This is a genomic window from Rhizobium gallicum bv. gallicum R602sp, assembly GCF_000816845.1.
Lineage (GTDB): Bacteria > Pseudomonadota > Alphaproteobacteria > Rhizobiales > Rhizobiaceae > Rhizobium > Rhizobium gallicum.
This window is the reverse complement of sequence record NZ_CP006880.1, coordinates 1,318,570-1,433,912: the sequence shown is the minus strand read 5'-3', so window position 1 is coordinate 1,433,912 and position 115,343 is coordinate 1,318,570. Positions and strand designations below refer to the sequence as shown.

The 115,343-nt window shown below is 58.7% G+C and carries 98 protein-coding genes, 4 pseudogenes and 1 riboswitch (2 of these 103 only partly in view); of the genes and pseudogenes, 29 read left to right on the top strand and 73 right to left on the bottom strand.

Going from position 1 to position 115,343, the window contains the following annotated elements; all coding sequences use genetic code 11:
- The 4 genes from RGR602_RS29855 to RGR602_RS39950 form a co-directional block, all read right to left on the bottom strand.
- Positions 1-874 carry the 5' portion of an FAD/NAD(P)-binding protein gene (locus tag RGR602_RS29855; RefSeq protein WP_223844084.1) on the bottom strand. 539 nt of this gene lie to the left of the window's left edge, so the window shows 874 of its 1,413 coding nt (coding positions 1-874); it begins with the start codon at positions 872-874; its stop codon lies beyond the left edge, outside the window.
- A 191-nt stretch (positions 875-1,065) separates the two neighbouring features.
- Positions 1,066-2,664: an FAD-dependent oxidoreductase gene (locus tag RGR602_RS29850; protein ID WP_040115603.1), complete on the bottom strand. Its 1,599-nt coding sequence runs from the start codon at positions 2,662-2,664 to the stop codon at positions 1,066-1,068.
- 669 nt (positions 2,665-3,333) lie between these two features.
- Positions 3,334-4,473, bottom strand: a complete 1,140-nt coding sequence (locus RGR602_RS29845; RefSeq protein WP_040115602.1) for an NAD(P)/FAD-dependent oxidoreductase — start codon at positions 4,471-4,473, stop codon at positions 3,334-3,336.
- A gap of 183 nt (positions 4,474-4,656) precedes the next feature.
- Positions 4,657-4,824: an exopolysaccharide production repressor protein gene (locus tag RGR602_RS39950; RefSeq protein WP_170251034.1), complete on the bottom strand. Its 168-nt coding sequence runs from the start codon at positions 4,822-4,824 to the stop codon at positions 4,657-4,659.
- A 528-nt stretch (positions 4,825-5,352) separates the two neighbouring features.
- Here RGR602_RS39950 and RGR602_RS29835 point away from each other — a divergent pair.
- Positions 5,353-6,024: a sugar transferase gene (locus tag RGR602_RS29835; RefSeq protein WP_052451808.1), complete on the top strand. Its 672-nt coding sequence runs from the start codon at positions 5,353-5,355 to the stop codon at positions 6,022-6,024.
- 63 nt (positions 6,025-6,087) lie between these two features.
- Here the strand turns inward: RGR602_RS29835 and RGR602_RS29830 are convergent, their stop codons facing one another.
- The gene (locus RGR602_RS29830) at positions 6,088-7,017 is read right to left on the bottom strand and encodes a hypothetical protein (RefSeq protein ID WP_133939554.1); all 930 of its coding nucleotides are present in this window, start codon (positions 7,015-7,017) and stop codon (positions 6,088-6,090) included.
- Positions 7,018-7,162: 145 nt separating this feature from the next.
- Between RGR602_RS29830 and RGR602_RS29825 the strand changes: the two genes are divergently transcribed.
- Positions 7,163-8,128, top strand: coding sequence for a GNAT family N-acetyltransferase (locus RGR602_RS29825; RefSeq protein ID WP_040115600.1), 966 nt, complete (start codon positions 7,163-7,165; stop codon positions 8,126-8,128).
- A 301-nt stretch (positions 8,129-8,429) separates the two neighbouring features.
- Here RGR602_RS29825 and RGR602_RS29820 read toward each other — a convergent pair whose 3' ends face one another.
- From RGR602_RS29820 to RGR602_RS29745, 16 genes are all read right to left on the bottom strand, one after another.
- Positions 8,430-9,881 carry an oligosaccharide flippase family protein gene (locus tag RGR602_RS29820; protein ID WP_052451807.1) on the bottom strand — a complete coding sequence of 484 codons (1,452 nt, stop codon included), beginning with the start codon at positions 9,879-9,881 and terminating at the stop codon, positions 8,430-8,432.
- A gap of 90 nt (positions 9,882-9,971) precedes the next feature.
- Positions 9,972-11,063 (bottom strand): glycosyltransferase family 8 protein, encoded by a 1,092-nt coding sequence (locus RGR602_RS29815; protein ID WP_082046726.1) that lies wholly within the window; start codon positions 11,061-11,063, stop codon positions 9,972-9,974.
- A 33-nt stretch (positions 11,064-11,096) separates the two neighbouring features.
- A complete protein-coding gene (locus RGR602_RS29810) occupies positions 11,097-12,059 on the bottom strand; it encodes a glycosyltransferase family A protein (protein ID WP_082046725.1) in 963 nt (320 codons plus the stop codon).
- 414 nt (positions 12,060-12,473) lie between these two features.
- Positions 12,474-13,772: an O-antigen ligase family protein gene (locus RGR602_RS29805; protein ID WP_052451806.1), complete on the bottom strand. Its 1,299-nt coding sequence runs from the start codon at positions 13,770-13,772 to the stop codon at positions 12,474-12,476.
- 23 nt (positions 13,773-13,795) lie between these two features.
- On the bottom strand, positions 13,796-15,085 hold the full coding sequence (locus tag RGR602_RS29800; RefSeq protein WP_052451805.1) for a polysaccharide biosynthesis/export family protein: 1,290 nt from the start codon (positions 15,083-15,085) through the stop codon (positions 13,796-13,798).
- Positions 15,086-15,124: 39 nt separating this feature from the next.
- Entirely contained in the window at positions 15,125-15,808 is a 684-nt protein-coding gene (locus tag RGR602_RS29795) for a sugar transferase (protein WP_040115596.1), read from the bottom strand.
- A 232-nt stretch (positions 15,809-16,040) separates the two neighbouring features.
- Complete coding sequence (rfbF, locus tag RGR602_RS29790) at positions 16,041-16,829, bottom strand: glucose-1-phosphate cytidylyltransferase (RefSeq protein WP_040115595.1); 789 nt, start codon at positions 16,827-16,829, stop codon at positions 16,041-16,043.
- Positions 16,830-16,898: 69 nt separating this feature from the next.
- Positions 16,899-18,011, bottom strand: a complete 1,113-nt coding sequence (locus RGR602_RS29785) for an NAD-dependent epimerase/dehydratase family protein (RefSeq protein ID WP_063856022.1) — start codon at positions 18,009-18,011, stop codon at positions 16,899-16,901.
- 105 nt (positions 18,012-18,116) lie between these two features.
- Positions 18,117-20,513, bottom strand: coding sequence for a GNVR domain-containing protein (locus RGR602_RS29780; RefSeq protein WP_052451804.1), 2,397 nt, complete (start codon positions 20,511-20,513; stop codon positions 18,117-18,119).
- Positions 20,514-20,628: 115 nt separating this feature from the next.
- Positions 20,629-21,627, bottom strand: a complete 999-nt coding sequence (locus RGR602_RS29775) for a glycosyltransferase family 2 protein (protein ID WP_040115594.1) — start codon at positions 21,625-21,627, stop codon at positions 20,629-20,631.
- 11 nt (positions 21,628-21,638) lie between these two features.
- Positions 21,639-22,823, bottom strand: coding sequence for a glycosyltransferase (locus tag RGR602_RS29770; RefSeq protein ID WP_052451803.1), 1,185 nt, complete (start codon positions 22,821-22,823; stop codon positions 21,639-21,641).
- Positions 22,823-23,653: an endo-1,3-1,4-beta-glycanase ExoK gene (exoK, locus tag RGR602_RS29765; RefSeq protein WP_052451801.1), complete on the bottom strand. Its 831-nt coding sequence runs from the start codon at positions 23,651-23,653 to the stop codon at positions 22,823-22,825. Before exoK ends, RGR602_RS29770 begins: the two co-directional genes overlap by 1 nt.
- Before the next feature lie 483 nt (positions 23,654-24,136).
- Positions 24,137-24,868 carry an SDR family NAD(P)-dependent oxidoreductase gene (locus RGR602_RS29760; RefSeq protein WP_040115593.1) on the bottom strand — a complete coding sequence of 244 codons (732 nt, stop codon included), beginning with the start codon at positions 24,866-24,868 and terminating at the stop codon, positions 24,137-24,139.
- A gap of 5 nt (positions 24,869-24,873) precedes the next feature.
- Positions 24,874-26,139 carry a DUF4910 domain-containing protein gene (locus RGR602_RS29755; protein WP_040116592.1) on the bottom strand — a complete coding sequence of 422 codons (1,266 nt, stop codon included), beginning with the start codon at positions 26,137-26,139 and terminating at the stop codon, positions 24,874-24,876.
- Between the two features lie 41 nt (positions 26,140-26,180).
- Positions 26,181-27,419, bottom strand: coding sequence for a class I SAM-dependent methyltransferase (locus RGR602_RS29750; protein ID WP_040115592.1), 1,239 nt, complete (start codon positions 27,417-27,419; stop codon positions 26,181-26,183).
- Positions 27,420-27,577: 158 nt separating this feature from the next.
- The gene (locus tag RGR602_RS29745; RefSeq protein ID WP_040115591.1) at positions 27,578-28,999 is read right to left on the bottom strand and encodes a glutamate-1-semialdehyde 2,1-aminomutase; all 1,422 of its coding nucleotides are present in this window, start codon (positions 28,997-28,999) and stop codon (positions 27,578-27,580) included.
- Between the two features lie 539 nt (positions 29,000-29,538).
- On the opposite strand from RGR602_RS29745, the gene RGR602_RS29740 reads away from it, so the two are divergent.
- The 5 genes from RGR602_RS29740 (at position 29,539) to RGR602_RS29725 (ending at position 35,509) form a co-directional block, all read left to right on the top strand.
- On the top strand, positions 29,539-30,309 hold the full coding sequence (locus RGR602_RS29740) for a metallophosphoesterase family protein (protein ID WP_040115590.1): 771 nt from the start codon (positions 29,539-29,541) through the stop codon (positions 30,307-30,309).
- Between the two features lie 161 nt (positions 30,310-30,470).
- Positions 30,471-30,650, top strand: a complete 180-nt coding sequence (locus RGR602_RS37780; protein WP_170251328.1) for a hypothetical protein — start codon at positions 30,471-30,473, stop codon at positions 30,648-30,650.
- 98 nt (positions 30,651-30,748) lie between these two features.
- Positions 30,749-32,653 carry an acyltransferase family protein gene (locus tag RGR602_RS29735; protein ID WP_040115589.1) on the top strand — a complete coding sequence of 635 codons (1,905 nt, stop codon included), beginning with the start codon at positions 30,749-30,751 and terminating at the stop codon, positions 32,651-32,653.
- Between the two features lie 993 nt (positions 32,654-33,646).
- Positions 33,647-34,210 (top strand): dTDP-4-dehydrorhamnose 3,5-epimerase, encoded by a 564-nt coding sequence (rfbC, locus tag RGR602_RS29730; protein ID WP_040115588.1) that lies wholly within the window; start codon positions 33,647-33,649, stop codon positions 34,208-34,210.
- 15 nt (positions 34,211-34,225) lie between these two features.
- Entirely contained in the window at positions 34,226-35,509 is a 1,284-nt protein-coding gene (locus tag RGR602_RS29725; protein WP_040115587.1) for an NAD(P)H-dependent oxidoreductase, read from the top strand.
- 161 nt (positions 35,510-35,670) lie between these two features.
- On the opposite strand, the gene RGR602_RS29720 is transcribed toward RGR602_RS29725, so the two are convergent.
- The 6 genes from RGR602_RS29720 to RGR602_RS38965 form a co-directional block, all read right to left on the bottom strand.
- Complete coding sequence (locus RGR602_RS29720) at positions 35,671-36,639, bottom strand: TIGR03885 family FMN-dependent LLM class oxidoreductase (protein ID WP_203226246.1); 969 nt, start codon at positions 36,637-36,639, stop codon at positions 35,671-35,673.
- The gene (locus RGR602_RS29715) at positions 36,636-38,279 is read right to left on the bottom strand and encodes an alpha-amylase family protein (RefSeq protein ID WP_040115586.1); all 1,644 of its coding nucleotides are present in this window, start codon (positions 38,277-38,279) and stop codon (positions 36,636-36,638) included. The genes RGR602_RS29720 and RGR602_RS29715 overlap by 4 nt, the downstream gene beginning before the upstream one ends.
- A gap of 74 nt (positions 38,280-38,353) precedes the next feature.
- Positions 38,354-38,566, bottom strand: coding sequence for a hypothetical protein (locus tag RGR602_RS29710; RefSeq protein WP_040116590.1), 213 nt, complete (start codon positions 38,564-38,566; stop codon positions 38,354-38,356).
- A gap of 1 nt (position 38,567) precedes the next feature.
- A complete protein-coding gene (locus RGR602_RS38970) occupies positions 38,568-38,771 on the bottom strand; it encodes a hypothetical protein (RefSeq protein ID WP_082046724.1) in 204 nt (67 codons plus the stop codon).
- A 208-nt stretch (positions 38,772-38,979) separates the two neighbouring features.
- Complete coding sequence (locus RGR602_RS29705; protein ID WP_040115585.1) at positions 38,980-39,837, bottom strand: SDR family oxidoreductase; 858 nt, start codon at positions 39,835-39,837, stop codon at positions 38,980-38,982.
- A gap of 207 nt (positions 39,838-40,044) precedes the next feature.
- A complete protein-coding gene (locus tag RGR602_RS38965) occupies positions 40,045-40,434 on the bottom strand; it encodes a hypothetical protein (RefSeq protein WP_223844083.1) in 390 nt (129 codons plus the stop codon).
- A 131-nt stretch (positions 40,435-40,565) separates the two neighbouring features.
- Between RGR602_RS38965 and RGR602_RS29695 the strand changes: the two genes are divergently transcribed.
- The 3 genes and pseudogenes from RGR602_RS29695 (at position 40,566) to RGR602_RS39945 (ending at position 41,925) form a co-directional block, all read left to right on the top strand.
- A complete protein-coding gene (locus tag RGR602_RS29695) occupies positions 40,566-40,982 on the top strand; it encodes a hypothetical protein (RefSeq protein ID WP_040115584.1) in 417 nt (138 codons plus the stop codon).
- A 10-nt stretch (positions 40,983-40,992) separates the two neighbouring features.
- The gene (locus RGR602_RS29690) at positions 40,993-41,421 is read left to right on the top strand and encodes an HD domain-containing protein (protein WP_040115583.1); all 429 of its coding nucleotides are present in this window, start codon (positions 40,993-40,995) and stop codon (positions 41,419-41,421) included.
- Between the two features lie 211 nt (positions 41,422-41,632).
- A pseudogene (locus tag RGR602_RS39945) lies at positions 41,633-41,925 on the top strand (DUF982 domain-containing protein).
- 486 nt (positions 41,926-42,411) lie between these two features.
- Here RGR602_RS39945 and RGR602_RS29685 read toward each other — a convergent pair.
- Positions 42,412-42,726 (bottom strand): hypothetical protein, encoded by a 315-nt coding sequence (locus tag RGR602_RS29685; RefSeq protein ID WP_040115582.1) that lies wholly within the window; start codon positions 42,724-42,726, stop codon positions 42,412-42,414.
- A 467-nt stretch (positions 42,727-43,193) separates the two neighbouring features.
- Here RGR602_RS29685 and RGR602_RS29680 point away from each other — a divergent pair, with 467 nt between their 5' ends.
- Positions 43,194-43,451: a hypothetical protein gene (locus tag RGR602_RS29680; protein ID WP_040116588.1), complete on the top strand. Its 258-nt coding sequence runs from the start codon at positions 43,194-43,196 to the stop codon at positions 43,449-43,451.
- A 124-nt stretch (positions 43,452-43,575) separates the two neighbouring features.
- On the opposite strand, the gene RGR602_RS29675 is transcribed toward RGR602_RS29680, so the two are convergent.
- The 12 genes from RGR602_RS29675 to RGR602_RS29620 all read right to left on the bottom strand — a co-directional run bounded on the left by RGR602_RS29675 (position 43,576) and on the right by RGR602_RS29620 (position 58,035).
- Complete coding sequence (locus RGR602_RS29675) at positions 43,576-45,399, bottom strand: ABC transporter ATP-binding protein (protein WP_040116587.1); 1,824 nt, start codon at positions 45,397-45,399, stop codon at positions 43,576-43,578.
- A gap of 28 nt (positions 45,400-45,427) precedes the next feature.
- Entirely contained in the window at positions 45,428-46,183 is a 756-nt protein-coding gene (locus RGR602_RS29670) for a DUF1028 domain-containing protein (protein ID WP_040115581.1), read from the bottom strand.
- Positions 46,184-46,186: 3 nt separating this feature from the next.
- Entirely contained in the window at positions 46,187-47,971 is a 1,785-nt protein-coding gene (locus tag RGR602_RS29665) for a gamma-glutamyltransferase family protein (protein ID WP_040115580.1), read from the bottom strand.
- A gap of 12 nt (positions 47,972-47,983) precedes the next feature.
- Positions 47,984-48,856, bottom strand: a complete 873-nt coding sequence (locus RGR602_RS29660) for an ABC transporter permease (RefSeq protein ID WP_040115579.1) — start codon at positions 48,854-48,856, stop codon at positions 47,984-47,986.
- Complete coding sequence (locus RGR602_RS29655) at positions 48,853-49,800, bottom strand: ABC transporter permease (protein WP_040115578.1); 948 nt, start codon at positions 49,798-49,800, stop codon at positions 48,853-48,855. Before RGR602_RS29655 ends, RGR602_RS29660 begins: the two co-directional genes overlap by 4 nt.
- 65 nt (positions 49,801-49,865) lie before the next feature.
- Positions 49,866-51,374 carry an ABC transporter substrate-binding protein gene (locus RGR602_RS29650; protein WP_040115577.1) on the bottom strand — a complete coding sequence of 503 codons (1,509 nt, stop codon included), beginning with the start codon at positions 51,372-51,374 and terminating at the stop codon, positions 49,866-49,868.
- A 65-nt stretch (positions 51,375-51,439) separates the two neighbouring features.
- Complete coding sequence (locus RGR602_RS29645; protein WP_040115576.1) at positions 51,440-52,171, bottom strand: FadR/GntR family transcriptional regulator; 732 nt, start codon at positions 52,169-52,171, stop codon at positions 51,440-51,442.
- 155 nt (positions 52,172-52,326) lie between these two features.
- Complete coding sequence (locus RGR602_RS29640; protein WP_040115575.1) at positions 52,327-53,727, bottom strand: CehA/McbA family metallohydrolase; 1,401 nt, start codon at positions 53,725-53,727, stop codon at positions 52,327-52,329.
- 11 nt (positions 53,728-53,738) lie between these two features.
- A complete protein-coding gene (locus tag RGR602_RS29635; protein ID WP_040115574.1) occupies positions 53,739-54,839 on the bottom strand; it encodes an ABC transporter ATP-binding protein in 1,101 nt (366 codons plus the stop codon).
- 16 nt (positions 54,840-54,855) lie between these two features.
- Positions 54,856-55,686: a carbohydrate ABC transporter permease gene (locus RGR602_RS29630; RefSeq protein WP_040115573.1), complete on the bottom strand. Its 831-nt coding sequence runs from the start codon at positions 55,684-55,686 to the stop codon at positions 54,856-54,858.
- The gene (locus RGR602_RS29625) at positions 55,686-56,594 is read right to left on the bottom strand and encodes a carbohydrate ABC transporter permease (RefSeq protein WP_040115572.1); all 909 of its coding nucleotides are present in this window, start codon (positions 56,592-56,594) and stop codon (positions 55,686-55,688) included. Before RGR602_RS29625 ends, RGR602_RS29630 begins: the two co-directional genes overlap by 1 nt.
- A 79-nt stretch (positions 56,595-56,673) precedes the next feature.
- The gene (locus tag RGR602_RS29620) at positions 56,674-58,035 is read right to left on the bottom strand and encodes an extracellular solute-binding protein (protein WP_040115571.1); all 1,362 of its coding nucleotides are present in this window, start codon (positions 58,033-58,035) and stop codon (positions 56,674-56,676) included.
- Between the two features lie 301 nt (positions 58,036-58,336).
- Here RGR602_RS29620 and RGR602_RS29615 point away from each other — a divergent pair, with 301 nt between their 5' ends.
- The 11 genes from RGR602_RS29615 to RGR602_RS29565 all read left to right on the top strand — a co-directional run bounded on the left by RGR602_RS29615 (position 58,337) and on the right by RGR602_RS29565 (position 68,935).
- Positions 58,337-59,377 (top strand): LacI family DNA-binding transcriptional regulator, encoded by a 1,041-nt coding sequence (locus RGR602_RS29615; protein WP_040116586.1) that lies wholly within the window; start codon positions 58,337-58,339, stop codon positions 59,375-59,377.
- Between the two features lie 11 nt (positions 59,378-59,388).
- Entirely contained in the window at positions 59,389-61,314 is a 1,926-nt protein-coding gene (locus RGR602_RS29610; protein WP_040115570.1) for a DUF5054 domain-containing protein, read from the top strand.
- 188 nt (positions 61,315-61,502) lie between these two features.
- The gene (locus RGR602_RS29605) at positions 61,503-62,273 is read left to right on the top strand and encodes a GntR family transcriptional regulator (RefSeq protein WP_052451798.1); all 771 of its coding nucleotides are present in this window, start codon (positions 61,503-61,505) and stop codon (positions 62,271-62,273) included.
- The gene (kduI, locus tag RGR602_RS29600; protein ID WP_040115569.1) at positions 62,270-63,106 is read left to right on the top strand and encodes a 5-dehydro-4-deoxy-D-glucuronate isomerase; all 837 of its coding nucleotides are present in this window, start codon (positions 62,270-62,272) and stop codon (positions 63,104-63,106) included. Before RGR602_RS29605 ends, kduI begins: the two co-directional genes overlap by 4 nt.
- Positions 63,107-63,111: 5 nt before the next feature.
- Positions 63,112-63,867, top strand: a complete 756-nt coding sequence (gene kduD, locus RGR602_RS29595; RefSeq protein WP_040115568.1) for a 2-dehydro-3-deoxy-D-gluconate 5-dehydrogenase KduD — start codon at positions 63,112-63,114, stop codon at positions 63,865-63,867.
- Positions 63,868-63,930: 63 nt separating this feature from the next.
- Positions 63,931-64,042: riboswitch (TPP riboswitch) on the top strand.
- Between the two features lie 92 nt (positions 64,043-64,134).
- Positions 64,135-65,961 (top strand): phosphomethylpyrimidine synthase ThiC, encoded by a 1,827-nt coding sequence (gene thiC / locus RGR602_RS29590; RefSeq protein WP_040115567.1) that lies wholly within the window; start codon positions 64,135-64,137, stop codon positions 65,959-65,961.
- A gap of 1 nt (position 65,962) precedes the next feature.
- Complete coding sequence (thiO, locus tag RGR602_RS29585) at positions 65,963-66,946, top strand: glycine oxidase ThiO (protein ID WP_040115566.1); 984 nt, start codon at positions 65,963-65,965, stop codon at positions 66,944-66,946.
- Complete coding sequence (thiS, locus tag RGR602_RS29580; protein WP_040115565.1) at positions 66,943-67,140, top strand: sulfur carrier protein ThiS; 198 nt, start codon at positions 66,943-66,945, stop codon at positions 67,138-67,140. Before thiO ends, thiS begins: the two co-directional genes overlap by 4 nt.
- 3 nt (positions 67,141-67,143) lie before the next feature.
- A complete protein-coding gene (locus RGR602_RS29575) occupies positions 67,144-67,917 on the top strand; it encodes a thiazole synthase (RefSeq protein WP_040115564.1) in 774 nt (257 codons plus the stop codon).
- Positions 67,914-68,525: a thiamine phosphate synthase gene (locus tag RGR602_RS29570; protein ID WP_040115563.1), complete on the top strand. Its 612-nt coding sequence runs from the start codon at positions 67,914-67,916 to the stop codon at positions 68,523-68,525. Before RGR602_RS29575 ends, RGR602_RS29570 begins: the two co-directional genes overlap by 4 nt.
- On the top strand, positions 68,510-68,935 hold the full coding sequence (locus tag RGR602_RS29565; RefSeq protein ID WP_052451797.1) for a PIN domain-containing protein: 426 nt from the start codon (positions 68,510-68,512) through the stop codon (positions 68,933-68,935). The genes RGR602_RS29570 and RGR602_RS29565 overlap by 16 nt, the downstream gene beginning before the upstream one ends.
- A 248-nt stretch (positions 68,936-69,183) precedes the next feature.
- Here RGR602_RS29565 and lpdA read toward each other — a convergent pair whose 3' ends face one another.
- From lpdA to RGR602_RS29530, 7 genes are all read right to left on the bottom strand, one after another.
- Positions 69,184-70,581, bottom strand: a complete 1,398-nt coding sequence (gene lpdA, locus RGR602_RS29560; protein ID WP_040115561.1) for a dihydrolipoyl dehydrogenase — start codon at positions 70,579-70,581, stop codon at positions 69,184-69,186.
- Between the two features lie 5 nt (positions 70,582-70,586).
- Positions 70,587-71,846, bottom strand: coding sequence for a dihydrolipoamide acetyltransferase family protein (locus RGR602_RS29555; RefSeq protein ID WP_040115560.1), 1,260 nt, complete (start codon positions 71,844-71,846; stop codon positions 70,587-70,589).
- A 3-nt stretch (positions 71,847-71,849) separates the two neighbouring features.
- Entirely contained in the window at positions 71,850-72,863 is a 1,014-nt protein-coding gene (locus tag RGR602_RS29550) for an alpha-ketoacid dehydrogenase subunit beta (protein WP_022717608.1), read from the bottom strand.
- Between the two features lies 1 nt (position 72,864).
- Positions 72,865-74,097 (bottom strand): 3-methyl-2-oxobutanoate dehydrogenase (2-methylpropanoyl-transferring) subunit alpha, encoded by a 1,233-nt coding sequence (locus RGR602_RS29545; protein ID WP_040115559.1) that lies wholly within the window; start codon positions 74,095-74,097, stop codon positions 72,865-72,867.
- Positions 74,098-74,161: 64 nt separating this feature from the next.
- Complete coding sequence (locus RGR602_RS29540; protein WP_040115558.1) at positions 74,162-75,289, bottom strand: acyl-CoA dehydrogenase family protein; 1,128 nt, start codon at positions 75,287-75,289, stop codon at positions 74,162-74,164.
- A gap of 13 nt (positions 75,290-75,302) precedes the next feature.
- On the bottom strand, positions 75,303-76,490 hold the full coding sequence (locus RGR602_RS29535; protein ID WP_040115557.1) for an acetyl-CoA C-acyltransferase: 1,188 nt from the start codon (positions 76,488-76,490) through the stop codon (positions 75,303-75,305).
- Between the two features lie 18 nt (positions 76,491-76,508).
- Positions 76,509-77,276 carry a 3-hydroxyacyl-CoA dehydrogenase gene (locus RGR602_RS29530; protein ID WP_040115556.1) on the bottom strand — a complete coding sequence of 256 codons (768 nt, stop codon included), beginning with the start codon at positions 77,274-77,276 and terminating at the stop codon, positions 76,509-76,511.
- Positions 77,277-77,365: 89 nt separating this feature from the next.
- Between RGR602_RS29530 and RGR602_RS29525 the strand changes: the two genes are divergently transcribed.
- A complete protein-coding gene (locus tag RGR602_RS29525) occupies positions 77,366-78,433 on the top strand; it encodes an AraC family transcriptional regulator (RefSeq protein ID WP_040115555.1) in 1,068 nt (355 codons plus the stop codon).
- A 22-nt stretch (positions 78,434-78,455) separates the two neighbouring features.
- Here the strand turns inward: RGR602_RS29525 and RGR602_RS29520 are convergent, their stop codons facing one another.
- The 11 genes and pseudogenes from RGR602_RS29520 to RGR602_RS29465 all read right to left on the bottom strand — a co-directional run bounded on the left by RGR602_RS29520 (position 78,456) and on the right by RGR602_RS29465 (position 91,226).
- Positions 78,456-79,718, bottom strand: coding sequence for a glycerate kinase type-2 family protein (locus RGR602_RS29520; RefSeq protein WP_040115554.1), 1,263 nt, complete (start codon positions 79,716-79,718; stop codon positions 78,456-78,458).
- Between the two features lie 623 nt (positions 79,719-80,341).
- On the bottom strand, positions 80,342-80,656 hold the full coding sequence (locus RGR602_RS29515) for an EthD family reductase (protein WP_040115553.1): 315 nt from the start codon (positions 80,654-80,656) through the stop codon (positions 80,342-80,344).
- A gap of 48 nt (positions 80,657-80,704) precedes the next feature.
- Positions 80,705-81,503: pseudogene (locus RGR602_RS36580) on the bottom strand (IS5 family transposase).
- 141 nt (positions 81,504-81,644) lie between these two features.
- The gene (locus tag RGR602_RS29500) at positions 81,645-82,697 is read right to left on the bottom strand and encodes a sn-glycerol-3-phosphate import ATP-binding protein UgpC (RefSeq protein WP_040115551.1); all 1,053 of its coding nucleotides are present in this window, start codon (positions 82,695-82,697) and stop codon (positions 81,645-81,647) included.
- Positions 82,697-83,545, bottom strand: coding sequence for a sn-glycerol-3-phosphate ABC transporter permease UgpE (ugpE, locus tag RGR602_RS29495; RefSeq protein ID WP_040115550.1), 849 nt, complete (start codon positions 83,543-83,545; stop codon positions 82,697-82,699). The genes RGR602_RS29500 and ugpE overlap by 1 nt, the downstream gene beginning before the upstream one ends.
- A gap of 9 nt (positions 83,546-83,554) precedes the next feature.
- Positions 83,555-84,436, bottom strand: coding sequence for a sn-glycerol-3-phosphate ABC transporter permease UgpA (gene ugpA, locus RGR602_RS29490; RefSeq protein WP_040115549.1), 882 nt, complete (start codon positions 84,434-84,436; stop codon positions 83,555-83,557).
- A gap of 66 nt (positions 84,437-84,502) precedes the next feature.
- Entirely contained in the window at positions 84,503-85,813 is a 1,311-nt protein-coding gene (ugpB, locus tag RGR602_RS29485) for a sn-glycerol-3-phosphate ABC transporter substrate-binding protein UgpB (protein WP_040115548.1), read from the bottom strand.
- Between the two features lie 184 nt (positions 85,814-85,997).
- Complete coding sequence (locus tag RGR602_RS29480) at positions 85,998-86,795, bottom strand: inositol monophosphatase family protein (RefSeq protein WP_040115547.1); 798 nt, start codon at positions 86,793-86,795, stop codon at positions 85,998-86,000.
- A 26-nt stretch (positions 86,796-86,821) separates the two neighbouring features.
- Positions 86,822-87,883 (bottom strand): ABC transporter ATP-binding protein, encoded by a 1,062-nt coding sequence (locus RGR602_RS29475; RefSeq protein WP_040115546.1) that lies wholly within the window; start codon positions 87,881-87,883, stop codon positions 86,822-86,824.
- The gene (locus tag RGR602_RS29470; RefSeq protein WP_040115545.1) at positions 87,880-90,120 is read right to left on the bottom strand and encodes an ABC transporter permease; all 2,241 of its coding nucleotides are present in this window, start codon (positions 90,118-90,120) and stop codon (positions 87,880-87,882) included. The genes RGR602_RS29475 and RGR602_RS29470 overlap by 4 nt, the downstream gene beginning before the upstream one ends.
- 77 nt (positions 90,121-90,197) lie before the next feature.
- Positions 90,198-91,226, bottom strand: coding sequence for an ABC transporter substrate-binding protein (locus tag RGR602_RS29465; protein WP_040115544.1), 1,029 nt, complete (start codon positions 91,224-91,226; stop codon positions 90,198-90,200).
- Between the two features lie 184 nt (positions 91,227-91,410).
- Between RGR602_RS29465 and RGR602_RS29460 the strand changes: the two genes are divergently transcribed.
- Complete coding sequence (locus RGR602_RS29460; protein WP_040115543.1) at positions 91,411-92,418, top strand: LacI family DNA-binding transcriptional regulator; 1,008 nt, start codon at positions 91,411-91,413, stop codon at positions 92,416-92,418.
- On the top strand, positions 92,378-93,010 hold the full coding sequence (locus RGR602_RS29455; protein WP_323808260.1) for an NUDIX hydrolase: 633 nt from the start codon (positions 92,378-92,380) through the stop codon (positions 93,008-93,010). The genes RGR602_RS29460 and RGR602_RS29455 overlap by 41 nt, the downstream gene beginning before the upstream one ends.
- Positions 93,011-93,243: 233 nt before the next feature.
- Here the strand turns inward: RGR602_RS29455 and RGR602_RS29450 are convergent, their stop codons facing one another.
- Positions 93,244-94,101, bottom strand: coding sequence for a helix-turn-helix domain-containing protein (locus RGR602_RS29450; protein ID WP_052451796.1), 858 nt, complete (start codon positions 94,099-94,101; stop codon positions 93,244-93,246).
- Between the two features lie 149 nt (positions 94,102-94,250).
- On the opposite strand from RGR602_RS29450, the gene RGR602_RS29445 reads away from it, so the two are divergent.
- Entirely contained in the window at positions 94,251-95,153 is a 903-nt protein-coding gene (locus RGR602_RS29445; RefSeq protein WP_040115541.1) for a DMT family transporter, read from the top strand.
- A gap of 137 nt (positions 95,154-95,290) precedes the next feature.
- Here RGR602_RS29445 and RGR602_RS29440 read toward each other — a convergent pair whose 3' ends face one another.
- The 12 genes and pseudogenes from RGR602_RS29440 to RGR602_RS29395 form a co-directional block, all read right to left on the bottom strand.
- Positions 95,291-97,054: an adenylate/guanylate cyclase domain-containing protein gene (locus RGR602_RS29440; protein WP_040115540.1), complete on the bottom strand. Its 1,764-nt coding sequence runs from the start codon at positions 97,052-97,054 to the stop codon at positions 95,291-95,293.
- A gap of 287 nt (positions 97,055-97,341) precedes the next feature.
- Positions 97,342-98,121 (bottom strand): annotated as a pseudogene (locus RGR602_RS38960) (flavin-nucleotide-binding protein); the annotation flags it as partial.
- 11 nt (positions 98,122-98,132) lie between these two features.
- Positions 98,133-98,264: pseudogene (locus tag RGR602_RS38955) on the bottom strand (glutathione S-transferase); the annotation flags it as partial.
- A gap of 64 nt (positions 98,265-98,328) precedes the next feature.
- Complete coding sequence (locus RGR602_RS29435; RefSeq protein WP_040115539.1) at positions 98,329-99,816, bottom strand: sulfatase; 1,488 nt, start codon at positions 99,814-99,816, stop codon at positions 98,329-98,331.
- A 77-nt stretch (positions 99,817-99,893) separates the two neighbouring features.
- Positions 99,894-100,715 carry an inositol monophosphatase family protein gene (locus tag RGR602_RS29430; RefSeq protein WP_040115538.1) on the bottom strand — a complete coding sequence of 274 codons (822 nt, stop codon included), beginning with the start codon at positions 100,713-100,715 and terminating at the stop codon, positions 99,894-99,896.
- A complete protein-coding gene (locus RGR602_RS29425; protein ID WP_040115537.1) occupies positions 100,715-101,719 on the bottom strand; it encodes a LacI family DNA-binding transcriptional regulator in 1,005 nt (334 codons plus the stop codon). The genes RGR602_RS29430 and RGR602_RS29425 overlap by 1 nt, the downstream gene beginning before the upstream one ends.
- On the bottom strand, positions 101,703-102,482 hold the full coding sequence (locus tag RGR602_RS29420) for a glycerophosphodiester phosphodiesterase (protein WP_040115536.1): 780 nt from the start codon (positions 102,480-102,482) through the stop codon (positions 101,703-101,705). Before RGR602_RS29420 ends, RGR602_RS29425 begins: the two co-directional genes overlap by 17 nt.
- Positions 102,482-103,537 (bottom strand): ABC transporter ATP-binding protein, encoded by a 1,056-nt coding sequence (locus tag RGR602_RS29415; RefSeq protein ID WP_040115535.1) that lies wholly within the window; start codon positions 103,535-103,537, stop codon positions 102,482-102,484. Before RGR602_RS29415 ends, RGR602_RS29420 begins: the two co-directional genes overlap by 1 nt.
- Positions 103,537-104,379: a carbohydrate ABC transporter permease gene (locus RGR602_RS29410; RefSeq protein WP_040115534.1), complete on the bottom strand. Its 843-nt coding sequence runs from the start codon at positions 104,377-104,379 to the stop codon at positions 103,537-103,539. Before RGR602_RS29410 ends, RGR602_RS29415 begins: the two co-directional genes overlap by 1 nt.
- Positions 104,380-104,381: 2 nt before the next feature.
- On the bottom strand, positions 104,382-105,683 hold the full coding sequence (locus RGR602_RS29405) for a carbohydrate ABC transporter permease (RefSeq protein ID WP_040115533.1): 1,302 nt from the start codon (positions 105,681-105,683) through the stop codon (positions 104,382-104,384).
- A 55-nt stretch (positions 105,684-105,738) separates the two neighbouring features.
- Positions 105,739-107,085, bottom strand: a complete 1,347-nt coding sequence (locus RGR602_RS29400; protein WP_040115532.1) for an ABC transporter substrate-binding protein — start codon at positions 107,083-107,085, stop codon at positions 105,739-105,741.
- A 632-nt stretch (positions 107,086-107,717) separates the two neighbouring features.
- Positions 107,718-108,407, bottom strand: coding sequence for a TetR/AcrR family transcriptional regulator (locus tag RGR602_RS29395; protein WP_040116583.1), 690 nt, complete (start codon positions 108,405-108,407; stop codon positions 107,718-107,720).
- 126 nt (positions 108,408-108,533) lie between these two features.
- On the opposite strand from RGR602_RS29395, the gene RGR602_RS29390 reads away from it, so the two are divergent.
- From RGR602_RS29390 to RGR602_RS29380, 3 genes are read left to right on the top strand one after another with little or no spacing between them, the layout of a single operon-like run.
- Positions 108,534-109,541, top strand: coding sequence for an efflux RND transporter periplasmic adaptor subunit (locus RGR602_RS29390; RefSeq protein ID WP_040115531.1), 1,008 nt, complete (start codon positions 108,534-108,536; stop codon positions 109,539-109,541).
- A 7-nt stretch (positions 109,542-109,548) separates the two neighbouring features.
- Positions 109,549-110,790 (top strand): ABC transporter permease, encoded by a 1,242-nt coding sequence (locus RGR602_RS29385; protein WP_040115530.1) that lies wholly within the window; start codon positions 109,549-109,551, stop codon positions 110,788-110,790.
- Positions 110,787-111,464, top strand: coding sequence for an ABC transporter ATP-binding protein (locus tag RGR602_RS29380; protein WP_040115529.1), 678 nt, complete (start codon positions 110,787-110,789; stop codon positions 111,462-111,464). Before RGR602_RS29385 ends, RGR602_RS29380 begins: the two co-directional genes overlap by 4 nt.
- 354 nt (positions 111,465-111,818) lie before the next feature.
- Here the strand turns inward: RGR602_RS29380 and RGR602_RS29375 are convergent, their stop codons facing one another.
- A complete protein-coding gene (locus tag RGR602_RS29375; RefSeq protein ID WP_407692057.1) occupies positions 111,819-113,756 on the bottom strand; it encodes a PBP1A family penicillin-binding protein in 1,938 nt (645 codons plus the stop codon).
- 922 nt (positions 113,757-114,678) lie between these two features.
- Positions 114,679-115,343 carry the 3' portion of a sugar phosphate isomerase/epimerase family protein gene (locus tag RGR602_RS29370; protein ID WP_040115528.1) on the bottom strand. The gene runs 184 nt beyond the window's last position, so 665 of the gene's 849 nt are visible here — the last part of the coding sequence; the start codon falls outside the window, past its right edge; its stop codon occupies positions 114,679-114,681.

Genomic DNA, 115,343 nt, shown 5'->3' with positions numbered 1-115,343 from the left:
TGCTGCGGACCTGATCGATGACTGCATGCCAGCTTTCGCCGATTTCGGCCGCCCCCGCGATCGTCTTTCGAACGGTCTGCAGGAGCGCTGCAGCGCTTGTAGCCGGCTTCGAAAGGAAGTCGCCGAAGGGCTCCTGCGGGCAGGGTGCGTGGCCGCGCGAACGAAGCCCGCGGCGGGAAATCGAGGTGATCGGTCCATGATGGCCACTGCGTGTCAGCGACGCGACGATGTCGGCGGATGTCAAGCCGTTGCCGACAATGAGGACCCGATCGTCCGGACGAATGGGATCGAGCGAGCCGGGGCGCATGGGATCGGCAACAAAGCGCGGGTGGCCGGCCAATGCAGCGGAGAGGCTGCGCGGTGCTGAGGGCGCTGGATGGCTGGTGGCGATCACGAGGAAATCCGCGCGTGTCTCATCGCCGTTGCTATCGATGATCAACCATTCCTTTGGGCCGGGTAACACCCTTCTTACGAGCGTCCTCTTATGCTCGACCTTACCGTTTTCAAGGTATGGGCGCAGTCTCGCAGCGACATAGGCGCCAAAGAGCCGGCGTTGCGGGAAAAGATTGCCGTTCGGCCATAACGCGTCCGGGTCGTCCGCGACGCCATCGCTGTTGGCAATCCAATCGAGAAAATCCTCCGGTTCATCGGGAAGCAGGCTCATGCGGGCTGCCGGAACATTGATGCGGTGGGAAGGATCGTTCGTATCATAGGCAAGCCCGCGGCCCAATTCGCGGCGCGGCTCAAAGACGATGACGCGTGGCAGCCTATGCATTGTCCTTGCGAGATGAAAGGCTACACCCGCGCCGGAAACGCCGCCGCCAACGATGGCAATGGCGGGTCTTTTAACGCTATCCACTTCGTTTTTCGTCACCGCTGCTGATCCAACTGGGTTCGAGATCCGGAGTAGCTTGACGCATCTTTGAGGCCCGGCCTAGCCGATATTTGGCGCCGTCCCAGTAAATTAATCTATAAGATTTATGGAGATCAATCAGAACCTGCAACTGCAGCCATCAGGCTGGTTGAAAGTCATCTCGGCAATCGGCGGTCACCAGAAGAGAAAGGTTAGGGCGCCGGCTGGATGATGTGCTGCGCGAGGCGAATGGCAAGGGCCATTGCTGTCAATGTTGGGTTTGCTTGGCTCGACGTCGGAAAGACAGAGGAACTCGCAATATATGCGTTAGCAAGATCGAAGACTTTCAAGTTCCCGTCGACGACGGCGTCGTTGCGGTTCGTTCCCATGCGTGTCAGCCCAATCTGATGCGTGCCATGGCGGATACGTGTCGCGATGGCACTTGCAAGCGCATCGTCACTGCGATTCAGATCGAGCTGGCCCAGGCAATTTCCTTCTAGCCAGTCATTCAGGAGACGATGGGTGCGAACGAGTGCACGGATATTTTCGTCAGGCACGCGCATGTCGATCGTCAGCCGTGGCACGAAGAAAGCATCGACATTGTCAGACAAGCGCACGTTGCTTTGCCTGTCGGGGAAATGTTCGGCATGGAAAGCAAGCCTGTACGTTCGACGGCTGTTATTGATGAAGAAGCCGGGCTTCCTGGCGTTTCGCCCGTAGCGATTGCGCAGGTAGCCGGGTAGGTGCCTGACGATCTCGGTCGGGTTAACGGCGAGGTTCTTGAGATGGCCGGCGATTGCGTCAAGACGGCTTGCATGATGCCGGCGGATGACTTCAGGCGTGAGGTACCGTGCGAGTGGACGAAAGCTCAAGGCAAGGTAAGCGGCGGACAAGAAGGCACTTTCATGCTGCGGATCTGAAAGGGCCGGCACATCGGGCCAGAACGCCACATTCGGCAAATGATGCTGGTTGATTAGCGTATCGCTCGGCACGATGCGTCTGCGCACATATGCGCCTGTCTCGTCCCGGTGGAAGTCGAAAAGTGCCTCGGCCGGTCTGTTCGAAAATCTGAGCGCAGCAACATGCCCGAAAAGATGGCCCATGTAATAACGGCCGAGCGCTCCATGGGGTCCGCCAAACATCAGCGGGTGACGCCGCTGGATGTTGAGCAGAAGTCTCGCCGCTTCCAGTCCACCTGAGGCGAGAACCACGCGTTTACATGAAATGCGATAGGCAAGACCGTTTTTGTGACGGGCCACGACATGGCTGACGCTGCTATTTTCCGTCAGGACCAGATCCACGACGGTGGTGTTCAGCAGGATTGTCAGTCCCCTATCCTCGCTGAATTGCTGAAGGCTCGCGCGAAACAGTTTCGGATCACGACTGTATCGTTCAAGACGCGTTAGTTCGAAACGGGCGTCTACCGAGGCAAGTGGCGCCTTATCGACGAACCCCTGGCCGCAGTTGGCGTATTCCACGGCACGGTCGTAGAACGGCCGTATCTCGTCATAGGAAATAGGCCACCGCCCATCGGGAAATCGATCTTCAAAGTCAATCGGATCAAAGGGAAGGCATCGCCCGGTCCAAAGGTTGCTTGTTCCGCCGAATTGGCGCGAGACGCAGATGCGCACGTCGTCGTGGGTGGCGGGTTCCAGGATCAAGGCGCCGGCAAGTTCGTTCGAAGCCGTGGATGGGTCTAACCCGCCCGACTCAACAACGAGAACGCGCTTGTCGGCCTGCCGAAGCTCTTTGGCAAGGGTGAGGCCGACCGGTCCGGATCCGACGATGAGGACATCGGTATCACCTGGCATGTCATCAATACGCCCTGAAATCATTGCGGCCCCGTCACAATGTTAGCTATGATGCGATATGTTGCAATGCATTCAATGTAAAAGAGTATGCAGGCGTGGGGTTCAAGAAGATTTTGGATTAAAAAATCCTAATGACTCTCACGAAAGAAGCGGAAGCATGGTTCTGAAGTTCAAGCAATGTTTATTTTACTATCATAAGTTTGAAATAGTGTTCAATCACGTTATATATATGGAAAAATGCATCGTTTTTGATGTGTTAGAAATGGGTATTCAGTGAGTATTCAAAGAGTATTCGATGCGATCATTGCGTGTAACAGCGGTAGAGATACTGGTAGAAATTTATAATATTGACGAGGGTATACTCAAGAATAATTCGATACGACGGCTCGGAAGGATCGGAATTTCGATCTTATTGATTCCGACATTTATCGCCTAGGCACGTGCAGTGGCATCATGCGAGAAGGCGCCGATTGCGGATTATGGCGGTTGCAAGGAAAGCTCGGATACGTGATCTTGGCGCACTGCCTTGCCATGTGATGGGTTTCGTGATTGCTCGCCTTACGCTCCGGGCCCAGTTCGGGTGGAGGAGATCCCCGCTCCATGCGTGCATTAAACACGGGCCGCCTGTAAGCTTTTTAAGGCAGCTAGAGCACGAGAACCGGTTATCGATCAGACTGGGAATGCTTCTTTGCCGCTTGCAACTCCAAGTGCGACCGCAACCATATCCGCAATCGCAAGCGAACCTGTCAGACCCGGGCTCTCGATCCCGAACAGGTTGACCAAACCTTTGACGCCGTGCAGCTGCGGCCCGTCGATGCGGAAGTCCGGCATCGGCATGGTTGCGTCGTGAAGCTTTGGCCGTATCCCGGCATAATCGGGTTGCAAGGCGCCGTCACGCAAACCTGGCCAATAGCGGCGGATTGCGTCATAAAACTGTTGCGCGCGGGAGGCAGCAACATCGAGCGAATGATTCTCATCGACCCATTCGACATCAGGCCCGAAACGGCAGCGCCCGTTGAGGTCGAGCGTTGCGTGGACTCCAAGGCCGGCATGGTCGGGCATTGGATAGATGAGGTGCGAAAAGGGTTGGCGCCCGGAAAGCGCGAAGTAATTGCCCTTGGCGTACCACTGCGGCGGCACCATCTTGGGGGAAAGTCCCGCTGTTCTTGCCGCAAGGCCGGGGGCGCCGTGGCCGGCGGCATTGACCACGAAGTCGGCCTCGATTTCGGTGGGTTCCGCTCCGCCCGTGGTCAGGCTAATCCGCACACCACCGCACCTGATTGCCATAGCCGGCGTATGGAAGGCGAGCATGCCGCCGGCGGTCTCGAAATCCTCGCGCAGCGCCTGCATGTAGCCGTGACTGTCGATGATGCCCGTCGATGGCGAGAACAGCGCGCCGGCGCAGTTCAGCTCCGGTTCGAGGTCGGCGACGTCGCTCGGTGTGAGCGGAAGGAGATCGAAAACGGCGTTGCGTTTGGCTGCCGCAGCAATCGCGTCAAGCTTGGGCAATTCCTCGGGGCTCGCGGCAAGCAGGATTTTGCCTACCCGTCGCGCTTCCACGCCGCGGCGTGTACAGTAGTTGTAAAGCGCTGCCCGGCCCTCGACGCAGACCGTCGCCTTCAGCGAACCCTGCGGGTAATAAAGACCGGCGTGGATAACTTCAGAGTTCCTGGATGAGGTTTCTGTGCCGATTGCGTTGGCGCGTTCGACAATGATGGTTTCAAGGCCGCAAAGCGCGAGCTTGCGGGCAACCGCCAGGCCGATGACGCCTGCGCCAACGACAATGGCGTCGACAAACAATCTGCTCATCCGGCTTTCATCTCACCAACCGCCGCCACGCATGAACTAACGCTCCTTCATCTGACCTCTGAGGAGCGAAGTCAATTCTGCAGTGTGCAAAGCGGCGCAGATTTTCACGCGAGAGCGGATAACACCTCGCCTCTCGACCGATCCGAACACCCATGCTTGGGGCTGCTCGGAAGGGTCGTGACCTCATCGGGATCGGGGACCGACCGCCTGGCTCGAAATATCAAGGGCGCGAGAGGGCCTGGACACGTCCTCGTGCCAAACCAGAAACAGGACCCCGAGAAAATACCCGCTCTGGATCAGGACAGCGCATACAAGACTATCGGCAAACGCACTGAGGACGGACCCTTGCATCCATAATATCGCGCAAAAGAAAGCGATGAGCACGGCGGCCATCGAAACAAATACCCTGGGTGCGTACATGAACTCCCCTCCGGCCTCACGACGCACACTCTGATCTGGGACCTTCTTCCATCGTCCCGCAATACTTCGCACAATCAGAGATAACTGAGTTCTTTGTTGCAGTGTTACCATGCTCAATGCGTCGACAGAAACCTTCAACAGACAAGATGTCAAAAAGATGTCATCGTTAAAAAGTCGTTAAACACGAATTTTCATGACAACCTTTGCGGTAAATGTCGAGAAGGCGTCAGTAATCAGAAAGATAGAAGCTTATTAAGTATGCGATAGTGAATCATCAGCAAAAATCAGAAGTCTATGCGTCAGATGAATGTGCTCGTGCAAATCGATCCTGACGTAACGCTACCTACAGTAACGTGGGGTATTCGAGGACGTAGTTCATGCTTTCGAGGTATACATGAGATTCTGCTTGAAAATACTAATCATTACGATTTAAATGGCCAACGCTGTGGAGGCCTCAGAATGAAATACGATGCCGACTTTGCCAATCCCTCTCGTGATCACGGCGATCGACACATCCCGCAGCCTGCGGGCGGTGCACAGAAACGGATCTTTGACGTTGTTCTGGCGGGTGTGGCTATCATTTGCCTTCTGCCGCTGATGATTGCGATCGCGTTACTTGTTCGTTTGGCCGATCGCGGACCGATCCTTCACTTTGAAAGGCGGCGCTCACCCGGGGGAGAGGCGTTTGACTGCTACAGCTTCCGGAAATTGCCGGTCGACTGGCGCCTCCGGCTCGGCCAGCATCTGTCGCGCCATCCAGACGAGCTTGCAAGCTGGATCATGACGGAAAGGTTGAAGGACGATATTTTGCTAACGCCCGTTGGACGAGTTCTTCATCGAACAGGGCTTGATGATCTGCCGCAACTTCTCAACGTGCTCTTCGGTGACATGAGCTTCGTTGGTCCGCCATCGCTGCCTGTTGATCGCGGTTTTGTAAAAAAGGGCAGCTCTGCACAATTTTGTAGACCAGGCATGATCAGCGATTGCCACGCCACGGCTGGTGGTGTCAGAAATGGGGAAATGGCGGCAGCTTCCTACGCCGCGCAGTGGAGTTTTTTGGGCGATTTGAAAATCCTGGTCCGCGCGATTGGTGGTCTGTTCCAGGCTGAAAGGTTTCAGCTCGATCATTGAAAAGATCGCTGATGGCGGCGCGGTCAGGACTGTGCCTGTGCGAGTAAGCAGCCGTTGCAGCCCTCACTGGCGAATCACGAGTTGGACGCGGGTAATATTGGTCTGGCTATCACGCTGGACCGAAAGCCGCGCGCCAAGGCCATTGACGGCGCGCCTTAGGATCGCGGCGTCCCGACCGCTCATGAATGGAAACATGAGTGTGGCGTTCTTCTGGATGAAAGTCACCGACCTTTCTGCTGTCCCGCCTGCGATCTCGACACTGACGGCCTCTGCTTCTTGTGCGCTCGCTGCCATCGTCGACAGCGCGATGATCAGGATCAGCAGTCGTTCCCGATAAGCTTCAATGCCGTCGAAACTGCGCAGCGATGATACCCGCAGGTCAAAAAGGATGGTCAGCGCGTCAAGGGCTCGATGTAAGACAAGTCCGGGCAGGGCGTCGTGTTGCGGTACGTCGCTTGCGATCTCGGCGAAAGTTTTGAGTAACTGGCCAATCAGGAAACTTGCGGCGGTCAGCTTTTCCAGGGCAAGCGCGTCGCTCGGTCGTCCCGCACGCCTTGCGATCCCGACCGCACCATTTGCCAAGCCCTCTGCCGGAGAAATTGCGGATGTCAGATAAAGTCCGAGCTCGCTGGATCTGACTTCGAGCACAGCCGCTGCAAATTCGCGGAAGTAATTGTCGGCGGCCGGCCCAGTTTTTTCCTCGAAATCTTCAATGATTTCGCACCTTGCCGGTGCACCCGCTGCGCGCATGATAAGGACGAAGCGAGCCTCATAGTGAAAGTACAAAAATGATAGCTCGGCATTCTCGCAGGCCAAAAGTCTGTCCAGAACGCAGAATGATGCTGCCTGAGCGGCGGGAAATACGGTATCATTGAGTAACATCACTGTACCACTTGTGGAGTCTTTAACAATATGAAGACATATCCTACTAAAGACCAGATAAAAACTTCGATCTTTGGCTGTAGATGTTACGCTCTCTGGATAATGAGACATAATTGCCTCAAGATTATTCTAGTGGCAGAAACCTGACGGATGTTGCCGCCAGAGGACCGATCCGGTGGCCGGCATCTCCCATGCGACGTGACTGTTGCTCTGGAGAAGAGTAAAATAGCGCCCTTAGCGAACCAGGGAGGGCGATATGGGAACGGCTGCACCGAGCGTAGCCATCCGCGCGCTGGCCGAGACCGACCTGCCGGAAGCCGAAAGAATTTTCCGTCTGGCCTTTGGCACCTTCTTGGGAGCACCCGAACCAGAGACGTTCTGGTCCGACCGCGACTACGTACGCGGCCGCTGGCAGGCGCCCTACGTCACCGCCTTCGCCGCGGAGGTGGGCGGCGAACTGGTAGGCTCCAACTTCGCAACCCGCTGGGGCAGCGTCGGCTTCTTCGGACCCTTGACGATCCGCCCCGACCTCTGGGACCGGGGCATCGGTGCGCGGCTCGTCGAGGCCGTCACGGCGAGCTTCGATGAATGGGGCACGCGGCATGCAGGCCTGTTCACCTTCGCCCAGAGCGCCAAGCATGTGGGCCTGTACCAGAAGTACGGCTACTGGGCTCGTTTCCTCACGGCCATCATGTCGGCGCCGGTCCGTCACAACCAGACCGAGCCGGTGCGCTGGTCGCGGTATTCCGATCTGACAGAGGAGCAGAAAGTGGAATGCCTTAAGTCCTGCCGCGACTTGACCGGCGCCCTTTACGACGGGCTCGACCTGGGGGCGGAAATCCAGGCCGTAGAGGCGCAGGAGCTTGGGGAGACGGTCCTGCTCGGCGATATGGCGGGTGCGGGCTTGGACGGTTTTGCCGTGTGCCACCATGGGCCGCGCAGCGAAGCAGGCGACGGTGCCTGCTTCATCAAGTTCGGGACCGTGCGCCCAGGATCGGCGGCTGGGGAGACCTTCGACAACTTGCTGCATGCCTGCGAGGCGCTTGCCGTAGCGGAGGGGATGCCCAGGCTGCTGGCCGGCGTGAACATGGCCCGCCATGAGGCGTACCGGCACTTGGTCGGGCGTGGTTTTCGAACCGAAATCCAAGGGGTCACGATGCACAGGCCCAATGAGCCGGGTTACAGTCGCGCCGGCGTCTTCGTGCTCGACGACTGGCGCTAGGGATCGATTCTAACCCTTGGTGCTCGTCCGGCGCAGACCACTAGCCAGCAGATGATCTGCAGATTTCTATCCGGTGATTAAAAAGGCGAGCCGGGAGCAGCTTTTGGCGCGCTGATCCTTCCTGATTGTGCTAGCGCAGCAGACAGACGACCGAGAGCAGGATAAAAAGCCAGAGGAGCACGGAAAGCCCGGTGGCATTCAGCAACGTCGTTTTCTTCATGTCGCTCTCCCGCTTTCGCATGAGAGAAGGATAGGCGGTGAAGCTTGCGCGGGGACTATCGCCTGTCTGTGACGCTGTGCGTCATCTGCCTTGTCCACGCAGGAGCTGGATACGTTCGATCATCCAGCTTCGGCTGAAGCAGGTGAGCCAGCCGAAATAGATGACCATGCCAAGGCTCGCCGAGATAGCGAGGCGGGAGGAAGGTTGCATCCCAACCATTACTGTCGCATGCACGAAATATACGACCACGCCCATGGCGAGGGCCGCCGCCGCGGCCGGCGCGAGTCCCATGTAATGCACCTTCGCCTGCAGGTTCAGCCGGCGTAGCAACAAAACATTGCCAATCACACCATAGACGAGCGCCGGCGAAGACATCACCAAAATCGCCGCGCCCGGCGTGCTTGTCGGTATGACGATGAGCGCACCGATACAAGTCAAGGCAACGATGATGGAATATTGCAGTGACATGCGGTTCAAGCCAAGCGCGTTCATTGCAATGGGGTTGAACCAGACGATCGGGATCATCAGCGACGTGATCGCCACAGCGCGAAGAATCGGCGCGACCCCGGCATAGGACGAGGGCAACAGCAACGCCACCGCATCATCGGCGACGACAATCAGTCCGGTGAAGGCCGGCAGTGTCACGAAGGCAGCTGTGCGGATGATGGCGGTAAATACTTCGCGTTCCGCCGCAAGGTTGCCGCGCACCTTGCTCATCAACGGAAACCAAAGCGCAAAGAGCGGGCTGACCAGGGGATTTTGCAGCGACTCGCTGATCCTGTCGGCGGCCCGGAACAGACCGACGGTCGCGCCATCGAAGCGGATGCCGAAGACCAGCACGGCAGCGCGCTGCATGGATATGTTAATGGCGGCGACCATCCATAGAGGCAGGAAGCGGCGAAGAATTTCGCGACACGCGCCTTTTTTGGTATGACGCCCGGGAAACCAACCGGTATGACGGAACTCAAAGACAACAACGGCCAAAGTCGAGACAATGCGCTGAGCAGGCAGCGCCCAAATCGCCAGGGGTGAGAACGCCAGCGTGATGCCGGCGACACCGCCCGCAAGGGTCGAAATCATATTGCGCTTGGCAAACGTCTTGAAGCCCAGTTCGCGCATTATGAGGGCATCCATCACCGACAGCCACGGCGTAAAGAGCAAAAGAAGGCCAAAAATCGGCATATAGTAACCGACCAGTGGCGCGTTCTCAAAGCCAGCGATCAAAGGCCCAGCCATGACCAACAGGAGCGCGACGGGTAAGGCGACCAAAGACAGGGATATGAAGGCCGCGTTTAAGCTCTTCTTGTCGAAATCACCACGCTGCAGGATCGCATCCATGCCGGCATAGCGGCCGTCATTGGCGATGAAGTCGGCAACAACAGCAGAGAGCGCGACTGCCCCGAAAACCGCCGGTTCCAGCATGCGCGCAAGAACCAGGAAGATGACAAAACCGGCGCTCTGCGAAAAGATCGCGTTGATGGTATTCCAGGCAATGCCATTTCGAAGTGCCGTTGCTAGCGACGTTTCAGACATGGACCGTCCCATCTGTGCAAGGTGTAACCGGCGCCGTTGCGCCGCCGCGCGCCATAATCAAGCATGTGCGCCTGGAAGACCAGGCCTGCCTCACGCCTGCAACCGGTACCAGTTGACAACGGTCTTGATTTTCCGACGCAGATCCTTGAGGAAATGGACCTTGCCAAGCTTAAGGACCTGCGCTCGATAGGGGGTCTTTTTCAGATAGCGGTAATAGGTCCAGATCAACGGATGCCATCCGTCCGTCGACCACGGTTTGTTGTGCTCCGTGAAGTGGATGATCTTTGGCCGGCGCCCTTTTTTCATTTCGGCTGCAGTTGCATAGCAGGGCTTGCCTTCCTGCGGCATCAGCATTCGGCGTTGGACGTTCCACAATATATCAAGCTGTTTCCATCGGCTCCAGAAGACAACGTTTAGAGCGCACTGATCGCCATACTCCATATCGTCGATGCGCGTTTCCAAAACAGTGATGACTTTGGAAAGATCATCACTGGCGCGCAGCTTGGTGAGATCCATTAGCAGTACACCGGAATTGAAGTAGCCAAGACGCTTGGGCTGCAGCTGAAAACGCTCGGCGAACGCCTCGCCGTCCATGCCGACGTCGCAGACCGCGCCGATTGCATGCTCGCCCAGATCGGAGGCATAGAGTTCCCGGATATCACCCATGACGACGAGGTCGGCATCGAGATAAAGGACTCGATCGATATCTGGCGGGGCAAGCTCGGCAAGCATCAAGCGATAGTAGCCGGCACGGCTGATATGGCGTTTGCCGGGCATTGCAAGGACACTTGAGGCTTTAATCTCGAGCCAATCAAACCGATGCCCTTTAGCGCAGCGTTCGAAGGTCGAACGGGCTTGGGGGGAAATGCCATCATGGACGATCAGAAAACGGAGTTTTGCGCCCGGCGCGTTAGCGATAAGAGATGCCAGCACAACAGCTGCGTGCGGCAAGTAAGTGGTATCGAGTCCAAAGGCGATTGTCACCTCCGGAGCTATTGGTCGCGGGCGGCTATATCGCTGCATTGCTGCCTCAAGTAGAGGTTCGGCAAGGGGGCGACCGTTCAGGCCTTCGGCGATTGACCGGAAACTGGCAGTCTTCATCGGCAAGGCGCCCATGGCAGAAGATGCTAGATTTCCTTCAAATGCGGGATCACTCATTACCCCTCCAAGCGGGAGCCTCATGCTCCTGTCTCATGTCATCGAAACGTTTGCCGCCTATTGCCAGCCCGGATATCCGGTCCAGGCGCGGCGCATGCCAAGCTTGACGCAAATCCAGTCCAGCACGGCATCGACGACGAGCATGCCGTTGACACCAAAGCCGGCCCTTGCAAGTGCATCAAAATGGGGTTGCAGATGCTCGCGGCCGCGATCTTCGCGCCACCAGGTCAGAATGCGGCGCACATAATAGCGACGAAACGCGAGAAGCTGGCGGCGGTAGTCGGTCCCGAAGGCGACCGGGCCGTGGCGCATGATCAGATCAAGGCCATCGCGCGTCCAGGCGCGTGTTTTGCCGGCATAATGTAAGGCAGTGACCGTATTGTCGTGCACACGGGTAAAGCCAAGCGCCTCATGCACGAAACCGAAATCGCTGATCGCCAGCATCCGGAAAACCGTATCGAGGTCCCAGCTGCCGTCCATGGCGCCGGCGAAAAGCGGTTCGAGCGAGTCAGTCACGCGCCGGCGCCACATCATCTGGACCGGCATTAAAATGCCCTGACGCAGCAGCGCCATACGCATGGCGTCCTTGCCGGGGAGAACCGGCATGCCGGGTGGCCAGAAGAAATCTTGAACAGCACCTGCGCAGTCATGAAGGCTACCAATGACCCCGACATTGGGAAAGGTTTCGCCGAGTGTGGCCATCTTGGAGATCGACGTCGGGCTAATCGTGTCATCGTCGCAGAGATAGCGCACGTAGACAGCCTCCTGTGGTACCAGGCGATAAGCTTTCGTCCAGTTTTCACGCTGATCCAGCGTCTTTTCATTGCGGAAGCGAAGGACAGGGATGCGCTTGTTCAAATAGGCGGAGACGATTTCTTCGGTATTGTCGCTGCTGTTGTTGTCGAGCACGACGTGAACAAGATTTGGCCAATCTTGCTGCTGGACGGATTCCATCGTTTCAGCCAAGAACCGTCCGCCATTATACGTCGGGGTCACAACAGCGACAAGCGGTAAAGACATTGTACATTCCACAACGCGAAAGAAATCCCAAGAAGAACTAAATGTATGTTATAGTTCAGGTGATGCCTGTCAATAATGTCTTCGCGTAGAATCCAATTTATATTGAGATATTGTCGTTCCTCTGTATAGCCGACTATCGAAGAGCTTAGCTGCATTCTGTGCAGCGACCGTTTGAGGTTGCCGGCAAGAGCAGCGAGCAAATGAAGAACGTCGCCAACAGATGCAGTCGCGAATAGACAGCGGCCTGTTCGCAACTGTGGCGATGACGACGACGGCGGCAAATCCGACTGAGAACGGAGCTCGCCGTCGTTGGAATGGGCAATCACGCGACCGCTGAGCACGAGAACAGATCGACGGTATGAAATCGACTGTGACAATACTTTCCATCTGTCGGTTCGCTTGATTTGCAAGCGGTCACCCGTGACCGCCACGGCGAGGCACATGAAAACCTTCACTGCCAGCGAATTGAGGATAGAGCCGCACCGAGGCCCTGCCTACCGTTCCTGCGACCGGTTTCGTGAGTGCCCCGGCGCAGTAGTAGATGAGGAAGGATCCGATCGTGTATTGGTTCAGGAAATCAACTTCGAAAAAGGAGCGACCGATGAACAGTGTGACGAGACCGAAGAGGGCCACATCCTCGTTTCGTGCGCCCGACGACAGGAGGCATCTAAGGTATCCAACGAGGAGGCCAAGAATAACGGCGCTGAGCAGGATCAGTCCGATATAGCCAAGTTCGACCGCGGCCTCGATGTAGGTATTATGAAAGTGAAAGCCTGCACGCGATGCAATATAGAACTGCTGCCACAAGACCTCCGGTCGAGAAAAGCCCTGGACCCAGAAACCCTGAAAACCGAGGCCGAAGATAGGTTGTTCGTGGGCGATTTCGAGTCCGCGCTGCCAAAGATACGTCCGCCCTGTCAAAGTCGCATCCTTGCCGAAGACGCCGAGGATTGCGCCGAAGAGTCCGGTGCTCAATGCGATCAGTAGTCCGATGGCTGCTGCAGGAACGATCGACAGGAAGAGGACCGTCCGGTGCCGCGGTGAGAAACGCTTCAGAAAGACCGCAGCGACCGTTACGGCAATCGTTGCTGCGATCGTGATCGTGGAGGTCGCCGACTGGGCCGCGTACAGCGAAAAGGCGCCGAAGGCGCCTGACATCAGCGCTAGGATGCGCCACATCATCTGCACGCGCAGAATGAAGACCAGCGAGAAGGAGGCAAAGACGCCGAGCGCGGCAAACATACCGAGTTGGTTCTTCGACGCGAAGGCGCCGATGAAGCTGTAGACGCCATCAAGAGGGTCGTAGTCGAAGTGCCCAAATATTAGTGAGTAGAGCAGCACCAGCGATGCGCCGAGGCTCATACCCAAAACCATCGCCTTTACCGGCACGACCCGTGCGGCAACGAGCGCACAGACAATCGTTGAAAGATATTGCAGCCCGCCGCGCAGGCTGAGGCCCGGAACCGCAGACCAGAAAAAGGACAGGCATGCAAAGATGGAAAAGGCAAAAATCCAATAGAGAGGCCGTGGATCGCCGATGACTGCGCGCGGGTCCATGACAAGAAGAGGCAGCCACACCAGGTAGAACAACAAAATGAAGACAGAGCCAAACAGCTGCGCATAGGCGATGAAAAACATCGTCGCGACCATAGCAGAGATCGCAAAGGGGGCGTTGTGTTCAGGCGATAAGAAAGCGTTGATACTGATACGCATGCCGGTCTGCCGAACCCCTGGTCCTATGATTTTTCATTGGTGACACTGACCTTGACCAAGTCTCCCGGCTGCACGGGCGTCGTTTCGGTCGCAGGAATCTCCTGGATCTTGCTTGCGACCGTTCGCACGATCGAATAGCTGATGAGCCTGGCGGCGTCGCTTCCGGTCAGTTGCGAGGCCGTTGGCGCATTCACCAGCGCCTCAGCCATCAATTGCCGGTACATTTGAAGCTGCAGCGCATTTTCGTCCAGCTGCGACTTGGTTTCCTGCATATCGAGCGCAATCTTCGATTTGCGCTCGTTCTTCAAGTCGATCGTGTCGAGCGCAGCCTTGTTCATCTCCTGCTTGGCGCGCAGCGTGGCAGCGTCGAGGTCAAGCAGGTTGCTCTGGGTATCGGCAAGCGTCGTCTCGAGCCCCAGCGCCCGGGAGCTGACTGCCAGACCCTGATCGACGAGCTTGGCGGTCTTTTGGAGCTCCCTCTTGTAAAGGTCCACTTGCCGGGTCTGGTTGTCGACTTTCTTGCTGAGTGAGGTGATTTCGTTGCCGTAGAGGGTTTGCAGCTCATCAAGCCCCTTGAGGCGGAGGTCGAAGGCATTGCGGTTCGTTTCCATGATTGCCGTTTCATCCTCTATCAGCGTTCGCGCTTGGGGGATGGCGGCAAGGTCTTGGGGGACAGCAATCTTCTCCTCGCCTGCCTCCTCGGAGGCAAGTCGGGCTTTCTTCGCCATCAGACGGGCGCGCTCGGCAACAAGTACCTCGTGACTGCCCCTGGCGTTGATGAAGTCGCGTTCGAACCGCTGACCTTCGTTCAGCCCGCGACGCATGCCGCCAGCAAGACTAATCGCCTTCAAGACCGTCATCTCCGGATCGTAGGGATACTTGCCAGGCGTGTGGACTTCGCCAGCTACGAAGATCGGCCGGAATTCAAGAATCTCAACCGAGGCTTCCGGCGGATTGGGAAGCCCGAAACGTTCCTGGAGGTTGCGGGCGATCTCGCGCGCCACCTCCGAGGTCGACCGGCCGACAGCGTTCAGTTCACCGGCAAACGGCAGAGCCAGATCACCGTTCGGACCGACGATGTATTCGCCTGTAATACCCGGCCACTCGCGAAACTGCCCCTCGGCAGTCTGCCATTCGACCACGCGGACGGACAGCTTGTCCATGATTCCAAGCTTATAGGGATCAGCGTGCGCAGGCGACAGCAACGCCGGTTGAACAAGAAGGACGACTGCGCCAAGCGTTGCACGGCACAGCCGCGGTAGCGCGTAGATGGCGTTACGCGCGGCAGGAGAGAGCTGACGAACTAACCTCATGGTTCTTCCCTATCTTTGCCTGGCAAAGGCGTCGGCCTGTTAGCGGGCACCCCGCGCGAACAGGACAACCGGCACGGTTTTCAAAATGATCCAGACGTCGCCGACGAAGGACCAGTGCTCAACATACTGGCTGTCGAGCTGAACGCGCTCCTCATAGGTGGTGTCGCTTCGCCCGCTCACCTGCCACTTGCCGGTGAGACCCGGACGCGAGCGGAGGTAGTGACTGCCGCGATCACCATAACGGGCCATTTCTTCGCCCATGATTGGACGCGGGCCAACAAGGCTCATATCGCCGCGCAAGACATTGAGCAGTTGTGGCAACTCGTCGAGACTGAGTTTCCGCAGCACCCTTCCGGTGGCGGTTACTCTGATGTCGTGACGCAGCTTGCGGGTCGTTGCCCATTCAGCAAGGGCGGCGGGATTTTCGGCGAGATAGGCAGCAAGCCGCGCATCGCTCTCGGTAACCATGGTTCGGAATTTCAGGCAACGGAATGACTTCCCGTTGTGGCCAACGCGCTGATGGCCGAAAAGAACGGGGCCGCGGTCATCAAGCTTTACGGCGATCGCGATCAGCAAGAAGAGTGGAGAAAACAGGACGAGCAGAATGAGGGCGCCGACGACGTCAAACACCCTCTTGCGCAACCCGCCTAATGGCCTCATTGGCCGCCACTGGGTGTAGTGCGAGAGAATAGAGGCATCGGCTAATTCGACATCATGCTTCATCATGAAGCTCCCCGAAAGCAGTATGTTAAGAAATTAGTAACTAAAGCTTTCAAAAAGGCAATAGAAAAAGATCAACTATAATCGAAATATACTTTGTGTAACATTGTGATACAGATCGGTTCTGTACTTCGCGCAGTTCGCAGGCAATATTCCAGTGAACAAACGGTATTATTCCGTTTCGGTCAGCTGGGCCAAACCGCGGAGGCGACGTCTCCCTAATCAGCGGTTTGGCTCACCCCGGTGTCGGGTCCCAGAGCTTCCACGGCGCATCGCCGCTCTCCCAGGCCTTTTCGAGCACCATCTTGTCTCGCAGCGAATCCATGCTTTGCCAGAAGCCCTGGTGCCAGTGCGAGCCAACCTTGCCCATGTGAAGCGCTTTTTCCATCGGCCCCTCTTCCCAGACGGTGTCATCACCTTCGATGAGGTCGAAGACTTCAGGCTCGCAGACAAAGAAGCCACCGTTGATCAGACCGCCATCGCCAATGCGTTTTTCGCGGAAGGCATGGACACGCGTTCCGTCGTCCGACAGGCCAAGCGCGCCATAGCGGCCCGGCTGGCTGACGGCGGTCAGCGTGATCCAGTTTCCGTCCCTCTCATGTAGCTCAATGGTCGCGGCGATATCGGTATCGGAGACACCGTCGCCATAGGTCAGAAGGAACCGTCTGTCGCCAATGACGTCGCGGGCGCGCCTCAATCGTCCGCCAGTCATCGTGTTCAGCCCGGTATCGAGCACGGTGATCTTCCACGGCTCCAACGCACGGCGGAGCCACTTGAACTCGCCTGTCGCTAGGTCGACCGTGAAGTCGCTGTTTATCATCGCATAGTTGATGAAGTAGTCCTTGATGTAATCCGCTTTATAACCTGCAAGCACAACGAAATCGTTGAAGCCGTAGTGCGAATAGATCTTCATAATATGCCAGATGATCGGTCGCCCGCCGATCTCGACCATAGGCTTTGGCCGAAGTGTAGTCTCTTCCGAAAGACGGCTCCCGTAGCCTCCTGCAAAAATGACAACTTTCATTGCGTCCTCTTCATTTGAAGCGTTGCCCGCCGTACGCGGCTTTAAAGTCACTGTGTCACATAATCCGGTTCAGCCAGGCATGGCTTGGCGTGTCCGATGTGCGGGGTCCTTGAAACCAGAAATGTAACTACGGTCGGACGGATTGGCCGTGTAGCGCAGATCGGTGCCAAGGCTGCCGCCGTCGATCGCCTGTGTGAGCACGTTCAACCGGACGAGTTGCGCTGAGCGGTAAGTGGGATCCTTCAAACCTGCCGCATCAAGGCCGGTTTTCAGGTCGGCAATAGCGCCTGCAAGCGTTACTTGTGGCTGATGGGCCGGTGCCAGGCGCCGGTAGAGATCGAAGTTAACCCGATAGGAACGCCGGTCTGGTGGCGCGTCCTTGTTGATTTCGACCACCGTCCCCGGAACCGAGGCGGCGACGGCCTCGGCGAGCTCGCGCACCTGATAATTCCAGTCCTCGGAACCGACATTGACGGCCAGAAAATTTCCGCCATCCTGCCTGAGCAGCGCCCATTCGATTGCCCTTGCCATGTCGTTGACATGAATGAGCGGCCGCCAGGGCGTGCCATCAGAGAGGACGGAAACCCGTCCGGTCCTCAGCGCCGAGGCCACAAAATCGTTAAGGACGAGATCGAGCCGCGTGCGGCCGGAAAAGCCGCAGGCAGTCGCGAAGCGCAACGCGCTGACCGTCATTTGACTGTTGCGGGCGATCTCGCCAAGCCCGGTCTCGGCCGCAACCTTCGAACGCGAATAGGCGGTCAGAGGGTTAAGCTCATCTGTTTCGGTGCGCGCGCCGCCCTCGGCAAATCCGTACATGGAGCAGCTGGAGGCGAAAACAAAATTTCTTACGCCCATCCTGGCGGCGAGTTCGGCTGTTCTCAGTGTAGCGCGGTGGTTGATCTCGTCGGTCACCGCCTCAAAGCGGCCGCCCATCGGGTCGTTGGAAACGGCTGCCAGATGCACGACCGCATCGACGCCCTTGAATAGCTCGGCGGGCAGGTCGCGGACATCGGCAAAGACCTGACTGTTAAGCAAACGCTCGGGCAGGTTTGCTTGGGTGAGGCAATGCGCGAAAAGGCCAGTGTCGACGCCAACAAGCAAGCAGTCAGGCATCTCACGGCGCAGGTGAGAGACGACAGCAGGCCCGACATAGCCCATATTTCCTGTGATTAAGATCTTCATTTCAAACGCTCCGGAACTGGTGACTGTCATTAAGATGGGCATGGCGCAAACCAGGAGTTGCTTCACACCAACGTTGCATCGGATCAGTGTTTCTTGCGCGTCTCGTTAGAGCTCCTTCGATAGCTGCACGCGCGCCTTTCGCCGTCTGCGGCCTCGCGCCTTCATGATCGGCTCGCCATGCTCGAGGTAGTAGCTCGCATACCGGGAATAGAGTTTTTCGGAACTGCCAAGTCCGCCATAGGTAGAAAGTTTCTCCTGATCGGCCTTGTTGAGCATAACGCCCAGCAATTTGGCTGCGATCGCAGGTTCTTGCTCAAGCGTTGACTTCAAAAGGGCCCGCGGCGTGGCTCCCCATTCCGACACGAGCAGGAAACCGTCGGCGAACGGCTCAAAAGCCTTGGCATCAAAGACCGGCCCGATTGGCGGAAGATCGACGATTATATAGTCGAACATGGAGCGGGCCTCTTGTAACAGAGTCGCCATGGAAGGACCTGAGATCAGCTCGCTCGTGTTGAAGACCTTTACCTGGCGCGGTGTCGCGAGAAGGCTTACACCGGTCTGCGGATCGACAACCAGAGTTTCTTGCCATTTCGTTGTTCCATTCAGCGCCTCTGTCCAGCCGGTTTCAAAGCGGATGCCAAGACCCTGCGTTAGCGATCCGCGTCGAAGATCAGCATCGATCATCAGCACCTTGGCTGGGCTGGATGCCACGAGCGTCGCAAAATTTGCCGCGATCGTCGTCTTGCCTTCGCCTGGTAATACCGAGACGACGCCGATGACCTTGCAGTTCTGGCTGCCAAGCATCGTGTCGGTCATGATCTTTGCATGCCGTAAGGTCTCGGCAAATTTGGTACCGCCCGATTTGACCGCAAACCGCATGGTTTCGACATCGGGATTGGCGATCAGCTTCCCTTCGTCATCGGGAGACGGACGCGTAGCCCCAGGGATCGGCGGCAGGTAACCCAGGAACTTCAAGCCGAGCGTCGTAAACTCCTCACCGAGGCGGAACGTGCCTTCCCTTATCTCGCGCCACAGGCCAAGTCCGATACCGAAGATCGCGCCGAGTATCAGCGAGCCACCAAGCGTGAGGGTACGCTTGGGGCTGGATGCCTCGGTCGGCGGCGAGGCAGGCGAGATGACGCGCGCTTCTGATATCGGGAACGACTGGTTCTGGGCCGTTTCCTGATATTTCGTCAGATAGGTCTTGTAGAGGTCGCTAATGGCTTCGGCGTTGCGTTCCAAGTCCTTCAATTGCACGAGCGATTCATTCGCCGCCGAGGTTTGTCCGGTAATCCTCGACAGACCCTCCTTCAGCGATGCCTCGCGCGAGACCGCAACTTCATACTGATTGCGGTAGCTTTCCGTCATCTGTTTGAGTTCTAGAAATATCTGCCGCCCAATGTCGTCCTGCTCCCTACGGAGCGTGATTGCTTGCGGATGTTCCGGACCGAAGCGACCTTCGATCTCTTGGGCCCGCTTGATGACTGTCAGATAGCGCGCTCTGAGCGTCGAGATGACCGTCGAGCCTTGCTGCTCAGAGACTGTTGCGGCATTGTCGACCGCAGTCTGCTGGCCGGCGGCAACGATCGCCTTGTACTGGTTGTAAAGCGCAAGCGCCTTGGCGCTGTCCGCCTGGGCCAGGATGTACTGGCCACTGATGTCGGAGAGCTGTTCTTCCGACAAGAGGGCACCTTTCGCTGATGTAAGGCCGTTTTCGGTGCGGTAGCGTTCGACCTTCATGGCCGCCTCTTGCGATTGGTCCTTCAGATCCGTCAGCCGAGCGCGCAACCAGACCGTCGCCCTTTGCGACGCGTCGAAATTGGCATCGAGCTTGTCTGACAGGTAGGCCTCGGCATAGGCGTTAGCGATCTGCGCCGACAAGGTGGGGTCTGTCGACGTGTAGTAGAGGTCGATCACGAAGCTCTGCGGTTGCTGCTCGACCCTCAGATTTTCCATGAGAACTGCCACGGCAGTGCCTTTGCGCGCGTCGAGGCTATCGGCATCTGCCATCTGCGCGCCCATGCCGGCAAACACGTCCATCGCCATCTTGGCAAGGCCCTTGATCTGCTGGGTGACCGAGAGTGGAGGATTGATGAATTCGCGCTTTTCGTAAAGCTGCTGCCGATCGACCACCTTTGCCGCAAGCGAGCTTGACCTCAAGATCGCTACTTGGCTCATGATCTTCTTGTCAGATTCCATGTTTGCAGGCGCCGGTGAAACGTCTCCAGCAAAACGGCTCAGATTGTCATCGATGAGGACGCTGGTGCCTGCCGTGTAATAGTAGGTTGCAAACACCAGCCGGGTAACGCCGAGCATCAGGCCAATGGCGGCAAAGAGGACCACGAGCTTTGCTTGACGCCTGGCGATCTGTATCAGGCGGTCGACGTCTATGAACCTCTCATCGCCGGCCTCAGGCTGCTTGGCCGTGCCCCGCTGACCGAGATAGGGGCGTATTGCTTCCTGCACCATCTTTGCCTTGCCTATGCCTATGAACTCGTTCATTCCGACACCCACCTAACCTTTTGAGGTACGGCAACCGCCGCAATCGACGCCAGCGTATCGCTGGGCGAGTTCCGCGGGTACGTGCAGACGGCAATTTCGATGAGAAGTGGCCGGCTCATGAGACGCCCCTTCTTGGACCAAGCGACAGCATCTCGAGCCAGAAACCGGTTGACCAGGCTACATGCATGACCATAGCAAGCAGTCCGGCCAATGGTCCGTGTGGCATCTGCTGGCGCACGCGAAGATAAAAGCCATAGCCGATACAGGTGAACGCCCAGGCGAACGCCGGAACGATCGCCGCCCAGTAAAACAGCGCGAGCACCGTGCCGGCAACGGCGGGCGCGACCGTAAGCGGCAGCATTTGGCGCAAAGCCGGCATTGTCCTGTGTTTACGGATGTTGCGCGCCCGTCCGCGGCCGTAATTGAGATACTGACAAAACAGTGCGCCAACGCTTGCACGCGGATGATAGACCATGCTTGTCGTGCCGCTGATCCAGATTTTGTAGCCAGCCTTCCTCAGGCGGAAGTCGAGCTCGGCATCCTCATTATGGGAAAAGGTTTCATCGTAGCCACCGACGGCGAGAAAGGCGCTGACGCGCATCAAGGCGTGGTGTCCATGGTCGACGTAGCCGCCCCTCGACAGATTGCGATGCGCAGAACCGCCATTGCCGATCTTCGAATTCTGGGCAATCGCGGCTGCTTTCTGGATCGTATTGAAACCGGTCGTCTCCAAGGCGACGACGACGGAGGCAGCAGCGGTCATCTCGGCATCAGCAATTAGCTGCTGGCAATAACTCTTCGGATATTGTCCATGCGCGTCCATGCGCACGAAATATTCAAAACCACGGCCGTAGCGTGCCACTGCAAGATTGATCGCCGCACTTTGCAGCCGCTTCGGATTGTCAAGGAAGATGATGCGCGGATCGATGGCGGAGGCGGCCTTGATGATATCCTGCGAGCCGTCCTTGCTGCCGCCATCGGCCACTACAATGCGCCAGCCCGGAGCTTGGAGTTCCGTGCTCAGACCGTTCAGAAGCGCACCAATGTAGTTTCGCTCGTTAAGGCATGGAATGACGATCAAGCAGCAATCTTCTGGACTTACGTGCTTATTCATCGCGTTCGATCCTATATGGCAAATGACGAACTGATCGGAAAGTGATCTGAAGTTTTGCGAGGCCCGGCTGGCGCCAAGCCGGCGAGCCAGGCGACCAAGTTCTTGCAGTCTGCCTCATCGATCTCCCAGTTGCGCCGATCGCATGCGGCAACGGCGGACTCCAGCTCCCTAAAGCGTCGAACGTCCAGCCCCTCCATGGCCATGCTTAACGCAAAGGAGGTGGCATCCGACAAGATCAGGCCGATACTGTTGCGCCGAAGTACCTCAGCCGTCTCGGTGCCTTGAACGGCAATCGGTACCGCTCCGTGCAGGCATCCTTCGTAAAGCCGGTTCGGTAACAGCCACTTGGAATTGAGTCCCTCTTCGAAACTATCGGCCGTCCAAGCAAAGTCGACCTCGCCGTAAATGGCAGCCAGATCCTCCGGGTTTCGATAGGGACCACAAAAACGCATGAAGGGTTCGTTCGCCACGAAGGCATCGAAGTCCTCAAATTCCGTATAAGCTGGCCGGCCGCGCAGAATGATCTCGAACCTGCCATTCGCCATCCTTGAGAAGTGCGCAAGCAGCTTCAATGATTTCCTGCAACGCAGCGCGCCAAACCAGCCGATGCGCCATGGCCGGTCTTCGCATCTTTGCGGAACGGGAAGAAGGCCCTCATCTGTGGCCGCGACCACTTTGTTCTCGACGAGCTTGACCGGGGCCTTCAGAAAAGACAGGACATCGAAATAGTTGCTCTTGAAGGCTGGCGAACTGGTAACGATCGCGCTGACGCTTCGGCCAAACCAACGTTCGGCAAATCGCATCGAGCGCCCGATGGGACCCATGCCGACGAGAAGCCTGTGAATATCGAGACACTCGTAAACGATCGGCACGGATCCGCCGAAATAATGATTGGCGCGGTTTGCCAGTGCCAGCGTTTCGAGATTGCGGGCGACGATCACGTCCGGCTTGCTGGCGCCTGAAAGAGCGGACTGAAGCCCTGCCATGGCCATGAGAACGGCCCAGGTGCGATGGACAAAGCGGCCGTCGTCCGTCCTGCCGAGATTGACCGGCTTGATGCCTGCGATATCGCCTTCGATCTTTGCCCGCGAAAAACCTGCAAGGTCAACCGTCGCGCCGCCGCGTGTCAGCATGATCAGGCGTCGGCGAACCGCCGGATCGGACAGATCATGAACAAGGTAAAGCAGGCGCGGCATCAAAGGTTCTCCTGCGGCTTTGCAGGGGCGCTGACGGTGATGGCCCCATCGCACGTCAGAGAGGCTGCAAACAGACATCTTTCGCCTGCAGCGGTATAGCTCACCCAGTCGACCTGCATGATCGTCGGTCCCTTGTAGGCAAAGGGGCCCATCCAGCCTGTCAGCGTATCGGTTGCCCACAGGCTAAAGAAGATTTTCTGCCCTGCCGTCGGAATGCGGAGCGTATCGGTAACTTCGTGGACGAGGAGGCCGTTGACGAAGAACCGCAGTCTTGAGGGCTCCCAGGTAAAGGCGAAATGGTTGAATTCCTCGTCGGCCGGGCCGGCGAGCGAAACGAGCTTTTCGTTGCCGCCCTTCGCTTTCACGTACTGGTTGACCTGGACAGCAGCACTGTTGTTCCCCAGCACCTCGAAATCGATCTCGTCGTGCTCCTCATGGTCGGCAGGGCCAATATAGGAGAAAAACGCCGAGTTAAGGCCTGACCCGGTCGCCGTCTTTATCCTTGCCTCATAAGTGCCAAAGCCGTAGCGCTGCTTTGTCTGGATTTCTGCGCACAGCAGGGCCTCCTGATCGACAGTGTCCTTTGCGAGCATCAGCGATGCAAAGCCGTCGGCAATCTTGATCATTCCCGCCGACCAGATGCAGTTTTGATGATCACCGTTCGTCCAGCCGTCTGAAATATACCAGAAGTTGGGGTCGAGCCGGTCAAAGCTCTCGAAGAAGGATGCTGCGGGGCGCCCGTCCGCGGCTTGAACGTTGGGGGCAAGCGCACACGTTAGCAAGATCAATGAAAAGATCTGGCGGAAAATGCAACTGAATTCCTGACCCATAACTGAACGGGCAGCATGTGAAGGTTGATCGAAATTCATAGTAGCAACCCGAAGCGAGTACGAGAAACAAATGGCGCGGGGACGTCGGCACTAAAAATTCCAGGCTATACTTTCTGATTCTTTTTTTACAGGCATAATAAATGCGCGGCGGAATTGCCGCATAGTTATCCTGCCTGAACTTCAACGCCGATGTTGCCAATATTGACCTAGTTCAACTAGTTACGATCGTTTATACCGGCATCCATAGAGCAGCGTGGCAGTATTTGCGAAGACGTTATTTCAGAATTTTGAAATAGGCAACACAAAATTAACGAATCTGATAGCTAAAAGCTTGATTTTGCGCCGTAGATTAGTTTTTGAACAAGGTTCAGATTCTGTCGTTTCATAATGGTACAGGTATGCTGGAGAGGGCAGGGACGTCTGTCCGTGATGAACGTATTTGCTCGATCACACTGGCGCTGCGGATGGCGGCACTAAGAATGTCTAGTCGTTGAAGGTCGGCGGCGTCGGTCGTGCTGGACGCATGAAAATTTCGGTGACTTCACAGGTGGACGGCATTGACAAGGCTGTGATCAGGTTCGCTGCCACCGATTCCGGCTGCAATAGCTCGTCTGCCTGATAGGAAAGCGCTCTCGCATCATGGATAGTTTCCTGCATCGGCGTTGCGGTCTTCCCCGGAAAGATGCTGAGCACGCGCACGTCCTGGTTGTTGATCTCGGCTCTCAGCACGTCGGCAAAGGCCTTCAAGGCATATTTACTCATCGTGTAACCCGCGAGCTCCATTCTCGGATTAAGCCACACGCTTGAGTTGATGAACGCGATATAACCCTTCTGTCTGGCCAGTGCCGGGAGAAGGAGCTGCGTCAGAACATAGGGCGCGCGCAGATTGACGCGCCAGACGTTATCGAGTTCTTCCACCGGGCTTTGCGCAACCGGACCCGAACAAAAGACGCCAGCGCTGTGTACTAGGTAATCGATGCCGCGATCGGTCACCCGCAAACGGGCAACGAATTCGGCGATCGCCCGATCGTCGGCAAGATCGACGTGATGCCAGCTGATCGATGCTCCGTTGCTAAGGGACGACGGCGGGACGCCGCCTCGGGTAAGAGCATGAACGGTCACGCCGGCTACACCTAAGGCTGATACGATCGCCTGACCGATACCGCCCGCTGCCCCGGTCACCACTGCCACCCGCCCCTTAAGAGATTTTTCCATGGTCCCTAGTCCCTCTGCGCCGATGCAAGTAGATCATGGCCAAGCAGAAGATCGGCGGCGTCGGCAATCAAATCAAATGCAAGACCCGATTTTACGGCGATATCGAGGAGATCATGTTTGCCGTCGGAATAGTTTAGAACCCAGAGCAGGGCCAACTGACGCGTCTTCGTGTCGGATTTGCCGCCGACGGCATCGTAGAGCCCCCGTTTTCCAAGTTGCGGCTCGCACATCGGCGAGAGATTCACGAAAGCTCGATTGCGGTCCAGCGTGTCAAGCACTGAGCCGTAGGTTTTGAGTGAGTGGGCAAGCGCTTCCGGCTTCACGAAATCAAGGTTGTCGCCCGACGTGTGGTACTCGGCAAACCGCCCGTAGGGTGTACGCGACAGACAGCCGAAGGGAAGGTTGATGCCAGGCGAGCTGAACTGCCTTTCGTCATAGCCATAGGGAGAAAACGCCATAATCGAATGGGCTTGCCCCGCTGCCTTCAGCACATGCTCCACCACCCGATCGATCTCGGCCGTTTCGTGCCGACTTTTCTTGTAGTGCAGCATGCCAGGGTCGCCGAGGTTGACGGCGACGAGACCATGTCTGATGCGCGACAGCCGCTCGCGGTTCATCGAAAGCCAGGCTATCGAACCGATGGTGCCCGGAATGAAGAGCATCCGCACGGAATAGCGCCGCTGTGTTGCCATCAAAAGCTTAGCAAGCTCGACACAGACGGCGATGCCGGACAGGTTGTCGTTGGCAAGCGACGGATGGCAGATATGCGTCGAGATAACGATTTCGTCGGTTGTGGTGCCGGGGATGAAACACTCGCCCCATAGGAGTTCGCCGTCTGAAAGTGTTGAGTCTATCAACACCTCGTAGGATCCTTCGCTCATCGCCTCAAGGGCGTTCTGGGAGAGGCAGAAGCCCCAGTCCTCCTTGTAGTAGCTCGTGCGGTAGGGTATCCAAGCGGGATGGGCGGGGTCGGTGTGCAGATGGGGCCTCAGCGCCTTGAGCTGCAATGTCGCGTGGATCGGTCGTGAATAGTTGACGACGTGCAGATTACTTGCCTTGAAGTCGATGACGCGATTGCCCTTCTCGTCCTTTACATAGGCATCGCGGATGCTCCATTCCTGCGGGACCGTCCAGTCGAAGATCTCTGTGCCGCTTGCTATGCGATGAATCTCAACCGGAATTTCCTGCCTGATGATCTCCAGTGTCTCCACGACGCCGGGACCTGTGATGCTGCGACAGATCGGATAAAGTCGTTCAATGAGGGCATACATCCGCGCGCCGGCAGGATCCTTGTCTGGCGCACTGACGGCGCTCAAGCAACGACCTCGACATTGGGAAGCGGAACCACAAACTGGCTGCCCAAGCCTTTGACCTCCGACATTTGGCTGATGATCTCATCTTTGATGTTCCAGGGAAGGATCAGAACGTAATCGGGCTTGGTCTCCGCAATCTTTTGCGGTGCGTGGATCGGAATGCGGGTCCCCGGAAGCAAGTGGTTCTGCTTATGAGGGCTGACATCGACGGTATATTCGATGAGATCAGTACCAACGCCGCAGAAATTCAAAAGCGTGTTGCCCTTTGCCGGAGCGCCATAGGCGACAACGGTCTTTTTCATCTCTTTTGCATTGATCAGGAAGCGCAGCAGATCGCGCTTGGTGCGGTGTACCTGCTCAGAAAATTTGCTGTAGCGTTGAACAGAATTGACGCCGCCTTCAATTTCGCGCGCACGCAGTTCGCCGACACGCAGCGAGACTGGCTGGCTTTGATCTTCGGCGTGGCGAGCATAAATGCGCAACGATCCTCCTTGTGGACGGATCTCATCGACATCGAAGATCGTCAAGCCGTGATGGGCAAAGATTTTCTCGACACTATAGAGCGAAAGGTACGAATAGTGCTCATGATAGATCGTATCGTAGTAATTGAGCTCTAGCATCTTCATGAGATGCGGAAATTCGATCGTTACGATGCCGGTTGCCGACAACACGATTTTGATGCCGGCAACGAAATCGTTGATGTTGGGGACATGCGCCAGCACGTTATTGCCAATCAAAAGGTCAGCTGTGAGGCCATCGTCAACCAACTGCCGTGCCGTCTCGGCACCGAAAAATTGCACCCTGCTCGGGATGCCTGCCTCTACCGCGACAGCCGCGACATTGGCACATGGCTCTATGCCGAGCACCGGAACGCCGCGTTCCTTGAAGTTCTTCAAAAGGTAGCCGTCGTTGCTGGCAATTTCGATCACCTGGTGGCCAGAGCCGAATTGAAACCGCGCCACCATTTGATCGACATATTCGCGGGCATGCTTCAGTACCGAGGTGGAATAGGAGGAGAAATAGGCATATTCGCTGTCGAAAATGTCTTCCCGCGGCGCCATGGGAGGGACCTGGACCAGGAAGCACTCGTCGCAAACGAAAGCATGTAGTGAAAAGAACGGTTCAGCATCCTGGGTTTTGTCGATGGCGATGTAGGAGTTTGCAAGCGGTGACGCGCCAAGATCGACGACCGTCTGAGTGAGTGTGGTATTGCAGAACCGGCAGTTGAATGAAGACATGATCTTCGTCCCCCTAGACGAAACGATGCGGTGAAGAGTACTTGGTCTGAAACCAATGGCAGCTTTATGAGAGGTTTACCTTTGCTGATCTGTTCGCGGTACAACAACCGTGAGGTTTAGGCTCCTCGAAAATGATCCGGTCGACATCATAAACCTTTCTATCGGCCGGCAGTGGCAAGGCTCGTCTCGCGCCGTTTGACGCGACGATTTAATTCAGGCACCAGAGCGGGCACAGCGTCAGGCTGGGTTGTCATGCGGTTCGTGGCGCGGAACACCACGTCTGATGGTCGGCCGACCAGATAACTGGACACCCCGTTTTCAAGGGCTTTGCGATAAACGCAAAGCGCACCGTCAACAGCATCGAGCGTCTTTTCAATCTCGGGGTCGCCGTGCGTGTAACTGACAACGAAGGAGGGAGCTAGAACACCGCGCTTGATCATTTCCTGCAGGAACAGCGTGCGGAACGCTTGGGAGGGACGGCCGTCCTCATCGATCGTTGCGTAAACCAGGTTACTTGCCAGCCCGGAGACGCTGAAATGATTGCTAATCCCGTGGCTAGCGGCGATCTGCGAAATACCTTTTCGAAGCGCCTCGCCTTTTTCAAAAAGATGCTGGATCACCGGCTCTTCACGATAAATCTTGATCGTTGCAATTGCCGCCGCCATAGCGTGCGTTTCAGCGCCGTGGGTGGTCGACAACAGGAAAACGCGTGGCTTCTCGCGCTGATCGATACCACCAAGCTCCATGAATTGGCGTTTTCCCGCAAGCGCGGAGATGGCAAAGCCATTGCCCATCGCTTTGCCGAAACAGGATAGATCTGGCTGGATATCGTAAAGAGCCTGCGCTCCGTTCAGGTGCCACCGGAAACCGGTTATCATCTCGTCAAGGATGAAAAGTGCTCCATTGGCATGACAAAGGTCGCGAAGACGATGCAGGAAGTTATCCTTCGGCGCTTCCCCTTTCGATGGCTCAAGGATGACAGCCGCGATCTTGCCTGGATGTTGCTCAAACAGTGCTTTGGCACTGTCAATCTCATTATAGCGAAACGATAGCGTCATATCCCGTACGGCTTTCGGGATGCCGGCATTCATGGGCGTTGTGCCGATGAACCAATCATCGGTCGAAAAGAACGGGTGATCGGCGCATCGCGCAACAAGGTCACGTCCGGTGACGGCTCTTGCCAAACGAATGGCGCCAGAGGTTGCATGTGAGCCATCCTTGCAGAATTTGACCATTTCGGCGCCTTGGATCGTCTCAAGAAAGATCGATGCGCAATCTAACTCGATGACGGCCGGCCGGGTGAAGTTCGCGCCATTTTTCAATTCCCGCTCTACAGCGCGCAAGACCGTCGGATAGGCATGGCCAAGGGAGACGGCACGGTTTCCCATGCCAAACTCGATATACTTGTTGCCGTCTACATCAAAGACATAGGCGCCGTGCCCCCGGGCGATGAAGCCCGGCGATAAGACCGGATACTGATCGTCGCCCTTTGCATAAGTATGCGCTCCTCCCGGAATCAACCTTCTGGCTCGCTGGCGCAACTCGTTCGAGTTCTCGAAGTTGCTAATGAGTCTGGTCACCGTTCTTTCCCCCTCCGAAAACACGTCGTATGCCGTCGCGATGGGCGTTGACGGACGTGTTCAACGACATTTTAAAATGGCTGAGCGGGGAGGGGCGACCGTGGGATGTCCGAAGCGCGGGAAGACCGTACCTTGAGAGATCAAAGTGGGTTAAGTCTTCTCTGAAAAACTGCTGAGCCAGCCGCATATACTGCAACGGGCGCCAAATCGAAAACATGCAGCGACTGCTGGATTCCAAGTTTGTCAGGTACGCATTAGATACACGCAAGTACACTATACTCCACTGCTACTGTTCAAGAGTTATCATTAAAGAAACAACATGTAAATAAGAATTAATGATGAGTTAAAATCAGCTTTAATCTGGTGTATTTTTGTGCACTTGCTACTTGGAGACCGGGGCGTTGCGCTGGTTCAGCATGCAATTGTAACCAGATCCCATCGAGATGGACCATAACGGGATTCGAGAGCCTTCCTCTTTGAGCTTCAGTTAAGACATTTCCTGTAGGGAGATTTGAGTCGTTGTCATTTTCGGTGGATCAATGTTTCACTTCCCGATGCGTTGGCGCCGCAATATAAACCCGCAGTCAATCGGCAGGCAAAGGCTCTCGTGGTCCGACAACGACTTCGATGCGATCTATGCTGTCAGCGATATACACGGTTGTGCCGATGAACTGGCAGAAGCACAACGACGCATAGTCGATGACGCTCGGGCCTATCTTGGCCGCAAGCTCCTCGTTTTTCTCGGCGACTACGTGGATCGCGGTCCCGCCAGCAGCAAGGTTCTCGACATGCTTGCAGCAGGGCCGCCTGTCGGCTTTATGCAGGTCGCGCTTTCGGGCAATCACGACGACGAGTTTGCCCGCATGTTCCGCAAGCCTTCCATCATTGGCGATTGGCTTGACTTCGCCGGGACCGAGACGCTTGCTTCTTACGGTATCGACGTTGCGCATGTCATCAAGACGAAGGGGGTTCGCGGTCTTCAAGGTCTCGTCGCGGAACTCGTCCCAGAAGAGCACATCGCCATGATCGAAATGATGCCGGTCTCGCTTCAGATCGGCAAGTTACTCTTCGTGCACGCCGGCATAAAGCCTGGCGTCGATATGTCAAAACAAACGGATATGGACCTCATGTGGATCCGCGAGCCATTCTTAAGCGAAGGCCCGCGTCGGCCGCTCTTCGTGATCCACGGGCATACACCTGTCCTGCAGCCGACCTTCGGACCGCAGCGGGTAGCCATCGACACGGCGGCAACGGCCACTGGCCACCTGACGGTGCTGAAGATCGCCGAGGCAAGCTTTAATTTTATCTGACAGCCCGGCTCTTTGGGTGGTGCTGGCCGCTGCCCTGCCGTGCCGATTTGCGCGGCCGACGTTAGGGGAGGCGCTGTCTGCGCATTGCCGTCAAATTCAATGGCACAGCGCCGCCTTGGTCAATGCATGCAACACATTCCATCGCCTGCGGATCACGACGGATGACCGATACCATTCTTCATCCTTCAGCCGTTTCAGGAAAGCTGCAGGGCGGATCGCCAACAAATTCCGGTGAGGCGCCGGCCGCTTCGGGTGGTGAAGTAAGCCATCGATGTAAAACACAAACAGCTATCAAGGAAGCTGATGAACCAAAAAGAAACTATGTTACACAGCGCAGATAAGGAAGTTTCGCCGGCTTAACTGTTCTATTGACTTCGGCATCTAAGCTGATTACCCATGACTAAATAACCTGAAAGTCCTTTCACAAACTAGGATATTCATGAAGTATCGGCCGGAGATTGACGGATTACGGACGATAGCAGTATTGCCGGTGCTGTTTTTCCACGCCGGCGTCGCTGGATTTTCTGGCGGCTTCGTCGGCGTCGACATTTTTTTCGTTATTTCGGGCTTCCTCATTACAAGAATTCTGAACGACGATCTCAAGAATGATCGATTTTCCATACTGACATTCTACGAGCGGCGTTTTCGTAGAATCATTCCGGCACTGGTTTTCTATATTTTACTGACGGCGATCGCCGCTTACATGCTTTTCCTACCACCATTCTTCGAAGACTTCGCCCGAAGCCTGGTTGCCGTCGGGACATTCACCTCAAATATCTATTTCTGGAAGTTCTCAGGTTATTTCGAAAACAGCGCGCTTTTACGCCCTTTGCTGCATACCTGGTCGCTTGCAGTTGAAGAGCAGTTCTACATCTTCATGCCGATCGCCATGTGGCTGCTCTACAAAGTGAACTTCCGCGTGCGGTTTGCGGCATTCGCACTCGCCTTAAGTCTGTCTCTGGCGCTTAGCATCTATGCGATCGACGTCGCACCGACTGCGAACTTCTTCCTCTTGCCGACACGAAGCTGGGAGCTCTTGATTGGAAGCTTGCTGGCGCTTTGGGGAGGACAAAGCACGCTGTCCTACGGGACAAACAACGTCGTTGCGATTGGTGCCGCGATCTTGATCCTCTTTTCAGTATTTGCCTATACTGAAGCGACGCCATTTCCGGGGCTCGCCGCCGTTTTGCCATGCGCGGGCGCAGCTCTCATCATTTATACAGGCGGCCCGACCCGTTCGGTGGTCGGCAAAATTCTTGCGAGCGCGCCCTTCGTGTTCATCGGCAAGATTTCCTATTCGCTCTATCTGGCGCACTGGCCAATTACCGTCTTCGTCCGATACGTGACCCTGGAGGAGCCCAACGGGCTCCACGCCATGGGCATTATCGCCGCCAGTCTTCTGCTTGCCATTTGCTCCTGGCGCTTTGTCGAAACGCCGTTCCGTCTGCAGACCGTAAGTTGGCCTCGGCGCGCCCTCATCGGCTCGGCGCTTGCCAGCATGTCGATCGTCTCGCTGTTTGGTTACGCGGGCATCACCGCTCATGGCTTCCCCCAGCGTTTTCCCGGCTATGAAGCCAAGGTCGAAGCGCGCAAGCTTGACGTTTCTGCGGTTGTAGCGAGCGCGGATACGACAGTGCAGGCCGGCCAGACGTGGCGGAATGGCATCTGCTTTTTCGAAGACGACGACGGCTTTAAAAAATGGCGCCCTGAAGATTGCGCTTTGACCACAAACATGGGTGATGTTGCGCTTCTGTGGGGGGATTCTTATGCCGCCCACTACGCCCCCGGGATCATCGCGAATGCTGCGTCCATTCATGGCCGCGTCTATGAGTATACATTTGCCGGATGCCCTCCGGTCCTTGCTTACTACTCCTACGCAAGACCGAACTGCCAGGCGTTCAATCAGAAGGCACTAGAGATCATCCGCTCGCTTGGCGTTAAGACGGTCGTGCTCTCGGGCCGATGGGTTGATTTGCAACGCCGGGGCCTGGATATGCTCGAAGGCACTGTCAGACAGCTGCAGGCGGAGGGTGTCCGGGTTATAGTGATCGGGCAATCGCCAATGTTTGTAACCAATGTCGACGTCATTGCGTTTAAGAAGGCAGCCGCCGGCCAACAAGCGGCCTCTTGGTCAACCGTGATCGATCACGATTTTAACCAGCGGCTGCGTACTGCTGCGGGAGGCGCCGATTTCGTTGATCCGATTGCGATGGACTGCGCAGCCGGCGAGTGCCCTTACATTGACGATGGCAGGATGCTCTACTTCGATTCCGGTCACCTGTCGAATTTTGGCAGCGCTCGCGTTGTTGAACGCTATTTCCCGCTCGTAACCCGCGTCAATTGAAGTCTGTGCCAGATGCGCGGCCGCGGTCTTCTCGGCCAAGCCTTGCGCCATTTCGTCAGGTGTTTGATGTTGCCAGGGGCGCGACGCCTGGACTGAAATCGCCGATTGGCCACCCTGCCCAACGATTTTTCGATTTAAACGTAAGCAATCAGCGACAGGCCGAGCGCGGCCGCGACTTCGATCGGAGGGAAGGCCCTCGGTTGACTGTCCGCACCATTCCAGTCGCCGGCTCTTCAAGAGTGAGTGTCCCAAATGGATCGTTTCATGATTGCAGCACCTGCCGCAGCATATACGGTCTGCAATTCACCCGGTCACCCTGCGCTTTCCGCGGCACTGGTTAACAGAGCGTTTCTCTCGTATGCATCTGCCTGGCGACAGGTGCCAAGTGAAGCTGGGGCGGCGTCCGACGGACACGACCCTTCACGGACCTGTCGCGGCGGCCTATTGGAGGAAGCGTAGCCATGGGTGACGATGTCGTCGTGTCGTCCATAAAGCTGCGGTCGCCACAAACTCTGTTTTCAACTGGGTTCAGTTCCGGCGAGAGCGACGTCAGCAACGCCAAGATGACGAGGTCAGGCATCTTCAGTCTCAGCGTTTATCGGGCGACATTATTTCTTGCAAACGATTAAGTCTTAAGAGTTGACATTACGCAATGGCGGAAGGTAGCATAAAGCATGATGGAATAAATGATATCGTTTTATCGATACTGGTAAGTATCGATGTTGAGTAATGCACCTTTAAGACAGCGTTTACACCTGAATCCGTTGCTTCGCGCAAAAATCGGTCGACGTTCTTTTAACCTTGCCAGCTGCAGCGACATTTATATTTGTACGAGGCGCGCGCTTTGTTGGGTTTTGACTTTAAGTATCATGGTTAATGGAACACTAAATTCTGGAGCAGCGTGAGGGTATATGATTAAAATCAATCTTTGCGGGCCTTTGAAAGGCGCTCAGAGTGTCATTGCTCCATACAGAGGGATAAGAGGCTAGCGGCATGAAGTTTCACGGAACACCTTTGGATGGTGCATACGTTATCGAGCCGGAACCGCGCGGGGACGAACGAGGATGGTTTCAGCGCGTCTTCTGCGAGCGAGAAATGGCCGATGCCGGCATGGAAGGCCGCTTCGTACAAGTCAATAACTCGTTCAATGCCGAAGCGGGCACCCTGCGTGGCCTGCACTATCAACTCCCGCCGTCGCCAGAAGTTAAGATCATCCGGTGCATCTCCGGAGCACTGTGGGACTGTATCGTCGATCTGCGGCCCGATTCGGCGACGTACCTCGGTTGGCACGCGGTTGAGTTAACGGGTGAGAACCGGCTGGCATTTTATGTGCCCCGTGGATTTGCCCACGGGTTTGTGACACTAAGGCCCAACACCGAGACCTTGTATCTTGCCAGCGAATTCTATGATCCAAAGTCGGAGCGCGGTGTGCGTTGGAATGATCCGAAGTTCGGCATCACCTGGCCGGTTGAAGGGATCGTAATTTCGGAGAAAGACGCGAAATGGCCAGACTTCGATGAGGATTTTCATGGCGTGGAAAGCCTACGCGGCATCTAGGAGCAGGAGGTTCTGATGGTGATTGACACGCTCCTGAAGAAACGGGAAGAGGATGGCCGTCCCATTAGGGTCGGGATGTACGGCGCGGGCTTTATGGCAAAGGGCATCGTCAACCAGATCTCCAACTCCGTGCCGGGAATGATCCTTTGCGTGATCTGCAACCGAAACGTGGAGAAGGCTATGTTAGCCTACCGCGCTGCTGGCCATGAGGCATCCTACGCCTGCGACAGCCGCAAACTCTCGGACTTGATTTCCGAAGGCACGCCGGCTGTCACTGACAATCCGGCGTTGCTATATGAGTCGGGTGATCTGGATTGCTTGATTGATGCGACGGGTGCGATCGAATATGGCGCCAACATCACCTTAGGTGCAATCGCGCATGGTCGCGACATGGTGACCATGAATGCCGAACTGGACGGCACGGTTGGTCCGCTTCTCAAGAAAAAAGCCGACGCGGCAGGGGTAATCCTCACGGCCTGCGATGGAGACCAGCCCGGGGTACAGATGAACTTGTGGCGCTTCGTCAAATCCATCGGCCTTACGCCGCTGATGTGCGGAAATATCAAAGGCCTACAGGATCCCTATCGCACACCGACAACGCAGGCCGAATTCGCGGCAAAATGGGGGCAGGACCCGCATATGGTCACCAGCTTCGCCGATGGCACGAAGATTAGCTTTGAGCAAGCTATCGTCGCTAACGGCACTGGCATGTCCATTTTGAAGCGCGGCATGACAGGTGTCGAGCATCGTGGCCATGTCGATGAACTCGTCAACGCGTATGACATTGAGGCGCTGAAGGCCGTCGGTGGGGCCGTCGACTATGTTGTGGGGGCAACACCAGGTCCGGGTGTCTTTATTCTCGCCTCACACGACGATCCGAAGCAGCAGCATTACCTGAACCTCTACAAGCTCGGAACCGGCCCGCTTTATAGCTTTTACACACCTTACCATCTTTGCCATTTCGAAGTACCCCTCTCAGTGGCTCGGGTTGTCCTTTTACGCGATCCCGTGCTTCAACCACTGGAGGGCCCGAGGGTCGAGGTTGTGGCGACTGCAAAGCGCGATCTTAATGCTGGCGAAACGATCGACGGTTTGGGCGGCTACATGAGCTATGGCCAGTGCGAGCGCGTCGCTGAAGCCGGCGCTCGGGATTTGCTGCCCATGGGGGTCGCCGAGGGATGCGTCTTGAAAAAGGCCGTGGCGAAGGATCAGGTCCTTACCTATGCCGATGTGGCGCTGCCGGGGGGCCGCACCATCGATCTGCTGCGCCGCGAACAGACGGCGATGTTTGCTGCGTAGTGCCGGAGACGGAACGGGGACCCTCGCATCAATTTGTGGCTGATAATCTTAAATCGACGCCGCAGGGTAGATCGAGGCAGCGCTGGGCGAACAATTCGGCGTGGCGATCGTCGCGCTTCTTCTGAGAAGCGGGATCCGGCATTGAGGCGGCACTTCGCGCCTTAAGTTCTGAACGCTGGTAAGACGTCTTTGGCAAAGACATCGATGAACTTCGCTTGGTTGCGCCCGACATTGTGCAAGAATACCTTTTCGAAGCCCATGCGCGCATCATCACTCAACCATGCGATATGATCTGCAGGATCGGCCGAAATGCGGACATGCTGATCCATGTCTTCAGGACGAACGTGCCGACAGGCTTCGTCGAAATCCCCGGTGAGACGGAGGTCCTCTGCCATCGCCGCTGTCACCGCGTTGCTGCGCCACTGCTCGTAAGCATTCGCCCGTGCCTCGAACTGACTTTTTGCGTAGGAAACATGAGCCTGAAGGTAAAGAGGCTTTCCATTCCCGCCGCCGAGTCTGAAGGCGTCTATGATCTCTGCAAGTCGTTCGCGGGGTTGATTGACCGTAATTAATGCGTCTGCCCAACGGCCGGCCCACTCGGCTGTTTTTGCTGAAAGCGCACCGGCAACGATCATCGGTGGTTCCGTCGGGAGCGTGTAAAGTCTCGCCTCGTCAACCTTGATCGGCTTCAGACGACTGACCGTCTGTCCTGCCCAAAGCTCCTTCATGATCTCGACGCCGGCAAGGAGCCTGGCATTGCGTTCCGCCTTGGACGGCCAGTCGCCGCCGACAATGTGCTCGTTCAGAGCCTCGCCGCTGCCAACAGCCATCCATGTCAGCCTCCCCGGAAAGAGCTCGCATACGGTCGCGGCCGCTTGCGCGGTGATCGCCGGATGATAACGCCAACCAGAAGGAACCGTGATGAGCCCAAACGGCAGATGGGTTGCCTGCATTGCCGCTCCAAGCCATGACCAGACGAAACCCGACTGGCCCTGGCGTTCACTCCACGGGGCGAAATGATCAGAAGACATAATGCTCTGGAAACCGGCGGCCTCGGCACGCTGCACATAGTGTAGCAAGTCCGAGGGTGTGAATTGCTCATGGGACGCATGATACCCTATATGCATCAGCCAGCCTCCTTCTTCGAAGCGAGCCATCGATAGCCATATGGCGCAATCTTGATATTCAGCTTGGTCGATGCTTCGTGAATGTCTCCGCTCGCCATGTCTTGCAGGCGCTCGCAGTGGACGGCATCGAGAGATACCTCGACGGCGACCGATTGCTCGGCAAGATTGTGCACCACCAGCAGGACGGAGCCGGCATCTTCAAAACCGTATGCCAGGATCGCCGGATGGTCTGCGGTCAGTCGCACAAATCGGCCCTGGGAGAAAATCGGGTTCTGACGACGATAGGTGATCAGCCGCTTGATGCAGCTCAACAGCGAGTTTGGATCCTTCTGCTGGCTTTCGACATTCACATGCTTGTAGGAAAACGGGCCTTGTGAAATTGGCGGTTGACAGATCGTTTCGGCCTTTGCGTTCGCAAATCCGCCGTTTCGTTCCGGAGACCATTGCATCGGTGCACGGATGGCATTGCGCCCCTCTTGGGACAGATCCTCGCCCATTCCAATCTCATCGCCGTAGACGAATAGTGGCGGCCCGCGCAGGGAGAGAATGATGCTGAAAGCAAGTTCAATTCGCCGCTGGTCGCCGTCCAGCATCGGCGCCAGTCGGCGTCGGATACCGCGGCCGAAAACCTGCATGTTTTCGTCGGGAGCGAAGGTCTTGAAGACGACGTCCTTCAATTCCGGCGGAACGCGCGAAAAATCCAGGTCGTCGAGATTGCGCAAGAAGTTTGCCCAGCCACAAAGAACAGGCGGCTCAGGCAGCAAGCTAAGCGCCTCGTAAATGGGCGCCGCCTCCTTTTTCGCCATCGCGGCAAAAATGTAGCAAGACAGCATGAAATTGAAGAGCAGTCCCAACTGGTCGCCCTCGCCGAAATAGAGGCTCATCTCAGTTGGATCGAGATTGACTTCCCCGAGGAGAACGCCACCTGGCCGCCTCTTTTGCAGATACCCACCCAGATCGCGCAATACACCGTGAGGATCGCGAGGATTGGCCCTTTCCAGCCCGTTGTCGCCGATGATGAGCGGCGCTGCATCCAAGCGGAATCCGCTGATGCCAAATGCGAGCCAGTAGTCGACCACGCGTTCGATCTCCTCGCGAACCTGGGGGTTGGCGATGTTGAGTTCGGGCTGGAAGTGATAGAACTTGTGAAAATAATAGGCACCTGCGAGCTCGTCATACGTCCACAGCTTCGACTCCTCGCCGGGGAAGATCGAAGTGGCGCCGACTTCAATCGGCGGCGGATCGGTACTCCACACGTAGTACTCGCGGTAGCGCGTCTGATGGTCGCGTCGCGCGGCCTCAAACCAGGGATGTTCGCTTGATGTGTGATTGACGACGAGGTCTATGATCACTCGCATACCTTGCTCGCCGGCCCTGTGAAGAAATTTCAGGAAGTCTCTTCGCGTTCCGACCTTCGGATTGATGGCGTAGAAGTCGCTGACGTCATAGCCATTGTCTCGGTCCGGACTGCCGTAGAAGGGCAACAGCCAGATACACGTTATGCCGAGCGCATTGAGATATGGCAGCTTTTCCGTCAGGCCCACGAAATCGCCTATGCCATCGCCATTTCCGTCGGCGAACTTCTCGACATCTACGCCATAGATGACAGCGTCGATATACCAGGGAACGATCGATTCAGGCATCTGGAAACCCAACTCGGACCAGCGGACATCGGAGTAAAACGCAGTGCCGTCTTCTGCGCCGGTGATGACAACACTTAGTGCGATTGACCCTCATTCATCTCAGCCGGATCGTAGTTCAGATCCCAGTCTTTTTCCGGCTTATGCTTGCCTGGAGGATTTTTATGAACCGTAGCGTCCTCCGAACCCGTTATGACGGTCGGCTTGGCGCTGTGGACGCCGGACGCCTTTCTGTTTGCACGAGACTTCGCGAACTGGCCGGCCGCATCTTTCTTGGGGCTTCCACCCATGTCAGCTTCCTCCTTTTGTCTTGAAGGCATCGGAAAGATTTTTTCTCTCTGGATCACGGTTGTTTTCACCAAGTGCGTCCCGATCGTTGTCCGGATCGTCTTTCGGCGGGAGATAACCCCTTGGAGTATTGCCCTTGGGGCCTTCCCAACGTGGCGACTGATCGGTGGTTCCTGGTGGACCATTCTTAGGTGAATTCATGCCCATCTTAGTCCTCCGTTTGTCTATGCGGGGTTGAGGCAGGCTTGCTGGCTGCCATCGCTATAGATCATTCCTGACGGTCTAACCCTTGGCCAAGTCCAAGGTTCCAAAGTCAGCAGCATGGAATTTAAACGTCACGTCAGAAGCGGCCGGCAATAGCTCGCTGGCGCGCTTCAACTTGCTTTACCGGTCCGCATGGTCCCGGCGCTTGCGATCAGATGATCGGTTTGCCGCCTGTAACGGCAATTGTCGCGCCTGAGACATAGCTCGACAGGGGATCGGCTAACATCACATAGGTCGTCGCCAGTTCGGCCGGCTGGCCCGGGCGCTGCATCGGAACCTGTTTTCCGAAGTTCCGAACTGCGTCCTCCGGCAGGGTAGATGGGATCAGTGGCGTCCAGATTGGCCCGGGTGCCACCGCATTTGCCCGGATACCCTTGTCGGCAAGCATTTGGGCAAGACCGGCGGTGAAGTTCTGGATGGCGCCTTTTGTTGTGGCATAGGCAAGCAGGTGCGGGCTTGGACTGTCCGCGTTGATCGAGGCGGTGTTGATGATCGCGCTACCTGGTTTCATATGCGCAACAGCCGCTTTGGAAAGGTAGAACATCGCGTGGATGTTGACCTTGAATGTCAACTCCCATTCCTGGTCACTTATGTCTCCGATGTCGCTAAAGCTTGCTTGATGAGCGGCGTTGTTGACGAGAATATCGATGCCGCCGAGCTCTGCCCTTGCCGTGTCGATGATGTGGCGGCAATGCTCGGGGTTTTGAATGTCGCCTCGCAAGAGGATGGCTTTGCGACCGGCCTTTTCGACCCATTTTTTCGTTTCATTGGCGTCATCATCCTCGTCCAGATAGGCGATGAGAACATCGGCACCCTCTCGGGCGTAAGCGATGGCGACAGCGCGGCCGATGCCGCTGTCGCCGCCGGTGATGATCGCCTTCTTATCCATGAGGCGACCGGAGCCACGGTAAGTATGTTCGCCATGATCAGGCAACGGCGACATGGCGTTCGTCGAACCGGGCATTGGCTGCTTTGGGGTGTCGAAGGGCGGGGCTGGATAGTTTGGCATGGCAATCTCCCACAGGTTGCGTGTTAAGGTCTTGAGCCATGGAGATAATGGTCGAACCTGGACTGGCGTGCGGCCAGGCGCTCAGGTCGCGATTGCCCTGCCGTTTTGTACCGCCTAGGTGTTTGCCGTGGCGATGCGGGCGACAGGAATGCGTTTCATGTCTCCTTGGCTGTATCTCAACACAACTTCCAAAGACGCTCAGAGTTCCTATGATTGCTTCGTCGTAAGTTCGTCGCGAAGCAGTCTCGAGAGCTCCGCCTCATCCCTCACGCCAAATTCAAACCAGTCAATGAGGGCTTTCGCCTGCACCATGGCGGCGTCACTCGATGACTCGCAATCTTGCTCGGCGCACCATTCGCGAAGAATGCGATCGAGCATCTTCATGGTTTCGCTTGTCAGCGGCTCCTTCGGCCAGTCCGTTTTTGCCATGGTTACCCCCGTTTTTTGATGACGATAGCGGCCGCCGGGCAATGAGCAATCACCAGAAAGCCACACCCGCTCAAAATCTAGCGGCTTGGTTGTGAACCTGCCTTGAGCCAGTCCGTCAAGAGTGTCGAGGCGTATCGCCGTCAAAACGACAATCAGCTCAGGAACCATCCTTTCCGGCAGGAGTTGAGCGCACGAGCGATCACGGGACAATCCGGTCAAGAGGCACGTAAGGGGCGCCCGGCGTGTTCGCAGTGCAAGGCGCGCTGTGCGGTGACGCAAAATCGAATTGGAGAAGCAACATGCCTAAGCGCGACACAACCCCCTTAGAAGGCCTCGACACCGACGTCGAACTGCAGGCTCATCTCGCCGCGCTTGAGGCCGAAACCTATTCAGCGCCCGATAGCGGCCCGCCGGAAGCACGTCCTTTCCAGCGGGTTAGAGACGACCTTGATCAGGTACGGGACGAGATCGAAAACCTCCGCTCAAGGCTGTCGCTCGTCAAGCAGCGGGCGGTGATCGTCGCCAGATCCAACCTCGAATGGGCCGACGCCAGCGCTCATGACCAACTCGGAACATACCCATGGGCGAAGCTTGCAGGCGCCATGGCCGCGACCGCTATCGGAGCGCGGTTGCTGAGACGCCTTCCTGTGAGTGCAATTGCGACAGTCGCGATCCCCTTAATCGTCGCTCGCCTCGAGGCCAAATCGCGCCGATAGGAGAAATTAGATGCAATCTGAACAGCATCTCCAGCATGCCATTCAAGTCGCAACCGAAGCCCACGACGGCCAGCAGGACAAACTTGGAAATCCCTACTTTGATCATTGCCGAAGGGTCGCAGACGCAGTATCCGGCGACGAAGAGAAAGTAGTCGCCTACCTTCACGATGTGCCTGAAAAGGCCTGGGGATGGACGCTCGATCGACTGAAGGAAGAGGGCTTTTCCCAAGCCGTCCTCGCCGCGGTCGATGCGTTGACGAAAAGGCAAGGCGAGGAGGAGGAGGTCTTCGTGCGGCGGGCGATCGCCAACCGGCTGGCCCGGCCCGTGAAGCAGGCGGATCTCGAGGACAATCTTGACCAAGCGCGGCAAACCGGAAGCGAAACGTCAAAATACGAGCGCGGACTTGCGATAGTTGCGAACCTCTCTTCTGCAGATTGACCAAAGGTGGCGATAGTCTCGTTCGACGATCGCCGCAGATTGGAGCCTGCCGACGCGATGGCTTGGGCATGACCTGAAAACCTGGAGCGAATGAGGTATGGGAGGCTCGGCCTCTGGTTTTTCATCGTCCGCGGCAGCCGTACTGGCGGTCTTGAACACGTCAAAATCACCTCCTAAATTCTGCACGTCGACACGCCCAAGACAGGTAAAAATGGCAAGTTTTCAGTTTGACCTTCCTGTTTACGTTCAGCGCAAGCATTTCATTGAAGAGATTACGAACCTCTATGAAGTTTTTGATTTTTTTACGAATGGCCGGAATACAAGCGCGATATTTCCTATGAGACGTTACAGAGGGCGTGCCGGGAGGCCGCTTGCGGAAGATTTCCTTTGAGCGCAGCGCGTCAGAATTTCCAACGCTTCGTCAAGAGGGCAGGGATGCTGATTGAGAGTGATATGCCCAGTTTCGCCGGATCAAGCAACGACCGCAATATTGCGAACGCCTAGGCGGCTCAACCATCCGCCATGCTTTAACGCTCGCGGATCACTCTCGACGGCCGTTGCCGCCACTACCCTCGAAGGTTTATTCGCGGCTTGCTGCAACAGTCCATTCATGGCGCGCGAGCCTTCCTCGGCAAACCCATCCTGACCCTTCTAAAGCGGTCGTCTTGGAATGCCTGCTCGTCGCAAGTGATGGACGACAGTTCGCGCTCGGCCGGGAATGCGCTTGGAGCTTGGACGATTGCCGAAGAGTCTATTGATCGTGCCACGCGGCCAAGGAGCGTATATTCCTCTCTGCCGGATCGCCCTGGAGTAGGACTCTTGCTGCGGCCTGACGCAATGAAATCGAGCACGCTGGTGGGGATCCCAGTACCTGCGCGCGGTGGCGACCCTCATCCTTTGGAGATCAAGCTCTGATTTTCGCCTCCGATCTGAAGCGGTGCGGTATCTGTTCTGCCTCCAGCCTCGCCCGCGGACGCGATTCGCGGCGGCTTACTCCGGTCCCTTGGTGGTAATCTGTGTTCCCGAATCCAGCACGATATGCAGCGTCCGGATCATGTCGGCGGCCATAAGAAGTGCTTTCTTGATTTCACCGGGCTTGCGTCGCTCGACGGTCACTTCGATCGCTTGCAAGTCGAAAACAGCATCGTGGCTCGTATTGCTGCTCGGTATCCCGGTACGCTCGCGTAGGCTGCTGATCGTCGCAACCGCGCGCCGAAGCAGTCGGCGCTTTTCGGAATTGCCCAGCCTTTCGACCCTGTTGGCGGCGCGGATGATTTCGGCGATAAAGTCGTTGGTAGAGGTCATGCAGATCTGCCGGTGATGGAACGTGCGTCAATTTGGGTTGAAAGATCCCTGAGGGGCATGAATGGGCTAAACACGAGAGGCCTGTCGAGGTTGGCCATGACAAAGCCGACGTCATAAGAGGTAAATCAGCAATCGACTGTCGTCAAAAGGATCCGATATCTTAATTGGTTGCGAACGGCAGTTGATATTGTTCCTTAACACTTCCGACATCCGGACTGGGTTCGCTACCCGGCGGCTTTGACCATACGCTGCGCTCGCGGGTACTTCCCAGATAGGCGGAAATGCTCCCGATTCTTCGATTGCGGATGGTTACCATACTGCCATAGGACGTCTTTTCGAAAGCTGCGCAACGACGTTACATGAAGCCGCACAATGGCGATGGCTAAGAAAAGATGCGCACGGCTGCATCCATTTCGGTACCGCCGCGTTGATCTCCGAGATCCATGATCGATTGAAGGATGTATCAAATGACCTTCCCATCGCCGATGACCGAAGTCCCTTCTCAACGCTTCAAAGAAGCAAGTGATGCCGCGCGCCAGGCCCTAGAGCAGCTGATTGCAAGCGCCAATGAAGCCGGATGGGGCACTGAAGAAATCACCGTCGCATTTGCGGAGGCGGCAAATTTCCTCAAGGACGCCCATCGTAGGGACCCTGACCCGGCTGGCAATTCCTCGATAAGTGGCGCGGCAAAAGAGCAGATTGGCCATGGCGAGCTCTACGATTGATTGTCGTGACGGCCGACATTTCAATTACGTGCATCACGGGTGATGCAAATGTCACAAAACGGGCAGAACAACTGCTGGGAACACCCTGGCACCAAGTTGTTGGCAGCGCTCGCGCAACCTGTGCTCACGCAGCAGCTTCCAGCCGGACGAGATGGCCAGCGCCGATCTCGCGGTAACTGTGCATTGGTCCAACATAATCGAGCGGTCGGACCGGACTCTTCAGCTCCTCTGTCGATAGTCCGCGTCTCTCGCGCCGGCGATCGGGATCGGGCACGGGAACGGCGGCCATCAGCATCTTCGTATAAGGATGCTGCGGGTTGCCGAAGATAGCAGCGCGCGGGCCGATCTCGACGATCTCACCGAGATACATGACCGCAACACGATGGCTGACGCGTTCGACGACGGCCATGTCATGCGAGATGAACAGGAAGGCGAGGTTGAGGCTCTGCTGCAGGTCCAGCATCAGATTGATGACCTGCGCCTTGATCGAGACGTCGAGGGCCGAGACGCTTTCATCGGCGACGATCACCTTCGGATCGAGCGCCAGCGCCCGGGCAATGCAGATGCGCTGACGCTGGCCCCCGGAGAACTCGTGCGGAAAGCGCGCCATCATATCGGCTGAAAGGCCCACACGTTCCAATAGGTCGGCGGCCTTGTTGCGCGCCTCGAAGCGGCTGGCAAGGCCGTGCTCGATGATCGGTTCTGCGACCGCTGCCCCCACAGTCATCCGCGGATTGAGGCTGGCGAACGGATCCTGAAAGATCATCTGGATGCTGCGCCGCATGCGGCGCAGGTTCGATGGATCAAGGGTTGTCACATCATAGCCGTCAAGGATGACCTTTCCCGCGTTCGGTTCGACGAGGCGGGTGATGGAGCGGCCTGTGGTCGATTTGCCACAACCGGATTCGCCGACAAGCGACAAGGTCTCGCCCTGAAAGAGATCGAAGGAGACATTCTCGACTGCATGGATGGCGCCGGTTTTTACGCCGAAAAGCCCGCCGCGGACAGCAAAGCGGGTGGTGAGGTTCTTGACCTCGAGGACCGGCGTCTTGCTGACAACCGTATCTGCCACCGCTACCGGCTCGCTCCGCTCGCCAGTCGCGGTATCGACAACAGGAAACCGGAGCGGCCATTTTTGTCCGGCCATTGAACCGAGTCGCGGCACGGCGGAAAGCAGCGCGCGCGTATAAGGGTGCTTGCCGCGGAGGAAGATATCACTGGTCGGGCCGGTCTCGACGGCCTCGCCGCGATACATCACGATTGTCCGGTCCGAAATTTCGGCGACGACGCCCATGTCATGGGTGATGAAGAGAACGGCCATGCCTTCCTCCTCCTGCAGCATCTTGATGAGGTCGAGAATCTGGCCTTGGATCGTCACGTCGAGCGCCGTCGTCGGCTCGTCGGCAATCAAAAGTTTCGGCTTGGAGGCAAGCGCCATTGCGATCATCACCCGTTGGCGCATGCCGCCGGAAAACTGGTGAGGATATTCATCGAAACGCGAGGAAGCATTCGGGATACGGACCTTTTCCAGAAGACGGATCGTTTCATCGCGCGCCTCGGACCGGGTCGTGTCGCCGTGACACGTGAGTGCTTCGGAGATCTGCCGGCCGATCGTGAAAATCGGATTGAGACTCGTCATCGGCTCCTGGAAGATCATCGCGGCGTCATTGCCGCGCACACGCCGCATCTCCTTGTCGGAAAGTGCAAGGATATCCTTGCCGTTCAGGACGATCTTGCCGTCGATGCGGCTCTGGTTCCTGGCCAGCAGTCGCATGAGCGAGAGCGAGGTGACGCTCTTGCCGGAGCCGCTTTCGCCTACGATGGCCACCGTTTCACCTGGCATCACATCGAAGGCGATGTTGCGGACCACCGGCTTCCACTGGCCATCGACGAGGAACGACGTCGTCAGGTCTTTGACCGAGAGCACGGATTTTGCGGCTTCACCCATTTCGGTTCCCTGCTTTATCATTTGCGTTTCAACGCTTGAGCGGCGTTGCAAAGGAGGCCGAAGGGCGGCCTTCGGCTGTACGTGCGGCTTCAAGGGTGGCGATCTTTTCGTCGATCACGCGGCGGTCGATCAATCCGCTTGGGTTTTGGCGCGTCGCCATCGTGTCGGCGACATGCAGATAGCGCTCCTGGGCGACGGCATAGAGGCGGCGAAGTTCGCCAAGCGGATCGGCATGGTCGTCGACGCGGATATTGAGCCAGGCGTAATCCTGATCGCGATAAACGAGCAGCGACGCCGATTGCCTGCCGCGCTTGTCTCCGCCTGCATCTTCGCCGGCCTGCATGGCTTCGAGCAACCGCTCGGCAAGCGGCAGCCGGGAAGTCTTGCGATAGACGGCGAGCGTCTTTTCGAGCACCTGCGGTCCGCCCAGCATATTTCCGGCGACGGATATGCCGTCCCCAATAAGATGGCCTGCCCAGTCGATACATCGTGCGCCCGTAAAAGCTGCATTCCGGCCCGTGGCGTCGATCAAGTGGAACTGCCGCTGATCGCGGCCTTCGTCGCGGGCGGTCAGTTCACGCAGGATATCCGCTGGAGCCTGTCCCGACGCAAGCGCGGCGAGCCCGTCGATGCCGTAAAGCGGGCTGACGAAAGCCTGCGTCGCAACCGCGCCGATGCGGCCGCGAATATGCGGGACGAGGCTGCCCACGGCGAAGAAGCGGCTGGCAACGGCGATGCCCAAGTGGCCGGCTTCAGGGTCGCGGGCAACGATCGACCAGGTCATGGCTTATCTCCCGACAGCATAGGCCTGCATCAGGCGCGGTGTTGCGGCTGCCCGCATCAGGCCATCGGCATCGCGGCGCGCAGCGGTGAGGCGGCCGACGGTCCATGGGTCGGCGACCGTCAGATTGTGGCCCTTCCGCCGCAGCGCATCGAGAACCTCGGTGCCGAAATTAGCCTCCGCCATCAGGCTGCCCGGCTCGCGGGTACGTGGATAAAAAGAGCTCGGGAAATGCGACGTGTGGAAGAGAGGCTGATCGATTGCGGCCTGCAGGTTCATCGTGTGATGCACATAGCGCATGAAGAAGGAGAGCTGCCATTGCTCTTGCTGGTCGCCGCCGGGCGTGCCGAAGGCGAGTGTGGGCCGGCCTTCGTAGAGAGCTAAGGATGGCGTCAGCGTGGTGCGTGGACGCTTGCCTGGCGCAAGCGACGTCGGCAGGCCGGGCTTCAGCCAGAACATCTGCGCACGCGAATTCAGGCAGAAGCCGAGGCCCGGCACGATCGGTGAGGACTGCAGCCAACCGCCTGACGGCGTGACGGAAACCATGTTGCCCTCGCGGTCGATCACGTCGATGTGGACGGTGTCGCCGCGCTTTTCGGAAAGATGCGCCATGGTCGGCTCGTAGACGGCGCCTGTCTTTGAGGCGACGTTAAGCATGTCCATGGTGAGTTCGTATTGAGCTTCGAAGCCGGGAATGCGTCCGGGACGCAATTCAAGCGATGCCTCGGAGGTTATCAGCTTCCGGCGCGCGTTCGCATAGGCATCGGAGAGCAGATGCTCGATCGGGACTTCCGCGAATTTCGGGTCGCCATAATAGATTTCACGGTCGGCAAAGGCGAGTTTCATCGCCTCGGTGAGCGTATGGACGAATTCGGCGCCCGCCGGGTCCATTCCGGCGATGTCGATCTCCTTCAGAAGCGAGAGCGCCTGCAAAAACACCGGGCCTTGGCCCCATGGGCCGATCTTTGCGACCGTCCAGTCGTGATACTGATAGATAAGCGGCTCTTCGATCGTAGCAGACCATTTTGCCATGTCGTTCGCGCTGATGACGCCCTTGTGCCGACTTCCGCTTGCATCCATCACCTCCGTCGAGCCGGCATATCTGTCAATCGCTTCGGCAACGAAACCGCGATAGAACGCATCGCGCGCAGCTTCGACTTGTGCCTCGCGGCCTTTTTTTGCTTCGGCCTCCGCGATGACGCGCTTCCAGGTTTTGGCAAGCACCGGGTTCTTGAAGTTCGAGTGCGGCGCCGGGACCGAGCCGCCGGGCAGCCAGGTCTCATGCGAGGTCGGCCACTCCTTCTCGAAGAAAGATGCAAGGCCGGAGATTGTGGCAGACACGCGCTCAAGGACAGGGTGACCGTGCTCGGCATAATGAATTGCCGGTTCAAGGATGTCGCGGAGGGTCAGGCGCCCATAGTCTCGAAGCATCAGCATCCACCCATCGAAAGAGCCGGGAATGACGCTGGCAAGCAGTCCGTTGCCTGGGATTAGGCTCAGACCTTCAGACGTATAGTGCTCGATTGTGGCGCCGGCTGGAGCCGGCCCCTGCGCACAGATGACTTCGACCTTGTCCTTCTTCTTTGAATAGAAGATCGCAGGCATGTCGCCGCCCGGCCCGCAAAGATGCGGCTCGAGGACCTGCAGCACGAAGCCGGTAGCGACCGCTGCATCAAACGCGTTTCCGCCTTTTTCGAGCATGCTCATTCCAACGGCGGAGGCGATCCAATGGGTTGACGTGACGACGCCGAAGGTGCCCAAAATCTCTGGGCGGGTGGTGAACGCGGTCATTTTAGAATCCTTTCATGCTTCGCGCGGGTCGAGCGCATCGCGCAGCCCGTCGCCGAGAAGGTTAAAGCCAATCACGACGAGGAAGATTGCCGCACCCGGCCACATCGCCATCCACGGCGCTTGGGAGAGGAAATTCTTGGCAACGTTGAGCATCGAGCCCCAGCTGGGGGCAGGCGGCTGCTGACCGAGGCCCAAAAAGGAAAGGCTCGCTTCGGCGATGATCGCTGTCGCAATCGTCAGTGTCGCCTGCACGAGAATCGGCGCAAAGACATTCGGCAGGATATAGCGACTGATGATGCTAAAGTGTCGAAGCCCGATGGAACGTGCGCCCTCAACATATTCCTCCGTCTTGACGGCGAGCACCTGGCCGCGGGTCAGCCGGACGAAAATCGGCATGGCCGAAAGACCAATGGCGATCATCGCATTCGTCAGGCTTGGGCCTAGGAACGCCGCAAGTGCGATCGCGGTGATTAGAAACGGCATGGCGAGGAAGGCTTCGGTGACGCGGGAGATGATCTGGTCCGTCCACCCGCCGAAATAGCCGGAGATGAGGCCGAACGGAACGCCGATCACAACCGCAATCGCCACCGAAAAGACACCCGCCATCAGCGAGGCCTGTGCGCCCCAGACCATGCGGGAGAGAATATCACGGCCAATGTCATCGGTTCCGAGCCAGTGGGCTGCTGACGGCGCCTTGCGGATTGCAGACCAGCTCGTCGCGTTGGGGTCGGGGATCGGCAATAGCGGCGCTGCTGTTGCGACAATGGCGAAGAAGGCGATGATCCCGAGTCCTGCGATCGCCCCTTTGTTGGCCTTCAGCTTGCGCCAGGCCCGGCTTGGTGAGCGCTGATCAGTTGCAATGGCGATCTGGTCGAGAGCGGTCATAGGGCTGCCCTCATTCGCGGATTGAGAAGGACATAGACGATGTCAGCTAACAGGTTCATCAGAATGAAGCCGATTGCCGTGCAAAGCACCACACCTTGGACGACCGCATAGTCGCGGTTGAAGACGGCATCGACGATGAGTTTGCCAAAGCCTGGAATGGTGAAGATCTGTTCGGTCAATACCGCACCTGCAAGCAATTCGCCGAAGAGCAGTGCACTCAGCGTGACGATCGGCAGGACGGCGTTGCGAAAGCTGTGTTCAAGCACGACGGCGCGCTCGGAAAGTCCCTTGGCCCGGGCGGTGCGGACGTAATCGGCGCTGAGTACGTTCAACATCGCGGAGCGGGTGTGACGCATCAGCGTGGCGGCCAGTGCGTTGCCAAGCACAAAGGATGGCATCAACATCGTTTCAATCGAGCGTAGCGGGTTGCTGAAGAAGGGTTCGTAACCGGAAGCGGGAAGCCAGCCGAGCTTCACCGAGACCAGCAGGATCAGCATGATGCCGAGCCAGAAATTCGGGACCGAGAGACCTGAAAGTGCAATGAGATTTGCGAGGTAGTCGAAGCCCGTATTCTTCTTGACCGCTGCTAAAATCCCCATTGGCACGCCGATGGCGAATGCGAAGATCATCGACATGATCGCCAGCTGGATGGTCACCGGCAGCTTTTCCGCCACAAGTTCAACAACCGGCTGGTTGGTACGCAGCGATATGCCAAGGTCGCCCTTCAGAACCGAGCCGAGCCATGAGACGTACTGATAGGGTACTGGCTCGTTCAGCCGGTATTTTTCGCGCAGGTATTCGATCACCTGCGGATCCCGCTCCTCGCCTGCCATGGCGAGAATGGGGTCGCCCGGCAAAAGCTTCTGCAGCGAGAAGACGAAGATCGAGATGATCAGCAGCGTCGGAATAGCGACCAGAAGCCGCTTGGCAATGTAGGTGTACATGAGCAGCTCCTGACACGGCACCGGGAGCATGGCGGATACTGGTCCGCCATGTGGGTCTGTTTGGATCAGCCGGCTTTCTTCACGCCGGCAAGGCGGATCATGCCGTCCGGCGAGGGGACGAAGCCGGTAATGTTTTTATGCAGCGCCCAGATCCAGGACTGGTGGCCGAGATAGATGATCGGCAGGTCCTCGTTGAGAATTCCTGCGGCGGCGTCATATTTCTGCTTGCGCACGGCATTGTCGGTCGAGGCCCGGGCCTCATTCAGCAGCTTGTCGACGTCAGGGTTGCAATATTTGGTATCGTTGATTCCGCCCTTGCAGGTGATGAACTGATGGATGTTACCGTCGGGATCGACGCGGCCGGACCAGTCGGAACGGCTGAGCTGGTAGTTGCCCGCCGTCTGCTCAGACAGAAGGGTCGCAAACTCCGTCGATTTCAGACTGACGTCGAACCCTGCCTCGGCGACCATCGACTGGACGATCTGCATCATCTGCGCCGCGACCGGGTTGTTTGGGATCTGCATTTCTACGGGCACACGATCGAAGCCGGCTTCCTTCAGGAGCGCTTTTGCCTTGTCGAGATCGCGGACAGGCACTGGAATGTCCTTGTCGAACCACGGGCTATTGGGCGGGAACGGCTGATTGCCGCCCACGGCAGTGCCTTCGTAGACGATCTGGTTCAGCGCCTCGCGGTCGATCGCAAGCGAAAAGGCCTGCCGCAGTCGCTTGTCCTTGCCGAACGGATTGTCGGCGCGCGGGCCGTTGGCGATGTTCGCATAGAGCGCCATGTAGCCGATATTGACCACGTCCGCGTAGGTCAGGCTCGCATCCTCCTTGACCGAAGCTGCGTCAGTGGCGGCCAGTCGCTCGATCATGTCGAGATCGCCAGAACGAAGGTTGGCAAGGCGCACGGTCGTATCAGGGATCGGCAGATAGGTGACCTTGTCGATGAAGACATTGTCCTTGTTCCAGTAATCCTTGAACTTCTCGAGCACGATGCGGTCCTGCTGCACGCGTTCGACGAACTTGAAGGGTCCGGCACAGACCGGCCGACTGCCGAAATTCGCGCCGAGCTCCTTTGCCGCCTTTGGCGAGACAATCATGCCGGCTCTATCTGAAAGCTGGGCAAGCAAGGTGACGTCCGGGCTCTTCAGCGTGAATTTCACTTCATAGGGTGTGACTGCTTCGACTTTTTCTACAGAGGCGAGCTCGCTCTTGCGGCGCGATTCAGGCAACGTCATGTTGCGCTCAATCGTGGCGACGACTGCTTCGGCATCAAGCGGCGTGTCGTCATGGAATTTTACACCCTCGCGCAGCTTCATGGTCAGCAGCTTACCGTCGCCAGACCACGTCCAGTCGGTCGCAAGCTGCGGCACGATTTTCAGGTCGGGTGTAACATCGACCAGCTTGTCGCACATTGCCGTGTAGACGATGCGGCCCACGAAGGTGCGTGACTGCGCCGGGTCAAGCACGTCGGCATCATCCTGCAGACCGATTTTTAGTTCGGCAGCGAAAGTGGGCAGCGCAATCAGCGCGCCCGAAAGAAGGGTCGTCACGAATCTGGCGATCGTCATGGCATTCTCCTCTGTCGTTCTTTGCTTATTGAGGGGCAGTGCATGCCCTTCAGCGTCGGGCTCGCTTAGGCGAGTTCTTGTTTGGTCTTCGGTTCGTGGTGGTCTAGCGAGGTAATGCGGATCAGGCTTTCCTGGAGCGTCAAGAGATGTTGGCGCATGGCTTCGCCCGCCTTGGCAGGGTCGCGGGCAGCAATCGCCTCGACGATTGCGGTATGCTGGCCGTAAGTGACCGTGCGCGTCTTGCTGACGCTGCGGGCGCGCTCGCGGATCGTCTGCCAGGCCTCGTCCTGACGCACCCTGTTGATGACATCAAAGATCGCCAGGAAAAGTTGGTTGCCGGCGCACTGTGCGATCTGCCGGTGCAGTGCGCCGTCCCAGAGTTCGCGGCCGTCGGCATCGGTGCTGTCGTGGATCTTCTTGACGAGCTCATACATGCGCTCGATATCGGCGGCCTTGGCGCGCATGGCGGCAAGCTGGGCCAGCTGCGGCTCAACGCGCAAACGCACTTCCATGACTTCCATCAGGTCGGTCCCGGCGACGATCGAACCGACATGCTCGCTCCAGCCATCGGGTCGTCGCCCTGCAAAGGTGCCCGAACCCTGACGCCGCCAGATCAGCCCCTCGGCTTCCAGGACCTCCAGTGCACGGCGCACGGCCCGGCGGCTAACGCCAAATCTTTGCGAAAGCGCACGCTCCGTCGGCAGCTTGCCATCCGCATCCAGTCCGTCCGAACGCAGCAGCGTCCGGAGCTTGTCCAGTGCAAGGTTTGAGTTTCCGGCGGCTTCGTCCATTGGCAAATGGTCCGTACCAATTGATTATTGGTTCAATCCAGACCAAATTAGCCGACGCGTCAAGCGAATTTTTGGGCAGGTTCTGCAATGCACAAAGTTTGAGCGATTTGGTGCGCGGTGCACGGTAGTTCGTTGGTCCTGTCCTGACGTATGGCGCCAAATTAGGCTTCTATATAGACGGGATTGCTGAGCGCGCGGCGGATCGGCTGGCCGTGGATATCGGAACCGCGAAGCTGCCATGGCAGGCTCGTGCCGGATATCGCCGCTGTGAATTCCGATAAAAGCCGCGCGCGGCTCTCCCCGGCGATGACTTCGGCGCGCAGAAAGGTCTTCGGCTCACCGGAAAAGCGGCCCGTCCACGCATCGTCCTCAATCGGCTGGTCGACAAGCACGCCGGTGGCGTCCAGAAACAGGAGGCGATCACCTTTTGCTCCACCCACTTCGGCTTCGGCAAAAACCGGACCGGACACTGTTTCGCCCATCGGCTTACCGTTGACGGTAAGAGCCAGGTGGGGCCCGGAAGGACTCTCGGTAACGTAGCCGCGGCCTGCCTTCATGGCGGCAAGGATTGCCTCTTCGGAGAGTTCTTCGAGCCAAAGCACGGTCGTCGGACGGGCAAGTGCAAGCGGACCCTCCGGCATCAGGCGTGCGGGCTGGTGGAAATCGCTGCCGCCGATGGCAGAAATCTTCAGGCCGGAAGAAAGGCGCCGCTGATAGCGTTCGAGCGATATCCAGTTCCAGGCCATCCAGGTGGATTGCCAGACCTCCATGCAGTCGGTCTTCGGAAGCTCGTAGTCCCAAGGGATCGTCGGCTTGTCATGGTTGATGGACAGAAGGCCTCCGCGCTCATGCACCAAACGTGCAAGTGTATGAGCGTCCCCTGGCTTCGTCATGCGGAAATCGATCCAGTCGTCGACGCCGAAGACATTGGCGTGGCCGGCGCCGGTCGTCACTTCCATGGCGCGAACGAAAACGAGGTCGGTTGAGGAGTTCGGATGAAAATAGCGCCGCTGGGCGATTGTGTTGTGGTCGGCGATCGCGAGAAAATCGAGACCGGCCTGTTTTGCTGCTTCATGCAGCAGTTCCGGGGAGCCGGCGGCATCGGAATGGTAGGTATGGCAATGAAGGTCGCCTCGATGCCAGCCGGCACCCTTGCGCACTGGGAACGTGCGGGATGGAGGCGGCTCCAGTTTGCGCTTCGCCCTGTCGTAATCAATCGTGAGGAAGACAGCGGTCCCTTCCGCCGGCACCTTGTAAAGGCCGAGTATCACCTTCCAGCGGCCCGCTGGTAGATCGCCGTGGAGATAGCCGGGCGTGGCATCGTCCGTCGCAACGAAGAAGCGATCGCGCGCTCCGCCGCTCCAGCCTCTGAAGCCGGCGGTGGATGGATAGTCGGTGGCGCGCGGATCAAGCAGGCCGAGGTCGACAATGCAATTCTCGGTCCTGGCATAGCGCATTGCTACGTCGATCCGCGTGGTCCCGACGGGAACCTCGAAGGCCACGCAGAAATAGGGGTTGTCAACCTGATCAGCGCGAGAGACATGGATGGCGATTTCGCGCATTCGATGCCTGCCTACTCGCCAATGACGGGAATGCGTGCGCCGGTGGCGTCGAAAAGTGTCACATGCGCTTTATCGAAGGAAAGCGCCACGCGGGTGTCGACCTTGATTTCGTCGTCGGTGAAGATACGGGCCGTCACGCGTCCTGAGTCCTGTCGCTCCATCGTCACCAGGCTTTCCGGCCCCATGTTTTCATTCGCAAAGAGCATGCCGGAAATGACGTTCGCATCACCCGCGCGTGCGATGCGCAGATGCTCGGGGCGGATGCCCAGCGTCATTGTTTTTGCGTCTGCCGCACGTGCGACGGCCGCGGAAATCGCAAGGCCCTCAAGTGTCAGCCCTTCGGCTCGAAGCTGCAGCCTGTCTTCTGCGACCATGGCTTCGACTGGAACGAGGTTCATTGGCGGATTGCCGACGAAATTCGCGACAAAAGTGGTTGCCGGGCGGCGGTAAATTTCGATCGGCGGAGCAAATTGCACGACACGCCCCTTGTCCATGACCGCGATGCGGGTCGCAAGCGCCATGGCCTCGGCCTGATCGTGGGTGACGTAGACGGCTGTCATACCCATGTCGCGCTGAAGATGATTGAGGAAGCCGCGGGCCTCGAGGCGAAGCTTGGCGTCGAGGTTCGAGAGCGGCTCGTCGAAAAGATAGACCTGGCTTGGATAGACAAGGGCGCGGGCAAGCGAGGTGCGCTGCTGTTGCCCGCCGGAAATCTGGCTCGGCAAGCGCTTTAGGAGATCGCCGATCTTAAGCACGTCGGCGACTTCCTTGGCCCGTGCATGACGCTTGTCCTCCGCCTCGCCGCGGACCTTCAAGGGATAGGCGATGTTGTCGGCAAGGTTCATGTGCGGATAAAGCGCATAGTCCTGGAAGACCATCGAAATCTTCCGGTCCTTTGGATGAAGAAAGGTGACGTCCTTGCCGGCGATCAGCACCTTGCCTGAGGTAGGCGTTTCCAGGCCGGCGATCATGCGCAAGCTGGTGGTCTTGCCGCAGCCTGAGGGCCCGAGCAGGCAGACGAATTCGCCGTCGGCGATCGAAAAGCTGATGTCGGGCACGGCGTTGAAGGCACCGAAGCTCTTAGAGACGTTCTGGAATTCGACAGAGGCCATGAGACTGATCTTTCGATTACGACTTGATGCCACCGAAGAACCGGAAGCCGAACTTCCAGTTTACGAAGAGGTAGAGCACGATGACCGGCAGCGAATAGAGAAGAGAATAGGCGGCAAGCAATGTGACAATGGGCGTGCCGGCTTCGGAATAAAACGAGTAGATTGCCACGGAGGCGGGCATCAGATTGTCGCTGCGCAGCAGGATGAAGGGGATGAGAAAACTGCCCCAGATATTCACGAAGGCCCAGACGACGACCACGACAATACCGGGCCGGATCACTGGCAACGCCACGTCGAAGAACGCCTGAAGCGGCGATGCGCCAGCGACCATGGCGCTCTCTTCGTAAGAGCGTGGGATTGCGTCGATGAAATCACGCAGGATGAACATCGCCGTCGGCAGCAGTCCGCCCGCAAAGACAAGGATAACAGCAAGATGCGTGTCGATGAGACCCGCCGCTGATATGATCAGGAAGATCGGCACCATTGCCGCCGAACCGGACACCACGGAAGAAAAGAGCAGCAGGATATATGTGACCGCACCCTTGCCCGGGACCGAGGAGCGGGACAGCGCGTAGGCTGCGAGGGTTGCGGCAGTGCCGACGAAGACGACACCGCCGAGGGCCTGGACGAGACTGTTGAACAGCGCCTGCATGGCGAAGCTGTTTTGGAAGACGGTTGCAAAATTCGCCAGCGTGAACGGCTTAGGGATGGCAAGGCCGAGCTCGGCGCGCGCGTTGAACGGCGCAAAGGCGAACCAGACGAGTGGTAGCGCGAAAATGGCCCCGAGCAGCGCGGCAACAGCCGAAAAGCCCAAGCGCTGCACATAGACTGCGCGCGATATCTGCATCACTCTGCCTCCGCCGTCTTTATGCGAGCGATACGCAGGTAAGCGAGCGCGAATACCAGATTGATGAGCATGATGACGACGCCTACGGCGGCACCCTTGCCGAATTCGAAATCCTTGAAGGCGATCCGGTAGGTATAGATGGAAAGAATTTCGGTGCGGTAGGATGGCCCCCCGTTTGTCAGCAGGAAGGGCGTGAAGACGTTGAAGGTCCACATGGTAATCAGGATGAGGTCGGTAACAATATGACCGCGGATCAGCGGCAGGGCGATATCGCGCAGCTTCTGCCAAGAGCTTGCGCCGGCGACATCGGCGGCCTGGAAATAGCTTGGCGGGATCGATTGGAAAGCCGAGTTGAAAAGCATCATCGAGAAGGCGGCGCCGCGCCATGTGTTGAAGAAAACGATCACCCGGAATGGCTGCTGCAGCAGCCAGTCTCCTGGCGGCAGGCCGAGACTGCGCATGATCATGTTCAGCGTGCCATTGTCATAGTCGAGGAAGGCAAACCAAGCAAAACCGATCACCACTTCCGGAAGGATCCAGGCAGCAATCACGGTCGTCTGCAGAAAGGTTTTGAGGGACGGTGAGACGGCCTGGCTGAGCCAGGCAAGCACGAGGCCGAGCAGCGCCTGGCCGACGAGTGCCGACAGCAACACGAACTGAATCGTCAGGACCAATGAAAAGCCGAACTGGCCGCGTGTGAAGAAGGTCGCCGGATTAAAAAGCGCGACGTAGTTCTGCAAACCGACGAAATCCGGTTCGAGCGCCGTTCGTCCGAGCAGCGTTTGGTTCGTGAAGGAAACAAAGATTACCCAGAAAAAGGGGATGATGACGAAGATGCCGACCAGTGCGGCTGCGGGCGCCAGAAAAACTGCGCCCGCGCGCGTGGAAAGCAGGGAGAACTTCTTCATTCTTGAAAACCCGATGACGGTTTGCGGCGTCCGTTTGATTGGACCGGCCGTGATCCCGGCCAGGTCCAGTCCCGACCGGTCAGAGACGGCTGACGGTGTTTTCTTCGCCGACGATGGCGACAATGGCGGCCTTGTACTGGGCCATCGCGTCTTCAGGCGACATTTCGCCGGAGACGACGCTTTCCGTCATGCGCTGGATCTCAGTGGATACCTTATTGTAACTGGCGTCGTTGGGACGCGCCGTCGTAATCGGCAGCAGCGTTTTTGCCGTTTCCGTCAAGAACGGCGAGTTCGGGATTGCGACGTCGTCACGGATACGGATCGCCGGCTGGATCTCTTGGAACGCGGTCAACTGCTCCTGACTGTTCATGAAGGAGAGCAGTTCCCAGGACTCCTTCGGCGCATCGGTATGCGGGTTGATGACGAAGCCCGTTCCGCCGGAAATGGTGACGAAATCCTGGCCGCGCAGGCCCTTGCCCGGCTGTGCGGCCGGCATCTTCTTCCAGGTCATGACCTTTTCGCGGTCGGCGACGGCAAATTCGGCCCCCGGTGCCGTCACCGAACGGTAGAACCAGTCTCCTTCGACGAGCATTGCCGTCTTGCCATCGCGGAAATTTGCAAAGGTACGGTTGCGGCCGTCTGACAAGAGCTGGGCGCGCTGATCGCCCAGTTTGTCGTCGACATAGATGGTCTTGTAAAGCCTCAGCGTATCGAGAATGCCTTGGCTGGCGACGATGTATTTTCCATTTTCGTCGGTGACCTGCTCGCCGGTGCCAAGAAGCGCCATCCAATAACCTTGCATGGTCGTTGCTTCGCCCATGGAAACGCCGGCGTTCAACTGCAGTGGAAAGGAATCTGGATCGGCAGCCTTGATCTTGCGCGCAGCGTCAAGCAGTTCGCCCCAGGATTTCGGCTGCCAGCTGTCTGCATCAAGACCGGCTTTCTGGAAGAGATCCCTGCGCACAAAGATCATGCGTGCATCGGTGCCGAGCGCAATTCCGTAAGGCTTGCCCTGGTAGCTCATTAAAGCCTTGGTGCCATCGGCGATATGGCTCCAGCCATCCCAACTGGCTACGTCCGGACCTGCTATTTCTTCAAGCGGCTTTAATAGCCCGCCCTGAACGAAGCTCGGAATGAGGAAGCCGTCGAAAGCCGAAATGTCCGGACCGGCGCCGGTCGAGAAGTCGAGCGCCAGTTGCTGCGTCAACTGTTCATCTTCGCCGCCGAATTGGGTCAGCTTGACAGTAACGTCCTTGCCTTGCGCCTTCATCTTTTCAGTGAAGGCCGGGATGACTTTCTTTTGGATCCATTCGGCCGTGCCGCTGTTCACGCCGCCGACGACGCAGCGGCAGGTGATGTCGAGATCGGTGGCTATGGCAGATCCCGACAAGGCAACTGCCGCCGAAACGCCAAGCAATAAAGACTGTATGCCCTTGCGCATTGCAACTCCTCCCTAGGATTCGGCCCGGTTGTCGACCGGACGCCTTTCGGTTCGGTGCATCGGAACGGACCGGATCCTCCTCCAAGCCACGTCCCACCTCGTCCAGCCCCAGAATGAACACGCTTTCATTTTTGTCAACACTGCGGGTTGCGAGCGCTGGAATTTTTCGGTGGACGAAAGCCGTAAAAGGCGGCAGAGTTCGCGTATGCGCCGTGAATCTACTTCATGGTGCTTGACGCTTTACCGTCGTCGAGTGCACGATGAATGAACACGTTTTCAATCCCAACGCCAGATGTCTTTCATGAGTGAACGCAGCGACAGAAAAATGGCCCGTGCGACCGCTGACCTGGTCGCGCGTGAAGCCAATGTTTCGCGGGTTGCCGTTTCGCGCGCGTTCAACCCCAATGCATCTTTGAAGCCGGAAAAGCGCGACCGCATTCTGCAGATTGCTCGGGAGTTGAATTATACGCCGGATATGGCGGCGCGCTCGCTCGTCACGAGACGATCGCATCTTGTCGGCATGATCGTCCCCGACGTGTGCAGTCCCTGGGAAAGCCAGGAAATCGATGCATTGACGACGGCCTTGCAAGCGGAGGGTTTTGCCACTTTGCTGTTCAAGGCGAAGGCCGATTTGAGCATGGACCAGACCTTGCTCACCTATATGCGCGGTTTCAATCCGGATTCGGTCATTGCCTTTACGGAGAATGTGGAGCCGGACGTGCTTTGCGGATTTCTCGATCGCGCAGTGCCGATCTACATCATTTATGATGATGCGGAAGAGTTTGGCGGAAAGCCATCTGCCAGCCTCTACGACCGGTTGGTCGTGCGGCAGAAAGAGGGCATCGAGCAGGCCGTTGCGTTGCTGCAGGGTTACGGCGCCCGCCGCATTGCCTATCTTGGCGGAAAGCCGCAATCGCTGGCCAATGCCGAGCGTGAACGCATCATCACGCAGGTGCTTTTAGGGCGCGGCATGCCGCCGCCGATCGTCGTGCCTGGCGACTACACCTACGATACCGCCTATCGCGCGACGGTGGATCTTTTCCGTGTCGGCGATGGAGCCGATGCCATCTTTGCCTCCAACGACGTCGGCGCGTTCGGCGCAATCGATGCGTTGCGTCACGAGCTTTCCTTGTCGGTGCCGGGCGACGTCAAGATCGTCGGCTTCGACGACATCCCGCAATCGCATTGGAAGAGCTACAACCTCACCACCGTCCGGATCGATCTGCCAGATCGGGTTCGGGCGCTTGTCCGGCTGATGCTCAAGCGGCTCAAGACACCCGAGGCCGGACCCTTGATCGAGACGCTGAGCACCCGTCTCGTCGTGCGCGGCACGGTTGGCTGAATGGAAGGTTCATGACGCAAAAGCGTGTGCATCTGGTCTTCAAGACCCATCTCGACATCGGTTTCACCGACCATGCCGAAAAGGTCCGCCGTCAGTATCACGAGCGCTTCATTCCGCAAGCGATCGAGACGGGCCAGCATTTTTACGCTGAAGATCCAGATGATTTGAAGTTCATCTGGACCACCGGCGCCTGGTTGATTTGGGACCATCTGAATTCGTGCCGGCCGCAAGAGGTGGCGAAACTGGAGCAGGCAATCGAACGCGGGCTCATCCGTTGGCATGGCCTGCCGTTCACCACGCATACGGAGTTGATGTCGCCCGACCTCTTCCGGGCCGGTCTTTCCTACTCGCAGGAACTGGATCGGCGCTTCGGCAAGAAGACGATTGCAGCGAAGATGACGGACGTGCCGGGACACACGCTCGGCATGGTGCCACTGCTTGCCGAAGCCGGCATTCGTTTCCTGCATCTCGGCGTCAACACTGCTTCGCCGCCGCCGCAGGTGCCTGATATCTTTCGCTGGCGCGCGCCCGGCGGCGAAGAGATCGTTGTGATGTATCAGCGTTCCTATGGCGAAACATACTTCCCGGACGGTGTTTCCGAGGGTTTGGGCTTTGCGCACACGAGCGACAATATTGGCCCGCAAAGCGTGGCGCAGACAGCCGACGTCTACCGGCAGATGCACCAGCGTAATCCCGATGCGATCATCCGTGCAGCGACGCTCGAGGACTACGGGGCGCTTCTTTGGGAAAATCGCGAACGCTTTCCGCGCATGGAGCTCGAGCTCGGTGATAGCTGGATTCACGGCATTGCCAGCGATCCGCAGAAAACCGCGCAGTTTCTCGCGTTGCAGCGGCTCTATGACCGCTTTGCGGCTGAGGGCTTGAATTCCGCCCGGCTCGCATTCGGCCGCAAGCTTGCGATGGTTGCAGAACATACCTGTGGCGTCGACATCAAATCCTATCTCCGAGATGACCAGGCATGGTCCCGCGAGGATTTCGAAACAGCCCGGGCGAGCGACTTCCGGTTTGCCTATGCGGAAGCCTCCTGGAATGAGCAGCGCTCCTATCTCGATGAAGCCGTACGGCAGCTGGATGGCGCCGATGCCACGGCGGCAAAGGCCGCTCTAACCGAGCTTTCCGCGCCCGTTATGATCTCGGCGGGCGAACGCCAGCAGCGCCTTTCGGCCGGTGGTTGGGCTATTGATGTTGATCCAGTATCCGGCGACATTTGCGCTCTTACGATGCCTACCGGCAAGAAGATTGCCGGTCGCAGCGGATCGCTGATTGCCTATCGCTACGAGAGCTATGACGCCAGCGATGTCGCCCGGCATATGGATACATATCTTACGCATCGTCAGGAATGGGCGATCCTCGATCACGACAAGCCGGGGCTTGCCAGGTCCGGTGCTGCACTGTCGAGAACCTACATGCCTGCCTTGAAGGCCGCTGGTCGAGCAGGGGTGCTGCTTGCGATGCCCGATGAAGCGGTCAGCCGATACGGCGCGCCGGAGTATGTCATGCTGCAATTTTTAACGCGCGGCGATGCTCTTGAGTTTCGGCTGACGATGCATTCAAAAGCGGCCAACCGCATGCCGGAGGCAAGCTTTCTTTCCTTCACGCCTCAAGCAAAGGCCGAATGGAGCTTGCGCAAGATGGGGCTCTGGCACAAAAGCGGCGATATTGCTCGAAGCGGCGGCGCTCAGCTCCAGGCTGTTAGCGGCGTTCGTGGCGATATGAATGGGACTGTGCTGTCCATCGAACCATTCGACACGCCGCTCGTCGCACCGCAAAACTGGGATTTTATGACTTTTTGCAAAGCGTTGCCTGACTTTTCCGACGGCGTGCGCTTCAACCTGCACAACAATAAATGGGGTACGAACTTTCCCATGTGGTGGGAAGGCGACTTTTCGGCGCGCTACCGTCTCAGAGTCACCTAAGGAGCCAGCCTCCTGGTTGCTAACGTTTGCCGCTTTCACGCCGCCCCTTTTTATTCGCCCATCCATCGATCGATTTTCCGTTGCCCGCAGTCAGATACTAATATACTACTTCCGCGAAGGCCTGCGGGAGGGCAATCGGTGCAAGTCAATCGGTATTTCAAACTGCGATTTGACAAAACGCGTGGCCAATGAGCGAAGCACGCAAGAAGCGGTCCTTGGCGGGCGTAACCCAACTTTCCCATCAGCGTGCCGCAGCTCCTCGCGCCGCAACCCTGGTCTACGATGTCTTGCGCGACGACATCCTCTCGCTTCGGCGCAAGCCCATGGACTTGTTGAGCGAGAAGGAGTTGGAGGCGCATTTCGGCGTCAGCCGAACGCCGATCCGCGAGGCGATCTTACGTCTTTCCGACGATGGCCTCGTTGATATCTTTCCCCAGTCCGGCACGTTCGTCTCGCGCATTCCGCGCCGCGCTCTCTATGAAGCCATTCTTGTGCGCAAAGCCCTTGAGATAACCACCGTCGGCCATGCCGTCGACAAGATGACGCCAGCCGGCATCCGCCTGCTCGATCGCAATCTCGACGACCTTGGCGCCTGCCTTCGCAATGGCGACGTGGCGGCATTCCACCGGCTTGATATCGATTTCCACAAACTGATCAGCGATATCGCCGGCTTTTCCGGCATCTGGGCAATTATCGAGCAGGTCAAGGTGCACAGCGACCGTTACCGCCTCCTGACGTTGCCGCAGGATGGCCGTCTCGCCCGCGTCATCGAGGAGCATTCGACCGTCATCGGCTATATGCGCAGGGGCGACAAGAAGGGTGCCGTCGAGGCAATGGACCTCCATCTCGGCAGACTTCTGTACGAGGTCGAAAGGGCCGAAATCTGGGACCCGAATTACTTTATCGAAGATGCGAAGAAATCTTTGGTATGCACTGAAAAGAAAGGAAATTTTCAATGAAAGTCGACGTAAGACATGCTTCCCATCCCGAGGCCGTCCGCGCCTACGACACCGACACACTGCGACGCCACTTTCTTGTCGACACCGTCTTCGAAGGCGGCGAAATCAGGCTTACCTATTCGCATTACGACCGCATGGTGATCGGCGGCGCAATGCCGCTCGGCGCCGCGCTCACGTTGACGGCGCCAAAAGCAATCGGCCAGGAAACCTTCCTTGCCGAACGCGAACTCGGTGCGCTGAACATCGGGGGAGCAGGCCGCGTCCTGGTCGACGGCAAGGCGTACGACAGCGCGAAATACGATTGCCTATATATCGGCAAGGGCGCGGTGGACATCCGCTTCGAAAGTGCTGATGCCGGTAATCCCGCCAAATTCTACCTCGTTTCGACGCCGGCACATCAACCGCATCCCACGGTGCTATTGACGCGCGAACAGGCTCGGCATCTCACGTTTGGCGAAGCGGCAACTGCCAACAGGCGATCAATCTTCCAGTTCATCCATCCCGAGGTCTGCCAGTCCTGCCAGCTCACCATGGGACTGACCGTGCTGGAGCCGGGCAGCATCTGGAACACCATGCCGAGCCACATCCATGACCGTCGCATGGAAGCCTACCTGTACTTCGATCTCGATGCCGATCAGCGCATCTTCCATTTCATGGGCGAACCGCAGGAGACCCGGCACATGCTGGTTGCAAACGAGCAGGCGATCATCTCGCCTCCGTGGTCGATCCATTCAGGTGCTGGCACCAAGAATTACAGCTTCATCTGGGCGATGGCCGGTGACAACAAGAGCTTCACCGACATGGATCAGATCGCGATTGCAGATTTAAGGTAAGTCCAATGGCAAACCCATTTGATCTTTCCGGCCGCGTGGCCATTGTCACCGGCGCCAATACTGGCATAGGGCAGGGCATTGCGATGGCGCTTGCGCAAGCAGGTGCCTCGATTGCCGCCGTCGGCCGCTCGTCCATGGATGAAACCGAGGCGATGGTCACGGAGGCTGGCGCGCGCTTCCACGCCATCAACGCCGATCTTGGCACGATCGCGCCGGTAAAGCGCATCGTCGCCGAAACGCTCTCGGCCTTCGGTGCACTCGACATCCTCGTCAACAATGCCGGTATCATTCGCCGCGCCGATGCGATCGACTTCACCGAGGAAGACTGGGACGCAGTCATCGACACCAATCTCAAAACGGCCTTCTTCCTGGCTCAGGCCGCTGGCCGCCACATGATCGAAAAGGGCAGGGGCAAGATTATCAACATCGCCTCGCTGCTGTCCTTCCAAGGCGGCATCCGCATTCCGTCCTACACGGCCTCCAAGAGCGGCCTTGCCGGTGTCACAAGGCTGCTTGCCTGCGAATGGGCAGCCAAAGGCGTCAACGTCAACGCCATCGCGCCCGGCTACTTTGTCACCAACAACACGACGGCGCTCCGAGAAGATTTGGACCGCAGTACCGCCATTCTGGCACGCATCCCGGCAGGGCGGTGGGGAGTGCCCGCCGAACTCGGCGGTGCGGCGGTGTTTCTCGCCTCATCCGCGTCCGACTACGTCCACGGCACCGTCCTGCCGGTCGACGGCGGGTGGCTGGCACGCTGACTGCAAAGGAGGGTGACGTGAGCCGCTCGTCTTGACACCGGCGACACCCGACCTTAACCTTTGAACATTCACCAGGGGGGTCCCGGCAAGGGGCTGAGATACTGCTGTCGCGCGCAGTGACCCGTTGAACCTGATCCAGTTCATACTGGCGTAGGGACGGTGCGAGCGCTCGAAAGGCTTGGAATTCACGCGTGGAATCCATGCCGGCGTCTTTCCATCATTCCGGCTGAGGACTGGGTCTCCAATCACAACTTGGAGCCTCAAACCATGAATATTGCCGCAAAGACCATTACCCCGACCGTTACCACCGGCCCGTTGCCGGCATCCCGCAAAGTTTACGTTGCGGGAGATATCCATCCCGGCATTCGCGTGCCTATGCGCGAGATCAGCGTTCATCCGACCGCAGGCGAGCCGCCAGTCGCGGTCTATGATTCGTCTGGCCCTTATACGGTCGAGGGGGCCGATATTCGCATCGAAGAAGGCTTGCCTCAGCTTCGGCGCGACTGGGTGCTGGCCCGCGGCGACGTCGAGGCCTATCAGGGTCGCCACGTGCGCCCGGAAGACAATGGTTTTGCCAGCGGTGAGCGGCTGACGCCCGAATTTCCCGGCCAGCGCCAGCCGCTGCGGGCCAAGAATGGCAAGGCCGTCACCCAGCTTGCCTATGCGCGTGCCGGCATCATCACGCCGGAAATGGAATTCATCGCCATCCGCGAAAATCTCGGCCGAAAGGCTCAAGGCGAGGCCATAGTGCGCGACGGCGAAAGCTTCGGTGCCCATATCCCCGACTATGTCACACCGGAATTCGTCCGGCAGGAAGTGGCCGCAGGCCGCGCGATCATCCCCGCCAACATCAATCATCCGGAGGCCGAACCGATGATCATCGGTCGCAACTTCCTGGTGAAAATCAACGCCAATATCGGCAATTCCGCCGTCACTTCGTCGATGGCCGAAGAGGTCGAAAAGATGGTTTGGGCGGCGCGCTGGGGTGCCGATACGGTCATGGACCTTTCGACCGGCCGCAACATCCACAATATCCGCGAATGGATCATCCGCAATTCGCCATTGCCGATCGGTACCGTGCCGCTCTACCAGGCGCTGGAAAAGGTCGAAGGCGTTGCCGAGAACCTGACATGGGAGGTTTATCGTGACACGCTGATCGAACAGGCGGAACAGGGTGTCGACTATTTCACCATCCATGCCGGCGTGCGGCTCCACTATATCCCGCTGACCGTCAACCGGGTGACCGGAATCGTCTCGCGCGGCGGCTCGATCATGGCGAAGTGGTGTCTGCATCACCACCGTGAGAGTTTTCTTTACGAGCATTTCGAGGAGATCTGCGATATCTGCCGCGCCTATGATGTCTCCTTCTCGCTCGGCGACGGCCTGCGGCCGGGCTCGATTGCCGATGCCAATGACGCAGCGCAGTTCGCCGAGCTCGAAACCCTTGGCGAACTGACGAAGATTGCCTGGGAAAAGGACTGCCAAGTGATGATCGAAGGGCCAGGCCATGTTCCGATGCACAAGATCAAGGAAAACATGGACAAGCAGCTTGCCGTCTGCGGCGAGGCGCCCTTCTACACGCTCGGCCCTCTGACGACGGATATCGCACCCGGCTACGACCATATCACCTCAGGCATAGGAGCTGCGATGATTGGTTGGTTCGGGACGGCCATGCTTTGCTATGTCACGCCAAAGGAGCATCTGGGGTTGCCGGATCGCAATGATGTCAAGACCGGGGTGATCACCTACAAAATCGCAGCGCATGCCGCCGACCTCGCCAAGGGACATCCGGCCGCGCGTCTTCGCGACGACGCATTGTCCCGCGCCCGCTTCGAGTTCCGCTGGGAGGATCAGTTCAATCTCTCGCTAGACCCGGAAACAGCCCGCAGCTTCCATGACGAAACGCTGCCGAAAGAGGCGCACAAGGTCGCGCATTTCTGCTCGATGTGCGGCCCGAAATTCTGCTCCATGCGGATTTCGCACGACATTCGCGCCGAGGCGCAGAAGGAGGGCCTGGATGCGATGGCAGCAAAATTCCGAGAGGGCGGGGATCTCTACGTTCCAATCGAAGCACTTCAGCATTCGGGCGACTGAGATGCGCGTGCTTGTCAAAGGGGCCGGCGTTGCCGGCCTCTCGGTTGCCCATGCGCTTCAAGCCCGCGGTGCTGATGTGACGGTCGTGGATCCGAATGAGGGTTTCAGGGGTGCCGCATCCTGGTTTGCCGGCGGAATGCTGGCGCCTTGGTGCGAGCGGGAAAGTGCTGACGAAGCAGTGCTCTTACAGGGCCTCGACGCCGCCGACCGGTGGGAGGCGATGGTGCCGGGAGAAGTGCGACGCAATGGTACGCTCGTGGTCGCGCCGGCCCGCGATCTTGGTGAACTGCAACGCTTCGCCAGCCGCACGACCGGTTGTGAATGGCTCGATGGGAAGGCCATTGCCGGGCTGGAACCCGCCCTTGCCGGGCGCTTCCGGCAAGGCCTGTTCTTTCCTCGCGAAGCCCATCTTGATCCCCGCCGGGCGCTCGCAAGGCTGCGGGAGAGGCTTGCAACGCAGGGCGTGTCCTTCGTTCGAGATGCCGACGAGGTCAGCTTCGACGACTATGTCGACTGCACTGGTGCGGCGCAGATTGGCAAGGCCGGCGGACTTCGCGGTGTTCGCGGCGAGATGCTCTATCTCAAGACCCGGGAGGTGGACCTTTCCCGCCCGGTTCGCCTGCTGCATCCGCGCATCCCGCTCTACATCGTCCCTCGCAGCGACGGGCTTTTCATGGTCGGTGCCACGATGATCGAAACCGATTTCGACGGGCCGATTTCGGCACGCTCGTTGATGGAACTGCTGAACGCCGCCTACGCGCTTCATCCGGCCTTTGCAGACGCAACCGTCGTCGAGACCGGCGCCGGAATCCGCCCCGCCTTCGCCGATAACTTTCCCCGCGCCGTCCGCGACGCGAACACAGTATTCGTCAACGGCTTGTATCGTCACGGTTTTTTGCTGGCACCGGCAATGGCGGCCGAAGCTGTGGAGCTTGTATTCGGCAAACCCCAACAAGTAGGCCAACAAGAAGGGATGTTTTCATGAGACTGATCATCAATGGCGAGGCTCAGAATATCTGTGCCAAGACGCTTTCCGAGCTGCTGAGCCTGATGGAGTACGAAGGCGAGTGGCTCGCAACCGCCGTCAACGGCGAGCTCGTCCACCGGGAGGAGCGGGCGGGCCATACGCTTGACGAGAATGACCGGATAGAAATTCTGACCCCGATGCAGGGAGGTTGAGCCATGCTGAACCTTTATGGAGCCGAAATTGCGTCCCGCCTTCTTCTCGGAACGGCTCGCTATCCCTCACCGGCAATCTTGACTGAAGCCGTCCAGCGATCGCAGACCGCTATCGTCACCGTCTCTTTGCGGCGTGAAACCGCCGGCGGCCGGAACGGTGGTGGGTTTTTCGACATGATCCGGGCGCTCGGCGTACGTGTGCTGCCCAATACGGCCGGCTGCCATGGCGTCTCCGAAGCCGTGCTGACGGCGAAGATGGCGCGCGAGGTGTTTCAGACCAACTGGATCAAGCTGGAGGTGATCGGCAATCACGATACGCTGCAGCCCGATGTCTTTGGGCTGGTCGAAGCCGCGCGTATCCTCTCGGGTGAGGGCTTCGAAGTCTTTCCTTACACGACCGATGATCTTGTGGTGGCGGAACGCTTGCTGGAAGCGGGGTGCAAGGTTTTGATGCCCTGGTGCGCGCCGATCGGCAGTGCCGCCGGGCCGCTCAATCTCTCTGCCCTTCGAGCGATACGCGGGCATTTTCCCGAGGTGCCGCTGATCGTCGACGCCGGCATCGGCAGGCCCTCGCATGCAGCAACCGTCATGGAACTCGGCTTTGATGCGGTTCTTCTCAACACCGCTGTGGCGGGCGCCGGCGATCCTGTCTCCATGGCCGAGGCTTTTGCCAGGGCAATCGAGGCGGGCCATCAGGCATTCGGTGCCGGTATGTTGGAGCCGCGCGAGATGGCCGTGCCCTCGACGCCGGTCATCGGAACGGCGGTCTTTGCATGAGGCTCGATCCATTCTATCTGATTGTCGACAGCGCAGAGTGGATCGCCCGCTTGGTCCCGCTCGGCGTCAAGCTGGTTCAACTCCGCATCAAGGACCGGACCGAGGCAGAAATCCGTGCTGATATCCGCAACGCAAAGTCGATCTGCTCCGCGAATGGATGCCAGCTGATCATCAACGACTATTGGCAACTGGCGATCGAGGAGGGATGCGATTTCCTCCATCTGGGACAGGAGGATCTGGCCGGAGCCGATCTTTCCGCGATTCGTGAAGCCGGTCTGAAGCTCGGGCTCTCGACGCATGACGGAGCCGAGCTGGAGACAGCGCTCTCCGCAAGGCCGGACTATGTCGCGCTCGGCCCAATCTATGCGACGATCCTGAAGCAGATGAAATGGGCGCCGCAGGGGCTGGAACGACTCCGCGAATGGAAAATACGCATCGCCGGCCTGCCGCTTGTCGCCATCGGCGGGCTGAATGTCGATCGAATCGACGGCGTCTTTGCCCATGGCGCAGACAGCGCGGCCGTTGTGACCGACATTACGCTCAACAGCGATCCAGAGGCAAGAACGAGGCAGTGGCTAAAGGCCACCGCCAGATGGAGAAGCTCATAAATTTGCTCGCAACCGGCGGCCACTCCTACGTCGAGGCGTTCACAGCATGGATGCGCGCCCATAGTGACCGGCTTTATCTTTCGACGATCACCATTGCCGAGATCGAGGCAGGCGTTGCTCGAGCCGTCAGGATCGCAACGACGACGAAGGCGGAGAACTTAGGCCGCTGGCTATCGGCGGTGGAACATTTCTATGCGGGGCGCATCCTGCCGTTCGGCATCGAGGAGGCGCGTCATGCCGGCCTGCTTCTCGACCGGGCGCGTGCCCATGATCCCGGCTTCGAGGACATCGCAATTGCCGCCACCGCCGCCGCGCACGGTCTCACCGTTCTGACGGCCAATGAGCGCCATTTCAAGCCGCTCGGTGTGCCGCTCGCCAATCCCTTGAAGCAGTTGCCGACCATGCAATGATCGGCCGTATCGTGACCGACCGGCGTATCCCGGCGGAGTGCTTCCCGTCTTTGTTTCGTCTCCCCTTTCGGGGAGCACTTTACCAAAAGCCGCGAGAAAGCCAGACGACGTCTTCCCGACCGAAAGCCACTGTTGCCGTGCTCACAAGACGCGATTCCCGGCTCGTACGGAAATGGAAGATGCAAGAACTAGGCTCTGACATCGGCGCGCTAGTCCCACGCAATCTACGGACCGTTCGCAACTACACGTCATGTGTGCAATGCATGGCCGAGTGCCTTAAGGGCTGCTTCCTGGATGGCTTCACTGCGTGTCGGATGGGCATGGATCGTACCGGCGATATCCTCGAGGCGCGCGCCCATCTCCATGGCGTGCGCGAAGGTGGCCGAAAGCTCCGAAACCCCGGCGCCGACGGCCTGAAGGCCGAGGACAAGATTGCTGTCGGCGCGAGCCACGACACGCACGAAGCCTTCGTCCGAATGCATCGTCATGGCGCGGCCGTTGGCGCTGAAGGGAAATTGGCCGACGCGGATCTCATAGCCCTGAGCACGGGCCTCGCCGGGGGAAAGACCCGCCGTCACGATCTCCGGGTCCGTGAAGCAAACTGCCGGAATGCAGCGCTTGTCCCAGGCACGCTTCCGGCCGGCCACAATCTCGGCCACCATTTCGCCCTGCGCCATGGCGCGGTGGGCAAGCATCGGCTCGCCGGTGACATCGCCGATCGCATATATGCCCCGCATCGACGTGCGGCAGCGCTCGTCGATGCGCAGGTAAGGCCCTGAACGATCTAGATCGAGCTCTTCCAGCCCCGATCCTGTGGTTTTCGGCTTGCGTCCGACGGTGACCAGGATGCGGTCGGCCGGCAGCTGTTGTTCCTGACTATCCGCCGCCTCGACAAAGAGTGCATTTCCGTCGCCAGAGAGCCCCTTGGCTTTTGCACTGGTCAGCACGCGAATGCCGAGCTCTCCGAGCTTGCGTAGCACAGGGCGCACGAGATCGGCATCATATTGCGGCAGGATCTGCGGCAGTGCTTCGACAACGGTCACCTCGGAGCCCATCTTGGCAAAGGCGGTGCCGAGCTCGAGGCCGATATAGCCGCCGCCGACAACCACAAGCTTCTCCGGCAGATCCTTAAGCGACAAGGCCTCGGTTGAGGAAATGACGCGACCACCGAAGGGAAGACTTGCAAGGTCGACCGGCTCCGAGCCGGTGGCGATGACCACGGTGTCGGCGCGAATGATCTGCGCACCCGTTTCCGTCTCCACCTCCACGGTCTTGCCGTCGCGAAAAACCGCGCGTCCGTGGACGATCTTGACATTCGCCTTATGAAGCAGCGTTGAGACACCGCTGGTGAGCCGGCCAACGATACCATCCTTCCAACCGATGGTTTTCGCCAGGTCGATGGCAGCATCCGCCACACGGATGCCGATCGGGCTCCTTCCGGCAGCCATGCGGCGGACTACGGCGAACTCTTCTGCCGCATGAATTAGCGCCTTGGACGGGATGCAGCCGACATTCAGGCAGGTTCCGCCAGGTTTGCTCTCCTCCACGATGACGGTGTCGATGCCGAGCTGGCCAGCCCGGATGGCGCAGACATAGCCTCCAGGACCGGCGCCGATGACGAGGAGCTTGCAGACGATCTCTTTCATAAAACTCAGCTTTCGATGAAAATGAGTGCCGGCGTTTCGAGAAGAACCCGGACGCGCTGGACGAAGGTGGCAGCATCCCATCCGTCTACGATGCGATGGTCGAAGCTTGAGGAGAGGTTCATCATCTTCCGCGGCACGAACTGCGTGCCGTCCCAGACCGGACGGACGGCGATCTTGTTGACGCCGATGATGGCAACTTCGGGATGATTGATCACAGGCGTCGAGACGATGCCGCCGAGCGCGCCGAGCGAACTGATGGTGATCGTCGAGCCGCCGAGCTCATCACGCGTCGCTGAACCCGTGCGCGCCGCCTCCGCAAGCCGGTTCATCTCGCTGGCGCAATCCCAGATGCCGCGCGCCTCCGTATGTCGCACGACAGGCACCACCAGCCCGGCGGGCGTCTGCGCTGCAATGCCGATGTGGACGGCCCCATGACGGGTGAGTACGCCTGTATGATCGTCGAAGGTAGCGTTGAGGTTTGGCTGTTCAGCAACCGCCTTGACGATTGCCCGCATCAGGAAAGGCAGGACGGTAAGCTTCGGCTGTTCCGGCTTGCGGTCGCGGTTCATTGTGGCTCTCAGTTCCTCCAGCGCCGTCATGTCGATCTCCTCGACATAGGTAATGTGGGGAATGCGGGAGGCTGACAGCGACATCTTCTCGGCAATGCGCCGGCGAAGGCCGGTAAGTTTGATCTCTTCTGTCGTAGTCTTTCTTCCTGGAACCACTTGCGCCGGGAAGGGGGCCGCGCCGTGCGCGAAAAACTGGTCGATATCCTCGCGCAGGATACGGCCGGCAGGACCGCTTCCCGTCACCTGCCTGAGATCGATGCCGTTCTCCCGGGCAAAGAGCCGGACGGCAGGGGAGGCGAGCGGCTTTTCGGCGGGCACCGCAACAATTTCACGAGGCGCGGTAGCGGCTTTCGGTACCGTTCCCTTTGTGAGATCTAATGCAGGCAACGGTGGCTCAAGAGCTTTCGCGGGCGTTACAGCCGCAGGGATTTCGGTTCGAATCTCGCCGCCTTCACCGGCCGTCTCGATGCGCACCAAAGGCGCCTTCACGGCGACCCGGTCGCCGATCTCCGCCCCTAGCCAGACGACGATGCCGGTAACGGGAGAAGGGATTTCGACCGTCGCCTTATCCGTCATGACGGCGGCGATCACCATGTCCTCGCGCACGGGATCACCGGCCTTTACGTGCCATTCGACAAGTTCAGCCTCGGCCACCCCTTCGCCGACATCGGGCATCTTGATCGTAAACTCGCCCATGGCTTACGCCTCCATCACTTCTGCAAGTGCCCGCCCGACGCGCGCAGGCCCGGGGAAATAGTCCCATTCCTGTGCGTGCGGATAGGGCGTGTCCCAACCGGCGACACGCATGACCGGCGCTTCCAGATGGTAGAAACAATGCTCCTGCACGAGCGACACCACTTCGGCACCAAAGCCGGACGTAAGCGTTGCCTCATGGACGACGACGCAGCGGCCGGTCTTCGTGACCGACTGTACGATGGTATCGAGATCGAGTGGCAAGAGGCTTCGTAAATCGATGACTTCGGCATCAATGCCGGCATCCTCCGCAGCTGCAAGCGCTACATGCACCATGGTGCCATAGGCAATGACTGTCACGGCAGATCCCAACCGCCTGATCTCGGCCCTGCCGATCGGGACGGTATAGTGTCCCTCAGGTACTTCGCCGAGGTCATGTTTCGACCAGGGGGTCACAGGGCGCTCGTGATGACCGTCGAAGGGACCGTTGTAGAGCCGCTTCGGCTCCAGGAACATCACCGGATCCGGATCCTCGATGGACGAGATGAGCAGGCCCTTGGCATCAAAAGGGTTGGAAGGCACGACAACCTTCAGGCCGCAGACATGGGTAAAGAGCGCCTCCGGGCTTTGGCTGTGCGTCTGACCGCCGAAGATACCGCCGCCGGTTGGCATACGCAGCACGATGGGGCAGGTGAAATCCCCGTTCGAGCGGTAACGGATGCGGGCGGCCTCTTGAGTGATCTGGTCGTAGGCAGGATACATGTAATCGGCAAATTGGATTTCGACGCAGGGCTTTAACCCGTAAGCCGCCATGCCGATCGCCGTTCCGACGATGCCGGATTCGCTGATCGGCGTATCGAAGCAGCGGGTCTTGCCGTATTTAGCCTGAAGCCCTTGCGTGCAGCGGAAAACACCGCCGAAGTAACCGACGTCCTCGCCGAACACCACGACGCTGTCGTCGCGGGCCATCGAAACGTCCATGGCACTGCGCACGGCCTCAATCATCGTCATTCTGGCCATCTCAGTATCCCGCTTTCTGCCGCTGGCGGCGAATATGCGGCGGCATCTCGGCATAGACGCCCTCGAAGATGTCGCGCACGGAAGGTCTGCCGCCGGCATGCAGTGTGCCGTGCTGCTCTGCCTTTCTTTGCGCCTCGATCACCTCGTCGATGATCTCAGCCTCCGCCTGAAGATGACGTTCTTCGGACCAGACGCCCCTGACGATCAGATGCTTTTTCAGGCGAAGAACCGGATCGCCAAGCGGCCAGGCCTCAGACTCCGTCTTCGGACGATAAGCGCTCGGATCGTCCGACGTCGAATGGGCGCCGACGCGATAGGTCACATATTCGATCAGCGTCGGACCGAGATTCCGCCTGGCGCGCTCGGCTGCCCAGCAGGCAACGGCATGGACGGCGAGATAGTCGTTGCCGTCGACACGCAGTGCCGGGATGCCGAAGCCGAGACCGCGGGCAGCGAAAGTACCGGAGCCACCGCGGGCGATGCCCTGGAACGTCGAGATCGCCCATTGATTGTTGACGATATTGAGGATCACTGGAGCCTTGTACGTGGAGGCGAAAACCAACGCGGAGTGAAAGTCGGATTCGGCTGTCGAGCCATCGCCGATCCAACCGGCGGCGATTTTGCTGTCGTTCTTGATGGCCGACGCCATCGCCCAGCCGACTGCCTGAACATATTGCGTCGCGAGATTTCCGGAGATCGTGAAGAAACCGTGGTCCTTCGAGGAATACATGATCGGCAGCTGCCGGCCGTGCAGCGGGTCGCTCTCATTCGAGTAGATCTGGTTCATCATCTCGACCATCGGATAGTCGTCGGCGATCAACAGTCCCGCCTGGCGATAGGTCGGAAAGTTCATATCGCCCTTGCGCAACGCCTTGCGGAAGGCGCAGCTGACGGCTTCCTCCCCGAGATGCTGCATGTAGAAGGATGTCTTTCCCTGGCGCTGCGCCATCAGCATGCGGGCGTCAAAGGCCCTGAGCTTCATCATGTGGCGAAGGCCGGTGAGCAGTTCGCCGTCCGAAAGCATGCCCGACCACGGGCCGACGGCCTCACCGTCGCGATTAAGGACGCGGATGATCGAATAGGCGAGCTCGCGGATGTCCTCAGACGCGACATCGACCTCAGGGCGCGGCACAGCGCCTGCCTTGGCGATCTTGACGTTGGAAAAATCAGGCTGGCCGCCCGGACGGACGGCGGGTTCGGGGACATGCAAGCTCAGTTGAGCGAATTCCGCCATATGGTCTCATTCCTCCCTTTGCCGTCCGCTCCTCTCCTCCAGGAGGGGACAGCGCATCCTTGGTTTACAGATTGCGCGCAATCACCATGCGCTGCACATCGCTCGTTCCTTCATAAATCTGACAGATGCGGACATCCCGGTAGATCCGCTCGACCGGATAATCGGCCATATAGCCGTAGCCGCCATGGATCTGGATCGCGTCGGAGCAGACCCTCTCTGCCATTTCGGAGGCAAAGAGCTTCGCCATCGAGGCTTCGGAAAGACACGGCAGGCCGCTTTCGCGCAATGCCGCTGCATGGAAGACGAGCTGGCGCGCGGCCTCGATCTGCGTCGCCATGTCGGCAAGACGGAAGGCGACGGCCTGGTGCTCGATGATCGGTTTGCCAAAAGCGACACGCTCGAGCGCATAGTCGCGCGCCGCCTCATAGGCCGCGCGTGCCATGCCAACCGCCTGCGCGGCAATGCCGATCCGCCCGCCTTCGAGATTGGCCAGCGCGATGCGGTATCCTTCCCCTTCCGCGCCGAGCCTGAGTTCAGCGGGGATGAGCATGCCGTTGAAGGCGATCTGGCAGGTATCGGTCGAATGGAGGCCAAGCTTTTCTTCGACACGGATGACTTCGTAACCGGGTGTATCGGTCGGCACAATGAAAGCGGTGATACCCTTCTTGCCGGCTTCGGGATCGGTGACCGCGAAGACGATGATCATCTGGCCATTCTTGCCCGAGGTGATGAACTGCTTGGCGCCGTCGAGCACATAATGATCGCCGTTGCGGCGCGCGCGGCTGCGCAGGTTTGAGGCATCGGAGCCTGCCTGCGCCTCGGTCAGTGCGAAACCTCCGATCCATTCGCCGCTCGCGAGCCTCGGCAAGAAGTGCTGCTTCTGTTCTTCATTGCCGAATTTCAGGATCGGCACGCAGGCAACCGAGCTATGGACGCTCATGATGGTCGAGCACGGCCCGTCGCCGGCGGCGATCTCCTCGAGCGCGGCAGCATAGGCGACAGTGCCGGTGTCGGAGCCTCCAAAGGCTTCCGGAACGAGCATGCCAAGCAGACCGAGCTCGCCCATCTCGTTCAGTTCCTCGCGAGGGAAGGAGTGATCGCGATCGCGGGCGGCGGCGCCCGGTGCCAGGCGCTCGCGGGCGAAATCGCGCGCCAGATCGCGAATTTGCTGCTGCAGGTCGGAAAGGATCATCCGGGTTCCTCCCTTAGTGCCGTTCGAGGGCGACCGCAGTTGCCTCGCCGCCGCCGATGCAAAGTGCGGCCATGCCGCGCTTCAGGTCGTATCGCTCAAGAGCCGCAAGCAGCGTGACAATGATACGTGCTCCCGATGCACCGATCGGATGGCCAAGCGCACAGGCACCGCCATGCACGTTGACCTTGTCGTGCGGCAGGTGGAGATCGCGCATCGCAGCCATGGCGACGACCGCGAAAGCCTCGTTGATTTCGAAAAGATCGACTGTATCAAACGACCAGCCGGCGCGATCGGAAAGCTTCTCAAGAGCACCGATCGGCGCGGTCGCAAAGAGATTGGGCGCCTGCGAATGGGTGGCGTGGGCAGTGATCGTGGCAAGCGTCTCCAATCCGCGGCGTTCGGCCTGGGAGCGGCGCATGAGGACCAGCGCCGCTGCACCATCGGAAATCGAGCTCGAATTAGCAGCGGTCACGGTTCCGCCGTCGCGGAAGGCAGGCTTCAGTGCCGGAATCTTTTCAAGTTTTGCCTTGCCCGGCTGTTCGTCGTGCGCAACCGTCAGTTCGCTTTTGCCGGTCTTGATGGTCACCGGTGTGATCTCTTCATCGAAATAGCCGGCCTCGATCGCCTTTTGCGCCCGCGTCAGCGAGGCGATCGCATAGCTATCCTGTTCGGCGCGTGTGAATTGATAGGCCTCGGCGCAGTCTTCCGCGAAAGTGCCCATCAAACGTCCCTTGTCATAAGCATCCTCAAGCCCGTCGAGGAACAGATGATCGACAACGCGCCCGTGGCCGAGCCGGTAGCCGCTACGTGCCCGATCCAGGAGATAGGGCGCATTCGTCATGCTTTCCATCCCGCCGGCGATGGTGACCGAGGCACTTCCAGCGGCAATGAGGTCATGAGCAATCATCGTCGCTTTCATGCCGGAGCCGCACATCTTGTTAATGGTGCTGGCGCCGGTCGAAAAGGCAAGGCCAGCGCCGATGGCCGCCTGTCTCGCCGGCGCCTGGCCCTGGCCGGCCGGTAGGACGCAGCCAAACACCACTTCATCAACGGCCCCCGCCTCGACGCGGCTGCGTTCAAGTGCGGCCCGTATTGCGGCAGCTCCAAGCGCGGGCGCCGTAGCATCCTTGAGCTCGCCCTGAAATCCGCCGATCGGGGTGCGTGCCGAGCCGACAATCACGACAGGATCCTGCAATTGCATTTTAGTCCTCCCTGACGCCTAACGCGCGCCCATCCGCAATGCGCCGTCGAGACGAATGACTTCGCCGTTCAGCATGCTGTTCTCACATATATGGCGCACCAGGGCGGCGAATTCAGCAGGCCGGCCGAGCCGCGGCGGGAAGGGCACGCTCCTGCCGAGTGATTCACGAACCTCAGACGGCATGCCTGCCATCATCGGTGTTTCGAAGATGCCGGGAGCAATTGACACGACGCGAATACCGTGGCGGGCAAGCTCGCGGGCAATTGGCAGCGTCATGGCGGCCACACCGCCCTTGGAGGCGGAATAGGCCGCCTGGCCGATCTGGCCGTCGAAGGCGGCAACCGAGGCTGTATTGATGATGACGCCGCGCTCGCCTTCGCTATCCGGCTCCTGTTGCTGAATGGCCGACGCGGCGAGGCGGGTCATGTTGAAGGTGCCGATCAGATTGATGCCGATCGCTTGCGAAAAGCTCTCGAGCCGATGCGGCCCATCGCGTCCAATGACCTTTTCGGCCGGCGCAACGCCGGCGCAGTTGACGAGCCCACGCAGGCCACCGAAGGTATCGAGCGCAGCGGCGACAAGGCGCGCACCATCTACCTCGCTCGTCACGTCGGCACACAGGTATGAAACCTGCGTGCCGAGCTCTGCGGCGACCATCTTGCCTGCCTCTTCATTAAGATCCGCAATGACGACGCGCGCCCCGTCTTCGACCAGCATCCGCACGGTTGCTGCGCCGAGACCGGATCCGCCGCCGGTGACGATAAAGGTTCCTCCACGAATCAGCATGGATCATCTCCCACAGCCCTACGATGCTCCTCTCATGTAGCGCCCAGCCAGAATAGCACGGACTTTATGTCGTCCCACTATTGCAAGCGATGACAGAACTGCTTCATATTTTTGGACAATTTTGCCATATGGAGGGGAAGGGGATGACTGAACTTGAAAGGCGCATGATCGCACCGGGATTCGTCGAAGAGGCACTCGAAAGCCTGCGCCGGATGGGAAAACCGACAGCCCCGCTCATTGCTGCGCTCGGACTGCCTCAGGACGACGACCAGCCGATATCTTCCGAGCGCTACGGTGCACTGTGGCTCGCGATTGCGGCCGAGCTCGATGACGAATTTTTCGGAATGGCCGGAAGGCCCATGCGCAGCGGAAGCTTCACGCTGCTCTGCCACTGCGTGCTGCACGCACGAAGCCTCGGCCAGGCGTTACACCGGGCACTGCGCTTCCTCAATGTCGTCCTCGAGGATCCGCGCGGCAAACTCGTCGTTCGCGACGGCTTGGCTGAGATCGAGCTTGCGGATGCCGGCAGGCCTCGCTCGGCTTTCGCCTATCGCACCTACTGGATCATTTTGCATGGTATCACGTGCTGGCTGGTGGGCCGCCGGATCCCCCTCCGGCTCGTCGATTTTCGCTGTGATGAGCCGAAACAGGGAGCTGATTACCGGCTCTTCTTCGGTGCCCCCGTCAGGTTCTCTCAACCCGTCAGCCGGCTGGGTTTCGACAGCGCCATGCTGGACCTTTCGGTTTCGCGGACCGAGCAGGCACTAAAACAGTTCCTGCGTGGCGCACCGGCGAACATCCTCGTGCGCTATCGCTATGATGCCGGGCTCGCTTCCAGTGTCCGCCGGAGGCTGAGCAGGCTGCCGCCGGCTGCCTGGTCGAACTTCGTGGACCTTGCGGCCGACATGCGCATGCCGGTTTCCACCCTGCGTCATCGCCTGAGTGACGAAGGGCAGAGCTATGCCGGCATAAAGGACGATATCCGCCGCGATATGGCCGTGGACATGCTGCTCAATACGCCAAAGACGATCGGCGACATCGCCACACAACTCGGCTATTCCGAACCCAGCGCATTTTTCCGGGCGTTCCGCAAATGGATGTCGACCAGCCCGGATGCTTTCCGCCGGGAAAGCAGGCAAGCGGTGCCGACAATGTAGACGCCGGCGCCTGGCTTCGCCATCAGCGAACCAAGATCGCCCTGAAATCGTTGACGTTGGTGCCTGTCGGGCCAGTCTCGAAGAGGTCGCCGATAGCCTGGAAGGCCGAATAGCTGTCATTGCCATCAAGCAGGCGGCGGGGATCGAGGCCGGCTTCGCGCAGGCGCCTGACGGTGGTGCCGTCGGCAAATGCGCCGGCGTTGTCTTGCGAGCCGTCGATCCCGTCGGTGTCTGCTGCCAGGAGGTGGATGTCGTATCCGTCGATTGCGAGTGCGGCGGCAAGCGCAAATTCCCCGTTGCGCCCGCCTCTGCCGCCCTTGGCGCGGAGTGTCACGGTTGTCTCTCCGCCCGAGAGGATGACCGCAGGCTTTTCGAATGGTCGGTTGCGGCCAAGAACCTCACGGGCTATGGCCGCGTGCACCAGTGCAGCGTCACGGGATTCGCCCTCGATCGAATCCGACAGGATCACGGGGGTGATGCCGTTGGACTTGGCCAGTTGAGCGGCGGCCTCGAGCGACACACCGGCCGAAGCGATGATGTGATGTTCGTGTCCGGCAAAGATCGGATCGTCCCGAAGGGGCGCGTCTGCGGCCGGGGAGCTCAGGTGATCGAGCGCTGCCTTGGGAAGCTGGAGGCCATATTGCCGGACGACCTCGATAGCCTCATACCGGGTGGAGCGATCGGGAACGGTGGGTCCTGAGGCGACATGGGCGGGATTGTCTCCCGGGATATCCGATACGATGAGGCTGACGACGCGCGCTTTCGTGGCCGCCGCGAGCCGCCCGCCCTTGATGGTGGATAGATGCTTGCGCACGACGTTCATGGCCGAGATCGGCGCTCCGGAAGCCAGCAGCCTTTCATTAAGCGCGATCTCATCTTCAAGCGTCAGGCCTTCGGGCGGGGCGGGCAGAAGCGCCGAGCCACCACCGCAGATCAGCGCGATCACGAGATCGTCTGCCGTCAGATCTTTCAGCGCTTCGACCAACCGCTTCGATGCGGAAAGACCAGCGGCATCCGGCACCGGATGGGCGGCTTCGATGATGTCGATCTTCTTTGTTTCGCAGCCGTAGCCGTAGCGCGTCACGACCACGCCATCGAGCGGCGCGTCCCAGACGCTTTCAAGCGCGCGAGCCATTTGCGCTGCCCCCTTGCCCGCGCCGATCACCACCGTTCGGCCTTTTGGCTTCGCAGGCAGATGCGCCTTGATGCCCGACAAGGGATCGGCGGCACGGACAGCGGCGTGAAACAGCGATGTCAAAAAGGTGCGGGGGGATGAAACAGCCACAAGTAATCTTTCGAATCTGCATTGCCGGACGCGTTAACACGTCCTGTCTTCAAGCAGCAGCTTCCAAGAGATTGCTCGCTTAGGCAAGGCAGGTTCGACCAATTTTGTGTATTCGCGAGAACGCATCGATCGCATGATCCCCGGTTGTCGTTGACCTTAAGAAAATCGCATCATCCGCTAGGAACGACATTCGTGCCGGCTTTACGCTTACTGCCAAGACAAGGATCCGTGACTTCGTGAAGGTTTCTCAAAGCGGCGCTGAGGCTTATGTCACGGAGCCCTAGCGTTCGACGGGCTGGCTGCACGGACCGAGGCTCAGTGCAGACACCGCCCAACACTCAAACGCACTGATCTCTCTGGCCGGTTATTCACACCCCATCAGGCGTTGTTTCAGGCGGTCGCTATCAAACAAAGTGGACTAGTCTAGGTCACCGACTCATAAAGCGCATCCAGATTTTGGCTGAGCCGAGTTTGACGAGAGCAAGGTAGTTTTCGCTTCAACGGCAACCCCCGTGTTCCCGATCGTCGACCGGTTCGGCACCGGCTACGTCACCATGGATCAGGTGCGCCAGCACTGAGCCGATCCCGGAAAGTTCGACGGCTACGCCTGACGCGCCGAAGCCCTACCCTCCAACGACTTCGCTGATCTGCACGATGGGCGCGATGTCCGTATAGTTGGCCACGTCCGCGGCGATCTCCGCGCGGTGGGGACCTAACGCCTCCTGGAATATCGCCAGGGTCGGCGAGTAGACGTGGCACGCCGCGACGAACTGCGGCGCGCTTCCAGGTTCGCGACCCGCAAGGCCCTTATCGATCTCGTAGCGCAGGCAGGCATCGCCGAGCCGTTCCTGGATCAGTGGCATGTGGCGGGTGCGGTAGTAATCGTGATCGAACTTCGAGCCGCCATCGGCCGGATAATAGACGCTCATCTTGATCATGGTCGGGCTCCTGCCTGAACGCCTCTCCGAGCGTCCGAGAGGGGCCTTCTAGCTCACCGACTCGTAAAGCCGCAACCAGATTTTGGCTGAAGCGAGTTTGACGAGAACAAGGTAGTTTTCGCTGTGCTTCTCGAAGCGGGTGGCGACGGCACGGAAGTGCTTGAGTTTGCTGAGGAAGCGTTCGACGAGGTTGCGGTAGCGATAGAGGAAGGCGCTGAACGGCGGGCGGCGTTCGCGGCCGGGCATCGGCTTGATGTTGGCCCATACGCCGCGCGCGGCCATCTGGAGGCGCAAGGCATCACTGTCGTAGGCGCGATCGGCGAGCAGCACGCCGCCGCCGCCGAGCGTATCGAGCATGTCGGCGGCGCTCCTGCCATCGTGTGCTTGTCGGGCGTCAGCTTGAGGGCGATCGGCAGGGCGCGCATCGACCAGCGCGTGGATCTTAGTGGTCAGTCCACCGCGCGAGCGCCCCATGCATCTGTCGTCAGGCTCACGCCCCGGCGGTATCCGGCGCGCGCCCTTTTTTACCGTTGGCACCATGCTGGTGAACCCGGACCGACGAGCTGTCGATCATCTGCACATCGCCATCGTAAACCTTGATACAGCATCGAAGAGCCGGTCCCATACGCCCGCCTTGCGCCATCTGACGAAGCGGTTGTAGCAGGTCGTATACGGGCCGTAGCGCTCGGGAATTTCCGTCCACGGCGAGCCGGGTCCGAAGACGCCAGTAAATCCCATTCAGAACACGCCGGTCGTCAACCCGAGGCACCCCGCGCGGCTTGCTCGGTAGCAGCGGCTCGATCACCGACCACTCGAAATCCGTCAACTCGTAGCGAGGCTGGCTCATCAGCAGCTACCACCAGCAATTTATGAGTGCGTGACCCACAGTAGACGAGAGCCGAGATATATGCCGCGGCACGAAGCGTGACAACCCAGGTAATGACGATGTTTCCGGCCTGCAAGCGAGCTTCCTGCACCTCGGGGCGGTCTACCAAGTCATGCGTCTGCCGCCGTCGTCGAAGAGGTGAAGGCTTTCGGCAGCCGCGCAGACCGACACACCTTCGTCAATGGCGATCCGCGACCGGCCGGGAACCCGGAAGACGATCGGCTGACCGTTTGCGAGCCAAGCGTGGACATAGCTTTCCGCTCCAACGAGCTCGACGGCGCCAACCCGCGCGTCAGCCCTGAACGCATCCGCTCTGCCCTCTTGCCAAATGTGGAGGTCCTCCGGTCGGACTCCCAGCGTGACGGCACTGGCGGGGAGGGCGGTGCTGGGCGATAGCAAGAAGCCGCTGCTGTCACCGGTCCGGTCCCAAAGGTTCATGGAAGGCGAGCCGATAAAGGTTGCAACGAAGGTCGTGGCCGGCTTCTCGTAAAGCTCGATTGGTGTGCCGATCTGGTCAATCTGGCCACCGTTCAGCACTACAAGACGATCGGCCAGTGTCATCGCCTCCATCTGGTCATGGGTCACGTAGACGCTTGTTGTCGCCAGCGAACGCTGCAGGCGCTTGATCTCGACGCGCATCTGTACGCGGAGCTTGGCATCAAGATTGGAGAGCGGCTCGTCAAACAGGAAAGCGGCCGGCTCTCGCACGATGGCGCGCCCCATCGCCACACGCTGACGCTGCCCGCCCGACAACTGCCTCGGTTTGCGCTCTAAAAACGCCTCGATCTCGAGCGCGCTTGCAGCCTTTTCGATGCGGCGCTCGATTTCGTCTTTCGGTGTCTTGCGGTTCTTCAGGCCGTAAGCAAGGTTCTGCCGAACCGTCATATGCGGGTAAAGCGCGTAGTTCTGGAAGACCATGGCGATATCGCGCTCGGACGGCTCCAGGCGATTGACCACGCGATCGCCAATGGCGATTTCGCCCGACGTGATGCCTTCGAGACCGGCGATCATTCGCAGCAACGTTGATTTGCCGCAGCCTGAAGGCCCGACGAGCACGACGAACTCGCCGTCTGCGATTTCCATCGATACTCCCTTGATGGCTTCGATACCGCCGCCATAGGTCTTGCGGACATCGTTGAGATTGATCTTGGCCATTACTTTTCCGTCTCCACAAGACCTTTTACGAACCAGCGCTGCATGAGCACGACGACGAGAATGGGCGGAATGATTGCAAGGATTGCTGTCACCATCACGTAGTTCCAGGGGGTTGCCGCATCGGCGAAATCCATCATCTTTCGAAGAGCGATGATGATCGTATTCATCTTCGCGTCATTGGTGACAAGCAAAGGCCAGAGATACTGGGTCCAGCCATAGATGAAGAGGATCACGAAGAGCGCTGCGATATTCGTCTTCGACAAGGGTAGCAGTATATCGCGCATGAAGCGGAAGGGGCCGGCGCTGTCGATCCGCGCCGCCTCCAGTAATTCCCCTGGGATTGTCAGGAAAAACTGGCGGAAGAGAAATGTCGCCGTGGCAGAGGCCATCAGCGGAAGTGTCAATCCGGCATAGGTGTCGATCATGCCGAGATCGACGATCACCTTATAGGTCGGAAGGATACGAACCTCGACTGGAAGCATCAACGTGATGAAGATCATCCAGAAGAAGGCCATGCGAAACGGGAAACGGAAGAAAACGATCGCGAAAGCCGAGAGAAAGGAGATCAGAATCTTTCCGACCGCTATCAGGACCGCCACGACAAATGTGTTGAAGAGCAGGCGCTCGAGGCTCACTCCGACGACCTGTTCAACACCGCCGGAAAGTGCGGAGGTGTAGTTCTCTACGAAATGATCGCCGGGCAACAGCGAGATGGGCGGCCTGATGATCTCCGCCGACGTCATTGTCGAGGCGACGAACGTGTAATAGATCGGGAACGCGACGATGATGATGCCGACAATCAGCATCAGATGGCCGATAAGATTGGCGAGGGGGCGTTTTTCGATCATTGCCGCATCTCACGCATAGTGCACGCGCTTCTCGACGAAGCGGAACTGAAACGCGGTCAGCGCAATGACGATGATCATCAAGATGACGGATTGAGCGGCCGACGAGCCAAGATTGAGGTTCACGAAGCCGTCATTATAGACCTTGTAGACGAGCGTTTCGGTGGCCTTGGCGGGGCCGCCGCCGGTGACTGCATGGATGATGCCGAAGGTATCGAAGAAGGCGTAGACGGTGTTGACGACGAGCAGGAAGAAGGTCGTCGGTGCCAAAAGCGGGAAAACGATCGTCCAGAAACGTCGGTTGCCGCGCGCTCCGTCGATTGCCGCAGCCTCGATCAGCGATTTCGGAATGGCTTGCAGGCCGGCGACGAAGAACAGGAAGTTGTAGCTGATCTGCTTCCACGCAGCCGCCACGACAACAAGCATCATTGCTTGATCGCCGTTGAGCAGCGGATCCCACATGAAGCCGTTACGCCGCAGAAGATAGGCAAACGTGCCCATTGCAGGATTGAACATGAAAAGCCAGAGCATGCCGGCCACGGCGGGCGCGACCGCATAAGGCCAAATCAGCAGCGTTCGGTAAAAGGTCTGACCACGCACGACTTTATCTGCGGCAGTCGCGAGCGCCAATGCCACGACCATCGAAAGCAATGCCGTCAGTAGGCTGAAGACGATCGTGACCTGCAGAGAATGCAGATAGTTGGGGTCCGCAAAGACGTCGCGGAAATTTGCAAGGCCGACGAAGCCGCTCTTCAAGCCGAAGGGATCCTCGCGCTGTACCGACTGGTAGAGGGCCTGGCTTGCCGGCCAGAAAAAGAAAACAACGGTCAGGATAATTTGCGGAGCAACCAGGAAATAGGGAAGCATCTTGTTTGGAAAAACAACGCGCTGCACGGAGAACTCCTTGACATGAAGAACCGCCCGCGGCCTGTGGGCCGCGGGCGCAAGTCATTTCGACGACTACTGGCTAACGGCCTGCTTGATAGCAGCGTTGCCGCGTTCGACAGCCTTGTCGAGTGCCGTTTTTGCATCCTGTTTTCCCGCAAGCATGGCCTCGAATTCCTCATTCATGATGTCGCGGACCTGCGGCAAGTTCGGGAGGCGCACCCCCTTGGAGTTTTCCGTCGGTGCCTTGCCCATCATCTGCAGGATTGGCGTTTGCCGCCCCGGGTTCTTGTCGTAGAAACCCGACTTCTTCGTTTCCTCATAAGCGGCCATCGTGACCGGCATGTAGCCGGAAACCTGATGCAGCCGCGCCTGGACGTTTGTCTGCGACAGGAAGTGGAAGAACTCGGCGATGCCCTTGTATTCAGCATCGCTCTTACCCGCAAAAACCCAGAGACTGGCCCCGCCGGGAATCGTGTTCTGTGGCCGACCTTCGCCTTCATAATAAGGCAATTGTCCGATGCCGTAGTTCATGCCGGATTTGACGATATCGCCGAGGCCGCCTGACGATTCCGTCATGATGCCGCATTCACCGGAAGTGAAGAGCTGTTTGGCTTCCGAGGTGCGCCCGCCATAGCGGAACGTGTCATCCTTGGCGAGGTCGGCGATCGCCTGAAAATGCTGAACGAAAAGCGGGCTGTTGAAGGCGAGCGTCACCTCGGTTCCGCCAAGGCCGTTTTCGTTTGAACCGTAGGATACGTTGTTCCAGGCTGCGAAGTTCTCTGTCTGGATCCAGGTGAGCCAGGTGGAGGTCAAGCCGCAGGATGATGCGCCACTCGCTTTGATCTTTTTGGCGGCCTCAAACACCTCCGGCCACGTTTTCGGTGGAGTTTCTGGATCCAGGCCGGCTTTCTTGAAGGTATCCTTGTTGTAGTAGAGGATCGGCGAGGAAGAATTGTAAGGAAAGGACAGCATCGTGCCATCCGGCTTCGAATAATAGGCGACGATACCTGGCAGATATTCCGACTTGTCGAAGCTGTAGCCGCCCTTTTCGAGCACCTCGGCGGCGGGCATGATTGCGCCTTCAGCCCCCATCATAACGCCGCTACCGGCGTCGAACACCTGAAGAATAGCGGGCGGCTGCTTGGCACGGAACGCGGCGATGCCGGCATTTAGGGTTTCGGGGTAGCTGCCCTTGAAGACCGGAACGATCTTATAGTCCGCCTGGCTTGCGTTGAATTCCTTTGAAATCTGTTCGACGACTTCGTTGTTTGCGCCGGCCATGGCGTGCCACCACTGCAGCTCAGTGAGTGCAAACGCTTGCGGTGCCGCGCCAAGCGAAACGGCGATAGCCGCTGTCGATAAGAGAACTGTACGAATGGACATTAGTTCCTCCCTGTTTGTTGGGTGAAGCCGGCAAGCCGGCATCCAAATATTCCAAGGACAATCCTCCTCGATTGCCCATGGAAATCCTGTTCAACGGCAATCCCGAAAGACGAAATGCCGGTACCGCTTAAGGAGCGATCGACGCAAGTTGGCGCCGGCTCTTGCCCTGACCAGCATCTGTCTTTCATAAGCCTGCCACCTGTCGCAGATCCTTGATAGCTCCGGGGGCGGCGGCAAGCACCGGCGCCCCTTTCGTCAGCCCTTCGCCCTCCGTGGGGAAGGATTGATACCAGCCGCCGGCTTCCTTCACCAGACAATAGCCTGCCAGGCAGTCCCAGGCGTGCATGTAAGGTTCGTAATAGCCGACCAGACGGCCAGCCGCGACATAGGCGAGCATCAGGGCGCCCGAGCCGTTTCGGATAAAGTTGCCGCCCGCAGCGAGCAGGCTTTCAACCATCTTGCCCACGAAAGCTGGCGTTACGTAGTTGTTCGAACCGATGCCCGTTACGCTGTTGCGGATGGTGCGCGTGGGATCGAGCCGAAGCGTCTTGCCGTTCAATGTTGCGCCAAGCCCCAGTGCAGCCGCATAAAGCTCGTCGTGGCACGGAGCGCAGATAACACCCACGACAGGAACGCCTTCATGCAACAAGGCAATCGAAATGCACCAGTTCGGCATGCCGTTGATAAAGGGGCTGGTGCCATCGATTGGATCGACGACCCAAGTGAAGCCCGACGTGCCGGCTTCGAGCCCATATTCTTCACCGAGTACGCCGTCGTCTGGATAGGCTTCGTTGAAGCGTCCGCGGATCAGATTTTCGACCTCCCGGTCGGCGATCGAAACGACATCTTGCGGATCGCGCTTGGTTTCAATCACCAGCGTCTCGCGGCGCTTGAAGTAATCAAGCGCCATAGCGCCCCCTTCGCGGGCTACGGCTTCGGCAAGCGCGAGCCGGGCTTCGAGATTTGATGCATGCGATGTCATGAAATCTTCCCTTGATGAAACGCGGCTCAGCCGCCGATGATGGCAATCCCGCGATCCTTGAAGCTGATCTCAACCTCCGTCAAAGGCTGAAGTGCTCTTTCGACCGCAGGATCGACGACGAAAAGCGTGCCGTTGCTCGTTTTCACTTCGTATTCCACGCGGTCGCCGAGATAGGCTGCATGCGTGATCTGTCCGTTGAAGGCGCCGCCGTTTCGCGCCGACAGCGTAATGGCGTTCGGGCGCACCGCGAGCTGAGCCGGTCCGGGGCGGACATTGCGGCCGGGGACGCGATGCAAGTGACCTTCGACGTTGATCGTGGCTTCTCCGCCTTCGGTGCCAACAACATCACAGGCCACGACATTTGCCTCGCCCATGAAATCTGCGATGAATGCCGATACCGGCTGATCGTAGAGGTCGCGCGGCGCGCCCTTCTGGGCGACTTCACCGTCCTTCATGACGATGATCTGGTCGGAGACGGCAAGCGCCTCGTCCTGGTCGTGGGTAACGTAGACGGCGGTGAAGCCGAGCCGCTGCTGCAAATCGCGGATCTCCGTTCTCACCCGGCGGCGAAGCCGGGCATCGAGGTTCGACAGCGGCTCGTCGAGGAGCAGCACCTGCGGTTCGAGCACCAGCGCGCGGGCAACGGCAACACGCTGCTGCTGACCTCCGGAGAGTTCGGCAGGCAGGCGCTGGCCCATCCCGGAAAGACCGACGAGCGTCAGACCGTCTTCGGCGCGCTCGCGGGCCTCCTTGCGCTTCAACCCCGAGGATTCGAGGCCATAAGCGACGTTGTCGAGTGCCGTCATGTGCGGAAAGAGCGCATAGGACTGGAAAACCATCGAGACATCGCGCTCATTGGCCGGAAGCATCGTCACATCCTTGCCGCCGATAAGGATGCGGCCCGCCGAAGGAAGTTCAAGACCTGCCAGCATGCGCAGCGTCGTCGTCTTTCCGCAACCCGAAGGACCGAGCAGCGTTACCAGCGTGCCGGGCTCGATTGTCAGCGACAGGTCGGATATGGCGGTGAAGGCGCCGAAGGTCTTGCGGACGTTCTCGAAGACGACGGAACCGGGTTTGTTGACGCTCATGCGGTTTTCTCCTGGCCAATCGGGCCGGCAGCGATGGCGGTCGGGACGGCAAGACCAACGCGGCTTTCGCGTCGAAGCCGCCGTTCGCCGACCATAAACTGGAATCCTGCGATGACGGCGACCATGACGACGATCAACGCCGAAGAATAGGCAATGGCCACGCCGTATTCACCGTTTTCGACGAGGCCGACGATATAGGATGTCGCCATGTTGTACTGAGCGCTGACGAGGAAAACGACGGCGCTGATCGAGGTGATCGCGCGCACGAAGGAATAGACGAGCGCTGCGGTAATGGCTGGCCGCAGCAACGGCAGGATGATCTTGCGGATCGTGCGAAAACTGTCGGCGCCCAGCGTCAGCGAGGCTTCATCGAGGCTCTTGTCCAACTGGCTCATGGCCGCCACGCCACCGCGTACGCCAACCGGCATGTTGCGGAAAACGAAGCACGCGACGAGGATCAGCGCCGTGCCGGTCATTTCGAGCGGCGGCAAGTTGAAGGCCATGATGTAGCTGATACCGATGACGGTGCCGGGGATTGCAAAGCTCATCATCAGCGCGAATTCGAAAAGATTCCGCCCGGCAAATCTCTGCCGCACGATGAGATAGGCGGTCAAAAGGCCGACCGCAGCGGTGAGCGGGGCGGAGATCAGAGCAATTTCCATTGTTGTCCAGAACGAATTCCAGGCAACCCCAGTCCATGCCAGGCCGCCGTCATCCCGCAACCCGATCGAGAAGGCGCGGATGTAGTGTTGAAATGTCAGCGTGTTGTCGAGGCCCCAGGTGCGCACAAACCCGCCGAAAAGGATCATCGCATAGACGACGATCGTAAAGATCATCCAGGGGATGACGATTGCATGGACGGCGATCGAAAGGCCATGCGGCAGCGCGATGTGTCGGCCCGAATCGCCCTTGCCGGTCACCGTCGCGAAATTCTTGCCCGACAGCCAGAAGCGCTGGGCCAGGAACGCCGAAAGCGTGAAGCACAGCAGGACCAGGGCAAGGACTGCGGCGCGCGACGGGTCGTTTTGCGAGCCGACGACGGCAAAGAAGATTTCGGTCGACAGCACGCCATGGCTGCCGCCGAGTACGAGTGGATTGCCGAAATCGGCCATGCTCTCGATGAATCCGATCAAGAACGCATTCGCCAGGCCCGGCTTCATCAGCGGCAGCGAGATACGCCAGAAGGTACGCCAACGATCGGCGCGCAGCGTCTGTGATGCCTCTTCCATCGATGGGCTGACGCCCTCAACGACGCCGATGAGAACCAGGAAGGAGATCGGCGTGAAGGAGAGCACCTGGGCAATCCAGATGCCGGTCAGGCCATAGAGCCAGCGGCCGGGTTCAAGGCCGAGCAAGGAGGAGACGAACTGCGTCGCAACGCCGGAGCGGCCGAAAAGCAAGGTCAGTGCAAGGCCGACGACGAAGGGCGGCGTGATGATCGGCAGGATCGTCAGCAGCCGCAGGCCCTTCTTGAACGGAAAGCGTGTGCGGGTTGTGACGAGGGCAAAGCAAAGCCCGAGTGTCGTTGAGCCTGCCGCCGTCATGATTGCAAGCCACAAAGTGCGCCAGGCGACACCGCAGTGCCCTGCGCCGGCGATGCAGCCGAGGCTCCAGAGGGACGGATCCTGAATATTGCTGATGAAGCCGTCCGGATTGAAGGAGCCGTCGAAATCCTGGAACGCGCCGACGAACATGCTGCCGATCGGATAGAAGACGAAAACTGTGACGAGCAGCACGAGCATGGCGATGGCGCCGGCGACGAAGGCGTCACCCTTCAGGATGCCGCGCTCGGCGAGGCCAAAGGCGAAGAGCAGCACGAAAACGAGGCCGATAACAACCGCTCCGGCCCCCATGGAGGGTTGGCCGACCGGCAATGCGCCAAAGAGGCTTTCGCTGACCGTCCAGGTCCAACCGGAAAAGCCGATCGCAAGCCCCTGAAGCGCCAGAACGAAAAGGCCGAGGCCACCAGCCCAGGAAAGCAGTGTGCCACGTTGCGCCGGATCGGAAAGGAAGCGCGCGACGCCCCCAAGCAAGACAAGCAAGGCGGCGATCGCGAGCCACCATCGGCCGTGCTGGACGATCTGGAGCATGCCGGGCGCCGTGGAGGCCTCACCCGGAAAAGCCGACAGCCAGCCAAGTCCGAAGAAGCCGCCTTCGATCCGATACCACGGGAGCAGCATCAGAGCGGCAACAGCAAAGACGAGGGCGATATCCAGCCGGCGATTGTGGTTCTTCATGACGTCCGCTCCAGGCTCGGCCGCATCGACTTGACAGCCGGCGGCTTGCGCCAGCCGGCGTCGCCCCTATCAAGGCTTCAGTTTGCCTTCGCGCCGATTTCCTTGTCCCAACGCGAAAGCAATGCCTTGCGCTTGTCCGGCTCGCCGTAGGTCTTGAAGTCGTAGTCGATCAGCTTGATGTCCTCGAACTTCGGCGATTCCTTCGGCACCGTCGCCGACTTGTTGGACGGCAGCTGGAAGGACTTCGCATCCTTCATGTGTGTTTGAACGTCCGCAGACAGTGCCCAGTCGTACCATTTTTTGGCGTTATCGAGGTTCTTGGCGCCCTTGATGATCGACATGGAGCCGACTTCGTAGCCGGTCCCCTCGCAAGGAGCGACCGATTTGACCGGGAAGCCCTCGACTGTCTGGGCAACCGCATCGTGCATGAACACCACGCCGATCGTCGCTTCGCCGCGAGCGGCTGCCTTGACCGGCGCCGAGCCGGACTTGGTATATTGCGAGATGTTGGCGTTGAGCTTGCCGAGATATTCGAACGCCTTGTCTTCACCCATGATCTGGACGAGCGTCGCAAGGGCGGTATAGGCGGTGCCTGACGAATTGGGATTTGCGATCTGGATTTCACCCTTGTAGGACGGATCCAGGAGATCTGCCCAGCATTTTGGTTCTTTCAGTCCCTTCTTCTGCAGCACGTCAGTGTTATAGCCCCAGCCGAGCGCGCCAGCATAAACGCCTACCGTCCGGAAGTTGGCGCTTTCTGCCTGCTTCTTTGCCCAGTCCTGAAGCTGGTCGAGCAGTGGCGACTTGTATTCCTGTGTCAGCCCTTCGCTTGCGGCCTGGAGGTGCGGATCGCCCGTGCCCGCCCACCAGATGTCGGTTTTGGGGTTACGCGCCTCGGCGCGGATTTTCGCATAGGTTTCGCCGGACGACAGCCGAACCATATTCACTCTAACATCCGTTCCCTTTTCAAAACGGTCCTTCATCATCTCGCAAATGACGACATCTGCGGAGCAGATGAGATTGAGGTCCCCGGCGGCGTGGGCCGAATAGGCGCCAAAAGTCACACTCGCGGCGAGCGCTGCCGCGGCAATTTTTACCGAACCCATTATTTCCTCCTGAGTATCGCGACGCCTCCACGCCGTTCGCTCTTTGCAAGCGTGTGCAAATGGTGCATGAGACATCAAAGGCTGTCAATTGCATTCTTCAACGACTGGCATCATTATCCGCTGCAGGATAGCTTGCACGCCATTGCAAAGCATAGCAAAATCCCATCAGGGGATGGGAGGAGCTGTGTCGTCCAAGATTTTTGTCAGCGCTGACGAAGTCGCCAAAAGAGCAGGGGTGTCGCGCTCGGCTGTTTCGCGGGCTTTCACGCCCGGCGCGAGCGTATCGGCTGAAACAAGGCGCAAGGTAATGGAAGCCGCCGACGCGCTCGGCTATCACGTCAACCATCTGGCGCGCGGATTGATGCGCAACGAAAGCGGCATCGTCTGTCTGATCGCTTCAGAGGTCGCCACACCCTATCGCTCGGCGCTGCTGCGGGAATTGACTCAGCAGCTGCAGAGCGTCGGCAAGGTTGCGATGCTCGTGAACACGGACAGGTCGGACGGGAGTGTAGATCGGGCTTTGAGCCAAGCCATTCGGTACCGTGCCGATGCTTCAATCATTCTGTCCGGTTTGCCGGATAAGTCGATTACGCAGCTTTGCCTGAGAAACGGACAAAGGCTCGTCCTGATTAATCGCGACGATGATCAGCCTGGTCCGCTTCGCATCAACCTTGATGATCATGAAGCAGCGGGACGAGTGGTAACAGCCTTTCTTCGCGCCGGCTGCCGCAGGCTTGCGTTCGCGAACTCCGAAGCAGGCACGCCTAGCCTCATGGCGCGCGAACACGGTTTCGTTGCCGCTGCCAAAACCTTCGGCTTGGACATCATGGTTGAGCGTTACGGCTGGACGGGCTACGAGGCTGGCCAAATCCTGGCGCAGCGCATGTTGACCAGAAAGGACCGCCCGGACGCCGTATTTTGCGCCACTGATCTTCTTGCCTGTGGTTTCATGGACGCAGCTCGCCATCAGTTTTCCGTGGCGATTCCAGATCAGCTTTGCATTGTCGGATTTGATGATATCGAGCAGGCGTCCTGGTCTTCCTACCAGTTGACGACGTTCGCGCAACCCGTACAGGCGATTGCCAGGCAAGCTGTCGCTTGGCTTGGAAAAGATGCCGAAAGTCGGTCTGAAAGCCAGTCCCTGAGGTTGCATGCCGAACTGGTTTGGCGCGGATCGGTCAGAGGAGCCTGAAAGTAATTCGCATGGGGAACAGAATGGGCACCAAGGCGATTTAATCGAGCACCGCCACCGCACAGCCATGAGGACCAGCGTTATCAGCCCGCAAAAGAAAATGGCTGGCAAGAAGAGCCGCACATTTCTTGGAAAACTGGCAGAGCATTACGATGCGCTGTCTCAGCCTTGTTATGAGCAATGTGCGGCGCTTTGTTATCGGCCAGCCCCCGACGGCTTTCAGGTTCTGGTCGTGACATCGCGCGAAAGTGGCCGATGGATCATACCGAAAGGCTGGCCGATTGAAGGAAAGAAGGATTACCAAGCCGCCGCGCAGGAAGCGCTTGAGGAGGCCGGTATTCGCGGCAAGGTGAAAAAGAAACCATTCGGCTATTTCACCTACCTGAAGAAGCTGGATACCGGTAGGCAGGTGCCCTGCATCGTTCAAGTGCACTTGCTGAAGGTCGACGGGACGGAGGCGGATTTTCGCGAGAACGGTCAACGAAGGCGGGAGTGGGTCTCCTGCTATGAGGCCGCAAGGCGTGTGCAGGAGCCGGAGCTGAAGGGACTTTTGCTGACGCTTGCGCGCAAAAGAGACGGTCAGCGGAATTGATTGATGCAGAAGCCGCGGCGTGCGGCGGCGCGGCTTTTTTTGAACACTGCCGGAAATTTCCACCCAACCGCCTTCGAATGGTAATTCCGGTCTTCCTCCAAGGCTCATGCAGCCGAAATTCGACAGGCGGACCGACAACCGCAACGTTTGCCGCAGCCAGACCCGCAGCGCCGACGAAGTTCCGGCGATTTTGCAGCATCGTTGGCCTGTCGACAGGACACCTTTGCGTGCCGTCAGACGCGGATAGCGGACGGACTCGTGCCGAATTTCGCCTTGAAGCTGGCGGCGAAATGCGCCGGTGTAGAGAATCCGCAGGCGGCTGCGACTTCGGTGATACTGACCTTGCCGGCTCGGACGATTTCGTAAGCCACCGCAAGCCGCCGCTCATGCACGAAACGGTGTGGCGTCTGGCCCGTGGTCAGTTTGAACATACGGGCGAAATGATAGGAGCTGAGGCCTGCCTCCGCGGCAAGTCGGTCGAGGCTGAGGTCGCCGGCGAGATCGGCATCGATCAATTGTATAATGCGTTTCAAAACGTGGGGTGAAAGCCCGCCCTGGAGGACAAGGCTGCTGGACCGGACCGGACCGTTCTTGCGCAGCACTTCGAGTAAGATGAGATCAGCCGCCTGGGCAAGCAAAAGGCGATTGGCGCTTTCCGACCAGTCGTTCGGCAGGATCGCCCCGTTGATGATGTCCGCAATGAAGCCGTCCGAAAAGAAACTCAGGTCGGGAAGCGTCAACGTCCGGCTGTCGCGATCGAAGACCTCGCCGGCCAGCCGTTGGAACCGGCCCTGAGAGATGTAGATGTGACAGAAATAGACGTCGCGGAGTACATGCCAGGCGCTGTCACCATCTGCCGGCAGCAGACAGAGCGCTCCGGACGAGCCTATCCCCATCTGTCCGCCGTCCATGCGGCGCACGGTACCATCGAGATAAAGGCTGACGGTGTGATGCCCGGGATCGCGATATGAAAGGCGGCTGTTGGCGAAGTTTCGCCATTGCGCAATCGTCAGGCCACCGCCGAGATCAACCTGTCGCAGCAGCTTGGCGCCTACACCTTCCAAAGCGGATGAAATCGATCCCGTTTGCATGCTTTCTCATAAGGCCGCGGCGGCATCTCCTGCAACTGGGTGCTGCCGAAGACCGCAAGATTTCGATAGTCACGCAAGTCTATGATAGCGGAAGGTGGTGCAGCGCCATAGAAGACGCCGTTCAATGCCTCCGACAGGAAAGACAGTTCATGGCGCCGCTTCTCTTCGTTCTCACCGTCCTTATCTGGGGCACCACGTGGTATGCGATCAAGCTTCAGGTCGGCATCGTGCCCGCGGAGGTTTCGATCCTCTATCGTTTCGCGCTGGCAGCCATTCTGCTGCTTGGATTGCTGGCGCTGCGCCGGCGCCTGCCGCCACCGCCATCGAAGCATTGGCTGACGGTCGGCGCTCAGGGCCTTTGTCTGTTCTGCTGCAATTTTCTCTGCTTCTATTATGCCGCCGGCATGCTGCCGAGCGGCATCGTCTCAGTCGTTTTTGCAATGGCAACACTATTTAACGCGGCGAACGGCTGGCTCCTTCATGGAAATCGCCCAAGCGCCCGCGTGATGCTGGCGGGCGCCGTTGGACTCGTCGGCCTGGTGCTTCTTTTTGCAGATGAGATACGCGCGCTTGACACCACGCCTGAGGGCGGACTTGGGCTTTTGCTGGCACTTACAGGCACCTATTGCTTCTCGCTCGGCAATTTCCTCTCCGCTCGCCATCAAAGGCTGGGACTCGATCTCCCGTCGACGACGGCCTATGCGATGGTCTGCGGCGTGGCGGCGCTGGGCGCCATAGTGCTTGTCCGCGGCCTGCCTCTCACGTTCGATCCATCGCCGGTCTATGCGGGCGCGCTGCTCTATCTTGCGATCCCGGGAAGCGTCGTCGGCTTCCTCGCCTATCTGGCGCTCGTTGGCCGATGGGGCCCGGCGCGCGCCTCCTATGCGACGGTGCTGTTTCCGCTCGTCGCCTTAACGGTCTCGACACTTTTTGAAGGCTACGCTTGGAGCGCCGAGGCTGTGCTCGGTCTTGCTTTAGCGCTCGGCGGCAACCTGATTATGTTCGGAAAGCCCATCAGGCTGCACCGGATCGCCCAAGCAAGGCAGACATGAGCGATGGGGAATTTTTAAGGTGAGGAAGGCAATTTTGATTGTCGTCGCCGGGATCTCCTTGATCTATGCCCACAGGGCCGGGCGATGTCGCATCTCGATCAAGCGCCAGTCAGTCGCGCAGCAGTAAAATCGCCAATTCAAATTGCCTTTGGTCGCGCGGCGTGGTGGCTTTCTTCCGCCTTGACGAGGCCTTCGCGAAGGTGTTGGGCATCGGATTCCTGAGCGTAGTGCATCGTTGCAAGAAAAGCGTCGATGTCAAATTGTGGGGCAAGTACCCTAACTTTTTCCAGATGACCTGCCGCGGCGATCTCATCACCAAGCCAACCGTAGCATGCGGCGACAAACGCGTGCTGGACGTAGTCCATGACTGACAGATGCATGAATGCTTCGATCGCCTCGCCGTACTGATGGGCAGCAAAATGCGATTTCCCAAGATGGCTCCAAAACCGCTCGGGGTGATGGGGATTGAGCCGCATTGCCCGACGGATCCATTCCAGCCCCTCTTCAGGTCGCCCTAGCCACGTCAACAGCTCTCCTTGCTGAACCACGACCAGGTCGTAATTAGGATTGAGGGAAAGGGCGCGCTCCTGGTGATACCGCGCTGTGGTGAGGGCATTGTTGTTTACATTCACCGCAGCCAAAATTCGATGGACGTCGGCGTCGTTGTCATCCAGCGCCAGCGCCCGATCCAACGCGGCAACGATCTCATTCCACACGGCATCCTTGTCTTCGCACCAGCCGTTGACCCAAGCTTGGCCCAGAATGCATGCGCGCCACGCATGGGCGTGGGCATAACCCGCGTCAAGCTTGACCGCACGGTCTATGAGCAGCTGCGCCTGTCGGTTGTCCTGCGGTGTGCTTCTGTGGTGCAGTACCTTGGCGGCGAGCGCGCACTCGTATGCGGCCATATTGGCCGGTTTTGTTCGCCCGAGCCGGTCGCGCTGGGCTGCTTCGACGCGACCAGGTAAAGTGGCCACTATCGCTCCGGTTACCTCGTCCTGTATCGCGAATATGTCGTCAAGCTTCCTATCGTATTTGTCTGCCCAAATATGAGCATCGTTGACTGCGTCGATGAGCTGGACGGTCACCCGCACCCTGTCGCCAATCTTGCGGACGCTTCCCTCCACCAAGTACTGCGCCCCGAGCTTTTCGGCGACTTCCCGTACGTTTACGGCGTGGTTTTTATAGACAAAGCTCGAATTTCGCGAAATGACGAACAGTTCGTGACGGCGGGATAGTTCAGTAATGATGTCCTCTGTCAGGCCGTCGGCGAAGAATTCCTGATCGGGGTCGCCGCTCATGTTGATGAATGGCAGCACAACGATCGAAGGTTTCGCGACAGATCGTTTCGCATCCAGGTCATCCGTTTGACCGGGCAGGGCGGCCACTTCGAGCCCGACACGAAAGAGATGAACCGGTCGGCTTATATTCTTGAGCGTCTTCTCTCCCAAATCCTCGATCGTGACTTCAAGCCGGTCGACTATTTGTGTCGCCACTGCCGCCGTGATGCAGACGCCGCCGACGTCGGCCAACTGCTCGATGCGGGAAGCAATATTCACACCGTCGCCGAAAATATCCTGATCGTCAAAAATAATGTCGCCGAGATTGATCCCGATCCTGAATTCGATCCGCCGATCCTGCGGCACGTCCGAATTGCGCCGCTTCATGCGCTGCTGTATCTCCACGGCGCACTTCACTGCATCGGAGACACTTAGGAATTCGACAAGCATGCCGTCCCCCGTCGTCTTGATGATGCGACCCTTGTTTTTGGCAATCGCGGGGTCCATCAACTCAATTCGGTGGGTTTTCAGGCGGGCAAGCGTGCCTGCTTCATCGATCTCCATCAGCCGGCTGTAGCCTGCCATGTCGGCTGCCATGATCGCGGCTAGTCTCTGTTCCATGTCATCTGCCAAACAAGAGTGACGCACTTTCGCGAGAATCGCCAACCTGGAGTGCGATCACCTCCCGCTTAGGGCGCCTGATATTCGATTTTACCGCACTGCTGGGAAATGGCCATCTAAATTAGCATATGCTTATTATGTAGATGCTGATGCTGATAAAGATGAAGGTGGGGTGGCAATCCGCAATGCCGCTCGCGCGCCCTCGGCGACGGCTCCCCTGTGCTGGTGCAAAGTGCGAAGGGTGACCATTCGCCAACATCGTAGCGGAGCGGCAAGGCGTCGGGCTACCAGAATACGGCGCGACGAAAACGAAAGTAGCGCTCGGCCCATCCGCCGGTCGAAGAGTCAAAAAAAGCAAGCCCGGCGTAAGGGTTGAGCCATGATATTGCCAAATGTGTTGAAGAAGCGGTTGCCCGGGAAATCGGAAACCGTCAACCACCCGTCTTCGCCGATAGGGACAAGCCGGAACGACCTGCGCGATGCGAGACATTCACCTGTCGAAACTCCCGAACGTCTAGGTAGCGACGAAAAAAGTATCCGGCTACTCCACCAGTGCGCGGGCAGCACCGTCAAGCGCAAAACTTTCATCCGGGGCACGAAAGAGGATCGCGCCGGACGAACCGGACCTGCCGAAGCTGGATATATTTCGGGCAGTTGTCGAAGCTCTGATCGACCAAAACTTCGAACCTGCCCGCATGCCGTTCAAAAGGTTGCGGCGGCGCGTGCCGAGATCGATACCAAAAAGGGCGACAAGGAGCCGTGGTCCATGCCGGTTTCGGCAGGATCGGCAAACTCCCTTTCCAGCTCGACGCAGAGCCTGCCGGAATCCAGGACATGGAGAAAGCCCGGCTACCGGAATGAAGAGTGGCCCAGACGTCGCCGTCTCGGTCCACTGCCCCCAAAACCACCATCGGTAGCAGCGGAAAGAAATCCTGTGCTGGTCGACCAGACGATCGCGCACGACGCGGCGCCCGACCTCATCCATTCGTGCTTCGACGCCGAGCCGCGTCTGGTGAGCGATTTCGCCGATGATGCCATGGCGACGCAAACAAAGGCGGGCCTTTCACAGTGATACTCCTCAAGCCGCCAAGCCGACTGGGGTTTTCTGGAAGTCGACAAAGCCGGGCAGCGCCTCGACACGGTTTGGTCAGGCGCGGATGTTTGAATAGTTCTTGAGATCCACGTCGTCCTCCGGGGCGCGGGCTACGTGATGAACGTCAGCGAAGAACGCAGGCCGCGAGATACTCACGGCGACGTCCGGGCAATGACGTCTCTTATAGTTCGAGGCGCTTGAAGGCTTCCGCAGGCGCATCGTTTGATCGCATGAGGGCCTTCATCAACTCAAACATCCACCGTTCCCGCGCGGGATCGTGAAGGGGCGTCTCCTGCCCGGGATCGATCGTCAGATCATAGAGACGCGTTTGTTTCTCAAGCAATGCTCCAGGCCCATAATTGTCGAACATCGGCGATCTTTCGGTCACCGGGACCCGCAGCAGAGGAACATCCTTGGTCCACGAAAACGGCTTGGCTAACGTCGCCCCTGATAATTCTTCCGGCGTGAACGGCCGCGTTATGTGCGTAGGCATAACTGTATACTGATAGATATCCTGCTTCAGGAGATCGGCTGGAAACCTGTGGTAGGTATAGCGGCCATCGGTTACGTTGACCGCGCCGCCGAAATAGCCAAAGATAACCGCATCCTTGGAATTCGGCTTCAGAAGCGATTCTCCCTCTGTCTCAGGCGGAGCATCTACTCCGAATATATCGAGAAATGTCGGCCCGACGTCGATGGACTGGGTCAGCCGGTCAATCCTTCCCGCAGCAGGCTTGCGTGGATCATGGATGAACAAGGGGATGTGTACGATCTCCTCGTACATGTTCATACGGTTCTTGGCCCAAAAATCGTGTTCCCCGAGAAGGAACCCGTGATCGGTTGTGACGATGAGAGCGGTGCCTTTCCACATATCGTGGGTATCGAAGTAATCGAGCAGCTGGCCGAGCAGAAAATCGCATAGCGACACGATCGCGTAATAGTTCGCTCTGAGTTCATCAGCTTCTTCCGGCAGCTCCTCGACCCGTCCATAGCGGGGCCAATCACGGATGGGCCCATTCCATCCGGTTTTGAAGGGTTCCTTGAAGCGCTCCGGCGCGAAGAAGGGTTCGTGCGGATCGAATGTTTCGATCTGTAGGAGCCAGTCATCAGCCTCGCGATTGAGATCGAGAAACTCCAAACCATGCGCAAAGCACTGCACAGAGGGAAAGTCCTTTTCTTGCCTGATGAATTCTCGATTGATCATGTATGGCCCGTACTTGCTGATCGGGCCGCCACCGGTCTGCGCTTCGTGATATTTCTCCCGAAGACGCTCCCAATGGGGCTGCACCATTGCCTTCCACGGATCCGACTCCTGACCTCTCACGAACTCGAAGGTCGTATACCGATTGTGATAGGTCGCGCCGCCGTCTTCCCAATAATGGTAGTGATCGGTGACCAGGTGGCTATGCACGCCCTTCTGCTTGAGAAGCTCTGGAAAGGCATTGTCAAATGGTTCGAGAGGCCCCCAACTGCGATGCAGAAAAGTCAGACGCCCTGTCAGGAGATCCCGCCGTGCCGGCATGCAGGGCAGCGAGCCTACATAATGCTTGTCATAGACCATCGAGCGCCCGGCAAGGCGGTCAAAGTTTGGCGTGGGTATTCGAGATCCGCCGTAGCAGCCGAGCATGTGGCGATTGAGGGAATCGAAGAGAACAAAGACGGTTTTCATTGGCAATCTCCTCTTACGCGGTTGCTCCCGACGACAAGCGCAGCCAGCCCGCGCCTGGGCGGTGCATGGCAGTCTGGCTAGTCCGTCACCGGCGCCAGGTCCTCGATCTCCATGATGAATTCAAATTCCCGGGCAAGCCCCGGCGAATAGGCGACGACCGGGCCGCCTTCGAACAGAAGAGCCGATAACGCGGGCATGGCGACTTTCGCGCCCGCTTCGAAAGCGATCAGTGCGCCTGCGAGCATATCCCATGCGTTCAGATGCCGCTCGTAATAGAGATCAGCCGCACCCTCGGCGACACGTAGGAGGTCGATCGCGGCCGCGCCCATGCGGCGGTAGTCCATGCCGCGCTCATGCAGGCGCCGGGAGACGGAAAGGTGCTCGTCGAAGCTCGTTTTGCGCGAATGGCCGAGGATGCAGATGGCATTGGCCGGATCGCTCGTCGCTGCCGCACGAATGGGTGTCCCCTCGCGAAACGCGCCCCTGCCGCGGATTGCCGAGACAACAGAATCCTTGGCGGCATCGTAAACGACGCCGATCTCCAGGCGGCCTTCGGCGCAAAATGCGATCGAGACGCCCCAGTGGGGGAGGCCTCGAATGTAGTTCGTCGTACCGTCGATCGGATCGACCACCCAGGTCCCAGTGCTGCCGGCTCCGCCGCCGGTTTCCTCACCCACAAAGGTGTCTTGCGGGAACAACCCGAGCAGCCCGTCGCAAATGGCCCGCTCGGCATTGCGGTCGGCGACGGTCACGAAATCCTGCAGGCCCTTGTTTTCGACCTTCAATCCCGAACCCTTTTCCGCGCGGAAGCGGGCCGCCTCGCGGCCAACGTGACGTGCGATTTCTATCGCAGCCGCAGCGCGAGCCTCAAGGGCGGAGAGATCGAATGCGGAACTCATCAGGCAGTCCTTCTCTTGATCAACGAAACGGGCGTGAATTCTACGCGCGCCGTCATATCCGGCTTAGCCATGCGGCTCATCAGCAGGCCGATCGCCTGGTCGGCCTGAAGGTCGCAAGGCTGGCGGATGGTTGTGAGCTCATAGGCAGCCCAGCTTGCCTGGGGGATATTGTCATGGCCGATCACGCGCATGGCGGGCCCGTCTTCGCGGCTGCGGCCCGACATCAGACGGTCAATCACGCCGCAGGCCATGTAGTCGTTGGCGCAGAAGACGCCGTCGATTCCCAAGGAGATGAGCCCGGATGCCGCGTTAAAGCCGCTTTGATAGTCGTTTAGGGCGACGGTGAAGAGCTGCGCCTCGAGGCCGCGCTGGCGGCAGCGGGCAAGGAAGGCCTCGCAGCGGCGGCGTGCCGTGTAGGAGACGGAGGACGCGGCAATTGCGGCGAGACGCTTGGCGCCTTTATCGACCAGGTGATCGGCGGCCAGATTTCCTGCGGTGTGGTCATCGGAAATGATGCGGTCGACAAAGGGAATCTCGTCGCCCTTGTTGATCAGCACGATCGGCACACCCTCGGCGGCGCACTGCTCGCAGATTTCCGTCGGCGGCGCGTCCGATGTCACGATTACGCCGGAGACGGCATAATGCAGAAGCTGACCGATGACGGTCGAGGTATCCGCTTCCTTGGAGGTCGGCAACAGGATCGGACGGAAATTGCGGAAAATGAGCGTACGCGCCAGATGTTCGATCTGAAGCGTGCGGAATGGGTTGTCGAGCCCGGCGGCGACGACGCCGACGAGATCGGAGCGCTTGTTCGTCAGGCTCCGGGCGAGGTAGTTGACGCGGTAGCCGAGCTCCTTGGCCGCTTGATAGACCTTTTCGCGAGTCTTCGGCGAAACGCTCGCATCCGGCGTGAAGGCGCGCGATACGGCCGCGCGCGAGACGCCCGCCACACGCGCCACGTCGAAGGACGTTACTCTGCGCGGACCTTTATCCTTGTCTGCCAAACTTACTTTCCCCACCCGGCACGTTGCGCATCATATCGGGCTGATCCGTGCAGATACCCAGCACCGGCAGCTTCATGATCTCATCGAGGATCGGCCGTCTTTCCTCATGCCACAAAACGATCTCGCGGCCTCGTGCGAAGGCGCGCTCCATCAGTGCCGGGGTGACCAGGTCCTGCGGCCGCTCGCCGGCGCGTTCCCAGCAAAGATGCAAGATATCGGCATCCGCCTCGTCGCCGATGACGTGCGGGTTATCGCCGACGCGAACAAGCACAGACAGCGGATAGTCGCAACCGGCTTGGCGAAGCGCGCGCACCTGTGCGGTGTCGAAGGAGCCGAGGCAGGCGAATCGCTGGCCCTTTTCGAGCAGTTGCTGCCAGCAGGCGAGGCCGCTTCCCGGTGCTTTCAGCTCAACATAGAGCCCGGTCCCGGTCTCGCGGGCAAGGTCGGCGACCGCCTCGAAGGTCGGGACGTCGACGCCGTCCAGTGCGGCAAGCTCGGTTGCCATCATCTTTGAAATACGCTTGCCCACGCCGTAGACGCGCTCGAGATGGTCGTCATGGGAAACGACGACGACGCCGTCCTTGGTCAACTGCGTGTCGAGCTCCCACATTTCTGCCCCGAGGTCCGCCGCCAGGCGGAAGGCGGCGAGCGTATTTTCGCGGGCATACCCGCTTGCGCCTCGATGGCCGATGCACAGAGGCAGCCGGCCCCTGCCGGCGGGCCAGCCGTAACGCTCGAAGAAGGCTGAGAAATCGCGTTGCATCAGAGCCTCCGTCCGTTTTCGTCGAAAATGAACACGTTGCGGCTGTCGATTGCCCAGGTGACCTCGTCGCCGATCTTGATGTCGTGACGGACAGGCTGGATGGAGCGCAGCAGTGGTCCCCCAGCAATCCGCACGTCATAAAGATTTTCCCGGCCCTGCGTTTCGGCGAAGTTCACGACGCCTGTGACCGGCACGTCGCCGGTTGGATTGTAGTGCTCCGGCCGCACGCCGAGCGTCAGCTTGGCGCCATCCGAGGCGTCAACGCAAGCGGGGAGTGGAACTTTGATCTCGCTGCCTGGAATGGAGAAGACACCCTTTGCAGCCACGCCATGCAGGAAGGTGATCGGCGGGTTTCCCAGGAAGCCGGCAACGAAGGCGGTGCGTGGGTCGTTATACATCTCTGCCGGTGTTGCGATCTGTATGATCTCACCTTCTTTCATGATGGCGATGCGGTCGCACATGCTCATGGCTTCCACCTGGTCGTGGGTGACCAGGATCGCGGTGATGCCCGTCTCGCGCTGGATGCGACGGATTTCCGAGCGCATCTCCAGCCGGAGCTTTGCGTCGAGATTGGCGAGTGGCTCATCGAGAAGCAGGACGTCCGGTTTGCGGATCAGCGCGCGGGCGAGCGCCACGCGCTGCTGCTGACCGCCGGAAAGCTCAGAGGGGCGACGGCCCATCAGGTTGCCGATCTGCACGAGAGCGGCGATGCGGTCGACCTCCTTGCGGATGTCGGCTGAGGGTATTGCCTTGACCTTCAGCGGAAAGCCGATGTTTTCGGCAACCGTCATGTGCGGATAGAGCGCGTAGGACTGAAACACGACGCCGACATTACGCACCTGGCTCGGGAGATCGGTAACATCGCGGTCGCCGAAGAGGATGCGGCCCCCGGTCGGGCGATGGATGCCGCAGATGGCAAAGAGCGTCGTCGACTTGCCGCAGCCTGAAGGACCGAGCAGGGCCAGCATCTCGCCGTGGGCCACTTCCAGGTTCATGTTTTCGATGACCTTGGTGGCGCCGAAGCTCTTCGAGAAATTGTCGAGGAGGATTCGCATCAGCCTTTGCTCCCGCCGCCATAGATATTCATGAGATATTTGTGGAAGAATCCGTAAAGCAGCAGCACCGGGATCACGTAGAACACGCCTACCGCCTTGAAGGTGCCGAAGTCGAAATTATTGTCATCGGCGATCAGCCCCGAAAGGTAGACCGACAGCACCTGTACCTGACCGCCTGGGGCCAATACCTGCGGCAGGATGAATTCTCCCCAGCTCGAAAGGAAGGAGAAGAGCGCCAGCGCCATGATCGCCGGACGCACCTGCGGCAGCACGAGACTGCGCCAGACCCGGAAGCGCGAGGCGCCGTCGACGACGCCGGCCATTTCTATCTCCCAGGGCACGCTGTCGTAGAAGCCTTTCATCAGCCATATGCCGAGTGGCAGGTCGATCGCGGCCTTCACAAGGATGACGCCGATCAGTGAATTATAAAGGCCGACCATCTGCAGTACGATGAAGATCGCGATGATGAGTGTGACCGACGGGAAGGCGTGCAGCACCATGACGCCGGCAAGGAAGAAACCGCGGGCAGGCACGTTCAACCGCGATAGCACATAGCCCGCCATGGAAGAGACGAGGAGTACGACGGCCGTCGTGCTCGCCGTGAAGATCAGCGTGTTCAGCGTCACCAGCCAGATGTTCGGCCTTCCAGGCGGCGTCTGCCAAAGGAATGTCCAGTGCCGCAGGGTAAGCGTATCCGGCATCAGCGCGGCCGGTTGCTTGTCGGTGACCGTATCGATGAAGAGATAGGCATACATCAGCACCAGCGGCAGGCTGACGATGGCGAGTGCCAGAATGACCGGCCAGGTGCGGTAGTTCGCCGAGGGCTGGGATTTCTCCGCCATGATCAATCCTCGATGAGCGGCCGCGCAACCAGCGTGGCGTAATTGAAGACACGCAGATAGGCGAGCGACAGGATGATGCCGATAATCACGAGGACGAGCGCCATAGCGGCGCCAAGGCCATATTCCAGATTGCCGGCATAGTTGTTGAGCGCCGTGTGATAGGCGGCAAGCGACCAGACTTCGGTCGCCTTGCCCGGCCCGCCGCGCGTCGAAAGGAGGATTTCGTTGAAGGAGGCAAGCAGCGACAGCGTCTGGTAGCAGGTGACGAACAGGATCGGCCAGCGCATCTGCGGCAGGATGATGTAGCGGATTTGCTGCCAGCGGCTGGCGCCATCCACCTCGCTTGCGAAGAACTGGCTCTTCGGGATCGCCTTCAGCGCCGAGGAAAAGACCAGCATGCCCATCGAAGCACCGATGAAGCCGTTAATCAGCACCACGAAGAGCCAAGCGTTATAAGCGTTGTCGAGAAGATAGTTCTTCGGCGCGTAGCCGAACTTGCCCATGAAGGTGGAGATGAAGCCGGTATCCCAAGCGAGCCATTTCCACATCAGCACGTAGATAACGACGGGCGTGATGCGCGGCAGGAGCCATACGGACCGAAAAATCGTTGCCTGCACGTTCGGCATGTAGTGAGTCCAGATCGCGAGGAGCATGGCGTAGCATGTGTTGAAGAGCACGAGCACAAGTGCGACGTAGAGCAATGTGTTGAAAAGGATCTGCGCCATGTCCGGTGACGAGGCGATGCGCGAGAAGTTTTCCGTCGTCCAGCTCCAGCCGGTATAGGTCGCGCTGGCGAGGCCTTCCTTCTCTTCCGGCGTCATCTTGAAGCCGAACTTGTCGAGCGAGGCGAAAAGGTCCTCCTTGCTCGAGAAACGCAGATTGGCAACGGAGCGGTTGAACTGCTCTGAGATTTGCTTGACGTCACGGGTCGACGGCCGGTCGGTAAGATCCTTGATCATGCGCTCGGCTTCGCGGCGCGAGGAGAAGACCTCACCGAGATGTTTTTCGCGCAGCTCCCTAGCGATGCCAGGCTCAAGCGCAAGGCCCTCGACGCCCTTGATACCCTCTTCGTCGATCGCGTAGCGCGGCTCGGTAAGCTGCTGCACGACCTCCGGCATCTCGTCCTTGAGCGCGATGAGAGAATTTGGGGCGATCTGGTAGGCGCCGCCCGAAATGCCCGTGGCGGTCGTCATGTTCGTGAAGGAAAAGACGGCGGTTAGCACTACCGGCATCAGGAAGAACAGCACAATCATGATCGCGGCCGGTGCGATCATTATGAGCCCGAGCGTTCTGGACGATCTCATGAAAGCCTCCGCAAAATGTCCGGGCGGATGAGGCCGCCCGGAGGCTTGCTTGCGCTTAGCGGATGATGATTTTGTCGCCGAGCGTGCCCTTCAGCTCGCCTTCTACGTCGTTGACGGCAGCATCGACGCTCTTGGCGCCTGTCCAGGAGGCCTCGAGGCCCTTCCACATGATGTTCCAGTAGGTGCCGAAATCGGCATTGTTGGGCATCGCGTTGGCGTAGGGCAGAAGCCGCTCGGTGGCTTCACGCGTCCAGCGGTCGGAGGAGTAGAGCTCGATCTCGGTTTCCGACTTCGAAATGCCGAGATGAGCGGACTTGACCGCATGCAGCACATTGATGCGCGGCTCGGAGGCGATCTTGATCAACTGGGCGGCAATCTCGGTGTCGTCCTTGTCGTGGCCCGAGGTCAGAAGATAGACGAGCGGATGCGTCAGCGTGTTGGCTTTGCCACCTTCGCCGGCTGGGATCAGCGTGAAGATGACGTTGCCGAAAAAGTCCTTCAGGCCTTCCTGGTTGACGTAGCGGGCATAATGCCAGGTGCCGCCGTGCCAGATCCCCGCCTTGCCGGAAGCCACTTCCTTCCACCACTGGTCGGCCGGCATCCCGATATGGTTCTTCTTGGTTACACCGTCCTTTACAGCGTCGGCGAAGAACTGGTACGCGCGCTGCATCGCAGCTTTGTCGAAGACCAGCTTGCCGTCTTGTTCCATCGTCCCGCCGAAGCTCGTGTAAAATTGCCAGAAATCCGGACCGTTGGTGTAGCGCGGGTAGAAGCCATAGCCTGGCTGCACGAGGCCCTTGTCCTGCATCTTCTTGGCGTCTTCCAGCAGGTTCTTCATCGTGTAGCTGCCGTCCTGGACCTTCTGCGGTAGAGCGTCGAGATCAGCATCGTTATAGCCGATCGCCTTCATGTGAGGCTTCCAGAAGAACATCGGGCGGGACTCGGCGTCCTGCGGGATGCCGTAGACCGTGCCGCTGAAGGAGGCAATGTCCATTAGATTTTCATAGATGTTGTTAAGCGGCCAGGAATCGAGGTCGACATAGTCCTCAATCGGCACGACCAGGCCGGACTGTGCCCAGGGGCCAATGTCCTCGTGGCCGGTGACGACGATGTTCGGAGCGGTTTTCGCCTCGGCGGCAAGCGTCATCGCCTGCTTGAAGTCCTCCCAACCGCTATAGGCCTTTTTCTCGACCTTGATCTTGAGTTCTTCGCCCTTGATAGCAGCTTCCCGCTGAAGCTGCTCGGCTGCAATTTCGATTGCATCGAGGCGATAGACGTCGTTTGGGCCAGTGCCGCCGGCCCAGACGGTAACGGTCAGCTCCTTGGCAAAGGACAGGGCGGTCGTCGAGGCTAGGATGGCGGCCGCGACGGTCATGCACTTCAGTGTCGGCAGAATAGTCATCTCTTCATCTCCCCAGAGATTGGTGCGAGCCTCTTGGCGGGCCAATCACCATTGCTGACGGCCGGCCCGGAGATCCCATGAAAAGCGCGAACGGTTTCCGCTCTAGGGGATTTGCGTAACGACCGCGTGACAGATTGAGCACGTGTGCAAAATTATTATGACTCGGCGGAAAAACATTGCAAGCGGCGTTTCGCAGAGGGCCGAATCCGGCTTCGAAACACCGCTCGAATGCGAATGGAACACTATTCGCTGGGGATCGGTCACATCCCGTTTCCCAGTCAGCCGGCTCCAAGCGGGATTCCAGCAGACGCCTTGTGAGTGTTCAACGAAGATGGTCTGCCTGGAGCTTCCCGGTGCTTGTTCTGCGCAATCAAAGACGCATCATCGATTTGTAGTTCTTGATAGAACCTCATGACGATCGAACCGGCGACGGCCCTTCCTTGTATCGAATGGGTCCGCGTTACCTTCGACAGGAGAACAGAATCGCGCTGCGGATGATCCAACCATCCGGTCGCCTTGCCCAGAACCCACCGTTTCGCTGTGGTGCGGCTGTCCTATTCCGGTCATGACCGCTGTCGTGCAAATCTCGTCCGGCAGGTTGGCCAGCCGGGTTTTGCGCAATGGTTGCTATTTTATTGAGAGTCATCAAGCAAAGCTCGGACAAAGCCCGTTTCGGCTACTTCGATCGTTCCCTCGGGCAACTTCAGGACGCGGTCGATGGCGATACCATAGAGCCTGAGGCGATCATCGAGCATCTTCGCGGCCTGCTCGATATTGCCCTCGCGGCTCTTTAGCAGGGCCTCGTGCATCACGCTGCCGAGGGAAAGGCGAAAGAGCAGAAGCATCTCTGCGAAGGCTTCGGGATCTGGTGCATCAAAGAGACCCTCCTCTGTTCCCTCCTGGAGAACATCGGCTAAAAGCGGGACCACGATGCGGGTCACAGCCTGATCGATGCGGTGAAACAGCACAATGTTTTCTGGACGGAAGATGACATCGAATACTGTTCGCAGTTGCGGGGCAAGCTCGACCTTGAGACGCCGCGATCCGGCGAACAACGTGTTCAGTCGTCCCACGGCGTCGAGCGTAGGATCGTCGAGGAGCGGTCGAATCTCTTCAAGGCTTTTGCGGGCAAGGCGGGCGGCAAATGCTTCAAGCAGCGCCTCCTTGGAGGGAAAATAGTGATAGAAGGCGCCCTTCGACACGCCTGCTTCACGAATGATGTCGTTGATCGTGGTATTGTCGTAGCCATGGGTGAAGAAGAGCCGCTGAGCGCAATCCAACAATTCGCCCGAGCGGATTTCTGGGTTTTTTTTGACACGCATGCGGCGCTCGTTTCTGACCAGCGGAGCGGAATTCGATGCTGCGGCCGAATTCTTCAGCTGTATCATAGACCGACGGTCGGTCTGATGCTATAGGGTTCGCAACAGCAGCAGTTCAAGGCAGATGGTGTGAAACCGTTCCGCTTGCTTTCCGTTGTCGTCGCCCTCTCCGTGGCAGGCGGTTTGGCTGCTTGGTACGTTTGGCGCCCCATCCCCGTATCGGTCGTCGTCCCCTCGCGTGGTAGTGCTGCCGAAATCGTCTATGCCAGTGGCGTTGTCGAACCTGTGACTTGGGCAAAAGTCACGCCGCTGGTGCGCGAACGGATCGTCGAGCAATGCAACTGCGAAGGTGCAGCCGTAAAAAAGGAAGACATACTTGCTCGCCTCGATGATAGCGAGGCGAGGGCGGCCCTTGCCGAACTCGAGGCGCGGCTCGCGCTGGCGGAGCAGGAATTTCGGCGCTACAATTTGATGCTGGAAAAAAACACCGCAGCCCAGCAGTCAGTCGACCGGGCAAGCAGTGAGGTGGAGCAGCTCAAGGCGCTGGCCGCCGGCCAAAGAGCGCGCCTTGACAGCTATATCATTCGCGCTCCGATCGATGGTGTCGTGCTACGCCAGGACGGCGAGGTGGGCGAGGTCGCCGATCTCGGAACGGCGCTCTTCTGGGTCGGAGAACAAAAACCGCTGCTCGTGGTGGCCGATGTCAACGAGGAGGATATTCCGCGGCTCCGGCTGGGGCAGAAGGCCCTGCTCAAATCGGATGCCTTCAAGGATCAGACACTCGATGCAACCGTCAGCAGCATAACGCCGAAGGGTGATCCAGTGACGAAGACTTATCGCGTGAAGCTGCGTCTTCCCGACCACACGCCGCTGATGATCGGTATGTCGACCGATGTGAACGTCATCGTCCGCGTCTCGGAAAATGCACTGCTGGTCCCCACGGTTGCGATGCAGACTGAGAAGATCTTCACCGTCGAAGGAAACTCTGCCCGGCTACGTGAGATCAAAACCGGTATCCGCGGCCCGAGTGGTATCGAGATTAGGTCCGGTCTGGATGAAAAGGCGCGCGTGATCTCACCGTTTCCGCAAGATCTGAAGGATGGGGCCTGGGTCACGATAACCGGTGCTGCGAAGTGAGGTTACGATGCGTCTGATTTTCGAGATCGCGGTCACCCATATTGCCGGCCGCGGCCGGCAGACACTTGTTGCCGTGTTCGGCGTTGCCGTCGGCGTCGGCTTTTCCATCGCCATGGCGGCACTCATGCAGGGCGGCCAGGACGATTTTGTGGAACAGTTGATCGATACCATGCCGCATGTCGAGATCAATGACGAGCAGCGAACGGCGCGACGGCAGCCTGCCGAAACCGCATACCATACGACGCAGATCTTCGGACTGAGGCCGCGGGAGGACCGCCGCGGCATCATCAATCCGACTGCCGCGCGCTCCTGGCTCGAGGCATGGATACCCGGCCGGCTTGCACCAGACCTGAAACTGCAGGGTGTCATTCGTTACTCCAGCCGCGAGGTCGGAGCATCGGTGATCGGCATCGAACCGGTCGCCGAGCGCAGCGTTTCGCCTATCATCGGCGATTTCGTGGAGGGAAGTTTCGGAGCCCTTGCGGCAGGCGGGAACAATATCGTGATCGGCGATACGATGGCAAAACGCCTCGGCGCCGGACTGAACGATACAGTTGCCGCGGTTTCGTCCGAGGGACTCACGCGCAATTTCAAGATCGTTGGCCTTTTTCATACCGGCACGACCGCCCGCGATGAGGGCGAAGCTTATGTACTGCTGAAGAACGCGCAGATCCTGAGCGCGCGCACCAACGCCATCAATGAGATCCGCATCAAACTTGCCAATCCCGACGACGCACCGGTGGTGGCGCGCCGGATCGAGGCCGAACTCGGCTACAGGGCCGAGGCTTGGCAAGAGGCCAATGAATCGCTCCTCGAAGCGCTCGTGATCCGCAATGTCATCATGTACACCGTTGTCGCAGCAATCATGCTGGTCGCTGGATTTGGCATCTATAATATTATCTCGACGATTACGCATGAAAAGGCGCGCGACATCGCCATCATGAAGTCGCTCGGTTTTGCCGAGGCGGACATGCGGCGCCTGTTTCTGCTCGAAGGTGTCGCCATCGGGGCCGGCGGTTCGGCGCTCGGTTGGCTGCTTGGCTTCGCGCTCGTCTATGCCTTGTCCCTGGTGCGCTTCGAACTTGCCGCGACAGGCCAGGAAATGACACGCCTGCCGATTGCCTGGAGCATTCTGCATTACCTGATCGCCTCAGGTTTCGCGCTCAGTTCGGCGGCTTTTGCCGGCTATCTCCCGGCTAGGCGTGCTGCAGGCCTTAATCCGGTGGATATCATAAGGGGTGCGACGTGAGCGCCTTGATTGAAGCGAATAACCTCACACGCATCCTGACGGAAACCGTCCCGGTAACGCTGGTCGAGGATGTGTCTTTGACGATCGGTGAGCGGGAATTCGTTGCAATCACTGGACCTTCCGGTTCCGGCAAGTCTTCGCTGCTCTATCTGTTGGGGCTGCTGGACGAGCCGACGAGCGGCAGGCTTTCGATTGGTGGCAGAGATACCGATCCGATGGACCAAAGGGAACGCGCCGAAACCCGCCTCTCTATGCTGGGCTTCGTCTTCCAGTTCCATTTTCTCCTGCCAGAATTCACGGCGCGGCAGAACGTCGAGATTCCGATGCGCAAGCTTGGTCGTTTGAGCCGGTCGGCCATGCAGGCGCGGGCTGAAGAACTCTTGGCATCGCTCGGCCTTGCCGGCCATATCGATAAGAGGCCAGATCAGCTATCCGGCGGTCAACGCCAGCGGGTCGCTGTTGCACGTTCGCTTGCGAATGATCCACCCATCCTGCTTGCTGACGAGCCGACGGGAAGCCTCGACAGTCAAAATTCCGAGCAAGTCTTTTCGATCCTCGAAGGGCTCGTGCGCGAACGCGGCAAGACGGTTATCGCCGTCACCCATGATCTCGATATGGCGGCCCGTATGGGGCGGCGCATTCATCTCATGGACGGCAAAATCGCCGATCCTTGAGATCGCGGTGCGAGCGGATGCATTGGCCAGCCAGCGGCAGCGACGGCCTTCGCGATGAAGCCCAGTCATTGTTCGTCACGGCCTGTTCGATCTAAGGGCGATCATGCGGGCCGACGCCGGTCGAACGAGGTATGCGATTAGACCAAGTACCAAGATCGCCGAAATTGCCCCTCAGGCGGTCGCCACCCCCCAGTGCCCGTAACCGACGCTTGAAGGGGCGATGCGGTGGCAAAGCGGAAAGCCTCGAAGGCGGGAGATATTGTTGCCAGACCCCTCGTTCCTGCATTTGTGCTTCGCGCTGCCGGGTTTCTGCGGTTTCCCATCTTCGTCGCGGCGACTAACATTCGGGTTGGGCTATTTCTCGCAAAGACGCCGAGCGCCATAATAGGGTTGGTAGGTACAGTCGGAAGCGCGGAACGAACGATAACTGCGCGAGCAGGCGGTGATGTTGCAGGACGGTGCGGCATTCTCTTCGCTTGTCATCATTCCTGTATCCGGATCGATCTGCGGAGCAGGCTCAGCCATCGCCGCCTGCATGAATTCCCGCCAGATGCGAGCCGGAAGTGCGCCTCCGGTGACCCCCTTCATCGGCGCGTCATCGTCGTTCCCGACCCAGACACCGGCGACCAGGGCGTCCGTGAAGCCGACGAACCAGGCGTCGCGGTTGTCCTGACTGGTACCTGTCTTGCCGGCCGCAAACATGCCAGGATCGGCGTCGCGGCCAGTCCCACGCTCAACGACCAACTGCAGTAACGCCAGAAGGTCCGGCTGATACGGAGAGAGATCAATAGCCGCCGGCACTTGCGCACCCACGCGGAAGCCTCTGGGCTGGCCAGATGCCTGAAATTCGATAATACCCCACGGCTCGACGGGCGACTTTCCAAGCCGTACCGATGCGTAGGCGCCGGTCAGATCGAGCAAACTCACCTCCGAAGCGCCAAGCGACAAGGCAGGTGCCGTCGTCAGGGCAGCGTTTATGCCGAGCTCCTTGGCTGCCGCGGCGACACTGTCCAGTCCCACCTCCTGGGCAAGGGCTGCGGTGGCGGCATTCAATGAGCGAGCAAAAGCCTCCGCCAGCGTAACCCAGCCGCGGTAACCACCCCCAAAATTTTGGGGCGACCATCCGTTTAACTCAATGGGCCCGTCGAGGACCTGATCCGACAGAGAAAGGCCTTTTTTCAACGCAGCATAATAAACGAACAACTTGAATGTGGAGCCGGGCTGACGCATGGCTGTGACGGCACGGTTGAACTGGCTGGTCTTGTAGTCGTGTCCGCCGACCATGGCGACAACCGCGCCATCGGGCGTCATGGCGACCATCGCCGCCTGCGATGCGCCGCGAGCCTTTCCCTCTTCATCAAGCGCGTGTCTCACCACCCGTTCGGCGATTTCCTGCAGGCGCGGTACCAACGTCGTGCGCACTGTCGTCGAGCCGGGAGAGGAGCCCGCGATCTCGCTCGCTTGTGGCGAAATCCAATCGGCGAACCAGCTGCCGGAGCGCGGCGTCGGTGTCGTCGGGTGCAGTTCGGCAAATTCATTCTTGGCGGCGTCGGCTTCTTGCGGCGTAAGCTTGCCGTTGGCGGCCATCGCGTCGAGCACTGTTGCCGTGCGTTGGCGTGCACCCTCGAAATTGTCGATCGGGTTCAACTGGCTCGGAGCCTTCAGCAGGCCTGCCAGCATCGCCGATTCTGGAATATCGAGCGCACCGATATCCTTGTTGAAATAGATCCGTGCCGCTGCAGGCATTCCCGTAGCGCCGGAACCGAGGTAGACCGAGTTCAGGTACCGCGTCAGGATCTCCTGCTTGCCGAGCTTCCATTCCAGCCAGAACGCGATCACCAGTTCCTGGATCTTTCGCTTCAGCGTTCGGTCGCTTTCGAGATACTGCAGCTTGATCAGCTGCTGCGTGATCGTGCTTCCCCCCTGGACAACCGAGCCTGCCTGAAAGTTCCGTATTAGTGCGCGCGCAATGCCTTTCAGGTCGATGCCGTGGTGATCCATGAACCGGCGGTCCTCGATTGAAAGGACTGCATCCACGAGGTGAGGGGGGAATTGTTCGTACCCTGCATAGGGTCCCTGATAGGGGCCCTGCCGAACAAGAGGTTCGCCGTCCGCCGTTTCCAATACAATGACGGGCTTCATGGAACCATCGGCAATCTCTTGCCACGGCACATCCTTCAACGCCCAAGTCAGAACGGAGGCCACGATCAGCAAGCCCAGCAAAGGAAGGAGCGCGACGAGCCCTTTCCATGACCGCAATTTCAGAGGACGGGCCTTCTTTATGCCGGTCATTCCGGCTCTCATGGCTTTGGAAGAAAGCGATGCAAAAGCCGCCGACAGCCGCCGAAACTTCTCATTGGGCGTTCGAGTGCCAGACGTCTGTTGTCTTTTCTCGATGGTTCCGATGCCCTTTCTCATCCACAAAGGGCTGCTTTGCAAAATCGCACGGAAATCATGACGGAGCGCGGCCCTCAGGTCATGAATGGCGCGTGCGCTTTGAGCAAAGGGCGAGGAAGGGTTCACAGCCTCTTTGGATTGTTTCAGCGGTGATGAAGATCCCGATGGTCCCTCGTGAGCCCCAGTTTCTTCTTCCGCGCCTTCAGCTGGAAATCCTTCGCTCTTCGGCAGCTGCACAGATTCGGCGGCAGTGCGATCACCAATCTGATTTGAGCTACCAGTTTGTTTTGAGGAGTCTGCGGTGCTTGCCATTTCTTACCGGCTGGTTGATTTGAAGCAATTAGCGCGCAATGGAGCGGAGGAAAGAACAACTTTGGCACTGCTGTCGCACGTCTTTTCGAATAGAGGTCCACTTGGGAAAATTGATGAGTGAATATTCTCACATCCGAAGCCAGCCTTTTCATGGCAACGCAATATCAAGTCATCAGCGCGCGTGAGCGGCGTTCGCCCGTCCGGCGTCGGCATCCGGTATGACGATAGCAGCATGGTGCGGATCCATCTCCACCAGCCGTCCACCTTCATCGCGAAGGACCAGCTCCCAATCTGGAAGTTCCTTCCGTTCTGTCGGCCCAGATCGTGCCGGCGCCAGGGTTCCCGACCGGACCGGGTTCGGGAGGCTCAGCGTTTAGAGAGGATTACCTGGGTCCAACACGACATCGGCGTGACGTCCGTCTTGCCCCAGTCAAGGTTTGCAACCGCCCGGTCGGTCATAATCCTTTCTGCCTTTTGCGCCCTGTGCGCCGCACGTCCTGCGGCCTCAGATCAGGCCATATTGTCTCGCCTTATTGCGCAGAAAGGGCAGGCCGTTGCCCATCACCTCTGCCTCGTCCCTGGCGACAGGACGCCAGACTGCGAGACCGTAGGCGACTTCCGCTGGCATGTTGATGAAACTCTCCATAGCAAGGCCGCCTTTGAACCCAATGGCCGCAAGTGCTGTATATATCTCGTCCCAAGGGACGTTTCCGTAGCCGGGCGTGCCACGGTCGCTTTCAGACAGGTGGATATATTTTAGATGTTCGCGCGCCTCGAGGATGCCCGTGGCAGCGCCCTTCTCCTCGATGTTCATGTGATAGGTGTCGAGATGCACGAAGATATTGTCGGCGCCGACGCGCTCGATCATCTCGACTGCTTGCCTTGCGGTATTTATCAAATGGTTTTCATAGCGGTTCACCGCCTCGACGCCGAGCTCGATGCTGCGGGACTTGGCGTGCTTGGCGGCGGCCGTCAGCGCGCGGGCGATATTGTCGTACTCTTTCTCCGTCGGCGGCACACCAGTACGCTCGCCAATGCCGCCGAAGATGACGCCTGATAGCGCCAATGCGCCCATGTCGGCCGCTTTGTCGATCGCGACCTTCAGATACTCGATTGCCGCCTCCGGCCGCACCGACGCCCAGGCGTGCTCGGGCAGCCCGAGCGAGCAGA

What these genes read in the sequence shown, in the direction of transcription:
- RGR602_RS29810 (WP_082046725.1), bottom strand. Translation starts at nt 12,059, where the DNA reads ATGTCTTTACCGCTTGTCGCTGTTGTGACCCCGACGTATAATGGCGGA.
- RGR602_RS29605 (WP_052451798.1), top strand. Translation starts at nt 61,503, where the DNA reads ATGAGCGAAGCACGCAAGAAGCGGTCCTTGGCGGGCGTAACCCAACTT.
- RGR602_RS29770 (WP_052451803.1), bottom strand. Translation starts at nt 22,823, where the DNA reads ATGCCGCGCCTGCTTTACCTTGTTCATGATCTGTCCGATCCGGCGGTT.
- RGR602_RS29695 (WP_040115584.1), top strand. Translation starts at nt 40,566, where the DNA reads ATGCCTAAGCGCGACACAACCCCCTTAGAAGGCCTCGACACCGACGTC.
- RGR602_RS29545 (WP_040115559.1), bottom strand. Translation starts at nt 74,097, where the DNA reads ATGGCGGAATTCGCTCAACTGAGCTTGCATGTCCCCGAACCCGCCGTC.
- RGR602_RS29400 (WP_040115532.1), bottom strand. Translation starts at nt 107,085, where the DNA reads ATGACTATTCTGCCGACACTGAAGTGCATGACCGTCGCGGCCGCCATC.
- RGR602_RS29500 (WP_040115551.1), bottom strand. Translation starts at nt 82,697, where the DNA reads ATGGCCAAGATCAATCTCAACGATGTCCGCAAGACCTATGGCGGCGGT.
- RGR602_RS29715 (WP_040115586.1), bottom strand. Translation starts at nt 38,279, where the DNA reads ATGCCTGAATCGATCGTTCCCTGGTATATCGACGCTGTCATCTATGGC.
- RGR602_RS29420 (WP_040115536.1), bottom strand. Translation starts at nt 102,482, where the DNA reads ATGCAACGCGATTTCTCAGCCTTCTTCGAGCGTTACGGCTGGCCCGCC.
- kduI (WP_040115569.1), top strand. Translation starts at nt 62,270, where the DNA reads ATGAAAGTCGACGTAAGACATGCTTCCCATCCCGAGGCCGTCCGCGCC.
- RGR602_RS29570 (WP_040115563.1), top strand. Translation starts at nt 67,914, where the DNA reads ATGAGGCTCGATCCATTCTATCTGATTGTCGACAGCGCAGAGTGGATC.
- ugpE (WP_040115550.1), bottom strand. Translation starts at nt 83,545, where the DNA reads ATGATCGAAAAACGCCCCCTCGCCAATCTTATCGGCCATCTGATGCTG.
- RGR602_RS29670 (WP_040115581.1), bottom strand. Translation starts at nt 46,183, where the DNA reads ATGACCTGGTCGATCGTTGCCCGCGACCCTGAAGCCGGCCACTTGGGC.
- RGR602_RS29740 (WP_040115590.1), top strand. Translation starts at nt 29,539, where the DNA reads ATGTTTCACTTCCCGATGCGTTGGCGCCGCAATATAAACCCGCAGTCA.
- RGR602_RS29635 (WP_040115574.1), bottom strand. Translation starts at nt 54,839, where the DNA reads ATGGCCTCTGTCGAATTCCAGAACGTCTCTAAGAGCTTCGGTGCCTTC.
- RGR602_RS29620 (WP_040115571.1), bottom strand. Translation starts at nt 58,035, where the DNA reads ATGCGCAAGGGCATACAGTCTTTATTGCTTGGCGTTTCGGCGGCAGTT.
- RGR602_RS29820 (WP_052451807.1), bottom strand. Translation starts at nt 9,881, where the DNA reads ATGTCTGAAACGTCGCTAGCAACGGCACTTCGAAATGGCATTGCCTGG.
- thiC (WP_040115567.1), top strand. Translation starts at nt 64,135, where the DNA reads ATGAATATTGCCGCAAAGACCATTACCCCGACCGTTACCACCGGCCCG.
- RGR602_RS29470 (WP_040115545.1), bottom strand. Translation starts at nt 90,120, where the DNA reads ATGAAGAACCACAATCGCCGGCTGGATATCGCCCTCGTCTTTGCTGTT.
- RGR602_RS29410 (WP_040115534.1), bottom strand. Translation starts at nt 104,379, where the DNA reads ATGGCGGAGAAATCCCAGCCCTCGGCGAACTACCGCACCTGGCCGGTC.
- RGR602_RS29750 (WP_040115592.1), bottom strand. Translation starts at nt 27,419, where the DNA reads ATGTCTTCATTCAACTGCCGGTTCTGCAATACCACACTCACTCAGACG.
- RGR602_RS29385 (WP_040115530.1), top strand. Translation starts at nt 109,549, where the DNA reads ATGCGTCTGATTTTCGAGATCGCGGTCACCCATATTGCCGGCCGCGGC.
- RGR602_RS29780 (WP_052451804.1), bottom strand. Translation starts at nt 20,513, where the DNA reads ATGAACGAGTTCATAGGCATAGGCAAGGCAAAGATGGTGCAGGAAGCA.
- ugpB (WP_040115548.1), bottom strand. Translation starts at nt 85,813, where the DNA reads ATGTCCATTCGTACAGTTCTCTTATCGACAGCGGCTATCGCCGTTTCG.
- RGR602_RS29640 (WP_040115575.1), bottom strand. Translation starts at nt 53,727, where the DNA reads ATGCGCGAAATCGCCATCCATGTCTCTCGCGCTGATCAGGTTGACAAC.
- RGR602_RS29480 (WP_040115547.1), bottom strand. Translation starts at nt 86,795, where the DNA reads ATGACATCGCATGCATCAAATCTCGAAGCCCGGCTCGCGCTTGCCGAA.
- RGR602_RS29785 (WP_063856022.1), bottom strand. Translation starts at nt 18,011, where the DNA reads ATGAAGATCTTAATCACAGGAAATATGGGCTATGTCGGGCCTGCTGTC.
- RGR602_RS29555 (WP_040115560.1), bottom strand. Translation starts at nt 71,846, where the DNA reads ATGGGCGAGTTTACGATCAAGATGCCCGATGTCGGCGAAGGGGTGGCC.
- thiS (WP_040115565.1), top strand. Translation starts at nt 66,943, where the DNA reads ATGAGACTGATCATCAATGGCGAGGCTCAGAATATCTGTGCCAAGACG.
- RGR602_RS29805 (WP_052451806.1), bottom strand. Translation starts at nt 13,772, where the DNA reads ATGCGTATCAGTATCAACGCTTTCTTATCGCCTGAACACAACGCCCCC.
- RGR602_RS29755 (WP_040116592.1), bottom strand. Translation starts at nt 26,139, where the DNA reads ATGTATGCCCTCATTGAACGACTTTATCCGATCTGTCGCAGCATCACA.
- RGR602_RS29675 (WP_040116587.1), bottom strand. Translation starts at nt 45,399, where the DNA reads ATGGGTGAAGCCGCAAAATCCGTGCTCTCGGTCAAAGACCTGACGACG.
- RGR602_RS29680 (WP_040116588.1), top strand. Translation starts at nt 43,194, where the DNA reads ATGACCTTCCCATCGCCGATGACCGAAGTCCCTTCTCAACGCTTCAAA.
- RGR602_RS29710 (WP_040116590.1), bottom strand. Translation starts at nt 38,566, where the DNA reads ATGGGTGGAAGCCCCAAGAAAGATGCGGCCGGCCAGTTCGCGAAGTCT.
- RGR602_RS29530 (WP_040115556.1), bottom strand. Translation starts at nt 77,276, where the DNA reads ATGCTGATTCGTGGAGGAACCTTTATCGTCACCGGCGGCGGATCCGGT.
- RGR602_RS29395 (WP_040116583.1), bottom strand. Translation starts at nt 108,407, where the DNA reads ATGCGTGTCAAAAAAAACCCAGAAATCCGCTCGGGCGAATTGTTGGAT.
- exoK (WP_052451801.1), bottom strand. Translation starts at nt 23,653, where the DNA reads ATGGGTCAGGAATTCAGTTGCATTTTCCGCCAGATCTTTTCATTGATC.
- RGR602_RS29575 (WP_040115564.1), top strand. Translation starts at nt 67,144, where the DNA reads ATGCTGAACCTTTATGGAGCCGAAATTGCGTCCCGCCTTCTTCTCGGA.
- RGR602_RS29775 (WP_040115594.1), bottom strand. Translation starts at nt 21,627, where the DNA reads ATGAATAAGCACGTAAGTCCAGAAGATTGCTGCTTGATCGTCATTCCA.
- RGR602_RS29615 (WP_040116586.1), top strand. Translation starts at nt 58,337, where the DNA reads ATGAGTGAACGCAGCGACAGAAAAATGGCCCGTGCGACCGCTGACCTG.
- RGR602_RS29665 (WP_040115580.1), bottom strand. Translation starts at nt 47,971, where the DNA reads ATGACCGCGTTCACCACCCGCCCAGAGATTTTGGGCACCTTCGGCGTC.
- RGR602_RS29440 (WP_040115540.1), bottom strand. Translation starts at nt 97,054, where the DNA reads ATGGAACAGAGACTAGCCGCGATCATGGCAGCCGACATGGCAGGCTAC.
- RGR602_RS29405 (WP_040115533.1), bottom strand. Translation starts at nt 105,683, where the DNA reads ATGAGATCGTCCAGAACGCTCGGGCTCATAATGATCGCACCGGCCGCG.
- RGR602_RS29415 (WP_040115535.1), bottom strand. Translation starts at nt 103,537, where the DNA reads ATGCGAATCCTCCTCGACAATTTCTCGAAGAGCTTCGGCGCCACCAAG.
- RGR602_RS29630 (WP_040115573.1), bottom strand. Translation starts at nt 55,686, where the DNA reads ATGCAGATATCGCGCGCAGTCTATGTGCAGCGCTTGGGCTTTTCGGCT.
- RGR602_RS29455 (WP_323808260.1), top strand. Translation starts at nt 92,378, where the DNA reads ATGCCGAACTGGTTTGGCGCGGATCGGTCAGAGGAGCCTGAAAGTAAT.
- rfbC (WP_040115588.1), top strand. Translation starts at nt 33,647, where the DNA reads ATGAAGTTTCACGGAACACCTTTGGATGGTGCATACGTTATCGAGCCG.
- RGR602_RS38965 (WP_223844083.1), bottom strand. Translation starts at nt 40,434, where the DNA reads ATGGTTCCTGAGCTGATTGTCGTTTTGACGGCGATACGCCTCGACACT.
- RGR602_RS29835 (WP_052451808.1), top strand. Translation starts at nt 5,353, where the DNA reads ATGAAATACGATGCCGACTTTGCCAATCCCTCTCGTGATCACGGCGAT.
- RGR602_RS29625 (WP_040115572.1), bottom strand. Translation starts at nt 56,594, where the DNA reads ATGAAGAAGTTCTCCCTGCTTTCCACGCGCGCGGGCGCAGTTTTTCTG.
- RGR602_RS29550 (WP_022717608.1), bottom strand. Translation starts at nt 72,863, where the DNA reads ATGGCCAGAATGACGATGATTGAGGCCGTGCGCAGTGCCATGGACGTT.
- RGR602_RS29525 (WP_040115555.1), top strand. Translation starts at nt 77,366, where the DNA reads ATGACAGAACTGCTTCATATTTTTGGACAATTTTGCCATATGGAGGGG.
- RGR602_RS29465 (WP_040115544.1), bottom strand. Translation starts at nt 91,226, where the DNA reads ATGGGTTCGGTAAAAATTGCCGCGGCAGCGCTCGCCGCGAGTGTGACT.
- RGR602_RS29760 (WP_040115593.1), bottom strand. Translation starts at nt 24,868, where the DNA reads ATGGAAAAATCTCTTAAGGGGCGGGTGGCAGTGGTGACCGGGGCAGCG.
- kduD (WP_040115568.1), top strand. Translation starts at nt 63,112, where the DNA reads ATGGCAAACCCATTTGATCTTTCCGGCCGCGTGGCCATTGTCACCGGC.
- RGR602_RS29650 (WP_040115577.1), bottom strand. Translation starts at nt 51,374, where the DNA reads ATGACGATCGCCAGATTCGTGACGACCCTTCTTTCGGGCGCGCTGATT.
- RGR602_RS29435 (WP_040115539.1), bottom strand. Translation starts at nt 99,816, where the DNA reads ATGAAAACCGTCTTTGTTCTCTTCGATTCCCTCAATCGCCACATGCTC.
- RGR602_RS37780 (WP_170251328.1), top strand. Translation starts at nt 30,471, where the DNA reads ATGACCGATACCATTCTTCATCCTTCAGCCGTTTCAGGAAAGCTGCAG.
- RGR602_RS29685 (WP_040115582.1), bottom strand. Translation starts at nt 42,726, where the DNA reads ATGACCTCTACCAACGACTTTATCGCCGAAATCATCCGCGCCGCCAAC.
- RGR602_RS29830 (WP_133939554.1), bottom strand. Translation starts at nt 7,017, where the DNA reads ATGTCTCATTATCCAGAGAGCGTAACATCTACAGCCAAAGATCGAAGT.
- RGR602_RS29535 (WP_040115557.1), bottom strand. Translation starts at nt 76,490, where the DNA reads ATGCAATTGCAGGATCCTGTCGTGATTGTCGGCTCGGCACGCACCCCG.
- RGR602_RS29705 (WP_040115585.1), bottom strand. Translation starts at nt 39,837, where the DNA reads ATGCCAAACTATCCAGCCCCGCCCTTCGACACCCCAAAGCAGCCAATG.
- RGR602_RS29825 (WP_040115600.1), top strand. Translation starts at nt 7,163, where the DNA reads ATGGGAACGGCTGCACCGAGCGTAGCCATCCGCGCGCTGGCCGAGACC.
- RGR602_RS29735 (WP_040115589.1), top strand. Translation starts at nt 30,749, where the DNA reads ATGAAGTATCGGCCGGAGATTGACGGATTACGGACGATAGCAGTATTG.
- RGR602_RS29795 (WP_040115596.1), bottom strand. Translation starts at nt 15,808, where the DNA reads ATGAAGCATGATGTCGAATTAGCCGATGCCTCTATTCTCTCGCACTAC.
- thiO (WP_040115566.1), top strand. Translation starts at nt 65,963, where the DNA reads ATGCGCGTGCTTGTCAAAGGGGCCGGCGTTGCCGGCCTCTCGGTTGCC.
- RGR602_RS29725 (WP_040115587.1), top strand. Translation starts at nt 34,226, where the DNA reads ATGGTGATTGACACGCTCCTGAAGAAACGGGAAGAGGATGGCCGTCCC.
- RGR602_RS29450 (WP_052451796.1), bottom strand. Translation starts at nt 94,101, where the DNA reads ATGCAAACGGGATCGATTTCATCCGCTTTGGAAGGTGTAGGCGCCAAG.
- RGR602_RS29610 (WP_040115570.1), top strand. Translation starts at nt 59,389, where the DNA reads ATGACGCAAAAGCGTGTGCATCTGGTCTTCAAGACCCATCTCGACATC.
- RGR602_RS29845 (WP_040115602.1), bottom strand. Translation starts at nt 4,473, where the DNA reads ATGAGCAGATTGTTTGTCGACGCCATTGTCGTTGGCGCAGGCGTCATC.
- RGR602_RS29430 (WP_040115538.1), bottom strand. Translation starts at nt 100,715, where the DNA reads ATGAGTTCCGCATTCGATCTCTCCGCCCTTGAGGCTCGCGCTGCGGCT.
- RGR602_RS29375 (WP_407692057.1), bottom strand. Translation starts at nt 113,756, where the DNA reads ATGACCGGCATAAAGAAGGCCCGTCCTCTGAAATTGCGGTCATGGAAA.
- RGR602_RS29445 (WP_040115541.1), top strand. Translation starts at nt 94,251, where the DNA reads ATGGCGCCGCTTCTCTTCGTTCTCACCGTCCTTATCTGGGGCACCACG.
- RGR602_RS29850 (WP_040115603.1), bottom strand. Translation starts at nt 2,664, where the DNA reads ATGCCAGGTGATACCGATGTCCTCATCGTCGGATCCGGACCGGTCGGC.
- RGR602_RS29690 (WP_040115583.1), top strand. Translation starts at nt 40,993, where the DNA reads ATGCAATCTGAACAGCATCTCCAGCATGCCATTCAAGTCGCAACCGAA.
- RGR602_RS39950 (WP_170251034.1), bottom strand. Translation starts at nt 4,824, where the DNA reads ATGCAAGGGTCCGTCCTCAGTGCGTTTGCCGATAGTCTTGTATGCGCT.
- RGR602_RS29565 (WP_052451797.1), top strand. Translation starts at nt 68,510, where the DNA reads ATGGAGAAGCTCATAAATTTGCTCGCAACCGGCGGCCACTCCTACGTC.
- RGR602_RS29815 (WP_082046726.1), bottom strand. Translation starts at nt 11,063, where the DNA reads ATGAGGCTCCCGCTTGGAGGGGTAATGAGTGATCCCGCATTTGAAGGA.
- RGR602_RS29660 (WP_040115579.1), bottom strand. Translation starts at nt 48,856, where the DNA reads ATGACCGCTCTCGACCAGATCGCCATTGCAACTGATCAGCGCTCACCA.
- RGR602_RS29800 (WP_052451805.1), bottom strand. Translation starts at nt 15,085, where the DNA reads ATGAGGTTAGTTCGTCAGCTCTCTCCTGCCGCGCGTAACGCCATCTAC.
- rfbF (WP_040115595.1), bottom strand. Translation starts at nt 16,829, where the DNA reads ATGAAAGTTGTCATTTTTGCAGGAGGCTACGGGAGCCGTCTTTCGGAA.
- RGR602_RS29540 (WP_040115558.1), bottom strand. Translation starts at nt 75,289, where the DNA reads ATGATCCTTTCCGACCTGCAGCAGCAAATTCGCGATCTGGCGCGCGAT.
- RGR602_RS29515 (WP_040115553.1), bottom strand. Translation starts at nt 80,656, where the DNA reads ATGATCAAGATGAGCGTCTATTATCCGGCCGATGGCGGCTCGAAGTTC.
- RGR602_RS29655 (WP_040115578.1), bottom strand. Translation starts at nt 49,800, where the DNA reads ATGTACACCTACATTGCCAAGCGGCTTCTGGTCGCTATTCCGACGCTG.
- RGR602_RS29475 (WP_040115546.1), bottom strand. Translation starts at nt 87,883, where the DNA reads ATGAGCGTCAACAAACCCGGTTCCGTCGTCTTCGAGAACGTCCGCAAG.
- RGR602_RS38970 (WP_082046724.1), bottom strand. Translation starts at nt 38,771, where the DNA reads ATGGGCATGAATTCACCTAAGAATGGTCCACCAGGAACCACCGATCAG.
- lpdA (WP_040115561.1), bottom strand. Translation starts at nt 70,581, where the DNA reads ATGAAAGAGATCGTCTGCAAGCTCCTCGTCATCGGCGCCGGTCCTGGA.